At 73.0% G+C, this 90,363-nt stretch carries 78 protein-coding genes and 1 rRNA gene (1 of these 79 running past the window's edge); 46 read left to right on the top strand and 33 right to left on the bottom strand.

What is annotated here, in order from left to right:
- Positions 1-169 precede the first annotated feature (169 nt).
- A 5S ribosomal RNA gene (gene rrf / locus ACFWBY_RS30785) occupies positions 170-286 on the top strand.
- Between the two features lie 1,316 nt (positions 287-1,602).
- A complete protein-coding gene (locus ACFWBY_RS30780; protein ID WP_385340605.1) occupies positions 1,603-2,547 on the top strand; it encodes a hypothetical protein in 945 nt (314 codons plus the stop codon).
- 55 nt (positions 2,548-2,602) lie between these two features.
- On the opposite strand, the gene ACFWBY_RS30775 is transcribed toward ACFWBY_RS30780, so the two are convergent.
- Positions 2,603-3,874: a DUF1015 domain-containing protein gene (locus ACFWBY_RS30775; RefSeq protein WP_385340594.1), complete on the bottom strand. Its 1,272-nt coding sequence runs from the start codon at positions 3,872-3,874 to the stop codon at positions 2,603-2,605.
- A gap of 113 nt (positions 3,875-3,987) precedes the next feature.
- Between ACFWBY_RS30775 and ACFWBY_RS30770 the strand changes: the two genes are divergently transcribed.
- The 4 genes from ACFWBY_RS30770 to ACFWBY_RS30755 all read left to right on the top strand — a co-directional run bounded on the left by ACFWBY_RS30770 (position 3,988) and on the right by ACFWBY_RS30755 (position 8,139).
- Positions 3,988-5,043 carry an HAD hydrolase-like protein gene (locus ACFWBY_RS30770; RefSeq protein WP_385340592.1) on the top strand — a complete coding sequence of 352 codons (1,056 nt, stop codon included), beginning with the start codon at positions 3,988-3,990 and terminating at the stop codon, positions 5,041-5,043.
- A gap of 131 nt (positions 5,044-5,174) precedes the next feature.
- Positions 5,175-6,221 (top strand): FecCD family ABC transporter permease, encoded by a 1,047-nt coding sequence (locus ACFWBY_RS30765; protein ID WP_385340591.1) that lies wholly within the window; start codon positions 5,175-5,177, stop codon positions 6,219-6,221.
- 71 nt (positions 6,222-6,292) lie between these two features.
- Positions 6,293-7,294, top strand: a complete 1,002-nt coding sequence (locus ACFWBY_RS30760) for a FecCD family ABC transporter permease (protein ID WP_385340603.1) — start codon at positions 6,293-6,295, stop codon at positions 7,292-7,294.
- Positions 7,295-7,332: 38 nt separating this feature from the next.
- Positions 7,333-8,139 (top strand): ABC transporter ATP-binding protein, encoded by an 807-nt coding sequence (locus tag ACFWBY_RS30755; RefSeq protein WP_385340601.1) that lies wholly within the window; start codon positions 7,333-7,335, stop codon positions 8,137-8,139.
- A gap of 87 nt (positions 8,140-8,226) precedes the next feature.
- Here ACFWBY_RS30755 and ACFWBY_RS30750 read toward each other — a convergent pair whose 3' ends face one another.
- Positions 8,227-8,574 (bottom strand): SCP2 sterol-binding domain-containing protein, encoded by a 348-nt coding sequence (locus ACFWBY_RS30750; protein ID WP_385340589.1) that lies wholly within the window; start codon positions 8,572-8,574, stop codon positions 8,227-8,229.
- Between the two features lie 65 nt (positions 8,575-8,639).
- Here ACFWBY_RS30750 and ACFWBY_RS30745 point away from each other — a divergent pair, with 65 nt between their 5' ends.
- The 5 genes from ACFWBY_RS30745 to ACFWBY_RS30725 all read left to right on the top strand — a co-directional run bounded on the left by ACFWBY_RS30745 (position 8,640) and on the right by ACFWBY_RS30725 (position 13,874).
- Entirely contained in the window at positions 8,640-8,954 is a 315-nt protein-coding gene (locus ACFWBY_RS30745) for a hypothetical protein (protein WP_385340587.1), read from the top strand.
- A 7-nt stretch (positions 8,955-8,961) separates the two neighbouring features.
- Positions 8,962-9,777 carry a TlyA family RNA methyltransferase gene (locus ACFWBY_RS30740; protein WP_385340585.1) on the top strand — a complete coding sequence of 272 codons (816 nt, stop codon included), beginning with the start codon at positions 8,962-8,964 and terminating at the stop codon, positions 9,775-9,777.
- Between the two features lie 113 nt (positions 9,778-9,890).
- Entirely contained in the window at positions 9,891-10,781 is an 891-nt protein-coding gene (locus ACFWBY_RS30735; protein ID WP_385340584.1) for an NAD kinase, read from the top strand.
- 127 nt (positions 10,782-10,908) lie between these two features.
- Positions 10,909-12,636: a DNA repair protein RecN gene (gene recN, locus ACFWBY_RS30730; protein WP_385340599.1), complete on the top strand. Its 1,728-nt coding sequence runs from the start codon at positions 10,909-10,911 to the stop codon at positions 12,634-12,636.
- 155 nt (positions 12,637-12,791) lie between these two features.
- Positions 12,792-13,874: a glycosyltransferase family 4 protein gene (locus tag ACFWBY_RS30725; protein WP_385340582.1), complete on the top strand. Its 1,083-nt coding sequence runs from the start codon at positions 12,792-12,794 to the stop codon at positions 13,872-13,874.
- Positions 13,875-14,002: 128 nt separating this feature from the next.
- Here the strand turns inward: ACFWBY_RS30725 and ACFWBY_RS30720 are convergent, their stop codons facing one another.
- Positions 14,003-15,625, bottom strand: a complete 1,623-nt coding sequence (locus ACFWBY_RS30720; RefSeq protein ID WP_385340580.1) for a PucR family transcriptional regulator — start codon at positions 15,623-15,625, stop codon at positions 14,003-14,005.
- 181 nt (positions 15,626-15,806) lie between these two features.
- Between ACFWBY_RS30720 and ACFWBY_RS30715 the strand changes: the two genes are divergently transcribed.
- Positions 15,807-17,363 carry an APC family permease gene (locus ACFWBY_RS30715; RefSeq protein WP_385340578.1) on the top strand — a complete coding sequence of 519 codons (1,557 nt, stop codon included), beginning with the start codon at positions 15,807-15,809 and terminating at the stop codon, positions 17,361-17,363.
- A 15-nt stretch (positions 17,364-17,378) separates the two neighbouring features.
- Entirely contained in the window at positions 17,379-19,007 is a 1,629-nt protein-coding gene (locus ACFWBY_RS30710) for a flavin monoamine oxidase family protein (RefSeq protein WP_385340576.1), read from the top strand.
- Between the two features lie 27 nt (positions 19,008-19,034).
- Here ACFWBY_RS30710 and ACFWBY_RS30705 read toward each other — a convergent pair whose 3' ends face one another.
- Positions 19,035-20,417: an FAD-binding protein gene (locus ACFWBY_RS30705; RefSeq protein WP_385340574.1), complete on the bottom strand. Its 1,383-nt coding sequence runs from the start codon at positions 20,415-20,417 to the stop codon at positions 19,035-19,037.
- A 110-nt stretch (positions 20,418-20,527) separates the two neighbouring features.
- Positions 20,528-22,333 (bottom strand): glycoside hydrolase family 15 protein, encoded by a 1,806-nt coding sequence (locus ACFWBY_RS30700; RefSeq protein ID WP_385340573.1) that lies wholly within the window; start codon positions 22,331-22,333, stop codon positions 20,528-20,530.
- Between the two features lie 462 nt (positions 22,334-22,795).
- Here ACFWBY_RS30700 and ACFWBY_RS30695 point away from each other — a divergent pair, with 462 nt between their 5' ends.
- The 13 genes from ACFWBY_RS30695 (at position 22,796) to ACFWBY_RS30635 (ending at position 37,575) form a co-directional block, all read left to right on the top strand.
- Positions 22,796-24,454 (top strand): CTP synthase, encoded by a 1,659-nt coding sequence (locus ACFWBY_RS30695; protein ID WP_385340571.1) that lies wholly within the window; start codon positions 22,796-22,798, stop codon positions 24,452-24,454.
- Positions 24,455-24,558: 104 nt separating this feature from the next.
- Entirely contained in the window at positions 24,559-25,191 is a 633-nt protein-coding gene (locus ACFWBY_RS30690; RefSeq protein ID WP_385340569.1) for an NUDIX domain-containing protein, read from the top strand.
- Positions 25,192-25,327: 136 nt separating this feature from the next.
- Positions 25,328-27,292 (top strand): tetratricopeptide repeat protein, encoded by a 1,965-nt coding sequence (locus tag ACFWBY_RS30685; RefSeq protein WP_385340568.1) that lies wholly within the window; start codon positions 25,328-25,330, stop codon positions 27,290-27,292.
- A 152-nt stretch (positions 27,293-27,444) separates the two neighbouring features.
- Complete coding sequence (gene ald / locus ACFWBY_RS30680; protein WP_385340597.1) at positions 27,445-28,560, top strand: alanine dehydrogenase; 1,116 nt, start codon at positions 27,445-27,447, stop codon at positions 28,558-28,560.
- Positions 28,561-28,928: 368 nt separating this feature from the next.
- Complete coding sequence (locus tag ACFWBY_RS30675) at positions 28,929-30,047, top strand: ParA family protein (protein ID WP_385340565.1); 1,119 nt, start codon at positions 28,929-28,931, stop codon at positions 30,045-30,047.
- Positions 30,032-30,523, top strand: coding sequence for a hypothetical protein (locus tag ACFWBY_RS30670; RefSeq protein ID WP_385340563.1), 492 nt, complete (start codon positions 30,032-30,034; stop codon positions 30,521-30,523). Before ACFWBY_RS30675 ends, ACFWBY_RS30670 begins: the two co-directional genes overlap by 16 nt.
- A gap of 167 nt (positions 30,524-30,690) precedes the next feature.
- Positions 30,691-31,794, top strand: a complete 1,104-nt coding sequence (locus ACFWBY_RS30665) for a segregation/condensation protein A (protein ID WP_385340561.1) — start codon at positions 30,691-30,693, stop codon at positions 31,792-31,794.
- Positions 31,791-32,456, top strand: coding sequence for an SMC-Scp complex subunit ScpB (gene scpB / locus ACFWBY_RS30660; protein WP_385340559.1), 666 nt, complete (start codon positions 31,791-31,793; stop codon positions 32,454-32,456). The genes ACFWBY_RS30665 and scpB overlap by 4 nt, the downstream gene beginning before the upstream one ends.
- A complete protein-coding gene (locus ACFWBY_RS30655; protein ID WP_385409727.1) occupies positions 32,456-33,934 on the top strand; it encodes a pseudouridine synthase in 1,479 nt (492 codons plus the stop codon). The genes scpB and ACFWBY_RS30655 overlap by 1 nt, the downstream gene beginning before the upstream one ends.
- Before the next feature lie 164 nt (positions 33,935-34,098).
- Positions 34,099-34,707 carry a nicotinamide riboside transporter PnuC gene (gene pnuC, locus ACFWBY_RS30650; protein ID WP_385340555.1) on the top strand — a complete coding sequence of 203 codons (609 nt, stop codon included), beginning with the start codon at positions 34,099-34,101 and terminating at the stop codon, positions 34,705-34,707.
- Entirely contained in the window at positions 34,704-35,813 is a 1,110-nt protein-coding gene (locus ACFWBY_RS30645) for an AAA family ATPase (RefSeq protein ID WP_385340553.1), read from the top strand. The genes pnuC and ACFWBY_RS30645 overlap by 4 nt, the downstream gene beginning before the upstream one ends.
- Complete coding sequence (locus ACFWBY_RS30640; protein ID WP_385340552.1) at positions 35,810-36,559, top strand: NUDIX domain-containing protein; 750 nt, start codon at positions 35,810-35,812, stop codon at positions 36,557-36,559. The genes ACFWBY_RS30645 and ACFWBY_RS30640 overlap by 4 nt, the downstream gene beginning before the upstream one ends.
- Complete coding sequence (locus ACFWBY_RS30635) at positions 36,556-37,575, top strand: ADP-ribosylglycohydrolase family protein (protein ID WP_385340550.1); 1,020 nt, start codon at positions 36,556-36,558, stop codon at positions 37,573-37,575. Before ACFWBY_RS30640 ends, ACFWBY_RS30635 begins: the two co-directional genes overlap by 4 nt.
- Positions 37,576-37,594: 19 nt before the next feature.
- Here ACFWBY_RS30635 and ACFWBY_RS30630 read toward each other — a convergent pair whose 3' ends face one another.
- From ACFWBY_RS30630 to ACFWBY_RS30620, 3 genes are all read right to left on the bottom strand, one after another.
- Positions 37,595-38,302 carry a DNA polymerase beta superfamily protein gene (locus ACFWBY_RS30630; RefSeq protein ID WP_385340548.1) on the bottom strand — a complete coding sequence of 236 codons (708 nt, stop codon included), beginning with the start codon at positions 38,300-38,302 and terminating at the stop codon, positions 37,595-37,597.
- Positions 38,303-38,330: 28 nt separating this feature from the next.
- Positions 38,331-38,801, bottom strand: coding sequence for a Rieske (2Fe-2S) protein (locus ACFWBY_RS30625; RefSeq protein WP_385340546.1), 471 nt, complete (start codon positions 38,799-38,801; stop codon positions 38,331-38,333).
- 83 nt (positions 38,802-38,884) lie between these two features.
- Positions 38,885-39,226 (bottom strand): DUF952 domain-containing protein, encoded by a 342-nt coding sequence (locus tag ACFWBY_RS30620; RefSeq protein ID WP_385340544.1) that lies wholly within the window; start codon positions 39,224-39,226, stop codon positions 38,885-38,887.
- A gap of 134 nt (positions 39,227-39,360) precedes the next feature.
- Between ACFWBY_RS30620 and ACFWBY_RS30615 the strand changes: the two genes are divergently transcribed.
- The 5 genes from ACFWBY_RS30615 to der all read left to right on the top strand — a co-directional run bounded on the left by ACFWBY_RS30615 (position 39,361) and on the right by der (position 44,015).
- Positions 39,361-39,810, top strand: a complete 450-nt coding sequence (locus ACFWBY_RS30615) for a YidB family protein (protein ID WP_385340542.1) — start codon at positions 39,361-39,363, stop codon at positions 39,808-39,810.
- A gap of 122 nt (positions 39,811-39,932) precedes the next feature.
- Positions 39,933-41,021, top strand: coding sequence for a prephenate dehydrogenase (locus ACFWBY_RS30610; protein ID WP_385340540.1), 1,089 nt, complete (start codon positions 39,933-39,935; stop codon positions 41,019-41,021).
- Positions 41,022-41,127: 106 nt separating this feature from the next.
- Positions 41,128-41,835 carry a (d)CMP kinase gene (cmk, locus tag ACFWBY_RS30605; RefSeq protein WP_385340538.1) on the top strand — a complete coding sequence of 236 codons (708 nt, stop codon included), beginning with the start codon at positions 41,128-41,130 and terminating at the stop codon, positions 41,833-41,835.
- 56 nt (positions 41,836-41,891) lie between these two features.
- Positions 41,892-42,479: a lysophospholipid acyltransferase family protein gene (locus ACFWBY_RS30600; protein ID WP_385340595.1), complete on the top strand. Its 588-nt coding sequence runs from the start codon at positions 41,892-41,894 to the stop codon at positions 42,477-42,479.
- 75 nt (positions 42,480-42,554) lie between these two features.
- Positions 42,555-44,015: a ribosome biogenesis GTPase Der gene (gene der, locus ACFWBY_RS30595; RefSeq protein WP_385340537.1), complete on the top strand. Its 1,461-nt coding sequence runs from the start codon at positions 42,555-42,557 to the stop codon at positions 44,013-44,015.
- Between the two features lie 16 nt (positions 44,016-44,031).
- Here der and ACFWBY_RS30590 read toward each other — a convergent pair whose 3' ends face one another.
- Together ACFWBY_RS30590 and ACFWBY_RS30585 are read right to left on the bottom strand one after the other, a co-directional pair.
- Positions 44,032-44,535, bottom strand: coding sequence for a hypothetical protein (locus ACFWBY_RS30590; protein ID WP_385340535.1), 504 nt, complete (start codon positions 44,533-44,535; stop codon positions 44,032-44,034).
- Between the two features lie 211 nt (positions 44,536-44,746).
- Positions 44,747-45,541 (bottom strand): hypothetical protein, encoded by a 795-nt coding sequence (locus ACFWBY_RS30585; protein WP_385345171.1) that lies wholly within the window; start codon positions 45,539-45,541, stop codon positions 44,747-44,749.
- A gap of 285 nt (positions 45,542-45,826) precedes the next feature.
- Between ACFWBY_RS30585 and ACFWBY_RS30580 the strand changes: the two genes are divergently transcribed.
- Together ACFWBY_RS30580 and ACFWBY_RS30575 are read left to right on the top strand one after the other, a co-directional pair.
- Complete coding sequence (locus tag ACFWBY_RS30580; RefSeq protein ID WP_385345174.1) at positions 45,827-46,732, top strand: transglycosylase family protein; 906 nt, start codon at positions 45,827-45,829, stop codon at positions 46,730-46,732.
- A 65-nt stretch (positions 46,733-46,797) separates the two neighbouring features.
- On the top strand, positions 46,798-47,790 hold the full coding sequence (locus tag ACFWBY_RS30575; protein ID WP_385345177.1) for a helix-turn-helix transcriptional regulator: 993 nt from the start codon (positions 46,798-46,800) through the stop codon (positions 47,788-47,790).
- Positions 47,791-48,080: 290 nt separating this feature from the next.
- Here the strand turns inward: ACFWBY_RS30575 and ACFWBY_RS30570 are convergent, their stop codons facing one another.
- Both ACFWBY_RS30570 and ACFWBY_RS30565 read right to left on the bottom strand, forming a co-directional pair.
- The gene (locus tag ACFWBY_RS30570; protein ID WP_385409726.1) at positions 48,081-49,163 is read right to left on the bottom strand and encodes a phosphatase PAP2 family protein; all 1,083 of its coding nucleotides are present in this window, start codon (positions 49,161-49,163) and stop codon (positions 48,081-48,083) included.
- Positions 49,164-49,411: 248 nt separating this feature from the next.
- Positions 49,412-50,527 carry a glycosyltransferase family 39 protein gene (locus tag ACFWBY_RS30565; protein WP_385335319.1) on the bottom strand — a complete coding sequence of 372 codons (1,116 nt, stop codon included), beginning with the start codon at positions 50,525-50,527 and terminating at the stop codon, positions 49,412-49,414.
- 315 nt (positions 50,528-50,842) lie between these two features.
- Between ACFWBY_RS30565 and ACFWBY_RS30560 the strand changes: the two genes are divergently transcribed.
- Positions 50,843-52,546 carry an MFS transporter gene (locus tag ACFWBY_RS30560; RefSeq protein ID WP_385335321.1) on the top strand — a complete coding sequence of 568 codons (1,704 nt, stop codon included), beginning with the start codon at positions 50,843-50,845 and terminating at the stop codon, positions 52,544-52,546.
- Positions 52,547-52,666: 120 nt separating this feature from the next.
- Positions 52,667-53,836, top strand: a complete 1,170-nt coding sequence (locus ACFWBY_RS30555; protein WP_385335323.1) for an acyl-CoA dehydrogenase family protein — start codon at positions 52,667-52,669, stop codon at positions 53,834-53,836.
- Between the two features lie 46 nt (positions 53,837-53,882).
- Here ACFWBY_RS30555 and ACFWBY_RS30550 read toward each other — a convergent pair whose 3' ends face one another.
- A complete protein-coding gene (locus ACFWBY_RS30550; protein WP_214947996.1) occupies positions 53,883-54,335 on the bottom strand; it encodes a cell division protein SepF in 453 nt (150 codons plus the stop codon).
- A 284-nt stretch (positions 54,336-54,619) separates the two neighbouring features.
- Here ACFWBY_RS30550 and ACFWBY_RS30545 point away from each other — a divergent pair, with 284 nt between their 5' ends.
- The 4 genes from ACFWBY_RS30545 to ACFWBY_RS30530 all read left to right on the top strand — a co-directional run bounded on the left by ACFWBY_RS30545 (position 54,620) and on the right by ACFWBY_RS30530 (position 58,384).
- Positions 54,620-55,768 carry a DUF5685 family protein gene (locus ACFWBY_RS30545; RefSeq protein WP_385335326.1) on the top strand — a complete coding sequence of 383 codons (1,149 nt, stop codon included), beginning with the start codon at positions 54,620-54,622 and terminating at the stop codon, positions 55,766-55,768.
- A 202-nt stretch (positions 55,769-55,970) separates the two neighbouring features.
- Positions 55,971-56,795: a DUF1684 domain-containing protein gene (locus ACFWBY_RS30540; RefSeq protein WP_385335328.1), complete on the top strand. Its 825-nt coding sequence runs from the start codon at positions 55,971-55,973 to the stop codon at positions 56,793-56,795.
- Positions 56,796-56,987: 192 nt separating this feature from the next.
- Entirely contained in the window at positions 56,988-57,812 is an 825-nt protein-coding gene (locus ACFWBY_RS30535; protein WP_385335470.1) for a S1 family peptidase, read from the top strand.
- A 92-nt stretch (positions 57,813-57,904) separates the two neighbouring features.
- Positions 57,905-58,384, top strand: a complete 480-nt coding sequence (locus tag ACFWBY_RS30530; protein ID WP_385335330.1) for a hypothetical protein — start codon at positions 57,905-57,907, stop codon at positions 58,382-58,384.
- Between the two features lie 84 nt (positions 58,385-58,468).
- Here the strand turns inward: ACFWBY_RS30530 and ACFWBY_RS30525 are convergent, their stop codons facing one another.
- From ACFWBY_RS30525 to ACFWBY_RS30490, 8 genes are all read right to left on the bottom strand, one after another.
- Positions 58,469-59,365, bottom strand: a complete 897-nt coding sequence (locus ACFWBY_RS30525; protein ID WP_385335332.1) for a DUF4231 domain-containing protein — start codon at positions 59,363-59,365, stop codon at positions 58,469-58,471.
- Positions 59,366-59,439: 74 nt separating this feature from the next.
- Positions 59,440-63,441 (bottom strand): FxSxx-COOH system tetratricopeptide repeat protein, encoded by a 4,002-nt coding sequence (fxsT, locus tag ACFWBY_RS30520; protein WP_385335334.1) that lies wholly within the window; start codon positions 63,439-63,441, stop codon positions 59,440-59,442.
- Positions 63,425-64,870, bottom strand: a complete 1,446-nt coding sequence (locus ACFWBY_RS30515; RefSeq protein ID WP_385335472.1) for a TIR-like protein FxsC — start codon at positions 64,868-64,870, stop codon at positions 63,425-63,427. The genes fxsT and ACFWBY_RS30515 overlap by 17 nt, the downstream gene beginning before the upstream one ends.
- Positions 64,871-64,913: 43 nt before the next feature.
- Entirely contained in the window at positions 64,914-65,660 is a 747-nt protein-coding gene (locus ACFWBY_RS30510) for an aminoglycoside N(3)-acetyltransferase (RefSeq protein ID WP_385335335.1), read from the bottom strand.
- 53 nt (positions 65,661-65,713) lie between these two features.
- Complete coding sequence (gene fxsBH, locus ACFWBY_RS30505; protein WP_385335337.1) at positions 65,714-67,990, bottom strand: radical SAM/SPASM protein FxsBH, inactivated beta-hydroxylase extension form; 2,277 nt, start codon at positions 67,988-67,990, stop codon at positions 65,714-65,716.
- Positions 67,991-68,019: 29 nt separating this feature from the next.
- Complete coding sequence (fxsA, locus tag ACFWBY_RS30500; protein ID WP_385335339.1) at positions 68,020-68,184, bottom strand: FxSxx-COOH cyclophane-containing RiPP peptide; 165 nt, start codon at positions 68,182-68,184, stop codon at positions 68,020-68,022.
- Positions 68,185-68,473: 289 nt separating this feature from the next.
- The gene (locus ACFWBY_RS30495; RefSeq protein ID WP_385335474.1) at positions 68,474-69,376 is read right to left on the bottom strand and encodes an alpha/beta fold hydrolase; all 903 of its coding nucleotides are present in this window, start codon (positions 69,374-69,376) and stop codon (positions 68,474-68,476) included.
- 347 nt (positions 69,377-69,723) lie between these two features.
- A complete protein-coding gene (locus ACFWBY_RS30490) occupies positions 69,724-70,281 on the bottom strand; it encodes a TetR/AcrR family transcriptional regulator (RefSeq protein WP_385335476.1) in 558 nt (185 codons plus the stop codon).
- Positions 70,282-70,494: 213 nt separating this feature from the next.
- Here ACFWBY_RS30490 and ACFWBY_RS30485 point away from each other — a divergent pair, with 213 nt between their 5' ends.
- Positions 70,495-71,892 (top strand): purine-cytosine permease family protein, encoded by a 1,398-nt coding sequence (locus tag ACFWBY_RS30485; RefSeq protein ID WP_385335341.1) that lies wholly within the window; start codon positions 70,495-70,497, stop codon positions 71,890-71,892.
- A 116-nt stretch (positions 71,893-72,008) separates the two neighbouring features.
- Entirely contained in the window at positions 72,009-73,661 is a 1,653-nt protein-coding gene (locus ACFWBY_RS30480) for an amidohydrolase (RefSeq protein WP_385335343.1), read from the top strand.
- Positions 73,662-73,706: 45 nt separating this feature from the next.
- On the opposite strand, the gene ACFWBY_RS30475 is transcribed toward ACFWBY_RS30480, so the two are convergent.
- A complete protein-coding gene (locus tag ACFWBY_RS30475; protein WP_385335345.1) occupies positions 73,707-74,807 on the bottom strand; it encodes a DUF3533 domain-containing protein in 1,101 nt (366 codons plus the stop codon).
- A 258-nt stretch (positions 74,808-75,065) separates the two neighbouring features.
- On the opposite strand from ACFWBY_RS30475, the gene ACFWBY_RS30470 reads away from it, so the two are divergent.
- Positions 75,066-75,926: an esterase/lipase family protein gene (locus tag ACFWBY_RS30470; RefSeq protein ID WP_385335347.1), complete on the top strand. Its 861-nt coding sequence runs from the start codon at positions 75,066-75,068 to the stop codon at positions 75,924-75,926.
- Between the two features lie 127 nt (positions 75,927-76,053).
- Here ACFWBY_RS30470 and ACFWBY_RS30465 read toward each other — a convergent pair whose 3' ends face one another.
- The 4 genes from ACFWBY_RS30465 to ACFWBY_RS30450 all read right to left on the bottom strand — a co-directional run bounded on the left by ACFWBY_RS30465 (position 76,054) and on the right by ACFWBY_RS30450 (position 79,570).
- Complete coding sequence (locus ACFWBY_RS30465) at positions 76,054-77,112, bottom strand: lytic polysaccharide monooxygenase (protein ID WP_385335349.1); 1,059 nt, start codon at positions 77,110-77,112, stop codon at positions 76,054-76,056.
- Positions 77,113-77,371: 259 nt separating this feature from the next.
- Positions 77,372-77,872: a hypothetical protein gene (locus ACFWBY_RS30460; protein ID WP_385335351.1), complete on the bottom strand. Its 501-nt coding sequence runs from the start codon at positions 77,870-77,872 to the stop codon at positions 77,372-77,374.
- 217 nt (positions 77,873-78,089) lie between these two features.
- A complete protein-coding gene (locus tag ACFWBY_RS30455; protein WP_385335353.1) occupies positions 78,090-78,623 on the bottom strand; it encodes a DUF402 domain-containing protein in 534 nt (177 codons plus the stop codon).
- Positions 78,620-79,570 (bottom strand): GNAT family N-acetyltransferase, encoded by a 951-nt coding sequence (locus tag ACFWBY_RS30450; protein ID WP_385335356.1) that lies wholly within the window; start codon positions 79,568-79,570, stop codon positions 78,620-78,622. Before ACFWBY_RS30450 ends, ACFWBY_RS30455 begins: the two co-directional genes overlap by 4 nt.
- Before the next feature lie 116 nt (positions 79,571-79,686).
- On the opposite strand from ACFWBY_RS30450, the gene ACFWBY_RS30445 reads away from it, so the two are divergent.
- On the top strand, positions 79,687-80,079 hold the full coding sequence (locus tag ACFWBY_RS30445; protein WP_385335358.1) for a GntR family transcriptional regulator: 393 nt from the start codon (positions 79,687-79,689) through the stop codon (positions 80,077-80,079).
- 10 nt (positions 80,080-80,089) lie between these two features.
- Here ACFWBY_RS30445 and ACFWBY_RS30440 read toward each other — a convergent pair whose 3' ends face one another.
- Positions 80,090-80,632 (bottom strand): FABP family protein, encoded by a 543-nt coding sequence (locus tag ACFWBY_RS30440; RefSeq protein ID WP_385335360.1) that lies wholly within the window; start codon positions 80,630-80,632, stop codon positions 80,090-80,092.
- A 164-nt stretch (positions 80,633-80,796) separates the two neighbouring features.
- Positions 80,797-81,897: a DUF5925 domain-containing protein gene (locus ACFWBY_RS30435; protein ID WP_385335362.1), complete on the bottom strand. Its 1,101-nt coding sequence runs from the start codon at positions 81,895-81,897 to the stop codon at positions 80,797-80,799.
- Between the two features lie 207 nt (positions 81,898-82,104).
- Between ACFWBY_RS30435 and ACFWBY_RS30430 the strand changes: the two genes are divergently transcribed.
- Positions 82,105-82,905, top strand: coding sequence for an SGNH/GDSL hydrolase family protein (locus ACFWBY_RS30430; RefSeq protein ID WP_385335478.1), 801 nt, complete (start codon positions 82,105-82,107; stop codon positions 82,903-82,905).
- A gap of 55 nt (positions 82,906-82,960) precedes the next feature.
- Here the strand turns inward: ACFWBY_RS30430 and ACFWBY_RS30425 are convergent, their stop codons facing one another.
- Positions 82,961-84,649 (bottom strand): protein kinase, encoded by a 1,689-nt coding sequence (locus tag ACFWBY_RS30425; RefSeq protein ID WP_385335364.1) that lies wholly within the window; start codon positions 84,647-84,649, stop codon positions 82,961-82,963.
- 308 nt (positions 84,650-84,957) lie between these two features.
- Between ACFWBY_RS30425 and ACFWBY_RS30420 the strand changes: the two genes are divergently transcribed.
- Positions 84,958-85,227: a hypothetical protein gene (locus ACFWBY_RS30420; RefSeq protein WP_385335366.1), complete on the top strand. Its 270-nt coding sequence runs from the start codon at positions 84,958-84,960 to the stop codon at positions 85,225-85,227.
- A 63-nt stretch (positions 85,228-85,290) separates the two neighbouring features.
- Here the strand turns inward: ACFWBY_RS30420 and ACFWBY_RS30415 are convergent, their stop codons facing one another.
- The 3 genes from ACFWBY_RS30415 to ACFWBY_RS30405 form a co-directional block, all read right to left on the bottom strand.
- A complete protein-coding gene (locus tag ACFWBY_RS30415; RefSeq protein ID WP_385335368.1) occupies positions 85,291-86,502 on the bottom strand; it encodes a CaiB/BaiF CoA transferase family protein in 1,212 nt (403 codons plus the stop codon).
- Between the two features lie 99 nt (positions 86,503-86,601).
- On the bottom strand, positions 86,602-87,390 hold the full coding sequence (locus ACFWBY_RS30410) for an ABC transporter permease (protein ID WP_385335370.1): 789 nt from the start codon (positions 87,388-87,390) through the stop codon (positions 86,602-86,604).
- On the bottom strand, positions 87,387-88,355 hold the full coding sequence (locus ACFWBY_RS30405; protein WP_385335372.1) for an ATP-binding cassette domain-containing protein: 969 nt from the start codon (positions 88,353-88,355) through the stop codon (positions 87,387-87,389). Before ACFWBY_RS30405 ends, ACFWBY_RS30410 begins: the two co-directional genes overlap by 4 nt.
- Positions 88,356-88,425: 70 nt before the next feature.
- Here ACFWBY_RS30405 and ACFWBY_RS30400 point away from each other — a divergent pair, with 70 nt between their 5' ends.
- Positions 88,426-89,151 (top strand): TetR/AcrR family transcriptional regulator, encoded by a 726-nt coding sequence (locus ACFWBY_RS30400; RefSeq protein ID WP_385335374.1) that lies wholly within the window; start codon positions 88,426-88,428, stop codon positions 89,149-89,151.
- A gap of 177 nt (positions 89,152-89,328) precedes the next feature.
- On the opposite strand, the gene ACFWBY_RS30395 is transcribed toward ACFWBY_RS30400, so the two are convergent.
- Positions 89,329-90,363, bottom strand: the 3' portion of a protein-coding gene (locus ACFWBY_RS30395) for a type ISP restriction/modification enzyme (protein WP_385335480.1). It continues 135 nt past the right edge of the window; the window shows 1,035 of its 1,170 coding nt (coding positions 136-1,170); its start codon lies beyond the right edge, outside the window; its stop codon occupies positions 89,329-89,331.

Genomic DNA, 90,363 nt, shown 5'->3' with positions numbered 1-90,363 from the left:
CAGATGTGGAAGCCCGGTAACGGGTGGAGCTGACTGGTACTAATAGGCCGAGGGCTTGTCCTCAGTTGCTCGCGTCCACTGTGTTAGTTCTGAAGCAACGAACGGTTGCTGGTTTCTAGAGCTAGAACACAACTACAAAGTGTGCTTGTTCGCTCGAAACCGATAGGGTTTCGGTGGTCATAGCGTTAGGGAAACGCCCGGTTACATTTCGAACCCGGAAGCTAAGCCTTTCAGCGCCGATGGTACTGCAGGGGGGACCCTGTGGGAGAGTAGGACGCCGCCGAACAATCTTTCATGGGACCCCTGGTCCAGCGTTCAACGCTGGACCAGGGGTCTTTTTGTTTTTCACCTCTTTACGCCGAAGCGCGGCCATGGGTTGGTTGCGCGAGAATGACTAGCGGTACCCCGAAGACAGGAGTCACACCCATGTCCAACTCTCCCGACGAACGCCCGGAGCGCGAGCCTCGGCGCAACGACGGCGGTGACAGGGGCGGCTACCGCGGGGGCCGTGACGACCGTGGCGGCGACCGTCCGCCGTTCCGTCGCGATGACCGTGGTGACCGTCCGACCGGTGGCGGCGGCTTCCGCCGCGACGACCGTGGTGGCCGGCCCTCCGGTGGCGCCGGTGGCGGTGGCGGCTTCCGTGGTCGTGACGACCGTGGTGGCGACCGTCCGTCGTACCCGCGTCGTGATGACGACCGTGGTGGCCGTCCCGCCGGCGGCGGCGACCGCCCCTCCTTCCCGCGTCGTGACGACCGCGGTGGCGACCGCCCCTCCGGTGGTGGCTTCCGTCGCGATGACCGCGGCGACCGCCCGACCGGTGGTGGCTTCCGTGGGAACGACCGTGGCGACCGTCCCACCGGTGGTGGCTTCCGCGGCAACGACCGTGGCGACCGTCCCTCCTTCCCGCGTCGTGACGACCGTGGCGGGGACCGTCCGTCGTACCCGCGTCGTGATGACGACCGTGGTGGCCGTCCCACCGGTGGCGGCGACCGCCCCTCCTACCCGCGTCGTGACGACCGCGGTGGCGACCGTCCGCCGTTCCGTGGGAACGACCGTGGCGACCGCCCCACCGGTGGTGGCTTCCGCGGCAACGACCGCGGCGACCGCCCCTCCTTCCCGCGTCGTGACGACCGTGGCGGGGACCGTCCGAGCTACCCGCGTCGTGATGACGACCGCGGTGGCCGTCCCACCGGTGGTGGCTTCCGCGGCAACGACCGCGGCGACCGCCCCTCCTTCCCGCGCCGCGACGACCGCGGTGGCGACCGCCCGTCGTACCCGCGTCGTGATGACGACCGTGGTGGGTTCCGTGGTGGCCGCGACGACCGTGGTGGCGAGCGTCCCTCGTACCCGCGTCGTGACGACCGCGGTGGCGACCGTCCGAGCTTCCCGCGTCGTGATGACGAGCGGGGTGGGTTCCGTGGTGGCCGCGACGAGCGGGGTGGCGAGCGTCCCTCCTACCCCCGTCGTGACGACCGCGGTGGCGACCGCCCGTCGTACCCGCGCCGGGACGACCGTGGCGGCGACCGCGGTGGGTTCCGCGGCCGTGACGACCGTGGCGGCGACCGCGACTTCCGCTCGGACCGGGACCCGGTCAAGCGGCTGCCCATCGACGACGACGTCACCGGGTTCGAGATCGACTCCGATGTCCGGCAGGAGCTGCTGAGCCTGCCGAAGGGTCTGGCGGAGGAAGTCTCCAAGAACCTGGTCATGGTGGCCCGGCTGATCGACGAGGACCCGGAGCAGGCGTACGCGTACTCGCGCATCGCCCTGCGCCTGGCCTCCCGTGTCGCCGCCGTGCGCGAGGCCGCCGGCTTCGCCGCGTACGCCACGCAGAAGTACGCCGAGGCGATCGCGGAGTTCCGCGCCGCCAAGCGGATGACCGGTTCGGTCGAGCTGTGGCCCGTCATCGCCGACTGCGAGCGCGGCCTCGGCCGTCCGGAGCGGGCGCTGGCCATGGCCGGCGAGCCCGAGGTGCAGAAGCTGGACAAGGCCGGACAGGTCGAGATGCGGCTCGTCGCGGCCGGTGCCCGCCGGGACATGGACCAGCTCGACGCCGCCATCGTGACGCTGCAGAGCCCGGAGCTGGCCTCCAGCTCCGTGCAGCCCTGGACGGCGCGCCTGCGGTACGCCTACGCGGACGCCCTGCTGGCGGCCGGCCGTGAGGACGAGGCGCGCGAGTGGTTCGCCAAGACCCTCGAGGCCGATAAGGACGGGGCCACGGACGCCTCCGACCGGCTCGCCGAGCTGGACGGTGTCGAGTTCGTCGACGCCTCCGCCGAGGACGAGGACGAGGACGAGGGCCGAGCCGACGTCGACATCGACGACGAGGACGACCTCGATGAGGACGACGACGCGAACGACCCCGAGGTCGTGGCGGCCGAGCGCGCCTCCGACCAGGCCGAGTACTACGACGAGGACGACGACGAGTACGAGGGCGACGCGGAAGTCGACGCCACCGACGAGATCGTCGTCCTGGACGAGGACGAGGATGAGGACGAGGACGAGGACGGTCGCGACGACGACCGTTCCCGCGACAAGGCCTGAGTGAACTGAGAAAAGGGCGGTACCCCCACCGGGGTACCGCCCTTTTTTTGTTCCCTCAGCCCAGGCTGCGCAGCACCAGGCCGGTGGCCGGCTTCGGGCCGAAGGAGGTGGACTTGCGGGGCATCGTCACGCCCTGGCGGGCCAGCTCGCGCACGATGGCCTCCCGCACGGGATGCAGCAGGACGGCGGTGCCGCCGTTGCGCTCGGCCATCTCGACGGTGGCCTCGGTGTCGTGGATGTACGTGATCTGGTCGGGGGTGTCGGGGATGTCCCAGAGGGTGTCCAGCAGCGTCGCGTGCAGCACGGTGGCGTCCAGCCGGCGCCAGGCCTCCGGGCGGTCGTGGCGGACCGTGCGGTCGATGAGGGCCGGGTCGGGGTCGGTGACCAGGTGGAAGGTGCCGTCGCCGGCGAGGAGGAAGGCGTTGCCGCGCTCGGCGGCGTCGTCGAGCGCCTCCATGGCCAGCGGCAGGGGGCCCTCGACCACGCGGACCCGGAAGTGCCCTTCGAGGGAGGCCAGGGCCTCGGCGACGGGCAGACGGCGGAGCATCCGGTGGATGGCGCGGACCTGGAGCGGATAGCGGGCCGTGTCCACGAGGAGGACCAGGCCGAAGTCCCACGCCGTGGGGGAGCCGTGCTCCTCCTGGAGGCGCAGGTACGTCGCCCAGCGGTGGTGTCCGTCGGCGATCAGGGCCTGGCGGTGGCCCAGGTCGGCGCTGATCGCCTCCAGGTCGGCGGGGTCCGTGACGGCCCACAGCCGGTGCTGGAAGCCGTCCTCGGTGGTCGTGGCGAAGAGCGGAGCGCGCCGGGAGGTGCGCTCGACGACCGAGGTCGCGCCCGACGAGGGGTCGTCGCCGAGGTAGGTGAGGAGGAGCGGTTCGAGATTGGCCGAAGTGGCGCGCATCAGGCCGGCGCGGTCGGTGACCACATGGGGCATGACGTCCTCGTGGGGGAGGACGATGCCGGCGTCGGCGGTGGAGAGGGCGAGGGCGCCGATGATGCCGCGCTGGAGCAGTCCGCCCTTGCGCTGTTCGTAGACGTACAGCGCGGGCTCGGGGTCGGCGCTGAGGATGCCCTGGGAGAGCCAGTCGCGCAGGGTGTGCGCGGCCTGGCGGTTGCGCGCGTCGGGGGTGTCGGCCTGCGGCAGGATCAGGCGGACGATGTTGTGCGGGTCGGCGGACTCGAGGTGGTTGAGTCCGTCGGGGCGCACGACCACGTCGTACGGCGGCGAGGTGACGGCGGCCAGGCTGCCGACACGCTCGGGGACATAGCGCAGGCCATGGAACGGGATCAGGCGCAGTCCATGGTCCGCGGTGCCAGATGTGGTCATTGCTGAATCGTAAGACGCGTCTCGCCATGCGGGATGATCGGGGCAGTATGGAAACCGGACAAGATCGATGTCCCCCAGCTACCGCTGGGAGGGGCCCAGGAGGAGCGGACACCATGACCCGGCAGAGCAGGACCAGTCCCGCGGGCAGTGAGCGCAGTCTGCACCAGGCGTACGACACGGCTCTGCTGGACCTCGACGGGGTGGTGTACGCGGACGGGGAGGCCATCGCGCACGCCGTGGACTCGCTCGTGGCGGCCCGGGCCGGCGGCATGCGGCTCGCCTACGTCACGAACAACGCGCTGCGCCCTCCGGACGCGGTCGCGGAGCACCTGAGCGAGCTCGGGATCCCGACCGAGGCCGGCGAGGTGATCACCTCCGCGCAGGCGGTGGCGCGTCTCATCGCCGAACAGGTCGCGCCTGGGTCGAAGGTGCTGGTGATCGGCGGCGAGGGACTGCGGGTCGCGCTGCGCGAGCGCGGGCTGGTGCCGGTGGACTCGGCCGAGGAGGAGGGGCTCGCCGCGGTGGTCCAGGGCTACGGGGGGCCCGACCTGCCCTGGGGGCGGTTCGCGGAGGCCTCGTACGCGATCAACCGCGGGGTGCCGTGGTACGCCTCGAACACCGATCTGACGATTCCGGGGGCGCGGGGGATCGCGCCGGGCAACGGGGCCGCGGTGGAGGTCGTGCGGATCGCCACGGGCGCGGAGCCGCAGGTGGCGGGCAAGCCGCTGCCCCCGATGCACCGCGAGACGGTGCTGCGGACCGGCGCGAAGCGGCCGCTGGTGGTGGGGGACCGGCTGGACACCGACATCGAGGGCGCCTTCAACGGGCAGGTGGACTCGCTGCTCGTGCTGACGGGGGTGACGGACGGGGCGCAGCTGCTGCGGGCCGAGCCCAAGTACCGGCCGACGTACGTGGACCGGGACCTGCGCGGGATGCTGACCGGGCAGCCGGAGGTGGTGGCGGCCGGCGGCGGGGCCCGGTCGGGCTTCCGCTGCGGCGGCTGGACCGCGCTCGCACTGGACGGCGTACTGGAGCTGCGGGGCGAGGACGGCGGGTCGCACGACGCCATCGACGGCCTGCGGGCGCTGTGCGCGGCGGCTTGGACGTATGCCGGGGACGGGTCGTGCGGGCTGGACGCGGGGAAGGCGCTGGCCAGGCTGGGGCTTTAGGGGCTGCCGGTCCTGGTTGGGAGCGCGGGGCGCCGCCGGGGCGGGCCGGTCCGGGCTCGGGGACTCCCCTCGCGGGGGGTAGGGCCGCCCGGGGGGATTCGGGCAGATGCAGGCTAGGCTAACCTAACTTCGTGTTGGTCGAGAGTCCCCCCGAACAGAGCGCGGCGCCGGCCGCCGCCCCCCGCCCGCGCCACGGCGCGCGAGCCGCCGGTCTGCTGGCCGCCTTCGGTGTGCTGGCGCTGATCGCGGTGGCGAGCATCGCCGTCGGCGCCAAGCAGATGCCCCTCGAAGACGTCTGGCACGGCCTGTTCCACTACTCGGGGACGACCTCCGACGTCGTCGTGCGCGACCTGCGGGTCCCGCGGACCCTCCTCGGACTGCTCGTCGGCCTCGGCCTCGGCCTGTCCGGCGCCGTGATGCAGGCACTGACCCGCAACCCACTGGCGGAGCCGGGCATCCTCGGCGTCAACGCGGGGGCCGCGGCCGCCGTCGTATCGGCCATCAGCTTCTTCGGGGCCGACTCGCTGAGCGAGTTCGTGTGGTGGGCCTTCCTCGGCGCCGCCGTCGTCTCCGTCCTCGTCTACGTCCTCGGCGGCAGCCGCAGCGCCACACCGGTGCGCCTCGCGCTCGCCGGCACGGCCGCCAGCGCGGCCCTGATCGGCTACATCAACGCCGTGCAGCTGATGGACAGCAAGGCGCTGGACAAGCTCCGCTTCTGGACGGTGGGTTCGCTGGCCTCCGCCACCATGGAGACCGTCCAACAGGTGGCGCCCTTCCTGGTGGTCGGGGCCATGCTCGCCCTCGCGCTGGGTCGGCCGCTCAACGCCATGGCCATGGGCGACGACACCGCGCGGGCGCTCGGCGCGAACCTGACGCGGACCCGCGTCGGCGCGATGATCGCCATCACCCTGCTGTGCGGGGCCGCGACCGCCGCCTGCGGGCCGATCGTCTTCGTCGGCCTGATGATCCCGCACCTCGTACGGGTGTTCACCGGTCCGGACATGCGCTGGGTGCTCGCGTACTCGGCGGTGCTCTCGCCCGTGCTGCTGCTCGGCGCCGACGTCATCGGCCGGGTCGTCACCCGGCCCGCCGAACTCCAGGTCGGCATCGTCACCGCCCTCATCGGCGGACCCGTCTTCATCTACCTCGTCCGGCGCAAGAGGATGGCCCAGCTGTGACAGTGACCGACGCACCCCGCGAGGCGCGCACGGGCCGGGCCGGACCCCGGCCGCTGCACCTGCCCGGCGGGATGTCGCTGCGCGTGGAGCGGCGGGCGCTGGGCGTGGGGGCGCTCCTCCTGGCGCTCGCGCTGGCGATGGCCGTCCTGCTCATCGGCACCGGCGACTACGACATCGCCCCCTGGGACGTCGTACGGACCCTGCTGGGCAACGGCACGCCCGCACACGACTTCATCATCAACGACCTGAGGCTGCCCAGGGTCCTGGTCGCCCTGCTCGTCGGCGCGGCCCTCGGCATGGCCGGCGCGGTCTTCCAGTCCGTCTCGCGCAACCCGCTCGGCTCCCCGGACCTGCTGGGCTTCGGCTACGGCTCGTCGGTCGGCGCGCTCGTCGTCATCATCCTGTTCAACGGCGGCGCCGGCCAGGTGGCCGTCGGGGCCCTGCTGGGCGGTCTGGTGGCCGGTATCGCCGTCTACCTCCTCGCCTACAAGCAGGGCATCCACGGGTACCGGCTGGTGCTCGTGGGCATCGGCACCTCCGCGATGCTGATCGCCGTCATCCAGTACCTGCTGACGAAGGCACAGCTGGTCGAGGCCACCCGCGCGATGGTCTGGCTGACCGGCTCGCTGGCCGGCCGCGACTGGGCGCAGGTCTGGCCGCTGCTCGCCACCTGCGCGGTGCTGTTCCCGCTGGTGCTCGGGCAGAGCCGGGCCCTGCGGATGATCGAGATGGGCGACGACGCGGCCTGCGCGCTCGGGGTGCGGGTGGAGCGGACCCGGCTGCTCCTGATGGTGGCGGCGATCCTGCTGACGACCGCGGCGAGCGCCGCGGCCGGGCCGATCAGCTTCGTCGCGCTGGCCGCGCCGCAGCTGGCGCGCCGACTGACCCGGTCGCCCGGGGCCGGCCTGCTGACGGCCGCGCTGATGGGCGCCGTACTGCTGCTGGTGTCCGACTGGGCCTCACAGCGGGCCTTCGGCGCCGACCAGCTGCCGGTGGGCGTGGTGACGGGTCTGGTCGGCGGCGTCTACCTGTTGTGGCTGCTCGTCACCGAGCGCAAGGCGGGCCGCATATGAGGAACCAGAGGAGCATGAGCAACCAGAGGAGCAGGCAAGTGCAGCGGCTGACCGCGGAGAACGTGACCCTCGGATACGACCAGCGGGTCATCGCCGAGAACCTGTCGGTGGAGATCCCCGACAACTCCTTCACCGTGATCGTCGGCCCCAACGCCTGCGGCAAGTCCACCCTGCTGCGCGCCCTGTCGCGGATGCTGAAGCCTTCGCAGGGGCGGGTGCTGCTGGACGGGCATGCCATCGGGTCGATGCCGGCGAAGAAGGTCGCCAAGACGCTGGGCCTGCTGCCGCAGTCCTCGATCGCGCCCGACGGGATCACCGTCGCCGACCTCGTCTCGCGCGGGCGCTACCCGCACCAGGGGCTGCTGCGGCAGTGGTCGGGGGAGGACGAGCGGATCGTGAACGAGTCGATGGCCTCCACCGGGGTCGACGGGCTCGCCGACCGGGCCGTGGACGAGCTGTCGGGCGGGCAGCGCCAGCGCGTGTGGATCGCGATGGCCCTGGCCCAGCAGACTCCGCTGCTGCTGCTGGACGAGCCGACCACGTACCTCGACATCCAGCACCAGATCGACGTCCTGGACCTGTGCGCGGAGCTGCACGAGAACCAGGGCCGGACGCTGGTGGCCGTGCTGCACGATCTGAACCACGCCGCCCGCTACGCCACGCACCTGATCGCCATGCGGGAGGGGAAGGTCGTCGCCGAGGGGCCGCCGGCCGAGGTGGTCACGGCGGATCTGGTGGAGCGGGTGTTCGGGCTGCGGTGTCAGGTCATCGACGATCCGGAGACGGGGACGCCGCTGGTGATTCCGGCGGCCCGGCGAGCCCGTGTGGTGGCCTCAGTCGAGTAGGGGGCGCGGCGCCGTGTCCTGGGGCGCCACCCCCGACCCCGCGCCTCGAACGCCGGCGGGGCCGGGTTCGAGCAGGGCGGGGACCTCTTACAGCAGGCTCTTGAGGCGGAGGAGGTCGCGGAAGCCCGCCTCCAGGCGGATCCGGCCGGAGGCCCAGGCCCTGGCGAACTTCACTTCGCCCGCGACCAGGGCGACCAGGTCGTCGCCGGTCATGGCGAGCCGGATGTCGGCCTTGGCGGGCGGCGGACCGGGGACCACCGCGTCCACCCGGATCCGGCCCCCGTCGAGGCGGCCCGTGAACGTCCGGTCCAGGTCGGTGATGTGGCAGCTCAGCGAGCGGTCGAGCGCGGTCGCACCGCGCACGTCCGCCTCGGCCCGCGCCAGGTTGTCGGAGAGTCTGTCGAGTGCCGCACGGCACTCCTCGATCGTAGCCATCGTGATCACGACCGTACCGCAGAGCCGTACGTGGTCGCGGCGCACGACGGGGTAGCGTCGGGGGCATGACCGCCGAAGTGCCCGACGCGCCGAACGACCCGCCCGCGCAGGACGCCGCCGAAGCCGGACCGGCCGGGCCGGTCTACCCCGAGCCCCTGGACGAGGACGCCGGGCCCGCCGGACCGGCCGCCCTGGGCGTCGTACGGACCCCCACCGGCCACGCGGAGGTGGACGCGGGGCTGGAGCGCCTCGCGGACGCGGACCACCTCACGGCGCACGGGCACGTCGACGTGTACGAGGATGTGCACAGGGGGCTGCGCTCCGCGCTGACCGCGCTGGACGCGCCCACCGGCCCCCGTAGTGACGAAAACAGGAGCTGAACCGAACGTGGCAGGAGTGGCACGCCGCCGCCTGGACGCCGAACTGGTACGCCGCAGCATGGCCCGCTCGCGCGAGCACGCCGCGCAGCTGATCGCCGCCGGCCGGGTCACGGTGGGCGGCAATACGGCGACCAAGGCGGCCACCCAGGTCGAGACCAGCGCGGCCCTCGTCGTCCTCAAGGACGACAGCGACCCCGACTACGTCTCCCGCGGCGGCCACAAGCTGGCGGGCGCGCTCGCGGCCTTCCAGCCGCAGGGGCTGCTCGTCGAGGGCCGCCGGGCGCTGGACGCGGGTGCGTCGACCGGCGGTTTCACGGACGTGCTGCTGCGCGCGGGCGTCGCCCACGTGATGGCCGTCGACGTCGGTTACGGGCAGCTCGCCTGGTCGCTGCAGAGTGACGACCGGGTCACCGTCAAGGACCGTACGAACGTGCGCGAGCTGACCGTCGAGCAGCTCGACGGGGTTCCCGTCGACCTGGTCGTCGGCGATCTGTCCTTCATCTCGATCGGCCTGGTGCTGCCGGCACTCGTACGCTGCTGCGCGCCGGGCGCGGACCTGGTGCTGATGGTCAAGCCGCAGTTCGAGGTGGGCAAGGACCGTCTCGGCAGCGGCGGCGTGGTGCGCAGTACGGAGCTGCGGGCCGAGGCCGTACGGGACGTCGCGGCGCAGGCGTGGAAGCTCGGCCTCGGCGTGGTCGGGGTGACCGCCAGCCCGCTCCCCGGTCCGTCGGGCAACGTCGAGTATTTTCTGTGGCTGCGGGCGGGGGCACCGGCACTCGACCCGGCGGATGTTGACCGTGCAGTGGCGGAGGGGCCGCAGTGACCAGTTTTTCGCGGGATACGGCACAGTCGGGGGATACGGCACAGTCGGGGGATCCAGCGCAGTCGGGGGATCCGGCACAGGCCGGGGATCCGGCGCAGTCGGGACAGTCCGGGGTGCGGACCGTCTTCCTGCTCGCGCACACCGGGCGGCCGGCGGCCATCCGCAGTGCCGAGCTGGTCGTGCAGGGGCTGCTGCGCAGCGGACTGGGCGTACGGGTGCTGCGGCAGGAGGCGGTGGACCTGCCGCTGCCTCCCGAGGTGGAGCTGGTGGCCGAGTGCACGCCGGCCGTGCTCGACGGGTGCGAGCTGCTGATCGTCCTGGGCGGTGACGGGACCCTGCTGCGCGGCGCGGAGTTCGCGCGCGGCTCGGGAGTGCCGATGCTCGGCGTCAACCTGGGCCGGGTGGGGTTCCTCGCGGAGGCCGAGCGGGACGACCTGGACAAGGTCGTGGCCCGGGTCGTGACGCGGGACTACGAGGTCGAGGAGCGGATGACCCTCGACGTGATCGTGCGGACCAACGGGGACGTGCTGCACCGGGACTGGGCGCTGAACGAGGCGGCCGTCCAGAAGGTGTCCCCGGAGCGGATGCTGGAGGTGGTCCTGGAGATCGACGGGCGCCCGGTGTCCGGCTTCGGCTGTGACGGAATCGTCTGCGCGACGCCGACGGGCTCGACGGCCTATGCCTTCTCGGCCGGCGGGCCGGTGGTCTGGCCGGAGGTGGAGGCGCTCTTGATGGTGCCGATCAGCGCGCACGCCCTGTTCGCGAAGCCGCTGGTGACCTCGCCGAACTCGGTCCTCGCCGTGGAGGTGCAGACCGGGACCCCGCACGGGGTGCTGTGGTGCGACGGCCGGCGGACGCTGGAACTGCCGGCCGGCGCCCGGGTGGAGGTCCGGCGGGGGACGGTGCCGGTGCGGCTCGCGCGGCTGCACCACGCGTCTTTCACGGACCGGCTCGTCGCGAAGTTCGCGCTGCCGGTGTCGGGGTGGCGCGGGGCGCCGCACTAGCGCCTTGTCCGGTGGGCCGGCCGCGGCCCCTGTGTACGTAAATAGCATGATTGTTCGATTGGCTCCCGGCGGGTGACGTCACATGGCACCGGTGAAACCTCGGTATCGTCGTCCCGTGCTTGAGGAGATGCGGATACGGTCGCTCGGGGTCATCGACGACGCGGTGGTCGAGCTGTCGCCCGGTTTCACCGCGGTGACCGGCGAGACCGGCGCGGGCAAGACGATGGTCGTCACCAGCCTCGGGCTGCTGCTGGGCGGGCGCGCCGACCCGGCGCTCGTACGGATCGGTGCCAAGGCGGCGGTCGTCGAGGGCCGCATCGTCATGCGCCGGGACGCCCCCGCCGCGCTGCGCGCCGAGGAAGCCGGCGCCGAGCTCGACGACGGCGCCCTGCTCATCAGCCGGACCGTCTCCGCCGAGGGCCGCTCGCGCGCCCACGTCGGCGGCCGCTCCGTGCCCGTCGGGCTGCTCGCCGAACTCGCCGAGGACCTCGTCGCCGTCCACGGCCAGACCGACCAGCAGGGCCTGCTCCGGCCGGCCCGGCAGCGCCAGGCACTCGACCGGTACGCGGGCGACGCGGTCGCCGTCCCGCTGGAGAAGTACGCCGCCGCCCACCGGAGGCTGCGCGCGGTCTCCGCGGAGCTGGAGGAGATCACCACCCGGGCCAGGGAACGCGCCCAGGAGGCCGATCTGCTGCGTTTCGGCCTCGACGAGATCGCCGCCGTGGAGCCTGTCGCCGGCGAGGACGCCGAGCTGGCGGCGGAGGCCGAGCGCCTGGGCCACGCCGAATCCCTGGCCTCGGCGGCGCAGGTCGCGCACGCCGCCCTCGCCGGCAACGTGGAGGACCCCGAGGGCGTCGACGCCGGCGCGCTCGTCGCCGGGGCGCACCGGGCGCTGGAATCCGTACGCTCCCACGACCCGGCGCTCGGCGCGCTCGCCGAGCGGATCGGGGAGCTGGGCATCCTGCTCGGGGACGTCGCCGGGGAGCTGGCCGGTTACGCCGACGACCTGGACGCCGACCCGCTGCGGCTGGCGGCCGTCGAGGAGCGGCGGGCGGCGCTGACCCAGCTGACGCGCAAGTACGGCTCCGCGGACAACACGGTCGACTCCGTACTGGAGTGGGCCGAGCGGGGCTCCGTACGGCTGCTGGAACTGGACGGCGACGACGAGCGGATCGACGAGCTGACCGCCGAGCGGGACGGGCTGCGGACGGAACTCTCCGTGCTGGCCCAGGCGTTGACCGACGCGCGGGGCGAGGCGGCGACCCGTTTCGCCTCGGCGGTCACCGAGGAGCTGGCCTCGCTGGCGATGCCGCACGCGCGGGTCACCATCGACATCCGCCAGACCGAGGACCCCGACGGGGTCGAGGTCGGCGGGCGGCTCGTCGCCTACGGGCCCTCGGGCACCGACGAGGTAGAACTGCTGCTGGCCCCGCACCCCGGGGCCCAGCCGAGGCCGATCTCCAAGGGCGCGTCGGGCGGTGAGCTGTCCCGGGTGATGCTGGCCGTCGAGGTCGTCTTCGCCGGCTCGGACCCGGTGCCGACGTACCTCTTCGACGAAGTCGACGCGGGTGTCGGCGGCAAGGCCGCCATCGAGGTCGGGCGGCGGCTCGCCAAGCTGGCCAAGTCGGCGCAGGTCGTCGTCGTCACCCACCTGCCGCAGGTCGCGGCCTTCGCCGACCGGCAACTGCTGGTCGAGAAGACCAACGACGGATCCGTGACGCGCAGCGGCGTCACCGTCCTGGAGGGCGAGGACCGGATCCGCGAGCTGTCGCGGATGCTGGCCGGCCATGAGGACTCGGTGTCGGCGCGGGCCCACGCGGAGGAACTGCTCGCGGCGGCGCAGGGCTCGGCGTAGCCGTCAGGCTGACGCCCGCTAGCCCGTGTGGGTGAGGATCGGGGGTGCGGAGCGGTTTCTCTCACGGCATCCGCACCCGTATGGTCCCGGAACGCGCGTGCGGACTGGCATTCTGGGCAACGTCCCTGCCTCCCCTCACCCTGGAGCTTCGGCCCGTGAGCAGCTCCCCGGTACCGGTCCCCGTCCTTCGCACCGTCCAGGTGCTCGCGGGCGCGAGCGGTGGTGCGCACGTGCGGTCGCTGGCCACCGGGCTCGCCGCGCGGGGCGTACGGGTCACCGTCTGCGCCCCCGTCGAAGCGGAGGGGGAGTACGACTTCACCGGTTCCGGAGCGCGCTTCACCCCCGACGCCGTGAGCGCGCTGCGGGCCGCGTGCGTCGAGGCCGACGTGGTGCACGCGCACGGAGTACGGGCCGGCATGCGGGCGGCGCTGGCCCTGCGCGGGCGGCGGGTCCCCCTGGTCGTCAGCTGGCACGGCGCCGGCCCCGGCGCCGGCCGGGTGAGCCTGCTGCTGGAACGGCACGTGGCCCGGGCGGCGGCGGTCGTCCTCGGCTCGTCCTCGGCGCAGGTCGACCTGGCCCGGCTGCGGGGGGCGCGGGACGCGCGGCTGGCGGCGCTGGCGGTGCCGACGGCGCCGGCGGGGGACGCGGGGCCCGCGGCCGATGCGGGCCCGGGCAAGGTGCGGGCGGAACTGGGCGTCGTGGAGCGGCCGTTGCTGATCGCTGTCGGGAGCCTGGTGCCCAGGCGCGGGTACTCCGTCCTGCTGGACGCGGCCCGGGCGTGGCGGACGCTGGACCCGACGCCGCTGCTGGTGATCGCGGGGGAGGGCCCGATGCGGGCGGAGCTCACGCGGCGCATCCACGCGGAGGGCCTGCCCGTACGGCTGCTCGGACGACGGCGCGATGCCGCGCGGCTGCTGGCGGCGGCGGACGTGGCGGTGCTGCCGAGCCGGTGGGAGGCGCGGTCCGCGCTCGCGCAGGAGGCGCTGCGGGCGGGCGTCCCGTTGGTGGCGACGGCGGTGGGCGGGGTCCCCGAACTGGTCGGGGAAGCAGGTGTGCTGGTGCCGTACGGCGACGCGGAAGCGCTGGCCGCGGCGGTCTCCGGGCTGCTGGTGGACCCCGCGCGGCGGACGGCCCTGGCTTCGGCGGGGCGCGCGCAGGCGGCGACGTGGCCGTCGGAGGACGACACGGTCGCGCAGGTCCTGTCGGTGTACGACGAACTGACGTCGCGTCGGCGGTAGGATCCCCCGGCGGCCTGCCGCCGCCCCCCGGCACTGCCCGGCCGGGCGTCGACCGCCGGCCGGGGCCATGGATGTGCCGCTGCGCCGGGCCGCGCCCGCCCTGCCCTTCCCCCGGTTCCCCGGACGCGTCAGGAAGGCGTCGCGTGGCGGCGGGCGCGCAGGGCCAGGCTGAGGGAGAGGACCGTCTCCGGGTCGTCCAGGTCCGCGCCCAGGAGCTCCGAGATGCGCGCCAGGCGGTTGTACAGCGTCTGGCGGTTCAGGTGGAGCTCGCGCGCGGTCTCCGCCTTGCGGCCCGCATGGGCCAGGTACGTCTCCAGGGTGGGGAGGAGCGGCGGCCGGGAGACCGTGTCGTGCACCCGCAGGGACCCGATCGCACGGTCGACGAAGGCCGCCAGGTCGGGGTGTTCGCGCAGCCGCCACAGCAGCAGGTCGATGTCCAGGCGCCGGGCGTCGTACCAGGGCCGGGCGGGGAGCCCGTGCGCCGCCGTCGCCGTCTCGGCCGCGTGGCGCAGGCCCGCCGAGGCCCCCGCCCAGCTGCCGCAGACCCCGACGACGACCGCCGGCGGCGCCCCGGCCCGGTCCAGGCCCGCCCGCTCGACGCCGGCGCGCAACGCCGCCGCGACCCGGTCCGCCACCGTCGTGCGTTCGGCGTCGGTGCGCAGCGAGACCAGCAGGGGCACCCGGCCCTCGACCGGGCGGACGCCGAGGAGGACGGGTACGCCGACCGAGGCGAGTTCCTCCAGGACCGCCCGGGCCAGCACCGCCCAGTTCCCCGACGGGGCCAGCTCCGAGGACAGCCGCATGACGATCGGCAGGAGGGGGCCGGATCCCGGTTTGAAGCCCAGTACGCGGGCCTGGGCGGGGGCGTCCTCCGCGGAGATCCGGCCCTCCGCCAAGTCCGATAGGAAGTCGCCGCGGCCGCGGGCCGCGAGCTCGTCCTCCTGGCGGGCCTGCATGAGCACGACGGCCAGTACGCCCGCCGTCCGCTCCGCCGCCATCCGGTGCACGGGCAGCAGCGGGGACGACACGCCCAGGAGCACCAGCCGGGCCCGGACCGAGCCCGTGCCGTGGCCGCCGCCGGGGACGTCGACCACCACGGCGTTGGCGGACGGCTCGGCCGAACGCTGGCCGCGCAGACCCTCCCACACCTGGAGCGGGTCCGCCGCGGCTTCCCCGGAGGCCGGTCCGGCCGCGTACAGCAGCTGGCCGTCGGGGGTTTCCAGGAAGACGGGGTTCGCGGTGAAGTCGGCCAGGATGTGCAGGACTTGGGGGATCCCGCCGCCGCCCAGCAGGGCTTCCGTGCAGCGCCGGTGGATCTCCTCGGCCCGCTGGAGCAGGGCGTAGTGGTGATTGACGATTTCGGTGTGGACCTCCTCCGTGACGGTCACGAAGGGGACTTCCCGGTGCAGTTGGACGAGGGGGAGACCGACCGCCCGCGCCGTCTCCACGAGCGTCGCGGGGAGCCGGGTGAAGCGCGGGCCCAGTTCGACGACCAGTGCGGCGATGCCGCGGTCCGCGAGGCGGCGTACGAAGGCGCGCTGCTCGGCGGGCCGGGTGCCGAGGCCGAGGCCCGTGGTCAGGAGGAGTTCGCCGCCCTTGAGCAGGGAGGCGATGTTGGGGACCTCGCCGGCGTGCACCCAGCGCACGGTGCGGCCCAGCCGGTCGGCGCAGGCCATGACCTCCGGCAGTCCGCTGCGCAGCCCCGGCAGCTCCAGTGCCCGCTGAACCGTGATCCCGCCCTGGTTGTCCATATCGCGGACGGTACCGGCCGCCCTGTTCCCGGCACATCACCGGTCGGTCACGGAGCCCGGTGTGTCCCCGTCCGGCCCGACAACTCGTCGGCTCCGCAAGGTGATTATCGGACCGCATGCCGATTGTGGCGTGCGTCACGCGAGGAGAGAGTGGCGCCCTCACGAACAGGAACGAGGAGCCATGAGCGCAGACACCAGCCACGGCACGAGCGGGGATGCGGCGGGCACCCCTCAGGGGGCGCCGGGAGCCCCCCGGGTCCAGCGGCTGAAGGCCAATTCGGTCGGTCTCGTCGGCGTCGTGTTCATGGCGGTCGCCACCGCCGCCCCGATCACCGCCATGACCGGGAACCTCCCCATCGCCGTCGGCTTCGGCAACGGCGTCGGGGCCCCCGCCGGCTACCTCTTCGCGACCGTCGTCCTCACCGTCTTCGCCGTCGGCTACGTGGCCATGGCCAAGCGGATCACGGCCGCCGGCGCCTTCTACGGCTACATCTCCCACGGGCTCGGCCGGATCGCGGGCATGGCCTCCGGCATGCTCGCGGTCCTCGCCTACATCGTCTTCGAGGCCTCGATCGTCGGCGTCTTCTCCTACTTCACCAAGACCACCGTCCACGACCAGCTCGGCGTCGACCTGCCCTGGATCGTCTACGCGGCCGGCATGCTCGCGATCACCGCCGCCCTCGCCCACTTCGACATCAACCTCACCGCCAGGGCGCTGGGCGTGATGCTCGTCGCCGAGATCGCCGTCCTCTTCGCCGTGGCCACCGCGGTGCTGATCGCGGGCGGCGGCCCGGACGGCATCCCGCTCGAACCGGTCAACCCGAAGAACGCCTTCACCGGCGCCTCCGCCGGGCTCGGCCTCTTCTTCGCCTTCTGGTCCTGGGTCGGCTTCGAGTCCACCGCCATGTACGGGGAGGAGTCCCGCAACCCCAAGAAGGTCATCCCCAAGGCGACCCTGATCTCCGTCGTGGGCGTCGGCCTCTTCTACATCTACGTCTCCTGGATGACCATCGCCGGCAACGGCCTCGCCGCGTCGGTGGAGCTCTCCGCCTCCGCGAGCCCGCTCGACCTGTTCTTCGCGCCGACGCGGACCTTCATCGGCGCCTGGGCCGTCGACGCCTTCCAGTGGCTGCTGCTCACGGGCTCCTTCGCCTGCGGCATGGCCTTCCACCAGTGCGCCGCCCGCTACCTCTACGCCATCGGCCGGGAGGGCTTCCTGCACCCGGGACTGGGCCGCACGCACGCCAAGCACGGTTCCCCGTACGTCTCCTCCATGGTGCAGACGGCCATCGCCACCGGTCTGGTCGCGCTGTTCTGGCTGACCGGGCAGGACCCCTACATCCACCTGTACACGCTGCTCGCGATCCTCGGCACGATGGCGATCCTCATCGTCCAGACCCTGTGCTCCTTCGCGGTGATCGGCTACTTCCGCAAGAACCACCCCGAGGACCGGCACTGGTTCCGCACGTTCACGGCCCCGCTGCTCGGCGGGATCGCCATGGCCGCAGTGGTCGTCCTGCTGCTGGTCAACATGAAGACCGCCGCCGGGCTCGCCGCCGACTCGTTCTTCTTCACCCTGATCCCGTGGATCGTCGGATCCGTCTTCTTCGGCGGGCTGGGGCTCGGCCTGTGGCTGAAGTACAAGGCCCCCCAGCGCTACGAGATCATCGGCCGCGTCGTCCTGGAGGACGCCGCCGAGCGCACCGAAGAGCACGCCCCCTCCATCGCGAACGTCTGAGAAGGAGCCACCGCCATGGCCCGTACTCCGCTGATGCACGCGCTCCGCCAACTCGCCGCCGAACACGCCGCCGCCCGCCGGCTCGGGCTGCCCGTCGCAGAAGTGCGCGGCTCCACCCGCCGCGAGCTCCTCGGCCGGGCCGCCGCCCTCGGCCTCGGCACCGCCCTCGCCTCCGCCGCCGCCGGCCCCCACGCCGTGGCGGCCGTCCCCGACAAGAAGCCCGTGACCCCGGCCCGCGTGGCCGTCGTCGGCGCCGGCATCTCGGGGCTGACCGCCGCCCTCACCCTCAAGGACGCGGGCGTGCCCTGCACCCTCTACGAGGCCAACCCGAGCCGCGTCGGCGGCCGGATGTGGACCCAGCGCTCCCTGTGGGGGTACGGGCAGACCTCCGAGATCGGCGGCGAGCTGATCGACACCAGCCACAAGAAGATCCTGGAGCTGTGCCGCCGGTTCGACCTGCCCGTCGAGGACTTCCTCGGCGGTGGCCCGAACGGCGCGGAGGAAGTCCTCTGGTTCGACGGGACCTACTACCCGCGCACCCGGGCCGACGAGGACTTCAAGGCCGTCTACCAGGCCCTGCACCGCGACCTCCAGGCCGCCGGCGAGGTCTCTTGGAACTCGACGACGCCTGCCGGCACCGCCCTCGACGACATGACCCTGTACGAGTGGATCGAGACCCGGGTCCCCGGCGGCCACGGCTCACAGCTCGGCCGCTTCATCGACGTGGCCTACAACGTCGAGTACGGCGCCGACACCGACCGGCAGTCCGCACTCGCACTGGTCCTGCTGATGGGCTACCAGCCCAACCCCGGCAACTTCAACGTCTGGGGCCTGTCCAACGAGCGCTACCACATCACCGGGGGCAACGACCGGCTTCCGAACGCCATCGCCCAGGCCCTGCCCGCCGGCTCCCTCGTGATGGGCCGCGAGCTGCTCGCCGTACGGGTGGCCGCCGACGGCACCCAGACGCTGACCTTCAACGACGCGGGCGCCACCCGCACGGTCGTCGCCGACCACACCGTCCTGTGCCTGCCGCTGCCGGTCCTCCAGCGGATCGACATCAGCGGGGCCGGCTTCGACCCGCTGATGCGCAACCTGCTGCGCGACGCACGGATGGGCTACTGCACCAAGCTCAACATGCAGTTCACCAGCCGCCCCTGGCGCGGCACCGGCCCCTGGCCGGGAGTCTCCGCGGGGGACTGCTTCACCGACACCGACGTCCAGCAGACCTGGGACACCACCAAGGTCCAGCCGGGCAACGCGGGCATCCTGCTCCAGTACGGCGGGGGCAGCCTGGCCGGTGCGCTCACGCCGGGCAGCCCCTTCGCCACCGACTCCGACCCCTACGTACGGGCACTCGCGGGCCGGATGCTCACCGGGATCGATGCCTTCTACCCCGGCACCAAGGCGGCCTGGACCGGGCGGGCACAGCTGTCGGCCTGGCACCGCAACCCGTACGCGCTCGGCGCCTACTCGTACTGGCCGACCGGCTACCTGCACAAGTACGCCGGGTACGAGGGCACCGCGCAGGGCCGGATCCACCTCGGCGGCGAGCACTGCAGCTACGACTTCCAGGGGTTCATGGAAGGCGGGGCGACCGAGGGCGAGCGGGCGGCGAGGGAGGTGATCACCGCCCTGACCTGAGCCGGGAGGGCCGCCCCGGACCCGACGCTACGCGGGCACGATGTTGTGGTTGAAGCGGAAGACGTTGTCCGGGTCGTACTCCCGCTTCACCGCGCCCAGTCGGGCCAGGTTCCGCGCGCCCAGCCCGGCGACGACGCGCTCGGGGCCCTCGTCGCCGGTGAAGTTGAGGTAGACCGCGCCGGTGCTCCAGGGCAGCACGTCGGAGCGGACGTCCTTGACCCACTGGCGGCACCGGTCGTCGTCGGCCGGGTCCTCCCAGACGCCGAAGGGGTGCACGGCCCACGGAGCGTCCCGGTAGGGGACCGGGAACTCCGGGGGTCCCTCGGCGATGGCACCGCCCAGCGGGAACATCGCGTGCTGCGTCCCGGTCGGCACCGGCATCGTCGACGCGCGGGCACAGAAAACGTCCACCAACTCGTCCGGAAGCCCGGTCAGGTACTCCGCCGACCAGTAGTTCCGCAGTCCCGGCGGATCGTCCATCATGCACTGGAAGTCGGCGTAGGGCAGGGCGGTCAGGACCTCGGCCACGTGCGGCAGCGCCAGCAGCGGCCGAACGACTTCGCGCAGGGCCTCCTCGCCGCCCGCGTGCGTCACCAGGGCGCCCGCCAGCAGGGTCCCGACCAGGTGATCCGGTACGAACGGTTCCGGAGGGGCGGTCAGGTAGATCACCCCGCCGGAGGTCTCGGGCCCGGCGCCCTCGATGAGCCCGCGGTACGTGCGCAGCACGTCGGGGCCGGCCTCCGGGGGGTACATGAGCAGGCACATCGAGAACTCGGGCAGTTCGTGCAGGCGCAGCGTCAGGGAAGTCGCCACGCCGAAGTTCCCCCCGCCGCCGTGCAGGGCCCAGAACAGCTCGGGGGAGTCCTCGGCGGTCGCGGTGAGGATGGTCCCGTCGGCGGTGACCAGGTCCACTCCGAGCAGGTTGTCCACGGCCAAGCCGAAGTCGCGGTCCAGCCAGCCGGAGCCGCCGCCGAGTACGAAGCCGGCGACGCCGGTGGTGGAGACCCGGCCGCCGGTGGTGGCGAGCGCGTACGGCTGGCAGGCGCGGTCCAGGCGGCTCATCACCGCGCCCCCGCAGACCTGTACGGTCTTCGCCGCGGGGTGCACGGTGACGTCGTTCATCCGGCGCATGTCGATGACGAGCCCGCCGTCGTTGAGGGACATGCCGGCCACGCTGTGACCGCCGCCGCGCACCGCGATCGGCAGGTCGAGGCGCCGGGCGAACCGCACGGCGGTGACCACGTCCGCCTCGCTCGCGCACCGGGCGATGACCGCCGGGCGCCGGTCGATCATCGCGTTGAAGACGGTACGGGCCTCGTCGTAGCCCTGGTCGTCCGGGGCGAAGACCTCACCGGCGAGGTCCTCGCGGAGCTCGGCCAGCGCCGTGCCCGCCTTGGAAGTGGGAGCCATGGCTGCGGCCCTTCCTCGCGGAGGCGTGGGACCTTTCCAGCGTAGGCGGGCCGGGGTGCGGCCGCACCGCCCGGCGGCGGCGCGGCCCGGACCCGGCCCGGCGTGCTGCGTCAGCCCCCGTACGCCCCGCTCGCCGTCAGCCGCAGGGCCGTGTCGATCAGGGGGACGTGGCTGAAGGCCTGGGGGAAGTTTCCGACCTGCCGTTGCAGCTTCGGATCCCATTCCTCCGCCAGGAGGCCCAGGTCGTTGCGGAGCGACAGCAGCTTCTCGAAGAGGCGGCGGGCCTCGTCGACGCGGCCGATCATCGCCAGGTCGTCGGCCATCCAGAACGAGCACGCGAGGAACGCCCCCTCGTCGCCCTCCAGGCCGTCGACGCCCGCCTCCTCGCCCGTCGTCGGATAGCGCAGGATGAAGCCGTCCTGGGTCGACAGCTCCCGCTGGATCGCCTCGATCGTGCCGATCACCCGCTTGTCGTCCGGCGGCAGGAAGCCCATCTGCGGAATCAGCAGCAGGGAGGCGTCCAGCTCCTTCGACCCGTACGACTGCGTGAAAGTGTTGCGCTCCTTGTCGTACCCCTTCTCGCAGACGTCCTGGTGGATCTCGTCGCGCAGCTCGCGCCACCGGTCCAGCGGACCGTCCGCGTCACCGCTCTCGATCAGTTTGATCGTGCGGTCCACGGCCACCCACGCCATCACCTTCGAGTGCACGAAGTGCCGGCGCGGGCCGCGCACCTCCCAGATGCCCTCGTCGGGCTGGTCCCAGTGGGTCTCCAGGTAGCGGATGAGCTTGAGCTGGAGCAGCGAGGCGTAGTCGTTGCGCGCCAGGCCCGTCATGTGCCCCAGGTGCAGGGCCTCGGTGACCTCGCCGTACACGTCGAGCTGCAACTGTCCCGCCGCGCCGTTGCCGACCCGGACCGGGCGCGAGTTCTCGTAGCCGGGGAGCCAGTCCAGCTCTGTCTCGCCGAGCTCCCGCTCGCCCGCGATCCCGTACATGATCTGCAGGTTCTCCGGGTCGCCGGCGACCGCGCGCAGCAGCCAGTCCCGCCAGGCGGAGGCCTCGTCGCGGTAGCCGGTGCGCAGCAGCGAGGAGAGGGTGATGGCGGCGTCGCGCAGCCACGTGTAGCGGTAGTCCCAGTTGCGGACGCCGCCGATGTCCTCCGGGAGGGAGGTGGTCGGCGCGGCGACGATGCCGCCCGTGGGGGCGTAGGTGAGCGCCTTGAGGGTGATGAGGGAGCGGATTACCGCCTCCCGGTAGGGGCCGTGGTACGTGCACTGCTCGACCCAGTCGCGCCAGAACTCGGTGGTGGAGGTCAGTGCGGCCTCGGCGTCCGGGGTCTCCGGAGCGCCCCGGTGGGAGGGCTGCCAGCTGATGCTGAAGGTCATCCGGTCGCCGGGCCCGACGGTGAAGTCCGAGTACGTCGTCAGGTCCTTGCCGTACGTCTGGGCCTCGGTGTCCAGCCAGACCGAGTCGGGGCCGGCGACGGCCACCGTGCGGCTGTCGACCTTGTGGACCCAGGGCACGACACGCCCGTAGCTGAAGCGCATGCGCAGGGCCGACCGCATCCGGACGCGACCGCTCACCCCTTCCACGATGCGGATCAGCTGCGGTGCGTGGTCCTCGCGGGGAGGCATGAAATCGATCACGCGGACGGTGCCGCGCGGGGTCTCCCATTCCGACTCCAGCACCAGCGAGTCGCCGCGATAGCGTCGCCGGGTGGCGCGGGGGGCTTCCGTGCCCGCCGGGAACGCCGGGCCGATCCGCCAGAAACCGTGATCTTCGGTACCGAGGATGCTCGCGAAGACGGCATGTGAGTCGAAACGGGGCAGACACAGCCAGTCCACCGCCCCGTCCCGGCAGACCAGCGCCGCCGTCTGCATGTCCCCGATCAGTGCGTAATCCTCGATGCGCCCTGACACGTTGCATCTCCAGTCCGAACGGCCACGTCCGCCCCGAGGGGCGCTTGCATTGCGCGGTTGCGCGATCACCCGTGGGTATGGGGATCTCGCGTCGAGCCCATGATTCCGCATACGGCTCGGGTAGGCCGGTCGACGGACTGCCCGGGAGCGGAATTCGCAATATCCGAGCAGGATATGTCGGCACCCTAGTGAGCTCCCCAAGCCTGCGAAGAATGTGGCTCGACCAAACGGGTGAGCAGCGTATACGTCGCCGCGACACGCTGGAGCACCTGGGCCGGGGGCGTGGCCGGAGGCGGACGGGCCCGGGCGCTGATAGGCTGGTACCCCGTGGACCGGTGGTCTGCCTGTGCGAATCAGGAGCCCCGAAACCGCAGCTTCGGCGCCCCCTGAGACCCTTCCGGATCGACGGAGACCGGCGCCGGACGCACCTCACTTCGCGACCACGGGAGCCCCCTCTTGGCGATGCCGCCCAAATCCATGACGACCAAGCACATCTTCGTCACCGGGGGTGTCGCTTCCTCCCTCGGCAAGGGTCTGACCGCCTCCAGCCTGGGTGCGCTGCTGAAGGCCCGCGGCCTGCGGGTCACGATGCAGAAGCTCGACCCGTACCTGAACGTCGACCCCGGCACGATGAACCCGTTCCAGCACGGCGAAGTGTTCGTCACGAACGACGGCGCCGAGACCGACCTGGACATCGGCCACTACGAGCGCTTCCTGGACGTCGACCTCGACGGCTCGGCCAACGTCACCACCGGCCAGGTCTACTCGCAGGTCATCGCCAAGGAGCGGCGCGGCGAGTACCTCGGTGACACCGTGCAGGTCATCCCGCACATCACCAACGAGATCAAGCACCGCATCCGCCGCATGGCGACCGACGACGTCGACGTCGTCATCACCGAGGTCGGCGGCACCGTCGGCGACATCGAGTCGCTGCCGTTCCTGGAGACCGTCCGCCAGGTCCGCCACGAGGTCGGCCGCGACAACGTCTTCGTCGTGCACATCTCGCTGCTGCCCTACATCGGCCCCTCCGGCGAGCTGAAGACCAAGCCGACCCAGCACTCGGTGGCGGCGCTGCGCAACATCGGCATCCAGCCCGACGCCATCGTGCTGCGCGCCGACCGCGAGGTCCCGACCTCCATCAAGCGCAAGATCTCGCTGATGTGCGACGTCGACGAGGACGCCGTGGTCGCCGCGATCGACGCCAAGTCGATCTACGACATCCCCAAGGTGCTGCACACCGAGGGTCTGGACGCCTACGTCGTGCGCAAGCTCGACCTGCCGTTCCGCGACGTGGACTGGAGGGTCTGGGAGGACCTGCTGGACCGGGTCCACAACCCCGACCACGAGGTCAAGGTCGCGCTCGTCGGCAAGTACATCGACCTGCCCGACGCCTACCTCTCGGTGACCGAGGCTCTGCGCGCCGGCGGCTTCGCCAACAAGGCCCGCGTCCAGGTCAAGTGGGTCGCCTCCGACGACTGCAAGACCCCGGCGGGCGCCGCCGCGCAGCTGGCAGACGTGGACGCGATCTGCGTGCCCGGCGGCTTCGGCGACCGCGGTGTCAACGGCAAGGTCGGCGCGATCACCTACGCCCGCGAGAACAAGGTCCCGCTGCTCGGCCTGTGCCTGGGCCTGCAGTGCGTCGTCATCGAGGCCGCGCGCAACCTGGCGGGCATCGCCGACGCGAACTCCACCGAGTTCGACGCCTCCACCCCGAACCCGGTGATCTCCACGATGGAGGAGCAGCTGGCCTTCGTCGAGGGCGCGGGCGACCTGGGCGGCACCATGCGCCTGGGCATGTACCCGGCGAAGCTCGCCGAGGGTTCCATCGTGCGCGAGGTCTACGGCGACCAGGCGTACGTGGACGAGCGCCACCGCCACCGCTACGAGGTCAACAACGCCTACCGCGGCGAGCTGGAGAAGAAGGCGGGCCTCGTGTTCTCCGGTACCTCCCCGGACAACAAGCTGGTCGAGTACGTCGAGTACCCGCGCGAGGTGCACCCCTACCTGGTGGCCACCCAGGCCCACCCGGAGCTGCGCTCGCGCCCGACGCGCCCGCACCCGCTGTTCGCGGGCCTGGTCAAGGCCGCCGTGGAGCGCCAGCAGGCCGCGAAGCAGCAGTAGGGCCTTCGGCGGCGCGGGGAGCGCGGCGCCGACCGCATAACGTAGACAGCCGGGGTACGGAGATCCGTACCCCGGCTGTCGCGCGTTGTGGAGGGCTTCGGGGCATGGACATCAAGGACACGGCGGAATCCTGGGAGACGGTTTCGGCGGGGCGGCCGTTCCAGGGCGCGAAGACGGCGGTGGCCTCGGACGAGGTGCGGATGCCGGACGGGTCCGTGGCCCGCAGGGACTACCAGGTGCACCCGGGGTCGGTGTGCGTGCTGGCCCTGGACGACGCGCAGCGGGTGCTGGTGCTGAGCCAGTACCGCCACCCGGTGCGCCGGCGGCTGTGGGAGCTCCCGGCGGGGCTGCTCGACGTCGTGGGGGAGAACCCGCTGCACGGGGCGCAGCGCGAGCTGTACGAGGAGGCGCACGTCAAGGCGGAGGACTGGCGGGTGCTGGCCGACTTCTACGCCTCCCCCGGCGGCTCGGACGAAGCGATCCGGGTCTTCCTGGCGCGGGGCGTCTCGGACGCGGACGGCGAGCGGTACGCGGAGTCCGGGTCGGAGGAGGCCGACATGGAACTGGCCTGGGTACCGCTGGCGGAGCTGGTGCGGGGCGTCCTGGCGGGCGAGCTCGGCAACCCGGGGATGGTGACCGGCGTCCTGGCCCTGTCGGCGGCCCTCGCCACCGAGGACGGCCTCGACTCGCTGCGCCCGGCCCAGGCCCCCTGGCCGGCCCGGCCCTACGAGGCGTAGACGGCGGGGCGGGGGAAGGAGGTTTGGTGTGACCATCCGCTGATCCGATCGGGTGATTTGTCCGCCGCGCTCCACCCTGCTCGTCGCTCTGCGTGAACTACGCTCGCCATCCGAAGGCAGCGAGAGGAGCGGATCCGTGGCGGATTTCGTCGGGCGGCGGCGTGAGCTCAAGGAGCTGCGCGAGGACATCGCGCGGACCGGGCTCGACACCCTCTCGGGCCGCAAGGCCAAAGCACCGCGCGCCCGCGTCCTGCTCATCGCCGGGCGGCCGGGATCGGGCCGGACGGCCCTCGCCGAAGCACTGGTGCGCGAGATCGCCGACGACTACCCCGACGGTGTGCTGAGGGTCCGGCTCACCACCCCCACCGGCGAGAGCGTCCCCACCGACCGGGCCGTACGCACCCTCCTGGAGGCGCTCGGGCTGCCCACCCCGCCCGGCGCCGCCGAGGACGAGCTCAGCTCCGACCTGCGCGCGGCCCTCGCCGGGCGGCGGGCCGTCCTCCTCGTCGACGACGCCGACGACCCCCACCAGGTCGACGCCCTTTTGCCCGACACCCCCGAGTGCCTGGTCGTCGTCACCGCCGAGGGCCCCCTGACCGGGATTCCGGATGTCCGCCCCTGCACCCTCGGCGGCCTGGACACCCCCTCCGCCGTCCGCATGCTCGTCCAGCGCATCGGCGACGTCCGCGTCGCCAACGACCCCCGCGCGGCCGAGTCCCTCGCCGAGGAGTGCGGCGGCCAGCCCGCGGCGCTGAGTCTGGCGGGCGGATGGCTCGCGGCCCGGCCCAAGGCCTCCGTCGCCGACGTGGCCAAGCGGCTCCACGACATGCCCGCCGGCGTCAGCGGTCCGCTCGGCCGCACCTTCCGGCTCGTCTACGAGTCCCTCCCGCAACCCGCCCAGCGGACCTTGCGGCTGCTTCCGCTTGCCCCCGCCGGCGTGGTCGACTCGCACACCGCCTCCGCACTGGCCGGCTGCTCCGTCGCCGCGGCCCAGTCGCTCCTCGAGGACTTCGCCGCGCTGGGACTGCTGCGGCCGGCTCCCGACGGGCTGTTCCTGCTCCCCGGCTGCCTCACGCCCCAGCTCCAGGCCCTGCTGGAGGCCAAGGAGCGCCCGGCCGAGGTGCAGCTGGCGCGGGCCCGCATGCTGGAGCGCGCCGTGCGGCTGCTGCTCTCCTGCCGGGCCATGGCCGAGCCGGACGAGGACCTCCTGCGGGAGAAGCTGGACGGCTTGCCGCGCGCCCTGCGCTTCGCCGACCGGCGGGCCGCCGCCACCTGGCTGGACACCCGGCTGCCCGCGCTGTCCGCGGCCGCCACCCTGGCCGTCGCCGACGGGGAGCTCGACACCCTGGCCCGGCGCTTCGTGGCCGCCCTCGCGCGGGCCCTGTCCGACCACCGGGGCGCCGCGGGGGCCGCCCCGGAGCTGTACGGACTCCACCGGCTCGTCCTGGACGTGGCCGAGCGGCGCGATCTGCACCGGGAGCAGGCCGCCGCGCTGCTGAACCTGGCCGATCTGGACGCCGAGACCGGCCGGACCCAGGAGGCGCTGGAGCGGTACCGGGCCGCGCTGGACGCCGGAAAGGCGGCAAATGATCCGTACGCGACGGGCCGCGCGATGGAATCCGTAGGCGGCGCCTACCAGGAGCTCGCCGACTGGCACCGGGCCTCCGACTGGTTCGGCCGGGCCCTGTCCCACGCCCTCGCGCGCGGCGAGCGCGCGGACGAGGCGCGGCTGTACGGGCGCCTCGGGAACGTGCACACCTACGCGGGCCGGTACGGGGACGCGCTGCGCAGCTGGCGGGCCGCCTCGGCCGGCTACCGCAAGCTCGCCGATGTCCCGGGCCAGGCAAAGGCGTTGAGCGAGATGGCGAGGATCCAGGAGTACGCGGGGCGGCCCGAGGAATCGCTGCACACCTGCCGGGAGGCGGTGGAGATCGCACGCAGGGCCGGAGACCTGCGGCTTCAGGCCGCGCTGCAGGTGCGTCTCGCCGACACGCTTGACCGGCTGGGCGACCCCGCGGCCGCGAGGCTGCACCGCTCCGCGGCCGACAGATTGCTGGGAGATGACCCCGCAGCCTGCGAAATCCGTAGTAGTTCCGACTGAGATTATTGCTTTGCAAGGCTAGACAGCGACTCATCCTTCATTAGACTGGCTTCATCAGGTCATCCCCTGGTGCATCCCGTTGCGCGTTCTTGTGGGCGGGTATGTATGGAAGTACCCCGAAACATTCCCTGAGCCAAGGACCGTGAGTGACGATGAAGGTCGGCATCCCCCGCGAGGTCAAGAACAACGAGTTCCGGGTCGCCATCACGCCCGCCGGCGTGCATGAGCTGGTCCGGGGCGGCCACCAGGTCTTCATCGAGCAGAACGCCGGTGTGGGCTCCTCGATCACGGACGCGGAGTACGTGTCCGCCGGAGCGGAGATCCTCGGCACCGCCGATGAGGTCTGGGCGACCGCGGACCTGCTGCTGAAGGTCAAGGAGCCCATCGCGGAGGAGTACCACCGCCTCCGCAAGGACCAGACCCTCTTCACCTACCTGCACCTCGCGGCCTCCCGCGAGTGCACGGACGCCCTGCTGGAGTCCGGCACCACCGCCATCGCCTACGAGACGGTCGAGCTCGCCAACCGCGCGCTCCCGCTGCTCGCCCCGATGTCCGAGGTCGCGGGCCGTCTGGCCCCGCAGGTCGGCGCCTACCACCTGATGCGCTCGGTCGGCGGCCGCGGCGTCCTGCCCGGCGGCGTTCCCGGCACCCACGCCGGCGAGTGCGTCGTCATCGGCGGCGGCGTCTCCGGCTGGAACGCCGCGCAGATCGCCGTCGGCATGGGCTTCCACGTGACCCTGCTGGACCGCGACATCAACAAGCTCCGCGAGGCCGACAAGATCTTCGGCACGAAGATCAAGACGATCGTCTCCAACGCCTTCGAGCTGGAGAAGGCCGTCGTCGAGGCCGACCTCGTCGTCGGTGCGGTGCTGATCCCGGGTGCGAAGGCCCCGAAGCTGGTCACCAACGAGCTCGTCGCCAAGATGAAGCCCGGAAGTGTCCTTGTCGACATTGCGATCGACCAGGGCGGCTGCTTCGAGGACTCCCGTCCGACCACCCACGCCGAGCCGACCTTCCAGGTCCACAACTCGGTCTTCTACTGCGTCGCCAACATGCCGGGCGCGGTGCCGAACACCTCCACCTACGCGCTGACCAACGCCACGCTGCCCTACATCGTGCAGCTCGCGAACCTCGGCTGGGCCGAGGCGCTGCGTCGCGACCCGGCACTCGCCCTGGGCCTCAACACCCATGACGGGCAGGTCGTTTACGGTCCCGTCGCCGAGGCGCACGGCCTCGAGACCCTCGAGCTGAGCACGCTGCTCGGCTAAGGCGTCAACGACTGACGTCAATCTCACGTATCCGGCCGGACCTTGCCCGCAAGGTCCGGCCGGACGCGTTCCCGGCGTGCCCGCAGGGGCCGTTCAACTCGCCTCGAACGTAACCCTTTAACCCTTTCGCACACCCGCGAAACTTCCCGGCGACAGCTCGGACGCCCTTGACAGCGAGGTGTTCGGTTGCCGACACATCGTGCCGGGTCCGACGGATTGTGTTGCCGGTGAGCGGTGACACGCCATAGAGTCGCCAACCGTCGGCATGGTGCCACGCTGACCTATCGATAAGTGTCCTGGTCACGTCCGAGGAGGTAAGACGACTTGTGAATGAGTCGACATTTGCTCCTGGGGGTGGTCGAGCAGGAGTGCCTGCGCGGGGTCAAAGCCCTGCCGGTATCGAAGCGGTCGGCTCCGTCGCAGTCCGCACCTTCGCAAACCACCAGCACATGACGACGCCCCGAAAGAGCATGGACGGCCTAGACGTGAACTCCAGGGCCGGCGACCCGAGCGGCGAAAAGCCCGTGGGTTTCGCCGACTACGACCAGGTGCCCGAAGGGCACTTCTACGACCCCGACGCGGAGTACGAGCCCGACCCCGAGTACGCGGCCACTCTCGCCCCCGACGCTGCCCGCCAGCGCCGTGAGCGGATCGGTCCGACCGGACGGCCGCTGCCGTACTTCCCGATCCCGGGTCCGCTGACCGACCACGGTCCGGCGAAGATCATCGCGATGTGCAACCAGAAGGGCGGCGTGGGCAAGACCACGTCGACCATCAACCTGGGTGCCGCGCTCGCCGAGTACGGGCGCCGCGTGCTGCTCGTCGACTTCGACCCGCAGGGCGCGCTGTCCGTGGGACTCGGCGTGAACCCGATGGAGCTCGACCTGACGGTCTACAACCTGCTCATGGAGCGGGGCATGTCGGCCGACGAGGTGCTGCTCAAGACGGCGGTTCCCAACATGGACCTGCTGCCGAGCAACATCGACCTGTCCGCTGCCGAAGTGCAGTTGGTCAGCGAGGTCGCGCGCGAGTCGACACTGCAGCGGGCGCTCAAGCCCCTGCTGCCCGACTACGACTACATCGTGATCGACTGTCAGCCCTCGCTCGGTCTGCTGACCGTGAACGCCCTGACGGCGGCTCACAAGGTCATCGTGCCGCTGGAGTGCGAGTTCTTCGCGCTGCGCGGTGTGGCGCTGCTGACCGAGACCATCGAGAAGGTCCAGGAGCGGCTCAACCCGGAGCTGGAGCTCGACGGCATCCTCGCCACGATGTACGACTCCCGTACGGTGCACAGCCGTGAGGTGCTGGCGCGCGTCGTCGAGGCGTTCGACGACCACGTCTACCACACGGTCATCGGCCGCACGGTGCGCTTCCCGGAGACCACGGTCGCCGGCGAGCCGATCACGACGTACGCCTCCAACTCCGTCGGCGCCGCCGCCTACCGCCAGCTGGCCAGGGAGGTGCTCGCCCGGTGTCCCGCCGAGTGAGTCTGCCCGGAGCCGACGAACTGTTCCGTACGACAGGGGGGATGGCGCTGACGTCGTCCTCGCCGTCCTCGGGGCGGGGCGTGGAGCACGCGGCGACGGCCGCGGAGGGCACGGCGGGGGAGGGCCGCAGCCGGGAGGCCGCGGTCGGTACGGAGCCGGGCGTCGGCGCGCAGCGGCGGTCGCAGGAAGGTTCCGGTGGCGCGGTCCCGGCGCCTGCCCCCGGCCGGGGCAAGGGCCAGGGCCGGGGTGCCAACCGGAGGCCCAGCGGGCGCGAGCGGCACGACGAGAAGATCACGGTCTACGTCTCCGCCGAGGAGCTCATGGACCTGGAACACGCGCGGCTGGTGCTGCGCGGGGAGCACGGCCTCGCGGTCGACCGCGGCCGGATCGTCCGCGAGGCGGTCGCCGTGGTCCTGGCGGACCTGGAGTCCCGCGGCGACGCGAGCATCCTGGTACGCCGCCTGCGCGGCCGCTGAGCGGTCCGCGCGGGCGCGCTCCGGCAGCCGGGCGTTCCCCGGCCCGGCCCGCGGCCCCGACTCCGGGGCCCGCCCGGGGCGGGTCCCCGCGCGGCGGGGGAGGCCGCGCGTGGGAGCCTTGGCCCCTGGCCCTGTCGGCCGCTCCCTCCGTACCACCCTGGACCGCGATGCCCCCTCCCGCCGAACCCGGCCTCCCCCCGACCCGACCCGTGGGGACCCCCGGGAACCGCCGCCCGCTGGGCCGCGGCCCCGGTGCCCCCGTACCGGTGGAGGAGCCGGGGCTCCCCGATCCAGAGCCGCAGGCCGGGGAGGGCGCCCCCTCCGCGGCCGTACCGGCCCCGGAGGGCGCCGCAGGCCCCGTACCGCCACAGGAGGCCCCTGGAGCGCCCGAGGGGCCCCACAGTGCGCCTGAGGGGCCCGACCCGGCCCCGGGAGCGCCCGCGGGGTCCGAGCGGGCCCACGGGGCGCCCGGGGGCGACGGCCGGTTCACGCTGCGGCTGGACAACTTCGAGGGGCCCTTCGACCTGCTGCTGCAGCTGATCTCGCGCCACAAGCTCGACGTCACCGAGGTCGCGCTGTCGCGGGTCACCGACGAGTTCATGGCGCACATCCGCTCTATGGGGCCCGACTGGGACCTCGACCAGACGACCGAGTTCCTCGTCGTCGCCGCCACCCTGCTCGACCTGAAGGCCGCCCGGCTGCTGCCCGTCGCCGAAGTCGAGGACGAGGCCGACCTCGCGCTGCTGGAGGCCAGGGACCTGCTCTTCGCGCGGCTGCTCCAGTACCGGGCGTACAAGCGCATCGCCGAGATCTTCCAGGAGCGGGCCGAGACCGAGGGCAAGCGCTACCCGCGCACCGTCGGCCTGGAGGCCCACCTGGCCGAGCTGCTGCCGGAGGTGGTCATCGGCGTCGGCGGCCAGGGACTGGCGCGGCTCGCGGTCAAGGCCATGCAGCCCAGGGCGAAGCCCCAGGTGTACGTGGACCACATCCACGCGCCCCTCGTCAGCGTCCGGGAGCAGGCCGGGCTCGTGGTGGCACTGCTCAAGGCGCGCGGCGAGGCCACCTTCCAGGAGCTCACCGAGGACGCCGGCGACACCCTGACCGTCGTGGCGCGCTTCCTGGCCCTCCTGGAGCTCTACCGGGAGAAGGCGGTCGTCCTGGACCAGGAGGAGGCCCTGCGGACGCTCACCGTGCGCTGGAGCGGCGGGGACGGGGACGGCATGCCGAGGGTGACGGACGAGTTCGACCGGATCGTGGAGGTCAAGGAATGAGCGGGACGCGGGCTCACGGGCAGGCGCAGGCACAAACGCAGCCGGCGGAGGTGGCCGGGCTGGCCCTGAAGCCGGCCCTGGAGGCCGTCCTCATGGTCGTCGACGAGCCGGCGACCGAGGCGCACCTCGCCAAGGTGCTCGAGCGGAGTCCGCGGGAGATCGCGGACGCGCTGCGCGAGCTCGTGGACGAGTACGACGTACAGGGCCGCGGATTCGAATTGCGGCTCGTCGCGGGGGGCTGGCGCTTCTACAGCCGGGGGGACTACGCACCGGCGGTCGAGGCCTTCGTGCTGGACGGCCAGCAGGCCCGTCTCACCCAGGCGGCGCTGGAGACCATGGCCGTCGTCGCGTACCGCCAGCCGGTCAGCCGGTCGAGGGTCTCGGCGGTCCGCGGAGTGAACTGCGACGGGGTCATGCGCACCCTCCTCCAGCGGGGTCTGGTGGAGGAGGCGGGGACGGAACCCGAAACAGGTGCGATCCTGTACAGGACGACGAACTACTTTCTGGAGCGGATGGGCCTGCGCGGCCTGGACGAGCTCCCGGAGCTCGCGCCCTTCCTCCCCGAGGCGGACGCGATCGAAGCCGAGACGCAAGAGGGTGTTCCGTCGTTCGATCCGGACGCACCGGATACCGATGAAGACGACAAGACGACGGAACTTTGATGCGAAGCAGCGGCAACGGCAACGGTAGCGGCAACAGGAACAGCGGCGGCGGTGGCGGCGGCGGGCGTGGGAACGCCCGCGGCGGCAGCTCCAGCGGCGGCGGTGGCTACCGCGGTGGCGGCTCCGGCGGCAGCTCCGGCGGCGGTGGCTACCGCGGTGGCGGCAGCGGCTCCGGCGGCAGCGGCTCCGGCGGCGGCTACCGCTCGGGCGGCAGCTCCAGCGGCGGCAGCTCCAGCGGCGGCGGCTACCGCTCGGGCGGCAGCGGCTCGGGCGGCAGCTCCAGCGGCGGCTACCGCAGCGGCGGCGGCAGCGGCTCCGGCGGCGGCTACCCCCGCTCCGGCGGCGGCTACCAGGGCGGCGGCTCCGGCGGCTACCAGGGCGGCGGCTCGGACCGTGACCGCGAGCCGGCACCCCGCATCCGCAACCCCCGCCCCGAGGAGCGTCGCTACGACGTGGGCCCCGAGGGCGAGCGCAACGGCCGCGGCGGTGCCAAGGCGGGCGGCGGCGGTGCCCGCGGCGCGGCCGACGGCAACCGCGGCGGTGCCCGCGGTGACGCGGCGCGCGGTGGTGCCAAGGGCGGCCCGAAGAGCCCCAGGACCCCCGGCATCGGCGGAGCTGGCGGCCCGCGCCGCGGCCCCGGCAGCCGCAGCGGCCAGTCCAAGCCGCGCGAGCTGGAGGCGCGGATCGAGGAGCGCGTGCGCGACCGGTACGCCGACAAGCCCGTGATCAAGACCCCGAAGACCTTCCCCGGCGCGGAGGAGGAGGGCGAGCGCCTGCAGAAGGTCCTCGCCCGGGCCGGCATGGGTTCGCGCCGCGCGTGCGAGGAGCTCATCGAGCAGGCCCGCGTCGAGGTCAACGGCGAGATCGTGCTCTCGCAGGGCAAGCGCGTCCTGCCGAAGGACGAGATCAAGGTCGACGGCCTGACCGTCGCCACCCAGTCGTACCTGTTCTTCGCGCTGAACAAGCCCGCGGGCGTCGTCTCCACGATGGAGGACCCGGACGGGCGCCAGTGCCTCGGCGACTACGTCACCAACCGTGAGACGCGCCTCTTCCACGTCGGGCGGCTCGACACGGAGACCGAGGGCATCATCCTGCTCACCAACCACGGTGAGCTGGCCCACCGCCTCACGCACCCGAAGTACGGCGTGAAGAAGACCTACGTCGCCGCCATCACCGGCCCGCTGCCGCGCGAGATCGGCAAGCGCCTCAAGGACGGCATCGAGCTGGAGGACGGGTACGCCCGCGCCGACCACTTCCGCGTCGTCGACCAGGTCGGCAAGAACTACCTGGTCGAGGTGACCCTCCACGAGGGCCGCAAGCACATCGTCCGCCGCATGATGGCGGAGGCCGGCTTCCCCGTCGAGAAGCTCGTCCGGACCGCCTTCGGCCCGATCGAGCTCGGCGACCAGAAGTCCGGCTGGCTGCGCCGCCTGACCAACACCGAGGTCGGCATGCTCATGAAGGAGGTCGGTCTGTAAGGACCGGCTGCTCCTCCCCGTACGACCCGTCGCACGGCTCTTCGTACGGCTCCTCGTACGACCGAAACCCGCGGTGCCCTCCGGCACCGCGGGTTTCGTGCTTGTGGTGACAGCGGGTTTTCTTTATAGTCAACCTGACTATAAAGAGAGCGGGGGTCGTCATCATGGGATGGCAGACGAGCTGGACCGAGGTCCTCGGATTCGCCACGGGGGCGGCGTGCGTCTGGCTGGTCGCCCGGCAGCACATCGCCAACTGGCCGATCGGCATCGCCAACAACGTCTTCTTCATCGTTCTCTTCGCCCAGGCCGAGCTCTACGCGGACGCCGGGCTGCAGATCGTCTTCATCGCCCTCGCCGCCTACGGCTGGTGGTCCTGGACCCACGGGGGTGGACCAGGAACCGCCGGGGCCCTGCCGGTGCGCCGCACGACGGCCGCCGAATGGACCGTGCTGGGCGCGGCGGGGGCGGTGGGGGTGCTCGGTCTGACGCTCCTGCTGAGCCGCGCCACCGACTCCACCGTCCCGTTCTGGGACGCCGCCACCACCGGGCTCTCGCTCATGGCCACCTACGGGCAGTGCCGCAAGCTCCTGGAGTCCTGGTGGCTGTGGATCGCCGCCGATCTCGTCTACATCCCGCTGTACGCCTACAAGGGGCTCTACCTCACCGCCCTGCTCTACGCCGCCTTCCTCGCCCTGTGCGTGGCCGGACTGCTCGGCTGGCGCCGGGCACTGCCGGCGCGCGGCCCCCGCGAGGCCCTGGGCGTGACGGCATGAGGCACCGCGGAGGAGCGAAGTACGGGCACGGCCTGGTGCTCGGCAAGTTCTATCCGCCGCACGCCGGCCACCACCACCTGGTGCGCACCGCCCAGGACCAGTGCGAGCGGCTGACCGTGCTGGTGTGCGCCGCCTCGGTGGAGTCGGTGCCGCTGGCCGACCGGGTCGCCTGGATGCGCGAGGCGCACCCGGGGGCCGACGTCGTCGGCGCGGTCGACGACATCCCGGTCGACCTGCACGACCCGGCGATCTGGGAGGCCCACATGGCGGTCTTCCGGGGCGCGGTGCGCCGGCAGGTCGACGCCGTCTTCACCTCGGAGGCCTACGGGAGCGAGCTCGCGCGGCGCTTCGGGGCCGAGGAGGTCTGCGTCGACCGGGAGCGCGCCCTCTTCCCGGTGTCCGGGACGGCGGTACGGGCGGACCCGGCCGGGAACTGGGAGTTCCTGGGACCCGCCGTACGGGCCGCCCTGACCCGTCGGATCGTCGTACTCGGCGCCGAGTCCACCGGGACGACGACGCTCTCGCGGGCCCTGGCGGCCCACTGGCGGCGGCGCGGCGGGGTGTGGGCGAAGACGGGCTGGGTCGCGGAGTACGGCCGGCAGTACAGCGAGGAGCGGCTCGCGCAGGCGCGCGCCGCGGATCCGGCGGCGACCTGGGACGACGTGAGCTTCACCTCGGAGGAGTTCCCGGTGATCGCGCGGCGGCAGGACGCCCAGGAGGAGCGGGCGGCCAGGCTGGGCTCTCCGGTGCTCTTCTGCGACACCGACTCCTTCGCCACCGGCATCTGGCACGAGCGGTACACGGGCGGACGCAGCGCGGAGGTCGAGCGGATCGCCGCGGGCACGCACCGGGACCTGTACCTGCTCACCGACCACGCCGGCGTGCCCTTCGAGGACGACGGGCTGCGCGACGGAGAGCACCTGCGGCCATGGATGACCGGCCGGTTCCGGGAGGAACTGGAGCGGACCGGGAGGCGCTTCGCGGTGGTGCGCGGGGACCGGGACGCGCGGCTGGCGGCGGCCGTGTCGGTCGTCGACGAACTGCTCGCGGAGGGCTGGTCCTTCGCGGACCCGCTGCCGGAGCGGGTACGGGAGCAGAGCCGGTGAGCGGCGCCGGACAGGACTACGACCCGCACGCCTTCGAGCCGTTCGCGGTCACCGTCGACCTCGCCGTCCTCACCGTCCGCGGCGGGACCCTGCACGTGCTGCTGATCCGGCGCGGACAGGAACCGTACGCGGGCGCCTGGGCGCTCCCGGGCGGCTTCGTACGGCCACGGGAATCCGCGGAGACGGCCGCCCGGCGCGAACTGGCGGAGGAGACCGGCCTGGCGGCGGACGTCGTCGCCGCCCTGCGCCTGGACCAGCTGCGCACCTACAGCGAGCCGGACCGGGACCCCCGGATGCGGGTCGTCTCGGTGGCCTTCACCGCGCTCGTCCCCGACCTGCCCGAACCGGCGCCCGGGGGCGGCGGGGACGCGGACCGGGCCCGCTGGGTGCCGGTGGGGGAGGCGGGCCCGTCGGCGGGCCTCGCCTTCGACCACGCGGTGATCCTCGCGGACGCCCGGGAACGGGTCGGCGCGAAGCTGGAGTACAGCTGCCTGGCCACCGCCTTCTGCCCGCCCGAATTCACCCTCGGCGAGCTCCAGGCCGTCTACGAGACCGTCTGGAACACCGCCCTCGACCGGCCCAACTTCCGCCGCAAGGTGCTGGCCTCGCCCGGCTTCGTCGAGGCCGTGCCCGGCGCCGCCCGGCTCACCGGCGGCCGCGGGAAACCGGCCGCGCTGTACCGGCCCGGGCCCGCCACCACCCTGCACCCGCCCCTTCTCCGCCCCTCGGAAGGACACACGCGATGACCACGACCACGAAGCGAGCGGCCACGGGCGCCCTGCTCGGACTGGCCCTGGGGGACGCCCTGGGCTTCCCCACGGAGTTCAACGACGTCCCGGGGATCCTGGCCAAGACCGGCCCCTGGCGGTCCATGGCGCTGCCGCGCCCGGCGATCGTCACGGACGACACCCAGATGACGCTGGCCTTCGCCCGGGGCATACGGACCGCCGCGGACCGCGGCCGCGTGGGCCCGCTGCGCCTGGCCCGGCCGGTCCGGGATGAGTTCGTCGACTGGTACCACTCCCCGGAGAACAACCGGGCCCCGGGCAACACCTGCCTGAAGGCCTGCAGCCTGCTGAACCTGCCCGAGCGCGACTGGCGCGACGCAAGCCAGCTCGGCTCCAAGGGCTGCGGCGCGAACATGCGGGTGGCGCCGGCCGGGCTGGTGCCCGGCTGGACGCAGGAGGAGCGGGCCGGCGCGGCCCAGCTCCAGTCGGCCCTCACCCACGGTCACCCGACGGCGCTGGCCGCCTCCGACCTGACGGCCCGCGCGGTGTTCCTGCTGGCGCGGGGCACGGAGGTGACCGGCCTGGTCGGGCAGCTGCGCTCGTACGCCCTGGAGAACCGCACCCGCTACCACGAGCGCTGGCTCGGCGACCTGTGGGCGCGCACGTCCTCCGACGCCTCGCCGGAGTCCTTCATCGCACGCGGCTGGGACGAGTGCCTGGGCGTCCTGGACCGCCTGACGGCGGCCCTGCGCTCGCCCTCCCCCGAAACGGACCCCTGCCTGACGACCGGCGACGGCTGGATCGCCGAAGAGGCCCTCGCCACCGCCCTGCAGTGCTTCCTGCTCTTCCCCGAGGAACCCCTCCTCGCCCTGCGCCGCGCGGCCTGCACGAAGGGGGACTCCGACTCCATCGCCTGCCTGGCCGGCGCCTTCGCGGGCGCCCACCTCGGCGCGGACGTCTGGCCCCGCGACTGGGAGGGCCGCATCGAGTACCGCGACGAACTGCTGGCCTTCGGCGCCCTCTGGGACGAGTGACCGGAGTACCGGACGGCCCTCAGGCGAGGGCCGAGGCGCGGCGGGTGCGGCGCAGGAAGTCCTCCACCCGCGCCAGGTCCGGCGTGTCGGGGAGGGGGCTCCTCGGCAGGGCGGACTCGGACTCGGCCATCAGCCGGTTCATCCAGGCGTCGGCCTCGTCCCAGGTGAGCTCACCGCGACGGACCGCGAGGAGCCGGTCGCGGTAGGGGCCCGCGTCGATCACCAGGCGGCCCGTGCGCAGCAGGTCGCGGCAGGACAGGAGCAGGCGCAGCAGGTGCATGGCGTGCTTCCAGCGCGGGGTGCCGTGGTTGCGGAGGTCTCCCAGGAGCTTGCCGCGCTGGGAGACCGCGTACCCGCTGAAGGTGGTGTGGGCGTGGCGGGAGAGGAACGCCCCGCGGAGCGCGAGGAGTTCCTCGCCCACCGGGGTGAGGTGTTCCACGAGAGGGGAGTGGAGGCACTCCAGGATGTTCGGGTTGGCCCGCAGGGCGAGCTCGCAGAAGCGCTCCAGCTCCCAGGAGAACTCCTCGTCCCGCGGCCCGTCCACGTGCGTCGGGGGCTTGCGCAAACCCCAGAACAGCGGTGTCGGGGCGAGGTAGACACCGCGCCGGTCGGTGTCGCTCGCCTCCGTGGCCAGGCCGAACGCCCTCGAACCCATCACGCACGAGTAGATCGTGTGGTCCTTGACCAGGGTGAGTTCGAGCGGCTCGGGCGTCGGCTTGTCGTTCATCCGGGGAGCCTAGGCGGGCGGTCCGCCGCTACGCGAGCGAGATTTCCCCCGCCGGGGAGACGGTGATCTTCTTCTCCGCCAGCGGCTTGGTGGCCGGACCGTGCGCCACGGCGCCGTCGGCCACCTTGAACTTGCTGCCGTGGCACGGGCAGTCGATGGTGCCGGCGTCCACCTTGTTCACGAGGCAGCCCTGGTGCGTGCACACCGCCGTGAAGCAGCGGAACTCACCGGCCTTCGGCTGCGTGACCACCAGTTTCTGGTCCTTGAGGACCGTACCGCCGCCGACGGGTACGTCGGAGGACTTGAGCAGGGGCTTCTGGGCGGAGGGGGCCGGGGACACCGGCGTGGCCCCGGAGGTCTGTGCCGTGGGCGCGCTGTTGCCCCCGGTCTCCGTCTTCGTCTCGTCGGATCCGCCGCACGCGGTGAGCACGCCGCCTGCGAGGGCGCTCGCTCCGGCCGCGAGTACCGTGCGCCGGGCGGTGCGGATGGGGTCGCTCATGAAATCTCCTCGGGTGATCGCCGGGATGGCGAGAGGCATCCTGGCGCGTGACGGGCCTCAGGCAAACCCCGCCACGCGGCTTCTCAGCCCTCCGGCGGCCAGGGGACGAGTCCGACCGGGGCGCCGGGGGCGCGTACGACCTCCCACACGCGGATCACGGCGTCCCGGTTCAACGGCCCGTGGACGTGCGGATAGCGGGCCCCCGATTCACCCTCGCGGCGGACCCGCGAGGTCAGGGCGAGCTCGTCGAGTTCCACGGCGAGCAGGGTCTCGCGTACGCCGCCGTAGTGGGAGGCGGCGATCGCCAGAGCCGTCTCCCGGTCCGCGGAACAGTGCACGAAACCCTCGGAGTCGAGCGAGGGCGGGGCGTACGGGCGGTCGGGCGCGGCGGTCCAGTCGGCGAGCGGTACGAGGTGGAAGATCATGCCGATCGTTCTACCGCAGCTTCCGCGCGGGCTGCGCCGACTGGCAGCCGGGTCCGGATCGGGTGACATTGTCCGTGTCTCCACGCCGGGTGGCCGCTCTCCGTGCGCCCGGTCCCTCTTGGAAAGGCAGCACCATGGCGGGTAACGACCTCGGCTCCCTTCTCGGCGGCCTCCTCGGCGGCGGCGGACAAGGCGGCAGCGGGGGTGGCGGCGGGGGCAACGTCCTCGGCGCGCTGCTCGGCGCGCTCATGGGCGGCGGTGGCGCCGCCGGCGCCCAGACGGCCGGCGGCGCGGGGAACAATCCGCTGGGCGGACTGATGGACATGCTGACCAAGTCGGGTCTGGCGGACCAGGCCCAGTCGTGGATCGGTACCGGCGAGAACAAGCCGGTCAGCGGCGCGCAGATCGCCGAGGCCCTGCCCGACGAGACGCTGCAGAAGGTCGCCGTGCAGGCGGGCGTCTCCCCGGAGAGGGCCGCCGACCAGATCGCGCAGGAGCTGCCGCAGGCCGTGGACAAGCTGAGTCCCACGGGCTCGCTGCCGAGCGGCTCGCTCGAGGACATCATCAAGCAGCAGCAGCTGTAACCGGCCACCCGCCGGCCCCGGGGCCCGGCCGTCCGTCCCACCCGGCGGACCGCCGGGCCCTCGGACCGTCCGCGCTGGCTACCCTGGGGCGGGCACCGCCGTCGCACACCCCTGGAGCACCCGTGAGAACCGCCGTCGTCATCGGAACCGGACTGATCGGCACCTCCGCGGCGCTCGCCCTCGCCGCCCGCGGCATCGCCGTCCACCTGGCCGACCGCGACCCGGGACAGGCCCGCACGGCCGCCGCGCTCGGCGCCGGCACGGAAGAGGCCTACGAGGGCCGGGCCGACCTCGCGATCATCGCCGTACCGCCGGCGCACGTGGCCGCCACCCTCGCCGACGCGATCGGCCGGGGCCTGGCGCGCGCCTACGTGGACGTCGCCAGCGTCAAGGGCGGACCGCGGCGGGAGCTGGACGCCCTCGGCGTGGACACCGCGGAGTACATCGGTACGCACCCGATGGCGGGCAAGGAGCAGTCCGGGCCGCTCGCCGCCTCGGCGGACCTGTTCGAGGGCCGGCCGTGGGTGCTGACGCCCACCCGGGAGACCGGCCACGAGGTGCTGAACCTGGCGCTGGAACTGGTGGCGCTGTGCCGGGCCGTCCCGGTGGTCATGGACGCCGACGCGCACGACCGCGCGGTCGCCCTGGTCTCGCACACCCCGCAGCTCGTCTCGAGCATGGTCGCGGCACGGCTGGAGGAGGCCGACGAGACCGCGGTGCGACTGTGCGGGCAGGGCATCCGGGACGTGACGCGGATCGCCGCCTCCGACCCGCGGATGTGGGTGGAGATCCTCTCGGCGAACCCGGGCCCCGTCGCGGACGTGCTGGCCGGGATCGCCGCCGACCTGGACGAGACCGTGCAAGCCCTGCGGGGCCTGCAGTCCGCCGACGAGGACAAGCGCCGGGGCGGGGCGGTCGGCATCGAGGACGTGCTGCGCCGCGGCAACGCCGGCCGGGTCCGGGTGCCGGGCAAGCACGGGGCGGCGCCCACGGCGTACGAGACGGTGGCCGTGCTCATCTCCGACCAGCCCGGCGAGCTCGCGCGGATCTTCGCCGACGCCGGGCGGGCCGGGGTCAACATCGAGGACGTACGGATCGAGCACGCGACGGGGCAGCAGGCCGGCCTCGTCCAGCTGATGGTCGAGCCCCGGGCGGTCGCGGGCCTCCAGGCCGAGCTGCGCGAACGCGGCTGGGCGCTGCGCCAGTCGTAGGCCGCCCGGCCGCCCGGCGGGCGGGGGTGAAAAGCCCGGTAACCTGGGGGAGGGGCGCTATTGGCGCGCCCGGACACGTACGCGCAACCAGGAAGGTGCCCGCACCGTGGAAACCGTAGCTCCGTCCGCCGTGATCGTCGCCATCGACGGTCCCTCCGGCACGGGCAAGTCCAGCACTTCCAAGGCCGTGGCCGCCAAGCTCGGGCTGCGCTACCTGGACACCGGTGCCCAGTACCGGGCCATCACCTGGTGGATGATCACCAACGGTGTCGACACCGACGACCCGCAGGCCATCGCCCTCGCGGCGGGCAAGCCGGCCATAGTCTCCGGCACCGATCCGTCCGCGCCCACCATCACCGTGGACGGCCTGGACGCCTCCGGCCCGATCCGGACCCAGGAGGTCACCTCCAAGGTCAGCGCCGTGAGCGCCGTCCCCGAGGTCCGCACCCTGATCACCGAGCTCCAGCGGTCCATCGCCGCCGAAGCGGCCGAGGAGGCCGAGGGGATCGTCGTCGAGGGCCGGGACATCGGCACGACCGTCCTGCCCGACGCCGACCTCAAGGTCTTCCTCACCGCTTCCGCCGAGGCCCGCGCCGCCCGCCGCAGCGGCGAACTGCGCGGCAAGGAGGCCGTGGACCTCGCGGCCACCAAGGAAGCGCTGATCAAGCGCGACGCCGCGGACTCGGGCCGCAAGACCTCCCCGCTGGCCAAGGCCGGCGACGCGGTCGAGGTGGACACCACCGACCTCAGCCTCGACCAGGTCATCGAGTGCGTCGTGACCCTGGTGGAGGAGAAGCGGGCGGGCCGCAAGTGAGTGGTACGCCCTCCTTCAAGGGAGCGGCGGTCGGCCGGCGGATCGGCATCGGGCTCATGTACGGCCTCTGGCGGCCGCGGGTGCTGGGGGCCTGGAAGGTCCCCGCCGCCGGCCCCGTCATCCTGGCCGTGAACCACTCGCACAACATCGACGGCCCCATGGTCATGGGCACCGCCCCCCGGCCGCTGCACTTCCTGATCAAGAAGGAGGCGTACGTCGGCCCGCTCGGCCCCTTCCTCGAAGGGATCGGGCAGGTGAAGGTGGACCGGTCCGGAGCCGACCGCGGCGCCATCAGCCGCGCGCTGGGCGTCCTGGAGAACGGCGGGGCCCTGGGGATCTTCCCCGAGGGCACCCGGGGCGAGGGCGATTTCGCCTCGCTGCGCGCGGGCCTCGCGTACTTCGCGGTCCGCGCCGGCGCGCCCATAGTGCCGGTCGCCGTCCTCGGCAGCACCGAGGGACGCGGCCGTGTCGTCAAGGCGCTGCCGCCGCTCGGGAGCAGGGTCGACATCGTCTTCGGCCATGCCTTCGACGCCGGGGACGGCAGTGGCCGCCGAACCCGTACCGCGCTCGACCAGGCCACCGTACGCATCCAGGACCGGCTGACCGCCCACCTGGCCGACGCCAAGCGCCTCACCGGGCGCTGAGCGAGACTTGACCTAGTAGTGGAACCGCGCTGCGCGGGCCCCACCGATCACCACGAACGACGAGGAACGGACTTCATGAACGACCAGCACGACCACGGAGCACTTGGCGATGCCGAGTACGCGGAGTTCATGGAGCTCGCCGCGGAAGAGGGCTTCGACATCGAGGACGTCGAAGGCGCGATCGAGGAAGCCGGCCACGGCCCGCTGCCCGTTCTCGCCGTCGTCGGCCGGCCGAACGTCGGCAAGTCGACCCTGGTGAACCGGATCATCGGCCGCCGCGAGGCGGTCGTCGAGGACAAGCCCGGTGTCACCCGCGACCGCGTCACCTACGAGGCCGAGTGGGCCGGCCGCCGGTTCAAGGTCGTCGACACCGGCGGCTGGGAGCAGGACGTCCTCGGTATCGACGCCTCCGTCGCCGCCCAGGCCGAGTACGCCATCGAGACCGCCGACGCGGTCGTCTTCGTCGTGGACGCCAAGGTCGGCGCCACCGACACCGACGAGGCCGTCGTCCGGCTGCTGCGCAAGGCCGGCAAGCCCGTCGTCCTGTGCGCCAACAAGGTCGACGGCCAGAGCGGCGAGTCCGACGCGGCCTCCCTGTGGTCCCTGGGCCTCGGCTACCCGCACCCGGTCTCCTCCCTGCACGGCCGCGGCACCGGCGACATGCTCGACGCCGTCCTCGAGGCCCTCCCGGAGGCGCCCGCGCAGACCTTCGGCACCGCCGTCGGCGGTCCCCGCCGGATCGCGCTCATCGGCCGCCCGAACGTCGGCAAGTCCTCCCTCCTGAACAAGGTCGCCAAGGAGGACCGCGTCGTCGTCAACGAGATGGCCGGCACCACCCGCGACCCGGTCGACGAGCTGATCCAACTCGGCGGGGTCACCTGGAAGTTCATCGACACCGCAGGCATCCGCAAGAAGGTCCACCTCCAGCAGGGCGCCGACTACTACGCCTCGCTGCGTACGGCCGCCGCCGTGGAGAAGGCCGAGGTCGCGGTCATCCTCATCGACACGACCGAGAACATCAGCGTCCAGGACCAGCGCATCATCACCATGGCCGTCGAGGCCGGGCGCGCGATCGTGATCGCCTACAACAAGTGGGACGACCTCGACGAGGAGCGCCGCTACTACCTCGAGCGCGAGATCGAGACCGAGATGCAGCAGGTCGCCTGGGCACCCCGGGTGAACGTCTCGGCGCTCACCGGCCGCCACATGGAGAAGCTGGTCCCGGCGATCGAGACCGCGCTCGCAGGCTGGGAGACGCGTGTCCCGACCGGTCGCCTGAACGCCTTCCTCGGCGAGGTCGTCGCGGCCCACCCGCACCCGATCCGCGGCGGCAAGCAGCCCCGCATCCTGTTCGGCACCCAGGCGGGCAGCAAGCCGCCGCGGTTCGTGCTCTTCGCCTCGGGCTTCCTGGAGCACGGCTACCGGCGGTTCATCGAGCGCCGCCTGCGCGAGGAGTTCGGCTTCGAGGGAACCCCGATCCACATCTCGGTCCGCGTGCGCGAGAAGCGCGGCGCGCAGCACAAGCGAAAGATGTAGTGGCGGTACGCCGGGGCTAGTGGCCCCGGCGCGGAGCGGGCGGCAGGGCCGCCGGGACGTGGTGCGTCCCGGTCTGGTGCTGTCGCCCGTTCGCGTATCCGGTACTCGCGGAGGCGCCCGCGTACGCGTGCTGCGGCTGCGGGGTGGAGGAGGGCTGCCACGCGTTCGCGGGCTGCCAGGAGGAACCGTTCCAGCCGGCGGCGTAGGAGGCGCCCGAGCCGACGCCGTACGTGCCGGAGCCGACGCCGTACGTGCCGGAGCCCGCGGGATACGCGCCCGAGCCGGCGGGGTACGCGCCCGAGCCGTACGCGCCGCCGTAGGAGAAGGCCGTGAAGCCGAGGTGCTCTTCGCCCGTGCGGTCGCCCGGCAGGGCCCGGAAGGCGCGCAGGTACTCCGAGTACAGCGTGTCGTAGATGGGGGTGTGCGAGGCGGCCGGAGCGCTGTCCAGCTCCCGTACGGGGCGCGTAGGGGGTCCGCTGCTCGGATAGGACGGGGCGCGGGAGACATCGTAGGAATGCACGTATCAGCCAACGAAACCAGCGCCCCACGGATGCGGGGTCGCGGGGCGGAAAACGCAGATCGCCGGGGGTGCGCGGGACGGACCGCGCACCCCCGGCGCACGCCGCCCGGCCCCCTGGAGGGGGGAGCGGACGGCCGTTCCCGGGATGGAAGGGTTGTCAGGCTCGGGCGGGCTCTCCGGGGCCTCGGGGCCGCCGGGGACCGCCGTGGCGTCAGGCGCCCGGGGTGCCCGCCAGCGGCATCGAGGCGGCCACGAGCTTGCCGTTGCGGGCGGCCTTGTCCAGGGCGTCGCGGAGCAGGTCCTCGCGGGGCTGCTGGCCGATGGAGTCGACGGGGGCGGCGTAGACGAGGACACGCTGCGTCTTGTTGACGGCGGCCCGCCAGCCGTCGGTGACCGACAGCGGCCGGTGCGCCTGCCACCAGGCGACCTGGCCGGGCTGGAGCACGGAGTGCAGCTGGCCGGCGGCGAGCAGGATCGACCAGCCGCCGAGCGGGGACGGCAGCTCCTCGGTGTCCGTGACGGGGACGAAGCCCTGCTCGATGAGGAGCGGGAGGAAGTCGTCGCCGGGGCCCGTGGTACCGGGGCGGGCGATGGGCGCGGTGGGCTCCACGACCAGGGCGGGGTGCAGCTCGCCGTTGATGAGGATCAGGCCGCTGGTGATGCCGAGGACCGCCTGGCCGCCGGGCACGGACTGGGGGACGTCGCCGGCCGGGGAGACCGGGGCGGGGCTGTCGCCGGTGATGGAGCGGACGGCGCCCTGGAGGTCGGCCTCGGGTACCGAGACGACCTGCGAGGGGATGCAGCCGGCGTGGGCGAAGGCGAGGACCGCGGTCTCGTCGCCGACGAACAGCACGGTGCTGGTCTGCTCGCGCTCGGAGTCGCCGGGGGTGCGGCAGGAAGTGCAGTCGTAACTGCCCGGGGACCCGTCTCCGGCGAGCAGCCGCTCGGCCTCCTCGTCGCCGATCTCGGCACGTACCTCATCACTGACTTCGAGCATGCGCGGCACGGGGTGGCTCCTCGGACTAGGCGTGCGGGGCCGGGGGGTTCCGGCTCGCCGGGCTCAACGGGGGAGCGGCGGCCGGGGTCACGCCGTTTGAGGGAACGGAATCGAACCGGACCCCCGAAGGAGTGAACGGTCCGACCGGGTCGTTGCTTTGTGTCAACTGTTGTTTGATCGTGTGCAGTTGGTGGCGGATGCTGGCCGTTTGGCCGGTGGGCCGAGCGGGTGGGCGGCCGCGCGGCGCGGTGTGTTGGGACGAAGGCCGCTACGGGGGCTGCGTAGCGTGACGCGATGCGCAACTTCGGGGTTCCGGGTGGTGTGGGCGCGGCGGCGCTGCTGCTCGTACTGGCGGCGGTGACGGCCGGGACCGGGGCGGCCGCGGCCGTCGCGCCGCCCCCTCCCCGGCCGGGCGCGGCCGGGCGGGCGGCGGACTGCGGGCCCGGGGGGACGTGGCCGTGGGACTGCGTGGCCGACTGCGAGAGCGGTGGCCGGTGGGCGGTGAACACGGGCAACGGGTTCTACGGGGGACTGCAGTTCTGGCAGCCGACGTGGGAGGAGCACGGCGGCCTGCTCTTCGCGCCGAGGGCGGACCTTGCCACGCGGGAGCAGCAGATCAGGGTGGCGGAGGACGTGTTGGGCAGCCAGGGCTGGGAGGCCTGGCCGGTGTGCGCGACGCGGTACGGGCTGGCGGGGCGCGCGCACGCGGTGCGCGCCGGGGACACCTTGGTCGAGATCGCGCGCAGGCACCGGGTGGCGGGGGGCTGGCAGGCGCTGTACGCGGCGAACCGGACGGTGATCGGCGCGCGGCCGGAGGCCCTGGAGGTCGGGACCCTCCTGGCCCTGCCGCCCCCGGTCCCCGCCCCCGCGCCGGTACCGGAGCCGCTACCGGCCGGGCCAACCCCCGTTGCGACGCCCTCCGTGGCGGCCCCGGCTCCGTCCGTCCCCGCCCCGACCTCCTCGGTCCCGACCCCGACCCCGTCCGTCCCGACCCCGTCCGTCCCCGCCCCGACCTCCTCGGTCCCGACCCCGACCCCGTCCGTCCCGACCCCGTCCGTCCCCGCCCCGACCTCGTCCGTCCCGACCCCGACCTCGTCCGTCCCCGCCCCGACCTCGTCCGTCCCGACCCCGTCCACCCCCGCCCCGACCCCGTCCGCACCCGCGGCCGCCCCGCCCGCGGTCCCGGACCCGACGCGCTGATCTGACGGACGGTCCGGGCGCGGGAGCCGGTGCGGGGCCCCGCCCCCTACCGGCAGACTGCGGGGATGCTTGAGACCTCCGCGCGGCTGCTGCGCCTGTTGTCGCTGTTGCAGGCCCATCGGGAATGGACCGGGCCCGACCTGGCCGAGCGGCTCGGCGTGACACCGCGGACCGTGCGGCGCGACGTGGACCGGCTGAGGGAGCTCGGCTACCCCGTCAACGCCAGCCCGGGGACCGGGGGCGGCTACCAGTTGGGGGCCGGGGCCGAACTGCCGCCGCTGCTGCTCGACGACGACGAGGCGGTCGCCGTGGCCGTCGGGCTGCGCACCGCCGCCGGAAACGGCGTCGAGGGGATCGGGGAAGCCTCCGTACGGGCGCTGGCCAAGCTGGAGCAGGTACTGCCGTCCCGGCTGCGCGGGCGGGTGTCCGCGCTGAACCGGTTCACGGTGCCGCTGCTGAGGGGGCCGGGGGCTGCCACGGTCGACCCGGGCGTGCTGACCGAGCTGGCAGGCGCCTGCCGTGACGCCGAGCGGCTGCGCTTCGAGTACCGGGACCACGGGGGCGCCGTCTCCCGCCGCACCGTCGAGCCGCACCGGCTGGTGTGCACAGAGCGTCGCTGGTACCTCGTGGCCTGGGACCTCGACCGGGGGGACTGGCGGACCTTCCGGGCCGACCGGATCGAGCCCAGGCCCCCGCACGGCCCGCGTTTCACCCCGCGCCCGGCGCCCGCCGAGGACCTCGCCGCGTACGTGTCCGAGGGCATCGGGCGGCGGGTGTACGCGGCCCGGGCCGTGGTCCGGCTCCGGGTGCCGGCGGCCGAGGCCGCGCGGATCGTCGGGCCGGCCGGCGGGGCCTTGGAGCCCCTCGACGACGAGAGCTGTCTCCTGCGGACGGGGGCGGTAAACCTCGATGTCCTGGTGATTCACATCATGCTGATCGGGTGTGAGTTCGAAGTCGTCGAGCCGGTCGAGCTGAGGGACCGGATCAGAGCCGCGCGAGATCTCCTCGGCAGGTCCCTGGAACCTCGCGAAGGGGCCCCGGAAGTGAAGAAGATGTAAGGAAGCGGAGGGGGTCGGGCGCAGGGTCGGAACAGAATTCCGCAGAGTTCGGGGGGAATTCGAAAAAGAATTCCCCCCGGGCGCGCCGCGGGCCGGAAAAGGAATGCGCCGCCGAACTCGCGGGCGGAACGACTGTAGATGACTCGTGACACAAGCGTGACCCGGTACGGAGGAATCCCAGGGCGCGCCGCTGACGGCGCGGACCCGCGGCGGCCGCGGGACGACGAAGGCGGGCCCCGGTCGTCGACCGGGGCCCGCCGTGAACGCGGAGGGTGTGCGTACCGTCCGGGTCAGCCGCCGGTGGCCGGACGGGCCGCCGCGCCGCGCGAGGGCGCGCGCTCGGCGTGGGCCGGGCGGCGGCTGCCGGCCGGGGTGGCCGGGGTCCGCTCGGACCGGATCAGGTGCGGGCGGGTGGTGACGTGGAGGGCGGGGCGGGCCGCCGGGTGGTGTGCGGCCGCCGGGGAGGGAGCCGCCGGCGGGGCCGGCGCGGCGGGCTCCTGCGCCTCGGCGGGACCCGCGGCCGGCTCGGCGGCGCGCTGGAGCCGCCACTTGCCGCCGGCGGAGAGCAGCGGGACGAGCACGCCGGTGAGGGGCTCGGGCACCTGCCCGGCCTCCACGAGGGAGCGCAGCCGCGCGCGGAGCTCGAACACGTAGGCCTCGACCTGGGCGATGAGCGGCTCGCACCACGGCAGGGCCAGCAGTACGAGCAGACCGGCGGACCAGCCGAGCAGGACGTCGCTGACCCAATGGGTGCCGAGGTACACGGTGGTGGCGCCGACGCTCAGCGAGACCACGGCGGAGACCACGGACAGCACGCGCCGGGTGACCACGGTCGAGGCCAAGTAGGCCAGGATTCCCCAGGTCACGACGGCGTTGGCGGTGTGGCCGGAAGGAAATATATCGCCGCCCGCGAAGAGTTCGGCGGAGCCGATCTGCGTCGCGTAGTGGGGGCCGAGGCGCCCGAGGCCGAGCTTCACGGCGCCGACGGTGACGTTGAGCAGCAGCAGTGCCACGCCGAGGGTGATCAGCGGGCGCAGGGTGTGCTGGCGCCAGGAGCGCCAGCCCAGCCATGCGGCGACCATCACCGCGGTGGGTCCGCGCTGGCCCAGGACGACGAGGTAGTCGAGGAAGGCGTGCAGTTGCGGCCACTGCTCGTAGGGCCGGAAGAACATGACCTGCCAGTCCAGGCGGACGAGCCAGGAGGTGGTCAGGACCGCCACGACGATCGCGAGGTAGAAGCCGAGGGTCGCTCCGAGGAGCACGACGCGGTGCCGGCTCATCCGCGGTGTTTGCAGATGAGCCGGTCGCTCTGGTTCCCGGTCCAGCCGGGCGAACACCCGCTCCAGTCTGGGCAGGATTTGGTCGGTACGCACTCAATCGACGTTACCGCGCGCCGAAGGGCACCCCGGGCGAATCGCGGGCTTTGTGATGACCATGTGATGTGGAGTTGGTCTCACGCGGGCCTTAATTCCCATTATTCGGCCATTGGTTGGAGCCGTTTCGGTCCCTTGGTCCTACCATTTCCCCGCGTGCTCACCCGGGGTTTATGGCGGTCAGTCAATTCCTTTGCTCAAAGATGGATCGGAACGATCCCTTCCGTGATCTCGGCCTGCGCGGGCGCCTACGGAGGACCCGAGCCGTTCAGCCAGAAGGCCCCGTACACCGCCGAGACCACGGCCAGCGCCGCCGCCACCGCGGCCGCCCGGCCCGTCCGCCACCCGGCCAGCGCCACCGCCGGCGGGAACAGCAGGGGGAAGGCGGGCAGCAGCAGCCGGGGCTTGGAGCCGAAGTACCCCGACGCGCACAGGGCCAGCGCCACCACGATCCCGCAGTACACCAGCAGGGGCACGGGCTGGCGCCGGCGTACGCAGAGCGCGTACAGCCAGAGCACCAGCGCGACCCCCGCGATCAGCCCGATCCCGGCCGGGAACGCCGGCGAGGCCAGCCGCGCCCCGATGAACCGCGCGAAGGCCCAGCCGCCGTCGAAGCCGTTGCCCCAGCCGGCCTGGACGTCCAGGTAGCCGGCCGGGCCGCCGCCGGTGCGGGCGCCGACCCACAACGCGTAGCCCGCCGCGCCGAGCGGGGCCAGCAGGACTCCCGCGGCCATCCGCCAGGATCGCTCCCCGCGCCGGACCGCCAGGGCGGCGGCCACCCACACCGCGGCCACGACCGCCGCTCCGACCGGGCGGGTCAGCCCCGCCCCGGCCGCGAGCAGGCCCGCGATCGGCCAGTGCCCGCGCAGGACCCCGTACAGGCTCCAGACGGCGAGCGCGGTGAACAGGGACTCGCTGTACGCCATCGACTGCACGATCGCGACGGGCAGGGCGGCCCAGAGCGCGACGGCGAGCACCCCCGCCCGGCGGCCGTGGAGCAGGTCGGCGACCGCGAAGATCCCCCAGGCCGCGGCGAGGCCGGCGAGCGCCGACACCACCAGGCCCGCCGACCCGTGGCCGAGGCCGGTGACGGCCGAGACCAGCCGTTCCAGCCAGGGCAGCAGGGGGAAGAAGGCCAGGTTGGAGTGGACGTCGCCGTTCGGGAGAGCGACCTCGTACCCGTACCCCTCGGCGGCGACGCGGGCATACCAGAGGGAGTCCCAGCGCGCCGACAACAGCGTGTGCGCGCTGCTGTCGGCCACCGCACCCCACACCGCGAGCACGGCCAGCCCGAAGAGCCGTACCGCGGCGAAGACGGCCAGGGCGGGCGCGGCCCGGCGCAATCCAAGATCTTTCACGGGCATGATTATCGACGGCGGGACAGCGCCCGAGCGGGCACGCCGGGCGAAGGCCGACGGGCGGGGCCGCGGGTGTACGCGTGCGGGCGGGCGCGCGTGCGCACCCGCGGGGAAGGGAGGGGTGGCGTGAAACGAGTGGCGCACACCACAGCGGAGCCCGCGCCGGGATGAGAGCTTGACCACGTGTCGGACAGCCGAACTCGCGTACGCTGACCCTTCACTCGCATGTCGACGCCGGACCCCGCAGGACGCCACCGACCCCTCTCGTGGCTCGAAGACGCCGGTCCGCCGAGTGCGAGGGACCACCTGGGAGGTACATGCATGTCGGGGACGAACGTGGCCGGCGACAGGAACCCTTCCCCCTGGCAGCGACTGCGGCGACTCGGCGCGGCCTCCGGCGGGGCCAACCGCTGGGCCGTCCTGGCCGTCCTGTGCGTGAGCCTGGTGCTCGTCGCGCTCGACGCGACGATCCTGCACGTCGCCGTCCCCTCCGTCACCGAAGACCTGCGGCCCGGCCCGATGGAACTGCTGTGGATCGTCGACGCCTACCCGCTCGTGTGCGCCGCCCTCCTGATCCTCTTCGGCACCCTCGGTGACCGCGTAGGCCGGCGCCGCGTCCTGCTCCTCGGCTACGGGCTCTTCGGCGCGGCCTCGGCCGTGGCCGCCCTGGCCGACAGCGCGCAGGTCCTCATCGGCGCCCGGGCCCTGCTCGGCGTCGGCGGCGCGATGATCATGCCGGCCACCCTGTCGATCCTGCGCCAGGTCTTCCCCGACCGGCGCGAACGGGCCCTCGCCATCGGCATCTGGACCGCCGTCGCCGCCATCGGCGCGGCCGGCGGACCGGTCCTCGGCGGCTTCCTGGTCCAGCACTTCTGGTGGGGCTCGGTCTTCCTCATCAACATCCCGCTGATGATCCTCATCCTGCCGCTCGGCCGGTGGATCCTGCCCGAGTCCAAGGGGTCCTGCGACGGTCCGTGGGACGTGCTCGGCGCGCTCATGGCCGCCGGCGGAGTGCTCGGCGCGGTCCTCGGCGTCAAGCGGATCGGCGCGGAACGCCAGCTCGCCGACCCCGGAGCGCTGATCCCGCTGCTGGTCGCGGCGGCCCTGCTGGTGCTGTTCGTCCGCCGGCAGAAGCGGCGCGCGCACCCGCTGATCGACATGCGGATGTTCTCCCGGCCGGCCTTCACCACGTCGGTGGGCTGCATCGTCCTGGCGATGCTGGCGCTGGTCGGGCTGGAGCTGATCGCCGTCCAGTACCTGCAGCTGGTGCTGAACCTGAGCCCGCTGGAGACCGGGCTGCGGCTGCTGCCGCTCACCTTCGCCGCGATGGCGGCGGGCGCCACCGGCTCGTACACGCTGGCCCGGACCGGGCCCCGGCGGATGGTGTCGCTGGGCTTCGTGCTCACCGCCTTCGCCGTGCTGCTGCTGACCCTCATGGGCCAGCACGACCGGCCGGTGCTCCTGACGGTGGGCTTCGTCCTGCTCGGCTTCGGGCTGCAGACCACGCTGTTCGCGGCCTACGAGTCGATGCTGAGCGAGGCGCCGGCGGCCACCGCGGGCGGCGCGGCCTCGATAGGCGAGACCTCCTACCAGCTGGGCGCGGGCATGGGCATCGCGCTGCTCGGCAGCGTGATGAACGCGGCCTACGCGCCCGGCCTGGCCCGGGTGCCGGGCGTGAGCGCCGCCGAATCGGCGGGCGCCGCGCACTCGCTGGGCGAGGCCTACCAGATCGCGGCGCGCCTCGGCGGCCCCGCGGGGGACTCGCTCTACGCGGCGGCCCGGCACTCCTTCGTGCACGGTCTGCACGTGACGCTGCTGGTGAGCGCGGTCCTGCTGTTCGCGGGGGCGGCGATGGCCCTGAGGCTGCCGCGGGCCATGGAGTGCGCGGAGCCCGGGAGCGGGCCCGAGGCCGGGCCGGTACGCGTGCCCGCGCAGACGGGGGCCGGGCCGACCCCGGGCGCGCGGATCCCGGCGCAGTCCGCGGCCGAGCCCGGCCGTGATCCGGCGGTCGGCCACCCGGCCTGACACCGGACCCGACGCCGGCCCGCCGGCCCGGCCGGGGAAAGCCGGGGGTGGACCCGGGGCCGGGGCACGGACAAACTTGCAGCGCTAGGTTCCACCGTCCGGCCTGCCAGGAGGCGCTCCGTGTCCTTCGTTCCCACCGATCCGCTCGGGCTCGACGAGCTCCTCACGCCCGAGGACCTCGCGATCCGCGACACCGTCCGCGACTGGGCCGCCGACCGCGTACTGCCGCACATCGCCGAGTGGTACGAGAACGGCGAGCTGCCCGACATCCGCGAGCTCGCCAAAGAGCTCGGAGCGCTCGGAGCCCTCGGGATGTCGCTCCAGGGATACGGCTGCGCCGGCGCGAGCGCCGTCCAGTACGGGCTCGCCTGCCTGGAACTGGAAGCCGCCGACTCGGGGATCCGCTCACTGGTCTCCGTGCAGGGGTCGCTCGCGATGTACGCGATCTGGAAGTACGGCTCCGAGGAGCAGAAGCAGCGCTGGCTGCCCGGCATGGCCGCGGGCGAGCTCATCGGCTGCTTCGGACTGACCGAGCCGGACGTCGGCTCCGACCCGGGCGCGATGCGTACGTACGCGAAGCGCGACGGCACCGACTGGGTGCTCAACGGGCGCAAGATGTGGATCACCAACGGAAGCGTCGCGTCGGTGGCCGTGGTGTGGGCGCAGACCGACGAGGGGATCCGCGGGTTCGCCGTACCCACGGACAGCGCCGGCTTCTCCGCGCCCGAGATCAAGCACAAGTGGTCCCTGCGCGCCTCGGTCACCAGCGAGCTGGTCATGGACGACGTACGGCTGCCCGCCGACGCGGTGCTCCCGGGCGTCAGGGGCCTCAAGGGGCCGCTCGGCTGCCTCAGCCACGCGCGGTACGGGATCGTCTGGGGATCCATGGGCGCGGCCCGTGCCAGCTTCGAGGCGGCACTGGACTACGCGAAGACGCGCGAGCAGTTCGGGCGGCCGATCGGCGGGTTCCAGCTCACCCAGGCCAAGCTCGCCGACATGGCGCTGGAGCTCCACAAGGGGATCCTGCTCGCCCACCACCTCGGCCGGCGCATGGACGCGGGCACCCTGCGCCCGGAGCAGATCAGTTTCGGCAAGCTCAACAACGTCCGCGAGGCCATCGAGATCTGTCGCACCGCGCGGACGATCCTCGGTGCCAACGGGATCTCGCTCGAGTACCCCGTGATGCGGCACGCCACCAACCTCGAATCGGTCCTCACCTACGAGGGCACCGTCGAGATGCACCAGCTGGTGCTGGGCAAGGCGCTCACCGGGCTCGACGCCTTCCGTTAGGCCAGGGAGGACCGGGGGAACCGGAGGCGGCCGGTGAGGGCCTCGCTCAGCTCTGGTTGAAGAAGTCGCGTGAGCGGCCGCCGGACTCGCCGCTCACGATCTGGGTGTCGGCCGGGGTCAGCAGGAAGACCCTGGTCGCCACCCGCTCGATCGAACCGCGCAGGCCGAAGGTCAGACCGGCCGCGAAGTCGACCACACGCTTCGCGTCGCCCGGGTCCATCGACGACAGGTTCACGATGACCGGGACGCCGTCACGGAACAGCTCGCCGATGCCGCGGGCGTCACGGAAACCGTCCGGCGTGACCGTCGCGATGCGGCGGCCCTGCTCGACGGCGGACTCCGACGCCACCTTGACGCGCGGGTCCGTGACCCACTGCTCGCCGGGGCCGACCACCGAACCCCCCTGCGGGGCCTCCGCGTAGTCGTCGTCGTAGTAACGCTCGTCGTCGCTGTCCTCTACGAGACCCAGCCAGGCACTCGCCTTGCGCACCGAACCCATGGACGCCTCCTTTCATCGCGGTCAGTCTGTCTTCTCTTCCGCGTCCCTATCGTCGTCCATGATGCTGACAACGCGCCAAGTGGATAGTCGCCGCGCAGGGGTTTCGTGACGGTACTGGTGCAGAACATCCGTTGCACGGTCAAGGATCCTGGCGGCTGCCGCTGCTGACTGAGTGAAAATACGACGAGTGCCGCCGTGCGGGTGACCGAGGGGGACGTACGGGTGAAGCTCCGTGCTCGCTACGATGCCCGTCGAGCACGCGTATGACACACCGGGGGATCATCATGTTCGGCATCGTCAGGCCCTGCACGCACCGGCTGGGGGAGCGGTTCAAGGCGGAGTGGACGGCCCATCTGTGCGGGCTGTGCCTGGCACTTCGGGGTGACCACGGCCAGTTCGCGAGGATCGTCACCAACTACGACGGGCTCCTCGTCTCCGTCCTGACGGATGCTCAGTCCGGGCCCGCCGCGAGCGGCCGGCGCACCGCCGGACCCTGTCCCCTGCGCGGGATGCGCACGGCGACGGTGGCCCAGGGCGAGGGGGCCAGGCTCGCCGCCGCCGTCTCGCTCGTACTGGCCTCCGCGAAGGTCCGGGACCACGTGGCCGACCGGGACGGGCTGTTGGCCCGCGCCCCGATCGCCCTCGCCGCGCGCCGGGTGGCCCGGGGCTGGGACCGGGCCGGCGCCCGCACCGGGGCCTCCCTCGGCTTCGACACGGGCGTGCTCGTCGACGCCGTGGACCGGCAGGCGGGCATCGAGACCCTGGCCGGCATCGGCACGCCGGTGCTCGTGGTGACCGAACCGACCGAGACCGCGACGGCCGCCGCCTTCGCCCATACCGCGATCCTCGCCGCCAAGCCAGGCAACGCCCCCGCGCTCGCGGAGGCGGGCCGCTACTTCGGCCGGCTCGCGCACCTGCTGGACGCCGTCGAGGACCAGGCCCGCGACGCGGCGGAGGGTGCCTGGAACCCGCTGACCGCCACCGGAACCTCCCTCGCCGAAGCGCGCAGGCTCTGCGACGACGCGCTCCACGGCATCCGGCTGGCACTGCGCGAGGCGGAGTTCACCGACGCCGGCCTGGCCCACCGGCTGCTCGTGCACGAGCTGCGCACCTCGGTGGACCGGGCCTTCGGGACCGCGGGCTGTGCCCACACCGTGACGGACTCCGTCGGGCAGGGCGGCTTCGGCCCGCCCCCGGTCGGCTTCGGCCCGCCGCCGCCCCCGCAGAAGCCGCGCCGCGGGCTGCTGGCCGGCTGCGCCGTGGCCATAGGACTGTTCTGCACCTGCCAGCTGTGCTGCACGGAACACGAGGGCCCGTGGTCCCGCGAGAAGAAGGAGGCGTGGTGCGACAACTGCGACTGCGGAAACTGTGACTGCGGAGGCTGCGACTGCGGGTGCGGCGACTGCTGCTGCTGTCCCTGCGACGGCTGCTGAGGGACTTTCGGCTCGGCTCGCCCCCGCCTCCATTCCGCCGGTACCGCGCCTCGACCGCGGCTCCGCCGAGACTCCACCGCGCCCCGCCGGGACTCCACCGCACTCCGCCGGGACTCCGCCGAGGCTCCACCGCGGCTCCGCGCAGGCCCGGACGGCGTACCTCGCGGTTTCCGGCGGGTCCGGCGTGGAAGGGTTGAGCGGCATGAGCGCTGACGCAGACGACGCGGACGATCCGGCCACCGCCTGGAAGCGGTGGCACGAGCACCGGGTGGCCACGGTGTCCGCCCCCTACGGGCCCCTCTCGCTGACCGGCACCCACTGGCTCGCCGACTACCCGGAAGGTCGAATTCCGGCCGTTCCGGGCCGCTGGCTCGTCACCGGCGGAGGGGTGGCCCTGACCGCGGCCCCGCAGGACGGGATCCGCCTGGACGGCGAGCCCCTCGACGGTGGCGCGGTTCTCGCCGCCGACGATGCCCCGCCCTCGCACTCCCGGGTCGCCGCCGGCGACGTACGCCTGGTCGTGCTCCGGCGCGAAGGGGACTGGGCGGTACGCGTCTTCGACCCCGCCGCCCCGGGCCGCGCGGCCTTCACCGGGATCGAGGCCACGCCGTACGACCCGGCCTACGCCGTGCCGGGGCACTTCCGCTCCTACGGCGAGGAGCGGACCGTCCAGGTGGAGAACGCCGACGGACGTTCGCGAGGGCTGGGGCTCGGAGGCGAGCTCAGCTTCGATTTCGGGGGCGCCCGCCACGCCCTCCAGGTCTCCGTGGACGCGGAGGACGGCGGTCTCTGGGCCGTCATCGGTGATGCGACGGGGGGCCGGTCCAGTTACCGCTTCCGTTTCCTGAGGCCCGGAACCCCTGCGGCCGACGGCTCGATCGCCGTGGACCTCAACCGGGTCCAGCTGCCGCCCTGCGCCTTCGCGGACCACTTCGTCTGCCCGTTCCCGCCGCCCGGGAACACCCTGCCCTTCGAACTCGCGGCGGGTGAGAGGCGGCTGAAAGGCGCCCTTGCCCACGCCATGTGAGGCCAGCACACTCCCGACAGCGTCTCTCGGGGCTTGTCAGGGGCACGACGAAAGGCCTTGCGCCGTCGTGCTCCGGGCAGCCCTCCACGGGCTCCGGCACCCCACTACGGCCGGGCCCCCGATCCCCTCGGAGGACGACAAGTGAGGATCACCCGCATCATCCGCTCCAAGCTCTTCGCCGCGGCCACCGGCATGGCGGCCGTCGCCACCCTCGCGGCCCCCATCACCGCGCACGCGGACAGCGGCCTCAGCGCCGACCGGCTCGCCTCGGTCGGAGCCTCGGTGCTGCGCGCCGACGTGGCCGGCACCGCCTGGCACACCGACCCCGCCACCGGGACCCTCGTGGTCACCGCGGACTCCACCGTCTCGGCCTCGGACATCGCGAGGATCCGCCGCGAGGCAGGAGCGGACGCGGCCGCGCTGCGCATCGAGCGGACCCCCGGCAAGCTGACCAAGCTGCTCTCCGGCGGGGACGCCATCTACGCGTCCAGCTGGCGCTGCTCGCTCGGCTTCAACGTGCGCAGCGGCAGCACGTACTACATCCTGACCGCCGGTCACTGCACCGACGGCGCGGGCACCTGGTGGAGCAACTCCTCGCACACCACCGTCATCGGGTCCACGGTCGGCTCCAGCTTCCCGACCAACGACTACGGCCTGATCAAGTACGCGAGCAACTCCCCGGTGCCCCCCGGCACCGTCGGGAGCCAGGACATCACCAGTGCCGTCAACGCCACCGTCGGCCTGGCCGTGAAGCGGCGCGGCTCCACCACCGGCATCCACAGCGGCTCGGTGACCGGCCTCAACGCCACCGTCAACTACGGCGGCGGCGACATCGTCTACGGGATGATCAGGACCAACGTCTGCGCCGAGCCCGGCGACAGCGGCGGCCCGCTCTACTCCGGCACCCGTGCGGTGGGCCTCACCTCGGGCGGCAGCGGCAACTGCTCCTCGGGCGGCACCACGTTCTTCCAGCCGGTCGTCGAAGCGCTCAACGCGTACGGGGTCAGCGTCTACTAGACCCATGCGCCCCCGCCGCACCCCTGGACGTCCTCCCGCCTTCTGGGAGGATGTCCAGGGCGTACGTGCCTACGGGGGAGGCAGGTTTCCACATGAAGCGAATCGGCGTGACGGGACACCGCTCGATTCCGGACGAGGCGCTCGACCACGTCGAGGAGGGCCTGCGGGCCGTGCTGAGGGGCCACGAGGGCCCGCTGGAGGCGTTCTCCAGCCTCGCCGACGGCGCCGACCAGATGTTCGCCGCCATCGCGCTGGAATGCGGCGCGGACCTCACCGTGGTCATCCCCAGCGGGGACTACGAGGAGGGCTTCGAGGGAGCCGAGGCCCTGGACCGCTACCGCGGGCTCAAGCGACGGGCCACCCAGGAGGTCCGGATGGACTTCCCCCGCTCCACCGACGAGGCCTACTACGCGGCCGGCACCTACATCGCGGACACCTGCGACCGCCTCGTGGCCGTCTGGGACGGGCTGCCGGCCCGCGGGCACGGCGGCACCGCGGAGATCGTCGCCTACGCCCGGGCGCTCGGGAAGCCGGTCACCGTGATCTGGCGCGAGGGCGTGGTCCGGGACTGAGCACGCCCCGGGACCGAGCACGCAGCACGCCCCGGGAGCGTGCGCGCGGCCCGGCGACCCGGGCCGCGCGCGTACGGCGAGGACTCAACTGCTGTGCCGGGCCAGCCAGTCCGTGTGCTGCGGGGAGACGTAGCGCTCGGTCTCGTAGACGGAGGACGGCCACTGGGACTCGGTGATGGTGGTCTGCATCACGACCATCATCGCGGAGAGGTCCTGCTCGATCAGTGTGTGCGCCTCGATCAGCGGGTGGTGGCGCCGTACCTCGTTCCAGGCGATCCCGGCCGCCGCCGCCGCGCTCAGCAGCCCGGTCAGTTTCGGCCCCGGACCCGAACCGAACGCCCCGATCAGCGCGAACAGCAGCGCCAGGCACGTCAGCAGCACGATCGACCACGACCACAGCGCCGTCGCCCGTCGCGACACCTCCGTCTTGCGCTGGTACCAGTTGCGCTGTTCGATCAGCCGGTCGCGCACGTAGGTCTCCCTGCGGACCTGGTAGTCGAGGCCCCGCAGCCGGTGCATCGCGCCGGTGATCTCCCCGCCCTGCGGCACCAGCCCCGCCGCCCGCGGATCCTCCCAGCCCATCTTGCGCAGCTCGTCGAGACCCGCCTCCAGCCGGGTGCGGTACGTGGCCTCGGGCCCGGGGACGTCACTGCCGAAGGGCGCTCCGTGGACGGCGTACCGCCAGGCCAGCGACTTGATGAACTCGGCCGCGCTGCGGTTGAGCTGCCACTGCGGGCGGGCCCGGCGCCGGGTCGCCCGTACGCCCACCGCCAGCACCCCGGCGTAGGACAAGGTGCTCAGCAGCCCGAACAGGTACAGCGACCCGAGCCGAGGCCCCTCGGACAGCGCGGCCGCCGCGGCCGCCGCGACGAGCAGCACCAGCTGGGCTCGGGTGGCCTGGGTGGACTCCCGCTGCCGGGATATCGCGGCCTGGTCGGTGTGGTGGAAGAGGGCAGGCAGGTCCTCGTTGCGAAAGGTCATGCTGTCACTCACAGCGAACCCCCCAGTCTGATATCGGTTCGGGGGCGGCTCCCGCGGGAGCCGCCCCCTCGGAATCACACCGCCAGCGGCTCCAGGTCTCGGTGGACCCGCCGCTCGTCACGCGCGTACCGGGTCAGGCCGTGGTCCTCCCCCAGCAGCCGGGTGAGCTCGGCCACCGCCTCGGTCCGTACCCGGTTGGCCTCTTCCTTGCGCCCCATCATGTCCAGGCTGACCGCCATGTTGGAGGAGCTCGCCAGGGTCTCCGGGTGGTGTACGCCCAGCGCCTCGCGCAGCCGCATCACCGAGATCCGCTCCAGCTCCAGGGCGCCCTCCGGATCTCCCAGGTCGGCTCGGGCGTTGGCCAGGTTGAGGTTGGCGAAGATGGTGTGCGGGTGGTTGTCCCCGAGCACCACGCGCATGTGCTGGATCGTCTGGCGGAGCATCGGCTCCGCGGTATCCGCCGCCCCCGTGCCCCAGTGGAACACCGCGAGGTTGTTGACCGCGGCCAGGGTGTACGGGTGCCGCTCGCCCGGCACCTTCATGAACTCCTCCACCACCTCCTGGGCCAGGCTCCGTGCGGCGCCCGGGTCTCCCGTCGCGAACAGGTCGGAGGCCAGGTTGAGTTCGCAGGCGAGGAGGTCGGGGTTGACCGAGGTGTACTTGGCCCGGTAGCGGTTGCGGGTCGCCGTCGTCAGCCGCAGCGCGTCGTCCACCTCGCCCGCCCGGCGCAGCGACACCGCCAGGTTCTTCGCCGCGGACAGGGTGCCCGGGAAGGCCCGGCCCAGCGTCCGCTTGTAGATGTCGTACGTCCGGCTCAGCAGCTGCACCGAGTCGTCGTAGCGGCCGACCTCGCGCAGGTCGCGGGCCAGGTTCTGGGCCGAGGACAGGGTGTACGGGTGGTCCGCGCCCAGTACTTCGGTGCGCCGGTCGAAGACCTCCTGGTCGATCTCCCTGGCGCGCGCGTACTGGCCGACCATGCGCAGGTTCAGGGCCAGGTTGTTCGCGGCGGCCAGGGTGCGGGGGTGTGCTTCGTGGAATATCTGGCTGAAGCCCTCGTGCGCGTTCGTCGCCAGCTCCATCGCCTCGCCGTACTGGCCGAGCGCACCCAGGTCCATCGCCAGACCACTGGTGGTCATGTAGGTGTGCGGGTGCGAGGGTCCCAGTACCGTCCGCTGCCGTTCCAGCGTGACCTCGCCCAGCTCCTTCGCCTCCACGAACCGGCCCTGCGAGCGCAGGATGTTGGAGAGGTGGAAGCGCAGGTAGAGGTACTGCAGGTCGTCGCCGCCCAGGGTCTCCCGCCAGGTCTCGCGCAGCTCCTCGCCCAGCGCGTAGGCCGCCTTGAAGTCTCCGCGCTTCCAGAGGTAGCGCACGCGGTCGATCAGCAGCCGGCGGGTCTCCGGCTCCTTGCAGAAGCGGGCCTCCGAGGGGGTCAGGTGCGGCCAGATGGTGTTGAACCGCGGCCAGGTCTCGGGGTTGTCTATTGGCTCGTCGTCGTCGGGCCGGGCACCCGCCAGGATCTGGTGCACGGCGTGCCGGGCCTCGCGCTGCTCCTCCTCGGTCAGCTGGGCCCGGATCACGGCCTGGACCAGGCGGTGGACCTGGATGCTGTTGCCGACCTGGTCGACCTTGGCCATGGCGAACCGGCCGATCTCCCGGATCACCCGGCCCAGCATCAGCTTCTCCTGGAGCGAGGAGTCGTACGGCTTCAGCGCGTTGATCATGGCCTTGCTGTAGAGCAGGTTCGCCGATATCGGCTCCGGCGCGAAGAAGGCGCACAGCTGCAGCAGCCGGACGGCGGCGGGGGAGCGCGACTGGAGCCGTTCGATGGACACGTTCCAGGTGGCGGCCACCGGCTCGGGGTAGCCGGGGGGCTGGTTCAGCCCCAGCACGCGGGCGGCCTGCTCCGCCAGCTGTTCCAGGTACGCGGACACCGGCGTCGCGGTCTCCGCGATCCACGCGCCCGCCTGCTCGACGGCCAGCGGCAGGTCGCCGACCGCGACGGCCACTTGCTCGGCGTCCTCCTTGCTGAGGCCCGGGGCCCGGCGCTGGAGGTGCTCGATGGACTCCTCGCGCAGGAACACGTCCACCGGCAGGGCGTCCCCGTACTGGGACCAGGACTGGTTGCGGGAGGTGACGAGCACGTGCCCCGGGCCGCCCGGCGGGAAGAACCGCTTGAGGGTCTCGGGGTCGTCGGCGTTGTCGAAGACCAGCAGCCAGCGCGAGGTGGGCACGCCGCGCCGCAGCAGGTCGATCGCCTCCTGGGAGGCGGCCGACATGTCCTCGCCGGTCTGCGCGCCCAGGCGTACGGCCAGTTCCGCGAGGGCCGCGACCACGTCGTCGGTCTGTTCCGCGGAGATCCACCACACCAGGTCGTAGTCGGCCATGAAGCGGTGGACGTACTCCAGCGCCACCTGCGTCTTGCCGACGCCGCCGAGCCCGAACAGGGTCTGCGGCTGGGGCAGCACGACGGCCATGCCACCGCCGAGCTGGTCGCGCATCCGCTCCAGCACGATGGAGCGGCCGGTGAAACCGGGATTGCGGGGCGGCGCGTTCCAGATCTTGGGAACGGTCCCGGGGAAGCGGGGGCCGGGCGCCGAGGCGCTGGCCACGCTGTCGGGCAGGGCCATCGGCCGCTCCACCGCCCGCAGCAGCGCGGTGGTCGCGTGGACCTCGTCGAGGCGGAAGAGGTCGACCGGGTTCCGGTCGATGTAGGGCGTGGCGAGCCGTACGTCGCCCACCCTCAGCGGCACCAGCTGGCGCCGGCCCCCGGTCGGGTCCTCGGAGGCGGCCCGGTTCCACACGTCCACGGCCCGGGCCGACTTGAGGTAGGCACTGGAGAGCAGCACCACGGTCCGGGCGGCGGTGTCGACGCTGATGCCCGCCCCGCCGATGGTGTCCCCGGACGACGAGGAGGCCGGGGCCCGTTCAGCGGAGACGTCCTTGGGCACGACCCGGAAGCCGGCCCGGGTGAGCACCGATTCGATCCAGTCGGCCCACATGCGGTTCTCGGCGACGTAGGAGAGGAAGAGGTCGGCGGGCAGGGCCGGGCGGCGGCGCGTGAAGGCGTCCCGGATCCGCATCCGGACCTCTTCGGCGATGGCCGGCATGGAGACGATCTCGCCCTCGGTGACCACGGCGGTGAGCCGTTCGAAGGCGGAGAGCAGGGAGTTGGTGAGCCCGGCCTCGTCCCCGAAGGTCGCCAGGGTCTCCTCGTAGGCGTAGTAGGGGCGGTAGGGGATTTCCACCGCGCCCCAGTAGGAGGTGAGTTCGTCCCCGATCAGGCCGTTGGGGAAGCGGTCGAACTTGATGCGGGCCAGCGCGCGGCCGGCGTCGGCCTTCTCCTTCTCGCCCTCGTCGATGCGCATCGGGACCGGGTAGATCTTGATGCCGCGGTCGTTGAAGCGTTCGTCGATCTGCCGGGCCACGGAGGCGGCGCCGTCGATGGACTGGTCGGAGAGGGTGAAGCAGTCGACCAGGACGTCGGGGAGGTGGACGGTGCAGATGTCGGCTATGTCGGAGAGTCCGGTGCGGCTGTCGATCAGGACGTAGTCGTAGTTGCGCTTCATGTCGGCCCGTAAGGCGTCGAAGAAGAGCCCGCCGCCGAGGCGGTCGTAGAAGTTGTCCCAGTCGAAGGTGGAGACCGTTGCCGAGTACTCGCGGTTCTGCCGGCCCGCCGAGACGAAGTCGAGCGTGCCGCCGTCGGGGAACTCCCAGCCGAGGGTCTCGGGGGTGAGCGAGACGGCGTGCGGCTGGATCCGCGCGTAGTCCTTGTGCCAGTCGTCGGGGCGCTGCACCGGGCTGGTGGCCGCCCACGCGTACTCGCTGATCAGGTCGATCACCCCGGTGGTGGCACCGAGGGTGGAGGGGTCCAGGAAGGGGTGGAAGAAACGGTGCAGACCGGGGGCCTCCAGGTCCCAGTCCACGGCGAGGACCCGCTTGCCGTTGGCGGCGAGGATCCAGGCGGTGTTGGCCAGCGCCATCGTGCGGCCCGTGCCGCCCTTGTACGAGTAGAAGGTGACGATGCGCCCCTCGCGCTGTCCGTCACGGCTGTTCTGGCTGTCACGACTCGCTGTCATCCGCGTCCCCCCGGTCGTTGTCGTCGCTGTCGTCGGGCCCCGAGGCCGCTCCGGCTCCGTCGGCCGTGCCTTCCGTGCCCGCCGTGCCTGTCGTGCCCGCCGTGGCGCCCGCGTTCGGCGGAAAGGGCGGCCGCGGGGTGGCCGGCGGTCCGTTCATCCCCATCGGCCCGAGCAGCCGGGGCCGTTCGGCGCCCCCGGTGGGACTGCCGGCGGGCGGGTAGACCTGTGCGTGCCTGAGGAACTGCTGGGCGGCCGCCTCCACCACCTGCGGCAGGATCTGGCCGAGCGTCTCCATGTTGGCCACGCCGTTGGCGGCGGCCCGGCAGGCGGCCCGGCCCTGGCTCATCTTGACGGGCATCGTCTCTTCGAGCCGGTGGGCCAACTCGCTCTCCTTCGCGCGGCTCTGGTGGTCGTAGCGGTTCCACGGCACGACCACGTTGATCCACGGGCGTGACTCCAGGTCGAAGGCGGCGAGGCGCTGGCGGCGCTGCTCGTCCTCCACCGCCCACCGGTCGACGATCAGGATCTCGGGCCGGGTCGGCGGCTGTTTCGAGTCGAAGTGCCCGGCCTCGTCGTCGAACGACCCCACGCTCGTCTGGTAGTTGAGGTTCCTGACCAGGTCCTCGGCCACGTAGGCGATGGGCCGCTGCGACACCGGGTGGTACGGGTTCCACTCCAGCGCGCTGTCCCCGTAGTACTCGGGGCTGCGGCCCTCCGGCAGATCGTGCCGGGACGCGGCGGCCACGGTGACGTGCAGGGTGCGCGCGGTGCTGCTCGGGGAGCCGAAGGCGCTCGGCACCAGGCGGTAGTCCAACGGGCGGATCGGATCGAGCCGGACGGTCTCGGCGACGCGCACGATGCGCTTGGCGAGTTCGTAGACGGCGCTCTCGTACTGCTCGGCGTATCCGCGCAGTTTGATCAGGCCGTACAGCCCGTCGGTGACGTACCGCTCGCCGAAGGTGTTGTGGTTGAACTGCAACCTCTCAGCCGGGAGCGGTAGTTGGGAGGGCGGGACCGGCACCCATAAAGCGGGCACGATGGCCTCGGCCGGCTGGTTGCTGAGCGCCTCGTGCTGGATGGCGCGCTGCGCGAAGGCGAACCACTCCTTTCCGCACATCTCGCTGGCGAAGTACCGTGGCGAGAACAGGGGTACGAAGACCCGGCAGGTGGCGAGCGCCGCGCCGAGCCTTTCCGACCAGCCCTCGCCGCTGCGTATCTCCCGGTCCATGAAGCCGGCTTCGGCTCCCGCGGGAAGGTTCGTCAGCGCCATGACGTGGCTGCAGAGGTCGCGGAAGAGCCGCTCCACCCACATGTCCGGATCGGGTCCTCCCGCCCCGAACCTTGGTGTATGCGCATAACTGAGAAAAAAATAGGGCTGCACTGATGCGGGCACACGACCCCCGTCCCGAAGATGCGAGCGAAGAAACATCATTCCGGAGCTGCTTCGCCACATCCCCTCATGGTTCAGTCAATCAGCGTCTGTTTTCGGTCATCCATTCAAGCGCGTGATCGACGGCATCCGGAAGCGAGAAGAGCATGGCCGGTGCTCTCCCCACATACCCCCTGTGTACCCGGTCTTCCGGGAACGACCTGCCGATCTCGGCGAAATCGCTGTCATCCAGCGCGGTGTCCTCGTACGCGGTCCACCCTTCCCCCTCGGACTCTCCCGGCTGCCCCCCGACGAGCCCCGGAAGGTTCACCTTCACCACACACTCGTACATGCGCAAGGGGCGCTGCGGAATTCGATACTCCGCGAGATGAAAGGCGGTGCAGGCGGAAAAGCCCACATTGATCATGAGCACCCCCCATCCCTCCCCGCACATCTTTCCCAAGGGTGATTCCTCGCCCAAATGGCTGGTCAGAGGGTGTCCCGCGCACAGTTTTCGGGAACCCTCGCCGACCGCGGCGAAAGAGGTCTGCGGATGCCCGCTGCGCGCGGCCCCCGGCGCGGTGCGCACCACCTCGGCGAGGGCCCCCATGCCGTGGCTCGGTGTGCGCTCCGGGTCGAAGGCGGGCATCCGTTCGCGAAAGGCCCGCACCCCTTCCTCGGAGAGGCCCGCGATCCGCTCCAGGTGCGCGCTGGAGGTCTTCGAGTTCTCCGGGGTGAAGGCGGGCACGGCCAGGGTGCCGCGCGGGCCGAGGACGCCGAGCAGGGCGTCCCGCACGGCCTCGGCGCGCAGCCCCGTACCGCCGAGGGCCGCATGCGCCAGGAGGCGCATGCCGGGGCGGACGCCGAGCCGCCGGAGCTGGGCGCCCGGCCCCGGGAGCGGACTCACGCGTCGACCGCCTTGAGTTCCCAGCGCAGTTGCTCCACGAGCCGGCTGCCGGTGGTCGTCAGCTCCGCCGCCCCCGACAGACGGTCCAGAGCCCGGTTGATCCGCTCCGCCCCGCCCGGCTCCGCGCTCGCCGTCGCCCGGCGGTAGGCCTCCACGGCGACCCGCTCGTGTACGTCGGCCAGCAGCCGGGACACGGGTACCGGACGCTCCCGCCACGGCGAGGGGTGCTGCCACTCCCCGTCCAGCGCGTACAGGTCGGCCACCTCGGTCAGCGCCTGCAGCCGGGCCCGCCGCCATCCGGTCAGCAGCGCGAGCGCGGTCTCCGCGACCCCCGCCGCGTACGGCACTCCGAGCGCGCCGGGCCCGTGCCGCCCGGCCTCGCCCCAGCCGCCCGCCCGCGGGCCGCCCGCGAGCGGGGTCAGCGTGGTCAGTCCGGCGGCGGCGGCCAGCGCGAAGTCCGGCACCGAGGCGTGCAGCAGTGCCCAGGCCCCGTCGAGCCGCTCCCGCCACTCCTCGGCCTCCCCGGCGCCCAGCCGCAGCCGGGGCGGGCGGGCGAAGCAGTTGCGATGGGGGTCCAGGTCCTCCAGGGCCACCGGGGCGGCGTCCGGCCCGGGCGACCAGGTCCGTACGGGCTGCCAGCGTGCGTCTCCCGCGGCGGGCCCGAAACGGTGCTCCGAGCGGCTTCCCTCCCGTACGGCGTACCCGTCCTCGGTGGCGTACAGCGCGGCCCTCCCGTCGGTGCCCGGTTCGCCCAGGCGCAGCAGCCCGAGCGTCGGCAGGTAGACCTCGCCGTCCCGGTAGGCGACCTCCGCGGGCAGGTCGAGCCCACCGCGCAGGACGGCGGCGGCGGCCAGGGCGCTCAGCCGGCGGGCCGCCCCCGGCCCGTCGCCGCGTCCTTCGCGCCCGGCGTCGAGACAGGCCATGACCCAGGTCCGGGTGAAGGGGTGGGCCAGTACGGCGTCCAGCGCGTCCGCGCCCGGGTCCCCGGCCCGCTCCACCGCGCTCAGCACGCCCCAGGCCCGGTCCCAGTCGGGATCACCCGTACGGCCGTCGTTCAAGAGGGCGAGCAGGTCCCGGGTCAGCTGCTCCTGGGAGGCGGCGAGTACGGCCGGGTCGGACAGCTCGGGCGCGCTCGCGCGGACGCTCGTACGGCCGGCCACGCCGTCGACGAGTTCGCGCAGGTCGGTGCAGTAGACGGAAGGGTGGTCGAAGCTACCGTCCCCGGCCGGGTCGGCCGGGTCCGGCTTGTAGCGGTGCGTGTAGAGGCCGCCTCCGCACGAACGCACGACGGGGCACCGGCGGCAGGTACCGCTGACACCCGCCAGGCCGAGCTGCCGGGCGCGCACCCCCGGGTGGGACGCGACCAGGTCGAAGGCGTGGTCGAAGACGTTGAACCCGGTGGCGGCGGCGCCCTCGAAGGCGCTCTTCAGGGAGTCGACTTGCTCCAGGGTCCCGTCGGTCTCCACCACGACGAGGTCGGTGGGCGCGAGCCCCAGGGACTCGGTGAGGCTGGGCCCGCCGCCCAGGGTCGAGAACAGCGAGTCGAAGAGCCGTACGGGGACCGGCCGCCCGCGGCGCTCCCAGTGGTCGAAGACGCGCAGCAGCCAGCGCGCGTAGGCGTCGGGGGCGTCGTCCGGCCGGACCGGGGGTGTCTGCCAGGTGGCGTGGGGGAGCAGGAAGTCCACGCGCGGCGGAGCCAGTTCCACGAGGGCGTCGAGCACGGCGACCGGGTCGTTGGCCACGTCGACGGTGCAGAGCAGGCCTTGGTAGAGGTGCCGGTAGGGATCGGTGCGCAAGAGGTCCACGGCGGCCAGGACGAGCGGGTGGCTGGTGCGGCCGTCGGCGAAGCGCCGGTGGCGGTCATTGGCCGCGCGGTCTCCGTCGAGGGAGACGCTCACCTTGACGCCGAATTCGGCGAAGAGGTCGAGATAGCGGGTACCGAGCTGGAGCCCATTGGTGTGAATGCGCAGGTCGAGGGCGGCGACGCCGTCGAGGGCGCGGGTGAATTCCTCGCAGACCAGCCTGAGTCGGCTGGTCCCCGCCAGTAGCGGTTCCCCTCCATGCAGGATCACTGTGACGGAGGGAAGTGCGTGTGCGCGCGCATGTTCGGCGAGCCGCGACGCGGTGTGGGAAACGACCTCGGGGGAGATCACCTTCGGTCGGGCTCGCCAGCTCTGATCTGCGTGTTCATAGACATAGCAATGATCACAAGCAAGATCGCATCTGCTGTGAACTTTCAGGACGATCTCGCGAAATGCGATCAGGCCGGTCATTCCACCAGTCTAGAGCGCGTACTTCCGGGTCAGAGTGCAGAGTTGAAGATCGGCGCTTGAACCTGCCGACCGGATTCCGTGGGAAGGACGCGACCCAGGGCGGCGGCCGCGCGCGAACCGCGGACGTCGATCCGGTCGAGCGGGACGCGACGGACCTTGACGGTGCCGGTCGGGGGGGTTGCGGAGGTGTTCATGACGCCGTCCTCGGGGAGGTCATGGGGAATGGGCAGGGTTGACATCGACAATAAGTCGGTGCCTGGCGCGGACTTTACCTGCCTGCGGACCCTTCGGCGTGCTAAACGCCCGCGGGTGGGCGACAACCTGAGCTGTCGTCCACCGGCGTGTGACGGCTGGTCAAGCGTCTTTGGGAAGTCTGAACCGAACGGGACGGGTCCGAGTATTCGGCCGTTTGCCCGACGGCAAGATCCTTTTCCTTTCCGGCGGCGCCCGCTCCGGGGGTGCGGGCGGCCTCCGGCGCCGGCGCTATGCCGGCTGCTGTTCGCTCACGGGCGGGACGGGCAGGTCCCTGAGCAGCCACGTCAGCACGTCGGGCAGCGCGCGCAGCGCCGCGAAGTGCGCGGCGGCCGGGTCGATCGTGGTGGTGGCGCCGGGGATCCTGCGGGCCAGCCAGCGGGAGTGGCCCACGGGCGAGAACACATCGAGCTCTCCGTGCCAGATCAGCACCGGGCAGCGGATGTCGGCGGGGTCGAACCCCCAGGGGGTCGAGAAGGCGATGATGTCGTCGATCCAGCCGTAGGCGGAGGTGCGGACCCCCTCGCGGTAGTTGCGCAGCAGCATCCCGCGCAGGCCCGCGTCCGCGACGATCATGCGGTCGCTGGCCGTGAGCTCGCGGCGCAGCTCGTCCAGGAGCCGTCCCGGGTCCGCCGCGATGCCGGCGGCGCGCGGGATCAGCCGGGCCGCGAGCTCCTCGGGGTCCCGGCCGGCCGTCGAGTACTCCAGCACGTTCGACTCGGCCATGCCATCGAACCAGTCCAGGTCCTCCGCGTCCCGGGGGGCGAGGGGGACCAGGGCCGCCGTCCGGGTGACCCGCTCGGGGAGCAGGGCGGCGCAGGCCAGCGCGCCGGGACCGCCGCCGGAGCGGCCGGCCACGGCGAAGGTGTCCAGGCCCAGGGCGTCGGCGATCGCGGCCACGTCCCCGGCCACGTCGGCGACGGTGCGTCCCGGATGTCGGTCGGAGCCGCCGTAGCCGGGCCGGTCGTAGGCGATGAGCTGCATCCGGCGCTGGTAGAGGACCATCCCCCGGGGCGCCGGCCCCAGGCGGCTTCCGGGCATGCCATGGAGCAGGAACACGGGTTTGCCGTACGGATCGCCCCAGCGCTCCACCGTCAGACTCCGTCCGTCCGCCACGCGCACCTGACTGCGCACGCGCACCCCCCTCATGGTCGCCGCGACTCGTCACGGTGATTGTGCTCGCTGTGGGAGGAGCGCGGTAGGGCGCACTTCGCGCGCAATGGGAGCTCCCGCCGTGGCGGACGGCTGGAGGGTGCACGGACTGGTCCAGGACGCGTCGGGCGCGGCGCGCCCGACCGATTCTCGTCGCTCGGCCTGGAGCGGGTCGGGCCACATCCGAGCCGGGCCGGGTCGGGTCGGGGCGTGCGGGCCCGGGGCGGGCCGGGTCGGGGCGTGCGGGCCCGGGGCGTGCGGGCTCGGGGCGTGCGGGCTCGGGGCGCGCGGGCTCGGGGCGCGCGGGCCCGGGGCCGTGGAGGGGCGCCTCAGGTGTGCGGGACCAGCAGGGCCGCCGCCGAGCGGGCGCGCTCCATCGACGCGGTCCGGTCGGCGCCGCGCTGGCCCAGCACCACGCGGGTGCTCAGCCCGTCCAGCAGGGCGAGCAGCTCCGAGGCGCGGGCCGGGACGTCGAGGCCGGGGGCGAAGCGGCCCTGCTCCACGCCCTTGGCGAGCAGCGCCTCCAGGTCCCGCTGCCAGCCGTCGTCGATCTCCTGCTGGGCGGCGCGCAGCGGCTCGTTCGCGGGGATGCGGGCCCACAGTTCGATCCAGAGCGTCCAGCGCGGGTCGCGGGGTCCGCGCGGGAGGTACAGCTCCAGGAAGAGCGCGAGCTTGCGGTGGGCGGTGACCCGGCGGGCCAGCAACGCACTGCGTTCCCCGGCCAGTTGCTGCTCGCTCCAGCGCAGCGCGGCCAGCAGCAGCCGGTCCTTGCTGCCGAAGTAGTACAGGATGTGGCCGCCGCTGGTGCCGAGCCGTTCGGCGAGCGCGGACATGGTGAGCGTCGCGAGCCCGTCCTCGGCGATCGCCGTCATGGCCTCTTCCAGCATCCGCTCCTGGGCGATCAGCCCGTCGCGCCGACGTGCCGCTCCCGCTGCTCCTGCCACCCGGACCCCCTTCCCGATCTTCGTGGGCCGACCTTATCCCGGACAGGGTCTTGACGGGCCTCGATTCGCGGCGCATCTTGAATGCCATTCAAGAACTTAGAACGTCGTTCAATATCGGCGTCGCGGTTCGCCAGGTCGAAGGTCAGGGGCAGACGCATGGCGCAGCAGGAGACGACGGCCGACGTCGACGAGGTCTTCAGAGTCGAGACGCACGGCATCGACCCCATCCCCGACGCCGAACGGCACGGCGGAGCCATGGACCTCTTCTGGCTCTGGTTCGGCTCCAACCTCACCTTCACCTACGTGATCAACGGCGCCCTCGCCGTCGCCTTCGGGCTCTCCTTCTGGCAGGCCACCGCCGTGGTCGTGATCAGCGGGCTGTCCTTCTTCGCGGTCAGCGCCGCCGGCCTCAGCGGCATCCGCACCGGCACCGCCACCCTGGTCATCTCCCGCGCGGCCTTCGGCGTACGCGGCAACTGGCCGGCGGGGGTCCTCAACTGGGTGGTGAGCATCGGCTACACCATCGTCAACACCGTCGTCGGCACCCTGGCCCTGGAGGTCTTCTTCGCCGAAGTCGGACTGGGCGCAGGAACCTCGGTACGAGCCCTCGCGCTCGGCGTCACCCTCGCGCTCACCTTCGCCGTCGCCATGTGGGGCCACGCCACCGTGCAGTTCGCGGAGCGCTGGATGGCCTACGTGCTCGCCGTGGGCTTCGGCGCCCTCCTGGTCTTCGTCCTGCCCGGCGCCGAGACCGGCGCCCCGGCCGACGCCGTGGTCCCGGGGCTGTCCGGCTGGAGCCTGGCCTTCGTCGTGATGCTCGCGGGGCCCTTCTCGTACCTGCCGATGCCCTCCGACTACACCCGCTACCTGCCCCGCACCACCACGCTGAAGTCGATCACCTGGGCGGGCGCGCTGGGCGGCTTCGTCTCCTCCGTCGCCCTCGGGATCGCGGGCGTCGCCGCCGCCACCCAGACCGATATGACCGACGCCGTCGCCGGAGCCGGGAGCCTGCTGCCCGGCTGGTTCGAGCCGCTGTTCCTGGCCCTCGTCCTGGGCGGCTCCGTCACCAACTCGATCATCACCCTCTACTCCTCCAGCCTGAACCTCCAGGTCCTCGGCATCCCGTGGAGCCGGGCCCGGGCCATCGTGATCAGCGCCGCCGTGACCGCCGCCGGCTCGCTCGCCGCGCTGTTCCTCACCGACTTCACCACCTCGCTGCTCTCCTTCCTCTCCCTCCTGATCATCGTGTTCGCCCCCTGGGGCGGAGTCTTCCTCGCCGACATGCTGATGCGCCGCTGCCGCTACGACGCGGACGCGCTGCACGCCGGGAGCGCGGGCGCCTACTGGTACCGCGCCGGCTACCACCCGGCCGGAATGGCCGCGCTGCTCGCCGGCATGACCTTCGCCGCCCTGACCTGCGACTCCGAGCTGTGGACCGGGCCGCTGGTGGCCCCGCTCGGCGGAGCGGACCTCACGCTGCTCGGCTCGGTCGTCTCCGGACTCACCTACTGGGCGCTGGCCCGGCGGGTGCCCGCGTACGCCAGGGCGGCTTAGCCCGCCTCTTCCGGCTTCCGGTCGCCCCGCCCCGCACGGGGCCCCGGCCGGCCGGGCCCCCTCTACCCCACCTCCGCACGGCTCGCCCGTGTCCCTCTGCACAGGAGCACCACCCCATGGCACACCCCGCCCCCGCCGACCTGCTGCTCACCGGAGCCCGCGTCCACACCGTCGACCCCGGCCTGCCCGAGGCCGAAGCCCTCGCCGTGCGCGACGGGCGGATCGTCTGGGTCGGCCCGGACGCTCAAGCCGAAGCCTGGGCGGGGCCCCGTACGGAGCGGATCGACGCGGGCGGCCGACTGGTGCTGCCCGGCTTCATCGACGCCCACAACCACGTCCGGCTCGGCTCCGACGACGCGTGCGTGCAGCTCGCCGGGGTGCGGACGCTGGACGCCATCCTCGACCGGATCGGCGAGTGGCGCGAGGCCAACCCCCACGCCGAGTGGATCGAGGCCGAGGCCTTCGACTACTCCGCGATCCCGGGCGGGCGCATGCCCACCGCGGCCGACCTGGACCCGGTCACCGGTGACACCCCGGCGATCGTGCTCTCCTACGACGTGCACACGGCCTGGCTCAACACGGCGGCGATGCGCCGGCTCGGAGTCGCGAAGGACCGTACCGACCTGCCCTTCGGTACGGCGGCCGTCGACCCGCTCAGCGGCGAACCCACCGGATTCGTCAAGGACTTCGCCATCAAGGGCCTCTCCCGCGACGGTCACCGCGCCCTGCGCGACCTGGGCGTGCCGTGGGCCTCTCCGGACCGGCAGTACGGCCGCCTCGCCAAGAGCCTCGACGACGCGATCGGCTTCGGCATCACCACGGTCGTGGAACCGCAGAACTCCCTGGACGACCTGGAACTGTACGAGCGGGCACGCGCCGAGGGCCGACTGCGCTCGCGGATCGTGGCCGCGCTGTTCCACCCGCGCGGCACGACCGGAGAGGACCTCGACCTCTTCGAGGCGGCGGCCCGCGTGTACGCCGGGGACCGGCTGCGGGTGGGACCCCTGAAGCTCTACATCGACGACGTGGTGGAGCCGCGCACGGCCGCGCTGCTGGAGCCGTACACCGGCTGCGGATCGCACCGCGGCGAGACCTTCTACCCGGCGGAGGAGTTCGCGGAACTCCTCACCGCGCTGGACGCGCGCGGCTTCCAGTGCTTCGTGCACGCCACGGGTGACCGGGGCATCCGCACCGTCCTCGACGCCGTGGAGCGCGCGCGGAAGGTCAACGGCCCGCGCGACGCCCGCCACCAGGTCGTCCACGTGGAGTGCCTGGACCCCGAGGACGTCCCCCGCTTCGCGGAGCTCGGGGTCGTGGCCTGCATGCAGCCCCGCCACTGCGCGCCGGAGATCGCAGGCCCCGGCCAGGACTGGGCGCAGAACGTGGGCGCGGAGCGCTGGCACAAGGCGTGGCCGATGCGGAGCCTCTCTGAGGCCGGGGCGGTACTGGCGTTCTCCAGCGACTGGAACGTCGCCGAGATGGACCCGATGATCGGCATCTACACGGCGCTGACCCGGCGCCCGCTCGGCGGCGGCGACCCGTGGCAGCCGGCGGAGACGGTGGACGCGGCGACGGCGGTGTACGGCTACACGATGGGCTCGGCGTACGCGAACTTCCTGGACGCGGACCGGGGCTCCCTGACGGTGGGCAAGGCGGCGGACTTCGTGGTCCTGTCCCGGGACATCCTCGCCGTCGCCCCGGAGCGGATCCCGGGCACGGTCGCCGAAACCGTGGTGGTCGCGGGCGAGGTGGTGCACCGGGCGGGCTGAGCCCGTCACGGCGCCGGCGCCGGCCGGCCGCGAAGGCGGGAGGGGTCACCGGATCCCTTCCTTGTCGGGCAGCGCGTCCCCGTCGGGGCCCTCGGGGAGACCGCTGCCGACCGCCGGTCCCGCCTTGCCCCGGTGCAGGACCGCGCAGGCCACGGTGACCACCGACCCGAGGACCGCCCATCCGGCCAGGACCAGCGCCGGCCCGCCCGCGCCGTTGCCCTTGAAGTACGCGATCGAGCGCGCGGCGTAGGTGCCCGCACCCGGCGGCAGGGCCGGGCCGATGGCCCTCCAGAACGGCGGCAGCAGCGGGTAGGCGTAGGCGCCGCCCGCGCTCGGATTGCCCAGGACGACCACCAGGAGGATCGCGAGGCCGATGCCGACGACGCCCGCGAGGCCCTGGAGGGCCAGGGTGATCGCCCCGACCGTGAAGACGACGAGGGTGCCGAGTCCCCACAGGGCCATGATGCTGCCGGGCTGCGCGCCCAGGACCGGGCCGGCGATGACCGAGCCGAGCAGTCCGGCGGCGACGGCGTATACGAAGAGCGCGCCGAGCCGGATGACGGCGCGGGAGGCGTTCGCGGGCCGGGCTCCGGCGCTGATCGCGAGGATCGCGGCGCACAGGTAGCCGCCCACGCACCAGCCGACCACCAGGTAGAAGGAGGTCAGGCCGCGCGCGTCGCCCGCGTCGGCGGGAGCCACGTCGACCATCAGGACGGTGCGGCCCTGCGCCTTTTCGGCGCGGCCGACGATCTCCTCGAGGGCCTGCGACAGGGACGCCCCGCCGCCGCTCGCCACCAGCAGCTTGTCCGTCGTGCCTGCCGGGTCGATGACCAGCGCGCCGTCCACGTCCCGGTTGCGGATCTGTTCGAGCGCGGCCGCCTCGTCCCCGACCGCCCGGGCGTCGAGCGGTGTGCCGGGCAGCCGCGAGAGCTGCTGCGCGGACCGCTCGGCGACCGGCCCGGCCACGGCGAAGGGGATCTCGCTGGGCTTGGGGTGGTGGAAGGCCCCGACGTACGAGGTGATGAAGGCGAGCTGGAGTGCGAGCACGCCCAGGACCAGCAAGGCGGCCCGGGTGGTCACGGCGTCCTTGATCTCGGCGAGGAACCCGCCGGACTGCCCTGAGTCTGCGTTCGTGGGCTGGTTCATGTCTCACACGCTCGGCGTACCGGCGGCGCCACGCAGCAGGGGCGGGCCGAACGGATGACGGCGCTCCGGGCGGCCCCCACCGGACGGTTCCCGCGGAACCCGTCTCATCTTTTACCGACGCGTAACTTCCCTGTGTTGCTACTCACCCGTAATTTAACGGCAGCAGCACCCCTTGTGATCCGGATCACGGGATGAACCCCCACGTAATTCCCGCGCCATCCCCTCGTTACTCCCCTTGACCCGCAAGGAGATCACACGATGCTGCCCTGGAGACGCCTGCTCCGCCCGCTGGCCGTCCTCACCCTGACCACCGCCGCTCTCGTCGCCCCCACAGGCGGAGCACAGGCCGCCGCCGCGCCGAGCAGCGGCTGGAACAACTGGTCCTGCAAGCCGTCCGCCGCCCACCCCCGGCCCGTCGTCCTCGTCCACGGAACCTTCGGGAACTCCGTGGACAACTGGCTAGGCTTCGCGCCGTACCTCGTCCACCGGGGCTACTGCGTCTACTCCCTCGACTACGGGCAACTGCCCGGCGTGCCGTTCTTCAACGGACTCGGCCCCATCGACAAGTCGGCCGGCCAGCTCGACACCTTCGTGGACAAGGTGCTCGCCTCCACGGGCGCGGCCGAGACCGACATCGTCGGCCACTCCCAGGGCGGCATGATGCCGCGCTACTACCTGAAGTTCCTCGGCGGCGCCGCCAAGGTCAACGCCCTGGTCGGGCTCGCCCCCGACAACCACGGAACCACCCTCGCCGGGCTGACCCGGCTGCTGCCGTACTTCCCCGGAGCCGAGGACCTGATCAGCACCGCCACCCCCGGACTCGCCGACCAGATCGCCGGATCCGCCTTCCAGAACAAGCTGAACGCGGGCGGGGACACCGTCCCCGGCGTCAGGTACACGGTGATCGCCACCCAGTACGACGAGGTGGTCACCCCCTACCGGAGCCAGTTCCTCACCGGGCCGGACGTCCGCAACGTGCTGCTCCAGGACCTGTGCGTGGTGGACCTGTCGGAGCACGTGGCCATCGGGCTCACCGACCGGATCGCCTGGCACGAGGCGGTCAACGCCCTCGACCCGGCGCACGCGGAAAGGACCACCTGCGCGTCGGTCTTCTCCTGACGGCGCCAGGTCGTCTCTTTCGGATCTTGGCGGGCCCGGCACGATCCGAAGGAGACGGCCTAAGGCCCGGCCGGTCGGTCTCCCGCCCGGCCAGGCCCTCCGCTCGGTCCGCCCCGGAATTCGCAGGTCAGCGGCCGTGACGGCCCGGCGTCACCCGGCGGCGGGCCAGCCCGAACAGCACGGCCGCGCCGACCGCCAGCACGCCGGCCCCCGCGATCGCGATCGCCGGGGTGGTGCTGCTCGCGCCGGTCTCCGCGAGGTCGGTCCCGCTCTGCGAGGGGACCGGATCCGCGGCGGCCAGGGCGTTCGTCTTCGGGTCGTTGTCCCCGTGCCCGCCGTGTTCCACGGTGGACTTGGCGGTGCCGTCGGCGATCTGCTGGTCGGTGGGGGCCGAGGGCCCGGGCGCGGGCTGCTCCGCGGGCTTCCCGGCGGGCTGCTCCGAGGGAGCGGAGCTCGGCTTCGCGCTGGGCTTGGTGCCCGTACCGCCGGTGGCGGCGCCCGTCCCCGCACCGCCGGTGGCCGTACCCGTCCCCGCACCGCTTCCACCGTTGTCCTTGCCGAAGACCACGTCCGAGCAGGTGTAGAAGGCCTCCGGGCTGTCCGACCGCTGCCACACGCTGTAGATCAGGTGCCGGCCGGTCTTGTTCGGGACGGTGCCCGAGAACACGTAGTCGCCGTTCTGCATGCTCGGGTCGGAGACCTTCACGAAGGGCGCCGGCTCCAGGTCGGACCACTTCAGCGGCTTCGTCGGGTCGTATCCGTCCTTCGTCACGTACAGCTCGAAGGAGCCCTTGTGCGGGGCGGTCCCCTTGTAGCGGAAGGTGTGCGCGCCGGCCGCCATCGGGCTCGCCGGCCAGTCGGCGCGCGCCAGGTCCAGGCCCCGGTACTTGCTGTTGCCCGCCGAGCAGAGCTGTCCGTCCGGGATGAGCGACTTGCTCTGCCCCGCGGCGTTGGCGATGTTCACCGCGTTCCAGTCGTAGAACGCCTGCGTCCCGCTCGCGGAGACCGCGGCCTTGCAGGCAGCCGACTTCGGGGCCTCCGGGCCCTCCGCGTAGCACGCCGCCACCCGGCTGACCGGGTCCGTCATCGAACCGTGGGCGGCCGCGGGCGCGGCGGCGTACGCGGCCACCGCGAGCGGGGCCAGACCGGCGGCGGCGATACGGGCGGCGGTACGTCGTGCGGACATGGCGGATCTCCTCTGGGCACGGCACGGGGCAGTGCGAGTCGTGGGTGCGCCAGTGGGCAGGGGCTGTGCGGCGCCGCCCCTACGGGTCCGCGGCGCCGCCTCCGGCCTCCCTGGCCCAGCCAAACTAACCGCCCACGAAGGCCGTTCCACCGCCTTCGGGCCCCAGGAGCCGATCCTTAGGGTCCCTTTAAGGCAGGGGTAAGAGGGGCCTCAGGAAGCGGCGCCGCGGAGCCCTCGCAGCCGGTGGAATCCTCACCCGTCACCCGTCCGTCCACTCCCGCAGGAGGGTTTCGCGCTCGCGGGCTTTCGGCGGCCCGCCGGCGTGGTCCCTGCTCCATGCCGTGAGGAGGCGGAGGTCCGAGGCGCCCTCCCGCAAGCGCGCCAGGAGGCGCTGGGACAGAGCGGTCTCCCGGGCGGTGTAACCCGCGGTCGCCGCGGCTGCCGGTACTTCCTCCGTGCCGTCCTGCGTCTCGAGGACCAAGAGCATCTCTGGCGGGCCCTCGCCGTAGCCCGATCCCAGCGTGACCGCCGCTTCCAGTACCGCCGCCAGGAAGCGGCCCGCGACCCTGGCGCGGTCCTCCGCGGGAACGGCCTCCACGACCGCGGAGCGCAGGCTCGGCCACGGCCACGTCCGTACGCCGTCCGGGCCCCGGGCCTGGACGCCTTCGGACGTCAGACGGACGCAGTGCCCTTCCGCATTGGGCGGTGAACCCACGTACACCGACTCGTCAGTGATCCAGAACAGTCCCACCATTGCCATGGCCGGCTCCCGTCGTGCGTGCCCGTCCGAATCGAGCTGCCTCGATCGTTCTCCGGCGCCCCGAGGCGCCCGGTTCCAGTAGGCCGCGCCGTGCCGGGCGGTGCACGCCGCTGCATTTCGGGGCTTGACAGTGCTCGGGCGCTCGGGTCCTCGGGCGCTCGGGTCCTCGGGCGCTCGGCGGCCCGGTGGCCGCTCGACGCGGTCGCGGCCGGCCCCGTCACGACGCGTACAGCGCGGCCACTCCGGCGGCCGACCTGGCCTGTGCCTCGAGGGTGTCCAGGGCCCGTACGGCCTCGGCGGCCGCCCCGGGGTCGGCGGCGGCGAGCCCGCTCTCGGCGAATTCGTCCTCGTCGAGGCGCAGCACCGTGGAACCGTCGGCCGACACCCACAGGTCGAGGTCCAGGTCCTCGATCAGGATCGTTCCGTCCCCGACGACCGCCGGGCGGGTGACATCGCAGTACCAGCCCTTGAGGACGCCCTCGCCGGTCCGTACTTCCTTCACCGCGTACCAGCGGTCGCGCCAGAAGTGCTCCGTGAACACGTCGCCCGGCTCGAAGCGCACGAACCCGAAGTCCCGCACGCCCTCGGCCGCCCAGGGCGCCCGTACGGTGATCCGGGTGCCGGTGTCGGCGATCCGCTCCGCCGGGTAGCTGATCTTGGTGCGGCCCGCCTTGGTGAGGGTGACGGTGACGGTGAGGGCGGGGGCGGGGGCGGGGCTGGAGTCGGAGCCGGGGGTCGGTCGGCCGGTCATCGCGGGGTCTCTCCTCGGGTGAGTCGCTTGGTGAATCGGGTCTCGGTCGCGCAGATCTCGTAGCCGAACCGGGTGTTGACGGCCAGCATCGGGCCGTTGCCGGTGTCGTTCCCGGTGAAGGCCTCCGTGTAGCCGGCCGCGCGGGCCCGGAGCAGCGAGTCGGTCTTGGCGAGCGTGGCCAGCCCCCGTCCGCGGAAGTCGCGCAGGGTTCCGGTCATGGCGGAGGAGTAGCGGGCGGCCCCGTCGCAGTGGGCGGCGGTGAAGGCCGCCACCTCGCCGTCCACCAGCACGACCGTGGTCAGTTCCCGGTCGAGGTAGGGGTGGTTCCAGGTGTGCCGCAGCCAGTCCTCGTAGTCGTCGAACTCCGTGGCCACGTCGCCCGGTTCGTCGAGGCTCGCCGCCGCGTCGGCCTCGAAGAGCGGGCGCGGGTCGGCGGCGAAGGCCGATCCCGGGCGCAGCTCGACGCCGGCCGGCAGGGCGGGTAGCGGGGGCAGTTCGGCGGTGGCGAGGTCGAGGCGCAGGAAGTGCGCGGACCGGGAGGCGCGGTAGCCGTGCCCTTCGGCGAAGGCGCGGTGGGGCGGCTCGTCCAGGACCCAGGCGTACGAGTCCTTCGCGCCCTCGGCGGTGAGGTGCTCCTCGGCCGCGCGCAGCAGGGCGCCGCCGGCGCCGAGCCCGCGGTGCGCGGGGTCCACGTAGGCGTTGACGAAGCCCTGGCCGGGATCGGGGCTGTCGTAGACGATGCCCACCTGGGCGGTGGCGACCACCCGCCCGTCACCGGCTTCGGCGACGAGGACGCGGTAGCGCTTGGCGGGGTGCGCGGAGGCGAGCTCGAAGGCCACTCCGCGAGCGGTGCCGATCATGAAGGGCAGCGCCGCGCGGCGCACGCGCACGACGGATTCGGCGTCGTCCAAGTCGTTGGGGCGCAGGTCCCGAATCGTTGCGATCATGGCTGTGACGTTACGGCGCGCAGGGAGTGCGCGCTCGCCAATTTCGGGGCCTGCGGGCCTGGATCCCGGCCGCACCAGGGGCCGGCGCCCCGGTCCCATGGGGGACAATCGGCCGCGTGACCCCGACTTCCACGAACCTGAAGATCCGCCTCGACGGCGCCCCCGGCGCGGCCGCCCCGTACGAGCAGCTGCGCGCCCAGATCGCGCAGGGCGCGCGGTCGGGCAGGCTCCCGGCCGGCTTCAAACTGCCCACGGTGCGCGGCCTCGCCGAGGAGCTCGGGCTGGCGGCCAACACGGTCGCCAAGGCCTACCGGACGCTGGAGGCGGACGGCGTCATCGAGACGCGGGGCCGGGCCGGCAGCTTCGTCGCGGCGGCCGGCGACGTGTCCTTCCGGGAGGCGGCCGCCGCCGCGCAGGCTTACGCGGAGCGGGCGCGGCGGCTGGGCCTGACCGTAGAGGAGGCGACGGCGGCGGCACTCGACGCGCTGCGCGCTCGGTACGCCGGCTGACACCGCGCGGTCAGTCCTTGCGCGGCCGCAGGCGTGCCTGGAGGTGGTGCTGCATGGGCTGTCCCACCGCGGCCATTTTCTGCACGATCGTCAATTCGCCGTCCTGGAGGGCGTACCGGCGCCGCATGCCGGTCACCTCCTTGGCGCGGGGGGTCAGTGCCACGGTCTCGGTCGCCATCTCGATCTCCGTGCCGGACACGTGCCCCACGTACGTCTCGACGATTCCCGTCGGGTGGGCGAGCGTGACCTCGATGGAGGCGTCCGGCAGGATCCGCCACCAGCCGACCTCCCGCCCCGCGGGGCGCAGGGCCGCCCCGGAGCCGTCGATCAGCCACGCGCGCGACTCGTAGCACAGGAAGGGCCTGCCGTCGTGGCTGAAGGTGATCTCCTGCTCGTACCGGAAGCCGTGCTCCAGGGTCGGGTACTCGCCGCTGCCCTGTCCGTGCCACCGCCCGATGAGGCCCAGTACCGGCTGGAGTTGGGGGTGGGGCTCGGGGCCCTCACCGAGGACGTGGCTGTCGGGGAAGGGGTTCTCCTGCGCCGGTCCGGGCACGTGCGTTCTCCTGTTCGTGGGTCCCCCCTGGTCGTGCACGCCGCGGGCGTGCGCGGCCGGCGGGGGCGTCCGGCCGCGCCCCATTGTCGTCGCCGTGCGCGCCGGACCCGTGCGTGCCGGGCCCGCGCGCCGCTCCCGCGCCCCGCGCGTCGGGCCGCGACGGCCTACAGGTAGAGCCCCGCCTCGGTGTCGTGCCCCTGCGGCGGCAGCAGGGCCGAGGGGCCGGTCGTGCCGCGGCGCAGGGCGTAGAGCTCCGCCAGCGTCGCCCCCTCGCGGGGGATCCCCTCGTCGGTGCCGAGCCAGTCCGCCGACTCGCGGTGCGTGAGCCGGCCGACCTCGATCCGTGCCAGGCAGCGGCCCGGCCGGACGACCGCGGGGTGGAGCCGCTCAAGGTCCTCGTTGGTCGTGACGCCCACCAGTACGTTGCGCCCCTGGCCGAGCAGCCCGTCCGTGAGGTTGAGCAGCCGTGACAGCGCCTGCCCGGCGGTGTGCCGGGCCTCGCCGCGGATCAGCTCGTCGCAGTCCTCCAGCAGGAGCAGCCGCCAGCGGCCCTTCGCCGTGCCCTCGTCCTCGCCGATCGCGATGTCCATCAGGTAGCCGACGTCGTTGAACAGCCGCTCCGGGTCCAGTACGCAGTCCACCTGGCACCAGTCGCGCCAGGACCGGGCGAGCGTGCGCAGGGCCGAGGTCTTCCCGGTGCCGGGGGGACCGTGCAGCAGGAGCAGCCGGCCCGCGATGTCGTCGGGCGTGAGCTTCATCAGCCGGTCCATCGCCCCGGCCACCGGAGCCGTGTAGTTGGGCCGGACCTCCGCCCAGGTGCCCGCCGCGATCTGCCGGGTCGTCCGGTACGGGCCGCGGCGCGGGGAGACGTACCAGAACCCCATCGAGACGTTCTCCGGCTGCGGTTCGGGCTCGTCCTGCGCGTCCTGGGTGGCCTCGCCGAGCACTCCGGCGGCGAGTTCGTCGCTGACCGCCGTCACCGTGACGTCGGCTCCCCGGCTCCAGCGGGAGACGAGCACGGTCCACCCCTCGCCCTCGGCGAGCGTCGCGCTGCGGTCGCTGTCGCGCGCCGAGCGCAACACGGTGGCCCGGGACGGCAGGAGGGTCGCGCCCGCCTTCACCCGGTCGATCGACACGCTGTGCGAGTAGGGCTGCTCGCCGGACGCGAAACGGCCGAGGAACAGCGCGTCGACGACGTCCGACGGGGAGTCGCTGTCGTCGACGTTGAGCCGGATCGGCAGTGCGTCTTGCGGGTTGGCTGGCATGGCGCCCATGATCCGGCACGAAGTGCCCTCATGCACCCGTGTTTCGCCGGAACGGGTGGCGGGATCGCCTCTTCAAACGCCGTGCGGGTGAAGATTCCGACCGCATGTCTGCCCCGAACATTCTTGGCATGGACACTTCCAGTGGACCTCGGCTCCTTGTACCACGGACTCAGGAGTAACCCCCCACAAGGAGCCGCACACATGAGCATGAGAATGCCTCGCCTCGCCGCCCTGGCCTCCGCCGTCTTACTCGCCGCGGGAGCGGCCCTCTTCGGCGCGGGTCCGGCCGGTGCCGCCGCCGACTTCGGCTACGTCGCCCTCGGCGACTCGTACTCCTCCGGCGTCGGCGCCGGCAACTACGACAGCGCCAGCGGGAACTGCAAGCGCACCACCCGCGCCTACCCGGCCCTCTGGGCCGCCGCCCACGCTCCGCAGACCTTCTCCTTCGCCGCCTGCTCGGGCGCCCGTACCGGCGACGTGATGAGCGGCCAGCTCACACCGCTCAACGCCGGCACCGACCTCGTCAGCATCACCATCGGGGGCAACGACGCCGGTTTCTCCGACGTCATGACGACCTGTGTGCTCCAGTCCGAATCCAGCTGCGTCAGCCGGGTCAACCAGGCCAAGGCCTACGTCGACTCCACCCTCCCCGGCCAGCTCGACACGGTCTACAACGCCATCCACAGCCGGTCCCCGGGCGCCCGTGTGGTCGTCCTCGGCTATCCCCGCTTCTACAAGCTCAACGGAACCTGCGTCGCCGGACTGACCGAGGGCGAGCGCACCGCCATCAACGGAGCGGCCGACTACCTCAACGCCGCCATCGCCAAGCGCGCCGCCAACCACGGCTTCGCCTTCGCCTCCGTCGCCGGCTCCTTCACCGGCCACGAGATCTGCTCCGGCAGCGAGTGGCTGCACAGCCTCAACTGGCTGAACATCGGCGAGTCGTACCACCCCACCGCCGCCGGACAGTCCGGCGGCTACCTGCCGGTCTTCACCAGCGCGGCCTGAGGGCGGCGGTGGTGAACGGCGGCGTCCGGGACTGACGCGCCGCGGATCGACGGCATCACGGACTGACGGTCGCACCCGGTTCCGGTGACGGGGAAGCGGTCGGTCCGGACGTGCCGGGGGAGGAGGCCCCGCCCGTCGGGGTCTCCTCCTCGCACGTCACGGAGAACTCCAGCCAGGCCGAAGCCGCCTCCGCCGGCGCCCGGACCTCCAGGCGCACCGCGTCCGCGAAGGTCGCGTCGGGGTAGTGGGTCAGCTCCGTGTGGTCCAGCCGTACGCGCCCCGGCCCGTCCGCCGGGTACGTGACGCTCTGCCAGCCGGGGCTGGAGCTCTCCCCGCTGCGCGTGGTCCACCGGTACTCCACCAGTGCCGGAGTGCGGTCCACCGCGACGTCGGCCGTGAAGGCGGGCGCCTGCGCGGCGGGCGGGGGGCAGGTCCCGCGATAGGCGGCCCGGACGGCCTGGAGGGCCGACACGGTGAGGTTCGGCGGGGGCGTCGCCGAGGGGGAAGGGGACGCGCTCGGCGAGGGCGCCGGGGAAGGCGAGTCGCTCGGCGTGACGCTCGGGGCGACGCTCGGGGTGGGTGTCGGAGCGACCTCGGGGCCGGCGCCGGTCCCGCGGTCCCTCAGGAGCAGCCAGCCCAGCACGGCCAGTACCGCCAGCAGCGCCACGATCCCGCCGGTCAGCGCCCGTCCGGCCCCGTCGCGCCGGGGCGCGGGCGGCGCCGAACCGTACGGGGCCGCCGGCTCCGCAGCGTGCGTCCGCGCCGGCACCGGCGGGCCGTACCCGTGCCGCGCGGCGGAGCCCGGCGAGTCGGGCCACGCCCCGGGCGCCGGTCCCGCCGCCCGATCCGACACCGGCCCGCCGGCGGCCCGTACGGTGCCCCCGGCGCCGATGACGCGCAGCATGCGGGCCGCCTCCGCGGCGGGGAGCCGGTCCCCGGGGTCCTTGATCAACAACCCCTCCAGTACCGGCGTCAGCGGCCCGGCCCGCCGTGGTGGCGGGAACCCGTCGTCCACCACGGCCCGCAGCGTGGCCACCGGGGTGTCCTTGCGGAACGGCGGGACCCCCTCGACGGCCGTGTACAGCAGCACTCCGAGGGACCAGAGGTCCGACTCGGGACCCGGTTCGCGTCCGAGCGCGCGCTCCGGGGCGAGGAACTCGGGGGAGCCGACGACCTCGCCCGTCATGGTGATGGCGCTCGCGCCCTCCAGGCTCGCGATCCCGAAGTCCCCGAGCACCACCCGCCCGTCGTTGGCGATCAGCACGTTGCCGGGCTTCACGTCCCGGTGCAGCACCCCCGCCTCGTGCGCGGAGCGCAGCGCGGACAGCACCTGCTCGCCGAGGTGCGCGGTCCGCTGCGGGGTGAGCGGCCCGTCACCCGCCAGGACCTCCGCGAGCGAGAGCCCCCGCACGATCTCCATCACGATCCAGGGCCGGCCGTCCTCGGTGGCCACGTCGTACACCGTGACGACGCCACGGTGCGATACGCGGGCCGCGGCCCAGGCCTCGCGCTCCAGGCGCCGGTACATCCGGTCCACTTCCGCGGCGTCCATCCCGGCCGGCGCCCGTACCTCCTTGACGGCGACCTCGCGGCCCAGGACCTCGTCCCGGGCCCGCCACACCATGCCCATCCCGCCGCGGCCGAGGGGCCCCAGCAGGCGGTACCGTCCGGCGACGACGTTCCCCCCGACTCCGTCCGGGGGTACCCCCGGGCCGCCGTCCCCGTTCGACGCAGACTCAGTCACCGCAAGCCTCACAAGTCTCTGGTCCCGCGCGGCCCGCACGGGTCACCGGGCGATCACTCCAAGTTAGCGCAGCCCGGCCGACGTGGCCCCCGTCACGCGGGAGTCGCACGTGCGCCTCCGTGTCGCGCCCATCCCGCCCCAGAACCGGCCGATTTGTGCGGAGAGTGACGAATGACTCCGCTGAGTAGTCGTCAACTCCCGCTCGTTACAGGGGCAATTCACACGACCGGGATACCCGAGCACGACGTGGGGACGATAGGGTTACCCTGCCCGGTGGGCCGGGTGCCCTCATACGGGTGGGGAGAGACATGGAACAGATAGCAATGCGCAGCAGGCCGCCTCGCGTGCCTGCCATCACCTGCGGCAGCAGCGCGGCCAGCTCGCGCCTCGACCGCCACCTTGCCGTGCTCGGCGGACCCGCCGTCCCGCACCGCGACGCGGCCGAGGCGACGCTGCTGATGCGCGAGCTCACCTCGCGGGACCACACGCACCGCCTGCGGAGCCGGAGCGCGCGCGTCTCGCTCTTCGCGCCGCTGCGGCGGCTGCGTCGCACGCTCTTCGGCAGCCGCCGTTCGTAACCGTCCCCCCTTCCGACCCCGCGGCGCCGCCGTTACGTCCCCGGCCTGATCAACCCTGCCCGGTCAGCGAACGACACCGTCCCGGCGCAGCGACGCGATCTGTTCGCCCGTCATCCCCAGGGAAAGCAGCAGGAGTTCGGTGTGCTGGCCGAGCGCGGGCACCGCACCCATGTGCGGTGCCGCGCCGCCGGGCAGTCCGATCGGCGGCAGCAGGGCCCGCAGAGGGCCCGCCGGCGAGCCCACCTCCCGCCAGCGGTCCCGGGCTTCCAACTGCGGGTGCGCAGCCAACTGCGCCACCGAGTTGAGCCGGGCGCAGGCGATGCCCGCCGCCTCCAGGCGCCCGACCGCCTCGTCGACGCCGAGCCGGGCCAGGGCGTCGGCGACCACCGCGTCGGTCTTCTCCCGGTTCGCGGTGCGCGCCGCATTGGTGGCGTATCCCGGATCATCAGCCAACTCCGGTCGCTCCAGGACCTGTTCGGCGAGCCGACGCCACTCCCGGTCGTTCTGCACCGACAGCAGCACCCGGTCCCCGTCCGCCGTCGCGTAGGCGTCGTAGGGCGCGATCACGGCATGCGCGAGGCCGGTCCGCACCGGCTGCTCGCCGCCGTGCATCGTGTGGTGCAGCGGATGCCCCATCCACTCGGCGAGCGCGTCCAGCATCGACACCTCGACCCTGCCGCCGCGCCCGGTCGTCCCGCGCCGCAGCAGGGCCGCGAGCACCCCCGAGAAGGCGTACATGGCGGCCGCGATGTCCGCCGCCGGGATCCCGGCCTTGACCGGCCGCTCCGGCGTGCCGGTCACCGAGACGAGGCCGGCCTCGCACTGGACGAGCATGTCGTAGGCGCGCTTGTGGGCGTAGGGGCCCTCGGCCCCGTAGCCGGAGACGTCCACGGCGACCAGCCGGGGGTAACGCGCGCAGAGCGCGGCCGAGTCGAGCCCGAGCCGTGCGGCCGCGCCCTGCGCGAGGTTCTGTACGAACACGTCCGCACCGTCGAGCAGACCGTGCAGGACCTCGCGGCCGCGCGGGTCCTTGAGGTCGAGCGCGATCGACTCCTTGCCGCGGTTGGCCCACACGAAATGAGAGGCGAGCCCCTGCGCGGCGGTGTCGTAGCCGCGCGCGAAGTCCCCGCCGTCGGGTCGCTCGACCTTGATCACCCGAGCGCCCAGGTCGGCGAGCTGGCGGGTGGCGAAGGGGGCCGAGACGGCCTGCTCCACGGCGACGACGGTGATTCCGGCGAGCGGGAGCGGGTCGGTGGCGTGCGTATCGGGTTCCATGAGCCTCTGCCTACCGGCCCGGAGGGTGATCTGTCACCTCCGTCCGCGACAGCGGCACCGGCGGAACGCGGTCTCACCCCCCGAAGGGCGGGTGCGCGCTCAGTCGAGGCCGCGCGCGAACCTGCGGGTGGCCGCCGGCACGAACAGGACCAGCAGGGCCAGCGACCAGAGCAGCGCCCCGGGGACCGGGTGCGCGACCGGCCAGGCGGCCCCCGCGGCGACCTCGCCCCCGACGTTTCCGCACAGGGAGCGCACGGCGGTGGCGACGGCGCTGATCGGGTTCCATTCGGCGACCGTGCGCAGCCACCCGGGCAGCCCGGCCGTCGGAAGGTACGCGCTGGAGAGCATCGGCAGGACGAAGGTCGCGCCGCCGAGCTGCCCCGCCGCCTCCTCGCTCCTGCTCAGCAGGCCGAGGTACGTGCCCACCCACGCGGTGGCGAAGCGGAACAGCAGCAGGACGCCGAAGGCACCGGCCGCTCCCGCGAAGCCGTTCTCGGCCCGCCAGCCCATGGCCAGTCCCACCAGCATCAGCGGCACCATCGAGACCGCGGTGGTCACGAGATCCGCCGCCGTCTGCCCCAGCGGCACCGCGGTCCGGCTCATCGGCAGGGTCCGGAAGCGGTCCATCACCCCCCGGTGCGCGTCCTGCGCGGCCGTGAACATTCCGCTCATCAGGCCGTTCGCGGCGGTGGCGGCGAGCAGCCCCGGGACCAGGAACTGCCGGTACTCGGCGCCCGGCATGGCGAGGGCGCTGCCGAAGACGTAGCCGAAGAACAACAGCATGGTGACCGGCATGGTCTGGGTGAGGATCAGCAGCGCCGGGGCGTGCCGGGCCTTTTGCAACTGGCGGGTCAGGACGGCGCCGCCGTCGGACAGCAGGGTGCTCATGCGGTGTGCTCCTGGGGCTCGGTGGCGGGAAGGGCCCCGATGAGGCGCAGGAACACCTCGTCGAGGGTGGGCGGGCGCAGGCTCGCGTCGGTGACGGCGACGGCGGCCGCGTCGAGCGCCCGGACGATCCGCGGCAGCGTGAGTCCGGGGTCGAGGACGGTCGCGCCGACGGTGAGGCGCTCCGGATCCAAGGCGGGCAGGCCCCCCGTCAGCTGGTCGAGTACGGCCGCCGCGCCCGCGAGCCCCTCGGCGCCGGCGACGCAGACCTCGGCGTAGGCGCCGATCCGGGCCTTGAGTTCGGCCGGGGTGCCGGTGGCGGCGGCCCGGCCGTGGTCCACGACCACGATGTCGTCGGCGAGCCGGTCGGCCTCCTCCAGGTACTGGGTGGTGAGGAGCACGGTCGTGCCCTCCCGCGCGAGGTCCCGTACGGCCGTCCAGATCTGCTCGCGTGCCGCCGGGTCCAGGCCGGTCGTGGGCTCGTCGAGGAACAGCACGCGGGGCCGGGTGACCAGTCCGGCTGCCAGGTCGAGCCGCCGGCGCATACCGCCCGACCAGGTGCCCGCGACCCGGTCCGCGGCGTCGGCGAGCCCGGAGCGCTCCAGTAGTTCGTCGGCGCGGTCCCGGGCGGCCCGGCCTCGAAGTCCGGCGAGGCGGGCGAACAGCCGGAGGTTTTCCCGGCCGGTCAAGTCCCTGTCGACCGAAGCGAATTGGCCGGTGGATCCGATGGTCCTGCGGACGGCGGCCGGTTCCCGGGCGACGTCGTGGCCGGCGACGAGGGCGCGGCCGCCGGTGGGCGCGGTGAGGGTGGTGAGGATCCGGACGGCGGTGGTCTTGCCCGCGCCGTTGGGGCCGAGGAGGCCGCAGACCGTGCCCTCCGGGACGGCCAGGTCGAGGCCGCGCAGGGCGTGGACCTCGCCGTACGTCTTCTCCAGCCCCTCACTAAGTACAGCGTACGTAGTAGTCATGACGCGCACCCTATCGCACTACGTACGGTGTACGTAACTACCATGGTGGCGATGGACGAGGTGATGAGCGATGACACCCAGCGGCCGCTCCGCTGAACCGGAAGTGATCTGGGCCCGCCCGCCGCGGGCGGGCCGCGGCCCCCGGCCCGCGCACAGCCGCGACTCGATCGCCGCCGAGGCGGTGCGGATCGCCGACGAGGAGGGGATCGAAGCCGTCTCCATGCGGCGCGTGGCGGCCGGGATCGGCGCCGGGACCATGTCCCTCTACAACTACGTGCCGCGCAAGGAGGACCTGTACGAGCTGATGGTCGACGCGGTCAGCGGGGAGTACGACCTCACCCCGCCCGCCGGAGACTGGCGCGCCGACCAGCTCGCGCTGGCCCGCCAGACCCGGGCCATCATGCACCGGCACTCCTGGCTGCCCCGGCTGCTGAGCCCGGTCTACGGTTTCGGCCCGAACGCCCTGAGGTACCTGGAGCACAGCCTGGCCTGCCTCGCGCCGCTCGACGCCCCGGGCGGGGAGAAACTGGAGCTGATCGCCGCGGTCAACGGCACCGTCGCCACTTTCGTGGCGGGCGAGCTGGCGCTGGCCGAGCGGGCCCGCCAACTCCCCTGGAGCGAAGCCGCCGAACAGGGCGTACGGGCGGCCTGGCTCGGCTCCCGGCTGGCGACCGGCGAGTACCCGCTGCTGGCGGACGTACTCGCGCAGGCGCCCGGGATCCCGGGCGAACTGGCCGACCCGGCCGAGGTGTTCGACCGGTCGGTGACGCGGCTGCTGGGGGCTTGGGGGGACTGAGGGGCGGGGAATGGGGGTGGGGGGGGGAGGTTTGCTCCGCGCTCTGTGTGCGGGCGGTGGCGCCCGGGCGGTGGCGCCCAGTGGTGGCCGCGGGCGGCGGGCGGTGGGCCGAGGTGCTGGGCGGCGCGGGCTGCGGTGGCGGGGGCTGCGGTGGCGCGGGCGCTCGCGCGGCGCGGCTCAGAGCAGGGCGAACTGGCCGCCGGGGCCCTCCTCCTGGTGGTCCAGCACCGAAGCCGGACGCCGGGCCCAGTGCGGTGGCGGCAGCACCCCGGCCGCGCGCAACCCCGCCGCGTCGAGCGGCGGGTCGGCCTCGAACGCCGCCCGCTCCGGGGCCAGTTCGGCCAGCAGCGCCAGGGTCGTCACCAGGTCCAGCAGTTCCGACGTCCAGCCCTGCGGCCACTCGGCCGGGCCCAGCGCCTCCAACCCGTCGGCCTCCGGGTCCCGGTGCGCGAGCCGGGCGGTGAACCACGCCTCCAGGACGCGGACGCCCTGGACCTCGTACTCCCACGCCCCGGCGGGGACCGGGGAGACGGTTCCGGTCCCGATGCTCAGCGTCTCGTTCTCGGGGTCGTACGAGAGCTCGTGCGGCCAGGCCGGCAGCGCGGAGCGGACGTAGGGCCGGCGCCCGCCCGGCAGCCGGGGCGGTTCGCCGCCGCGCGCCCCGCGCAGTCGGACGGAGAGCAGCCGGTGCCCCAGGTCCAGCCCGGCCCGCCAGCGCGTCGCGTCCGCGGTGAGCGGGACCTCGTACCCCCGCGGCCCGGGGCGGCCCGCGGCGAGGATCCAGCACAGCACGTCCTCGGGGGTGACCCAGGTGCCGTAGTGCTCGCCGAGCAGCGGCAGCAGGCCGGGGGCGAGATTGGGCTCGGCGCCTCCCGGGCGGCGGTGCAGGGGGCGGATCCGGCCGAGCCGGCCGACCGGGAGGTGCGCGGTGACCAGCGGTTCCGGATGCGTCCGGCCCTGCGCGTTCTGCCGGCTCGGCGCCCTTGGCGGGCCCTCCACGAGGAACAGCTGGTGCCCGTCCATGACCCGCCACAGCTCTGGGCGGGCCAGATCGACGAGCCGCTGGTCGGGCAGCAGCCACTGCTCGTCGAAGGGCTCCCGCAGCACCCGTACGGGATCGGGGCAGGGGCCCGGCGTGTCCGCGAAGCGGGCCGTGGAGCCCGCGCGCCGACCGGGCAGCTCGGCCGCCCCGGCGTCGGGGGTCCGCGCCCG

The sequence above is a fragment of the Streptomyces sp. NPDC060049 genome, assembly GCF_042736715.1.
In the GTDB taxonomy this organism is placed as follows: domain Bacteria; phylum Actinomycetota; class Actinomycetes; order Streptomycetales; family Streptomycetaceae; genus Streptomyces.
Note: the sequence above shows the minus strand (reverse complement) of the source record. Positions and strands in the feature narration are given on the sequence as shown.

Coding starts and splice junctions, on each gene's coding strand:
- ACFWBY_RS30455 (WP_385335353.1), bottom strand. CDS start 78,623: ATGACCGGCCGACCGACCCCCGGCTCCGACTCCAGCCCCGCCCCCGCC.
- ACFWBY_RS30525 (WP_385335332.1), bottom strand. CDS start 59,365: ATGACCTTTCGCAACGAGGACCTGCCTGCCCTCTTCCACCACACCGAC.
- pnuC (WP_385340555.1), top strand. CDS start 34,099: ATGGGATGGCAGACGAGCTGGACCGAGGTCCTCGGATTCGCCACGGGG.
- ACFWBY_RS30615 (WP_385340542.1), top strand. CDS start 39,361: ATGGCGGGTAACGACCTCGGCTCCCTTCTCGGCGGCCTCCTCGGCGGC.
- ACFWBY_RS30560 (WP_385335321.1), top strand. CDS start 50,843: ATGTCGGGGACGAACGTGGCCGGCGACAGGAACCCTTCCCCCTGGCAG.
- ACFWBY_RS30620 (WP_385340544.1), bottom strand. CDS start 39,226: ATGATCTTCCACCTCGTACCGCTCGCCGACTGGACCGCCGCGCCCGAC.
- ACFWBY_RS30465 (WP_385335349.1), bottom strand. CDS start 77,112: ATGTCCGCACGACGTACCGCCGCCCGTATCGCCGCCGCCGGTCTGGCC.
- ACFWBY_RS30480 (WP_385335343.1), top strand. CDS start 72,009: ATGGCACACCCCGCCCCCGCCGACCTGCTGCTCACCGGAGCCCGCGTC.
- ACFWBY_RS30430 (WP_385335478.1), top strand. CDS start 82,105: ATGAGAATGCCTCGCCTCGCCGCCCTGGCCTCCGCCGTCTTACTCGCC.
- ACFWBY_RS30550 (WP_214947996.1), bottom strand. CDS start 54,335: ATGGGTTCGGTGCGCAAGGCGAGTGCCTGGCTGGGTCTCGTAGAGGAC.
- ACFWBY_RS30475 (WP_385335345.1), bottom strand. CDS start 74,807: ATGAACCAGCCCACGAACGCAGACTCAGGGCAGTCCGGCGGGTTCCTC.
- ald (WP_385340597.1), top strand. CDS start 27,445: ATGAAGGTCGGCATCCCCCGCGAGGTCAAGAACAACGAGTTCCGGGTC.
- ACFWBY_RS30420 (WP_385335366.1), top strand. CDS start 84,958: ATGGAACAGATAGCAATGCGCAGCAGGCCGCCTCGCGTGCCTGCCATC.
- ACFWBY_RS30405 (WP_385335372.1), bottom strand. CDS start 88,355: ATGACTACTACGTACGCTGTACTTAGTGAGGGGCTGGAGAAGACGTAC.
- ACFWBY_RS30695 (WP_385340571.1), top strand. CDS start 22,796: ATGCCGCCCAAATCCATGACGACCAAGCACATCTTCGTCACCGGGGGT.
- ACFWBY_RS30485 (WP_385335341.1), top strand. CDS start 70,495: ATGGCGCAGCAGGAGACGACGGCCGACGTCGACGAGGTCTTCAGAGTC.
- recN (WP_385340599.1), top strand. CDS start 10,909: ATGCGGATACGGTCGCTCGGGGTCATCGACGACGCGGTGGTCGAGCTG.
- ACFWBY_RS30515 (WP_385335472.1), bottom strand. CDS start 64,870: ATGTTTCTTCGCTCGCATCTTCGGGACGGGGGTCGTGTGCCCGCATCA.
- ACFWBY_RS30545 (WP_385335326.1), top strand. CDS start 54,620: ATGTTCGGCATCGTCAGGCCCTGCACGCACCGGCTGGGGGAGCGGTTC.
- ACFWBY_RS30540 (WP_385335328.1), top strand. CDS start 55,971: ATGAGCGCTGACGCAGACGACGCGGACGATCCGGCCACCGCCTGGAAG.
- ACFWBY_RS30655 (WP_385409727.1), top strand. CDS start 32,456: ATGCGAAGCAGCGGCAACGGCAACGGTAGCGGCAACAGGAACAGCGGC.
- ACFWBY_RS30600 (WP_385340595.1), top strand. CDS start 41,892: ATGTACGGCCTCTGGCGGCCGCGGGTGCTGGGGGCCTGGAAGGTCCCC.
- ACFWBY_RS30460 (WP_385335351.1), bottom strand. CDS start 77,872: ATGGCAATGGTGGGACTGTTCTGGATCACTGACGAGTCGGTGTACGTG.
- scpB (WP_385340559.1), top strand. CDS start 31,791: ATGAGCGGGACGCGGGCTCACGGGCAGGCGCAGGCACAAACGCAGCCG.
- ACFWBY_RS30705 (WP_385340574.1), bottom strand. CDS start 20,417: ATGGCTCCCACTTCCAAGGCGGGCACGGCGCTGGCCGAGCTCCGCGAG.
- ACFWBY_RS30575 (WP_385345177.1), top strand. CDS start 46,798: ATGCTTGAGACCTCCGCGCGGCTGCTGCGCCTGTTGTCGCTGTTGCAG.
- ACFWBY_RS30410 (WP_385335370.1), bottom strand. CDS start 87,390: ATGAGCACCCTGCTGTCCGACGGCGGCGCCGTCCTGACCCGCCAGTTG.
- ACFWBY_RS30710 (WP_385340576.1), top strand. CDS start 17,379: ATGGCCCGTACTCCGCTGATGCACGCGCTCCGCCAACTCGCCGCCGAA.
- der (WP_385340537.1), top strand. CDS start 42,555: ATGAACGACCAGCACGACCACGGAGCACTTGGCGATGCCGAGTACGCG.
- ACFWBY_RS30435 (WP_385335362.1), bottom strand. CDS start 81,897: ATGCCAGCCAACCCGCAAGACGCACTGCCGATCCGGCTCAACGTCGAC.
- ACFWBY_RS30715 (WP_385340578.1), top strand. CDS start 15,807: ATGAGCGCAGACACCAGCCACGGCACGAGCGGGGATGCGGCGGGCACC.
- ACFWBY_RS30760 (WP_385340603.1), top strand. CDS start 6,293: ATGTCGCTGCGCGTGGAGCGGCGGGCGCTGGGCGTGGGGGCGCTCCTC.
- ACFWBY_RS30490 (WP_385335476.1), bottom strand. CDS start 70,281: ATGCTGGAAGAGGCCATGACGGCGATCGCCGAGGACGGGCTCGCGACG.
- ACFWBY_RS30665 (WP_385340561.1), top strand. CDS start 30,691: ATGCCCCCTCCCGCCGAACCCGGCCTCCCCCCGACCCGACCCGTGGGG.
- ACFWBY_RS30535 (WP_385335470.1), top strand. CDS start 56,988: ATGGCGGCCGTCGCCACCCTCGCGGCCCCCATCACCGCGCACGCGGAC.
- ACFWBY_RS30580 (WP_385345174.1), top strand. CDS start 45,827: ATGCGCAACTTCGGGGTTCCGGGTGGTGTGGGCGCGGCGGCGCTGCTG.
- fxsT (WP_385335334.1), bottom strand. CDS start 63,441: ATGACAGCGAGTCGTGACAGCCAGAACAGCCGTGACGGACAGCGCGAG.
- ACFWBY_RS30450 (WP_385335356.1), bottom strand. CDS start 79,570: ATGATCGCAACGATTCGGGACCTGCGCCCCAACGACTTGGACGACGCC.
- ACFWBY_RS30645 (WP_385340553.1), top strand. CDS start 34,704: ATGAGGCACCGCGGAGGAGCGAAGTACGGGCACGGCCTGGTGCTCGGC.
- ACFWBY_RS30750 (WP_385340589.1), bottom strand. CDS start 8,574: ATGGCTACGATCGAGGAGTGCCGTGCGGCACTCGACAGACTCTCCGAC.
- ACFWBY_RS30470 (WP_385335347.1), top strand. CDS start 75,066: ATGCTGCCCTGGAGACGCCTGCTCCGCCCGCTGGCCGTCCTCACCCTG.
- ACFWBY_RS30415 (WP_385335368.1), bottom strand. CDS start 86,502: ATGGAACCCGATACGCACGCCACCGACCCGCTCCCGCTCGCCGGAATC.
- ACFWBY_RS30690 (WP_385340569.1), top strand. CDS start 24,559: ATGGACATCAAGGACACGGCGGAATCCTGGGAGACGGTTTCGGCGGGG.
- fxsA (WP_385335339.1), bottom strand. CDS start 68,184: ATGAACACCTCCGCAACCCCCCCGACCGGCACCGTCAAGGTCCGTCGC.
- ACFWBY_RS30625 (WP_385340546.1), bottom strand. CDS start 38,801: ATGAGCGACCCCATCCGCACCGCCCGGCGCACGGTACTCGCGGCCGGA.
- fxsBH (WP_385335337.1), bottom strand. CDS start 67,990: ATGACCGGCCTGATCGCATTTCGCGAGATCGTCCTGAAAGTTCACAGC.
- ACFWBY_RS30775 (WP_385340594.1), bottom strand. CDS start 3,874: ATGACCACATCTGGCACCGCGGACCATGGACTGCGCCTGATCCCGTTC.
- ACFWBY_RS30635 (WP_385340550.1), top strand. CDS start 36,556: ATGACCACGACCACGAAGCGAGCGGCCACGGGCGCCCTGCTCGGACTG.
- ACFWBY_RS30745 (WP_385340587.1), top strand. CDS start 8,640: ATGACCGCCGAAGTGCCCGACGCGCCGAACGACCCGCCCGCGCAGGAC.
- ACFWBY_RS30400 (WP_385335374.1), top strand. CDS start 88,426: ATGACACCCAGCGGCCGCTCCGCTGAACCGGAAGTGATCTGGGCCCGC.
- ACFWBY_RS30530 (WP_385335330.1), top strand. CDS start 57,905: ATGAAGCGAATCGGCGTGACGGGACACCGCTCGATTCCGGACGAGGCG.
- ACFWBY_RS30510 (WP_385335335.1), bottom strand. CDS start 65,660: ATGCGCCTCCTGGCGCATGCGGCCCTCGGCGGTACGGGGCTGCGCGCC.
- ACFWBY_RS30720 (WP_385340580.1), bottom strand. CDS start 15,625: ATGGACAACCAGGGCGGGATCACGGTTCAGCGGGCACTGGAGCTGCCG.
- ACFWBY_RS30770 (WP_385340592.1), top strand. CDS start 3,988: ATGACCCGGCAGAGCAGGACCAGTCCCGCGGGCAGTGAGCGCAGTCTG.
- ACFWBY_RS30565 (WP_385335319.1), bottom strand. CDS start 50,527: ATGCCCGTGAAAGATCTTGGATTGCGCCGGGCCGCGCCCGCCCTGGCC.
- ACFWBY_RS30630 (WP_385340548.1), bottom strand. CDS start 38,302: ATGAACGACAAGCCGACGCCCGAGCCGCTCGAACTCACCCTGGTCAAG.